Genomic DNA, 101030 nt, shown 5'->3' with positions numbered 1-101030 from the left:
ATGTCCGGGCTTTTTTTTGGCTACAGGTTTTGCGCCTTGGCCTTGGCCGCTTTTTCCGCACGCAGGCGCCGGACTTCCTTGGGATCGGCCAGCAAGGGACGATAGATTTCGATGCGATCGCCCTCCTCCACCGTGCGGCTATCGGCATCGGCGATCGCCTTGCCGAAAATCCCCAGCGGACAGCTTGCTATATCCAGCCCGGGAAACTGCTCGGCGATCCCCGACAGGCGCACCGCCGCCCGCAACGTCGTTCCCGCCGGCACTGAAACCGCCTGCAGGCACTGACGCCCGATATCGGCGTAAACCACCTCTATCGCGATCATGGGCTCAACCATGGAGTTGCTTGGCCCGCTGACAGAAGGCATCCACCAGGGTATTGGCCGCCTGATTGAACAGCGGCCCCAGGGTTGCCCGCACGAGGGGCCCGGCGTAATCGAAGGTCATGTCCAGGCTGATCTTGCAGGCTTTCTCCCCCAGGGGCTTGAACACCCAGACACCGTGCAACTGAGTGAACGGCCCTTCTTCCAGGTTCATTTCAATCGAGTGCCCCGGCAGCAGCGTATTGCGGGTGACGAAATGCTGGCTCAAGCCCGCCTTGGCTACCCCCAGCGTGGCGCGCATGTGCACCTCCGAGCTTTCCAGCACCTGGGCCGTCGAGCACCACGGCAGGAACTCCGGGTACCGCGCCACGTCGTTCACCAGGTCATAAAGCGCCTGTGCCGGGTAAGGCAGCAAGGCCGAACGTTGAATATGGGTCGTCATGTCAGCGTTGATTCCACAGCTGGGCGGCAAACAAAAGTGCGCGCATTGTCCGGGATTCATCCTACGCGCTCAAGCACGCAGCTTCACCGTAGCCGAGTGACGCGCAACTCCCTATAATGCCGCCCCTATGGCTAAACAGAAGAAGCACCCCACAGGGACCATCGCGCAAAATAAAAAGGCGCGCCACGATTACTTCGTCGAACAACGGTTCGAGGCTGGTCTGGTCCTGGCCGGCTGGGAAGTAAAGAGTCTGCGTGCAGGCAAGGCACAACTGGTCGACAGTTATGTGCTGCTCAAGAACGGTGAGGCCTGGCTGTTCGGCAGCCACTTCACGCCGTTGACGACCGCCAGCACCCACGTCATTGCCGACCCGACGCGCACGCGCAAGCTGCTGCTCAACCAGCGCGAGCTGGAAAAGATCCATGCGGCCGTGCAGCAGAAAGGCCATGCCTGTGTCTGCCTGTCGCTGTATTGGAGCAAGCACCTGGTCAAGTGCGAGATCGCCCTGGGCAAGGGCAAGAAGGAATACGACAAGCGCGATACCGAGCGCGAGCGCGATGCCAACCGGGACTTGCAGCGCGCCGTGCGCAACAAGGGCAAGGAAGACTGAACCCGAGGCACGACCGCCGCGGTCACTGTAGGAGCCGGCTTGCTGGCGATGGCGTCCCCGTGGACGCGGCAAGGCTTGAGGGCCTCATCGCCAGCAAGCCGGCTCCTACAGGTTTTGCGATTCACGCCTGGCAATCGCCTACAACCCCTTGCGCCGCTCCGCTCGCGCCACCCGCTGCACTTCCTGGCGCACTTCCTCCAGCACCTCCTGTACATACAGAATATGCCGGCTGGACACCGCTCGCGCGTCTTCGGCACGCCCCTCGATAATCGCCAGGTACAGCTCGCGGTGCTGGTTGATCAGCATGTCCCGGGTTTCGCTGCGCTGCTTGTACATGCCGCCAATGTTGGTCACCACATTGCGCTTGAGCAGATCGAACAAGCCGCGAATGGTATGCAGCAACACCGCGTTATGACTCGCCTCGGCAATCGCCAGGTGAAAGCTCGCGTCCGCCGCGCCCTCCTCCGCCCGGCTCACCTCATCCGCACGCCCATAGCAACTCTGCAGATGCTCAAAGGCCACCCGCAGGCGCTCCCGATCCGCCTCGGTCGCCCGCAATGCCGCGTAATACGCACAAGACGCCTCCAGGGTATGACGAAACTCCAGCAGGTCACGCTGGGCCTCCGGATTGCTTTCCAGCAGGTGCAGCAACGGATCGCTGAAGGTCGAACCCAGCGACTCCACCACGTAATTGCCACCGCCCTGGCGGCTGACCAGCAGCCCCTTGGCCACCAGTTTCTGGATCGCCTCGCGCAGCGACGGCCGTGAGACACCGAACTGCTCGGCCAGCGCACGCTCGGCCGGCAGCCGCTCACCGGCCTTGAGCGTGCCCTCGAGGATCATCTCCTCCAGCCGCTGGACAATATCGTCAGACAAACGGCGCTGACGAACCTGATCAAACCCCATCACTCACTCCTCACGATCCCGAACCCTTGCCGGGACTGCCTATTCTGGCCTATCGAGGCACGACCGGCACCTGCCAGACACGACATAAATCACCTGCTCAGCCCTCTCGCCGACCACCTATCAGACGAAAGTTTCAGGGCGGCAAATTGACACATCCCTAACAAGGCTTTTAACCTAGCGTCCGGCGATTGTAAATTGGTATTACCAATTATCCAAATCCCCATCAGTGCCTGACCAACAACAATTAGGGGCCACCCCACTATGCAAACCTGGCAACAGCTCTACAGCCCTCTCGGCAGCCTCGGCCTGTCCGCTCTCGCGGCCGTGATTCCCATCGTGTTCTTCTTCCTGGCCCTGGCGGTGTTTCGCCTCAAGGGTCATGTCGCGGGCAGCATTACCCTCGCGCTGTCGATCCTGGTGGCGATCTTCGCCTTCAAGATGCCGGTCGACATGGCGCTCGCCGCCGCCGGCTACGGATTTGCCTACGGCCTGTGGCCCATTGCCTGGATCATCGTGGCGGCGGTGTTCCTCTACAAATTGACGGTCAAGAGCGGCCAGTTCGAAATCATCCGCAGTTCGGTGTTGTCGATTACCGATGACCAGCGCCTGCAAGTGCTGCTGATCGGCTTCTGCTTCGGCGCCTTCCTGGAAGGTGCCGCCGGCTTCGGCGCCCCGGTGGCGATCACCGCCGCCCTGCTGGTCGGCCTGGGCTTCAACCCGCTCTATGCCGCCGGCCTGTGCCTGATCGCCAACACCGCACCGGTGGCCTTCGGCGCCCTCGGTATCCCGATCATCGTTGCAGGCCAGGTCACTGGCATCGACGCGTTCAAGATCGGCGCCATGGCCGGTCGCCAACTGCCGCTGCTGTCGTTGTTCGTGCCGTTCTGGCTGGTGTTCATGATGGACGGCCTGCGCGGCGTGCGGGAAACCTGGCCGGCGGCCCTGGTGGCCGGCCTGAGCTTTGCCGTGACCCAGTTCTTCACCTCGAACTTCATCGGCCCGGAACTGCCGGACATCACCTCGGCGCTGGTCAGCCTGGTTTCCCTGACCTTGTTCCTGAAAATCTGGCAACCCAAGCGCAGCGCCGGCGCGCAGATCGCCGGTGCCGCCGCGGGCGTGTTGAGCACCGCCAGCGCCGGCGGTTTCGGCCAGCCGCGCAGTAGCCTCGCCTCGCCCTACAGCCTGGGCCAGATCTTCAAGGCCTGGTCGCCGTTCCTGATCCTCACCGTACTGGTGACGATCTGGACCCTGAAGTCGTTCAAGGCGCTGTTCGCCACTGGCGGCGCGATGTACGGCACGGTGTTCAGCTTCGCCATCCCGCACCTCGACCAACTGGTGATCAAGACCGCGCCGATCGTCGCGGCGCCCACCCCGATTGCAGCGATCTTCAAGCTCGACCCGATCGCGGCCACCGGCACGGCGATTTTCTTCTCCGCCCTGGTGTCGATGCTGATCCTGAAAATCGATATCAAAACTGGTCTGACCACTTTTAAAGAAACCCTGTACGAGCTGCGCTGGCCGATCCTGTCCATCGGCATGGTGCTGGCCTTCGCGTTCGTCACCAACTACTCGGGCATGTCCTCGACCATGGCCCTGGTCCTGGCCGCGACCGGCGCCGCGTTCCCGTTCTTCTCGCCGTTCCTCGGCTGGCTGGGGGTGTTCCTCACCGGTTCCGATACCTCGTCCAACGCCCTGTTCAGCTCCCTGCAGGCCACCACCGGACACCAGATCGGCGTCAGCGACACCCTGCTGGTGGCGGCCAATACCAGCGGCGGTGTAACCGGCAAGATGATCTCCCCGCAATCGATCGCCGTGGCCTGCGCCGCCACCGGCCTGGTGGGCAAGGAGTCGGATCTGTTCCGCTTCACCCTCAAGCACAGCCTGTTCTTCGCCACCATTGTCGGGCTGATCACCCTGGCCCAGGCCTATATCTTCACTGGCATGCTGGTGCACTAAAGTGACAAGGGCCGGGGGCCTGTCGAAGCCCCCGGCAACCGTTCCCTTTCAACCAAGGCTGCGAGCCCCCATGATTATTTCCGCCTCTACCGATTACCGCGCAGCGGCCCAACGCAAGCTGCCGCCGTTCCTGTTCCACTATGCCGACGGCGGCGCCTACGCCGAACACACCCTGCGTCATAACGTCGAGGACCTGGCGAACATCGCCCTGCGTCAGCGCGTGCTGAAGAACATGTCCGAGCTGAGTCTGGAAACCCGGCTGTTCAATGAAACCCTGAGCATGCCGGTGGCCCTGGCGCCCGTCGGCCTGACCGGCATGTATGCCCGTCGCGGCGAGGTTCAGGCGGCCCGCGCGGCGGCGGCCAAGGGCATTCCCTTTACGATGTCGACCGTGTCGGTCTGTCCGATCGAGGAAGTGGCCCCGGCCATCAGCCGCCCCATGTGGTTCCAGCTGTACGTACTCAAGGACCGCGGTTTTATGCGCAATGCCCTGGAGCGCGCCAAGGCAGCGGGTGTCACCACCCTGGTCTTTACCGTGGACATGCCGGTGCCCGGCGCCCGCTACCGTGATGCGCACTCCGGGATGAGCGGCCCGAACGCGCCGCTGCGGCGGGTCTGGCAAGCCATGACTCACCCGCAGTGGGCCTGGGACGTGGGCCTGATGGGCAAGCCCCACGACTTGGGCAATATCTCCAAGTATCGCGGCAACCCGACCGGCCTGGGCGACTACATCGGCTGGCTGGGCAACAACTTCGACCCGTCGATTTCCTGGAAGGACCTGGAGTGGATCCGCGAGTTCTGGGAAGGGCCGATGGTCATCAAGGGCATACTCGATCCGCAGGATGCCAGGGACGCAGTGAAGTTCGGTGCCGACGGCATCGTGGTCTCCAACCATGGCGGTCGCCAGCTCGACGGCGTGTTGTCCAGCGCCCGCGCCCTGCCGGCCATCGCCGATGCGGTGAAAGGCGACCTGAAGATCCTCGCCGACTCCGGCATCCGCAGCGGTCTGGACGTGGTGCGCATGATCGCCCTGGGCGCGGACACCGTACTGATCGGCCGCGCATTCCTCTACGCACTCGCCGTCGCCGGCGAAGCGGGCGTGAAGAATCTGCTGGACCTGTTTGAGAAGGAAATGCGCGTGGCCATGGTGCTCACCGGCGCCAAGTCCATCAGCGAGATCAACCGTGATTCGCTGGTTCGTGAACTGGGCGCCTGAACATCGCGCCCAAACGAATCACCGCCTGATTGAACGGGGCACGTCGCGCACCAGACGCCGCGACCCCGTGAGGAGTTTGCATGAGCCTGCCCCACCCGTTCCTCCACGCGGTCGAACGCCTGATCCCCCGTGAGCGCCGTTTCGACGACCCGCTCTCGACCCTGGCCTTCGGCACCGATGCCAGCTTCTATCGACTGATCCCCAAACTGGTGATCCGCGTCGAGTCCGAAGATGAAGTGGTGGCCCTGCTCAAACTGGCGAGCCGCGACCAGGTTCCGGTGACCTTCCGTGCCGCCGGCACCAGCCTGTCCGGCCAGGCCATCAGCGACTCGGTGCTGATCGTGCTCGGCGACCACTGGAACGGTCGGGAGATTCGCGATCAAGGTACACAGATCCGCCTGCAACCCGGCGTTATCGGCGCCCAGGCCAATGCCTGGCTGGCACCGTTCGGGCGCAAGATCGGCCCGGACCCGGCCTCGATCAACGCCTGCAAGATCGGCGGCATCGTCGCCAACAACGCCAGCGGCATGTGCTGCGGCACGGCGCAGAACACCTATCACACCCTGGCCGGGATGCGCCTGATCCTGGCCGACGGCAGTCGCCTGGACACCGAGGATGCGACCAGCGTCGCGGCCTTTCGCCAGAGCCATGGCCCGCTGCTCCATCAGCTTTCGGTACTGGCCCGGGAAACTCGCGCCAACAGCGAACTGGCCGCCAAGATCCGGCACAAGTACCGCCTGAAAAACACCACCGGCCTGTCCCTCAACGCCCTGGTGGATTTCGACGAGCCGCTGGAGATTCTCAGCCACCTGCTGGTGGGCTCCGAAGGCACCCTCGGGTTTATCAGCGCGGTGACCTACGACACGGTGATCGACCATCCGAACAAGGCCTCGGCGCTGATCGTCTTCCCCGATGTGGAGACCTGCTGCACCGCCGTCACCGTGCTGAAAAGCCAGCCGGTGTCCGCCGTGGAACTGCTCGATCGCCGCAGCATGCGTTCGGTACAGGACAAACCGGGCATGCCGGCGTTCGTGCGCGAACTGTCCGACGGCGCCTGCGCCCTGCTGATCGAATCCCGTGCCGCGTCCTCGTCGCTGTTGCAGGAACAACTGCGGCAGATCATGACGTCGCTGGCGTCGTTCCCGGTGGAAAAACAGGTCGACTTCACCGAAGACCCGACCGAAAACGCCCGGCTCTGGGCGATACGCAAGGACACCTTCCCCGCCGTCGGCGCCGTGCGCAAGACCGGTACCACGGTGATCATCGAAGACGTGACCTTCCCAGTCGAACAACTGGCCATCGGCGTCAACCGCCTGATCGCGCTGTTCGACAAGCACCACTACGACGAGGCGATCCTGTTCGGCCATGCCCTGGAAGGCAACCTGCACTTCGTCTTTACCCAGGGCTTCAACAGCGCCGCCGAGGTGTCCCGCTACCAGGCATTTATGGACGACGTCGCGCACCTTGTTGCCGTCGAATTCGGCGGCTCGCTCAAGGCCGAGCACGGCACCGGACGCAATATGGCGCCCTTTGTCGAACTGGAATGGGGCCGCGACGCCTACCAGTTGATGTGGGCCATCAAGCGCCTGCTCGATCCCCAGGGCATTCTCAACCCGGACGTGGTGCTCAGCGACGACCCGCAGATTCACCTCAAGCACCTCAAGCCGTTGCCTGCCGCCGATGAGATCGTCGACAAGTGCATCGAGTGCGGTTTCTGCGAACCAGTCTGCCCGTCGAAGGGACTGACCTTGAGCCCGCGCCAGCGGATCGTGATCTGGCGGGATATCCAGGCGAAAAAACGCGCCGGGGTGGACACCACGGAACTGGAGGCGGCCTATCAGTACCAGGGCATCGACACCTGCGCCGCGACCGGGCTCTGTGCGCAACGTTGCCCGGTCGGCATCAACACCGGTGAGCTGGTGAAGAAGCTGCGGGGCGAGCACGCCACACACGGAAAAGCCGCCGACTGGCTCGGCACCCATTTCGCCACGGTCTTGCAAGGGGCGCGCTTTACCCTGCATGTCGCCAACGGCGCACGCATGCTGCTCGGGGCACCGCGCCTGGCGAAGCTGTCGTCGAGCCTGACGCGCCTGTCCAAGGGACGTGTACCGCAATGGACCAGCGCCATGCCGCAGCCGGAGCGGGCGGTGCGCTTCAGTCCGGCGGTCAGCGACGAGCGACCACGGGTGGTCTATCTGGCCGCCTGCGTCTCGCGGGTGATGGGCCCGGCGGCGGGTGACAAGGAGCAGATGTCACTGCTGGACAAGACTCGCGGCCTGCTGGAAAAAGCCGGTTACCAGGTGGTGTTCCCGGACAACACCGACCAGCTCTGCTGCGGCCAGCCGTTTGCTTCCAAGGGCTACGTCGAACAGGCCGAGCACAAGCGCCAGGAACTGATCGGCGCGCTGCTGCACGCAAGCCGTGGCGGCCTCGATCCGATCTATTGCGACACCAGCCCGTGCACCTTGCGTCTGGTGCAGGACCTGGGCGATACCCGCCTCGATCTCTACGATCCAGTGCGCTTCATCCGCACGCATTTAGTGGAACGGCTGGAGTTCACCCCGCAGGACGCGCCGATTGCGGTGCACGTGACCTGCAGCACCCAGCACCTGGGCGAGAGCCAGGCACTGATCGACCTGGCGCGGCGTTGCAGCCATAACGTGGTGATTCCGGAAGGCATTCACTGCTGTGGTTTTGCCGGCGACAAGGGTTTCACCGCCCCGGAGCTCAATGCCCACTCGCTGCGGACCTTGAAGGACGCCGTGCAGTATTGCGAAGAAGGCATCTCCACCAGTCGCACCTGCGAGATCGGCTTGAGCCAGCATGGCGGGATCGACTACCACGGGCTGGTGTACCTGGTGGATCGGGTGACCCGGGCCAGGTCGGCGCACGGATAGAAACAGAACCTTGGCTGCCGGCGGCAGTCTATAGAGCAAGTCTCGCGAAAGCGGGACTTCCTCCCCTACTCGACAGTCTGTGCTGATGGCCGATGACGTCGGGCTACTCAGTTCAAGGAGTCATGCATGAATCGTTCGGTGCTGCTGGGTCTGTTCGTCAGCGCTTGCGTCCTGGCCGCGCCTGCGTTTGCCTCGGCAGAGAAGGATCTTTGCGCGATCAAACTGCAGGCGCTCGACACTGCCAGGACCCAGTTGGCCCCCAATCAGCAGGCCAACTTCGACACCAATATCCAGCAAGCCAGGGCCGCCGGGGATAAAAACACCCTTGACGGTGCCAGGGAGTGCATCGCCATCGCCGACCGGACGCTCCAGGAAATCCAGAGCAGCCCGAAAAGCGCCCCGTAAACCTGGCCCGCATCGGGATGGCCTTGCGAGCCAGATTGGCGTACACTGTGCATGCCTGCTGGTTACGTACAGCAGGCACGGGGCCGTTTAGGATTCGACGCCGGTCGCGAAACTCTAGGTGCATGCCGAGTTGGTAACAGAACTCGTAAATCCACTGTTGCAACTACTTATAGTTGCCAATGACGACCATTACGGGGAACAAGCTCTCGCTGCGTAAGCGGCGCTAGCCTTCCTCCTGGCTACTTCGGTGCCAGCAATCATCAGGGGATGTCTGTAAACCCAAAATGATTGTCATATAGAACAGAATCGCCGTGCAGTACGTTGTGGACGAAGCGGCTAAAACTTACACAACTCGCCCAAAGCACCCTGCCCGTCGGGTCGCTGCGGGTTAACTTAATAGACACGGCTACGCATGTAGTACCGACAGCGGAGTACTGGCGGACGGGGGTTCAAATCCCCCCGGCTCCACCACTTTTACATCTAAAGACGTCCAAGGGCGTCTTTTTTTGTGCCTGAAATCCAGTAAATACAGGGGTTTAAGGTCCAAAGGGGTCCGATGGTATCTGAGCTCATCCTACAATTCGTGTATTCCACGTGGTATTCCAAGCCCACGACTGCTATTTTTTGGAATACACGCAGTATCGGAGATTCTCATGGGTGCCCAAGCTACGCGGCTTTCAGATGTCAAAGTCAAAGCAGCGAAACCAAAGGAAAAAGACTACATCCTCACCGACGGCGACGGCCTTCAGATGAGAGTGAGAGCCAATGGCTCAAAGCTGTGGAATTTTAACTACATTCACCCAGCAACCAAAAAGCGGATCAATATGGGTCTGGGTACGTTTCCGGAGGTGAGTTTGGCCCAAGCCAGGAAACGGACGGTAGAGGCCAGGGAGCTGGTGGCGCAGGGGCTCGATCCGAAAGCGAAGCGTGACGAAGATCGTCAAACGTTAAGAGCGACTACGGAACATACCTTTAAAAATGTAGCAACTGCATGGTTCGAGCTTAAGAAAGACTCGGTTACTACTGCTTATGCTGAAGACATCTGGCGGTCGCTCACGCTGCACCTCTTTCCCGACTTGGCCGCTACCCCGATCTCAGCGATCACTGCTCCGGCGGTCATCAAATTGCTTAGGCCGCTTGAGACCAAAGGCAGTCTTGAAACCGTAAAACGACTGAGCCAGCGTCTGAACGAGATCATGACTTATGGCGTGAATTCCGGCTTGATTCACTCGAATCCACTGAGCGGAATTCGCTCTGTTTTCAAGAAACCAAAGAAGACAAACATGGCAGCACTGGCGCCAGACGAACTTAATGAACTGATGGTGACGGTGGCCAATGCCAGTATAAAAAGGACTACACGCTGCTTGATTGAGTGGCAGCTTCACACCATGACTCGCCCCGCTGAAGCAGCGACCGCAAGATGGGCAGATATAGACATCAACAAGAAAATCTGGACGATACCGCCAGAGCGGATGAAAAAACGCCGAACCCACATCATCCCGCTCACGGAACAAGCTTTGGGGCTCCTCGAGGCGATAAAGCCGCTTAGTGGACACCGCGAGCATGTTTTCCCGGCTGATCGCAATCCCCGTACTCATTGCAACAGCCAAACAGCCAACATGGCTCTGAAGCGCATGGGGTTTGAAGGCCGTCTGGTTAGCCATGGCATGCGCTCGATGGCCAGTACCATCCTCAACGAACACGGGTGGGATCCTGAACTAATAGAGGTCGCGCTGGCTCACGTGGACAAGGATGAGGTGCGCAGCGCCTATAACCGAGCTGATTACATAGAGCGCCGAAGGCCAATGATGAAATGGTGGAGCGAGCATATTCAGAAAGCGGCTATCGGAAGCCTTTCTATGTCCGCGATCAATGACAGCCTAAGTGTGGTCCGGTAACGCTATAACTACATTTGTGCATCACACCAATTACGCGCGCATCTCCAGGCATGGTTTCCGGTCTTCCTTTCGTGACTGGGCGCGTAAATCCCCACGATCCTTACGAGGGTTGTGAGATGGCGCAAGCGCAGGACGAGCGAGACCAGGCTGAAGGCGATTATTCGAAAACTAACTTCATTGATAAAACATGCTTACTCATGAACGACTGGGCTGAGCCCCTAACGAAGTTGACCCAATAATGACTGATCTTAACAAGCTTCTACATGACAAGTTTTTCCCAAACATTCCCAGAGGATTGGCAGATACCATCCAATGGCAATACGAAAAGCTACAAGAAGTAGGCCTCGCCATTAATGACCCTGAAAATCTCGACGAGTACTTAGACAAGCTTACTAAGGAAATTGAGAATGGTTGCATCACTCAAGATAGCTTAGCCGATATAAATGCCGATGCTATATTTAATAAAAATATAAAAGTCCGCTATCAAGCTCTATTTAAAATATCTTGCATCGCCTTCATACATGCGAAAAAAAAGGTTCATAAAGTTCATGAGACGGCGGTGTGGCCGCTGCTATGCCACGCCAGCTTTCTGATAGCAACAGCGGAATCAGCCGCCGGTGTAGTTTATCAGGAACAAGAAGCTCAACGAATTTTAGCAAATGGACAACCAGGTAGGGAAAAAGGGGGAAAAGCAACTAGCGAATTATATCGCCCGATTCGTGATCGCATGATTGAACTGCTCAGAGATAGTAAGCCTACTGGAGGATGGCGCACAAAGAAGCAAGCGATCGATGCGATACATGGAGAATTGGAAGCATTCATATCGAACGCCCCCGAGCTAACCATCACAATTCATGATGTTTATTCGACAGCTGATAAATGGCTTAAAAGCCGAGGAAACCAGGAAATAATCGAAGCTTATAAAGCGAATGCTGCAACTGCAAAAATTAAATGAGAAATGGCGCCCTGATTAGGCGCCATTTTATTTCCCTCTCGGGCGACCGCGATTAGATTTAACTTTAGGTAGCGTCGATCCTTTCCCAAAAACCCTTCGTTTGGGAGGTATGGCTGATCGGATAAAGTAATCAGCTTTGATTAGATAGCTCGCAGCTTTATCCAGATTCTTTCGAAGTACGGGATCGTTGTGTGGTATTACTCCTATCCCACAATTTCGGTAGCTATTTTTACCAGCATTACAATTCCAGTAGCGTCCTTTCCCGCCAGTAACTTTGTTTTTCCAGTGCTCTCCAATCCTCTGCGCTATTCTGACATCCTGGCGCACTATCGCCGCATCTAAAAATATAAGGAAATGATAATGAAAGGAATTCTTTAGCCCATATTCAAGCTTCCAGACATAACCCACGAAAGATTTTTTGCATATGTCGTTGCGAAGGTCATTAAGGAATGCCTTGCGATGCATATCTGTTTCTTCCCAGCTAATTGGGCTGCCACTACCCAAGCCATACTCACGCCCATATTCCAAGTCCACTCGGATAACAAGAAGCCTGGATCTGTGATCAAACAAACGACCAATAAATTTATTGAGGCTCGTCTGATTCTTGTTTGAGTTCCTAACGTGATGCTGCGTGTTTTTTATAAAACTCTCTTGCTTGGAACCATGTCGAACTGCATCGACAAACTGATTTAGTTTTACTACTGACTCTACCCACTCGCTTTCATCAACAGGGTACAACAACTTGTTTTCTTCAGGCAGACCTGGAACAAGCAATCTCAATTGATCTTTGAAAAGTTTAAAATACGGATTAAATTCGCCAGCCGGAAATAACTTGCCAATCCGATCAAAATCCGTGCTTATTCCTGCGATAATAGATAAAGCCAACGATTTAAACCGTGAAAATACTTCACCGACTTGAGTAAAATCAGCGTGCACTCCGAGCATGACAGATTCAGCTAGCGATTGAGACTGGTGTGGTTGTCGCGCAGCCCCTCTGAGGTGCTTGAACACCTCATGGCTAGAGCCAGCTATATTTTTAGTTACCTCAACAATTCTCGCCACATCATAAAGTGCGTCAAGCACTCTTTGATCGTTATTGTAACCTCCTGCGCTTATGAGGAAATCATCAAAGTTGGCTGTCAGTATTTCTTCTTTAGATAATGTACTATCTTTCAATTCTCCACCGGTAGATTTCTCGGGATTAGCATTATGGTTGTTGACTGCATATAGCATATAGCATATAGAGCTCTACCCAACACCACCTTCAATTACCATCTTCTACTATTGCCAATATCTACCTATTGCCACTCTTAATAACATAAGATCCTTAATTCAAAATCTAGAAACCAGATCAAAAACTCAATACTTCCCATTGCAAATATGGTTATTTAACCATTCGCCCCCTACTGACTCATAAATAGTTAGTGTTTTAGCTCTATTAATCACAGGTACTTAGCGACGCTGTTCTAGCCATTCCGTGATACCAGATTCGAACCAGCCAATTGCCGATGCACCCAGCTTTACTGGCCGGGGGAACGTGCTGTCGAAGCGGCGTGATTTCGGATTAATACGGTCATAGATGGTGGAGCGGCTCAGTCCGATCCGATCCTGTACTTGGCTCAGACGTAGAATTTTCAAACTGCTGTCAGTGGCAGTCGTCATGCTTGCTCTCCAATGGACCGCGTTGTTAGGTGTGTATCCAAGGTACGAGATTCCGCTTACCAATCGTAGGCAAGCGCTGCCGTGTATTTTTTTACTGCACAGCTGGTGATCGGGAAGCACGACCACAAGCTTTGCCCTCGTACGCGCGGGAGCTCCCGATTTTCCGGAAAAAACGCTGGGAAAATTAGTTCTCTACCTCACTAAAGTTAGATCCTCACCCATTGGGGCCGGGGCTTTGCGCCAATCGTCCCCTCGATTGTCCAAGCTAGAAAAAAATAGCCACATATCACCCCCATGAGAGCTGGTGGTTTCATTCAACTCAATGGACCGCGATTCTCGAAATCAACCTAAATCACCCAATGGGGAAAATCATGCACTGTCCAAGCTGCGAATCTGCGCGTGTGAAAACTAGAAATTACGGGAGAAAAGTAGGTGGTGTGGTGGGAGGTGTCAGCGGGGCAGTCGGCGGAGTTACCGGCGCCATGAGTGGGGCCGAGGCTGGAGCGCTGGTTGGCGCTGTCGCCGGGCCGTTCGGACTGGCAATAGGGACGTTCGCTGGCGCGATATTGGGGGGGCTGTTTGGAGGGGCTGCCGGTGGGATTACGGGTGCCAAGCTGGGGGAAGTCGTTGACGAGGAAGTCTTAGATAACAACGAGTGCTTGGACTGTGGCTTCCAGTTCAGTAAAGAGCAGAACACCGCACGGTAGCCGTCATAGCCCGGCTTCGCTGAGCAAATCCGAGGGCTTGCAATTCAAAGCCACCGCGATCCGAACAATATTGAGGAATGTCACATTCCTTTCGCCTCGTTCGATTTTGCCCATGTGGGATCGATCAATACCTGCGAGATCAGCTAAGGCCTCTTGGGAAACTGAGTGAGCAACCCGCCGCGCACGTACGGCTTGCCCCAAGCGGGCAAGCGTACCGTCTAAATCTGAAGCACCTGAAACTCTTGTCATGGCTCTGATGGTGGGATTATGATCCTTAAAGGACCACGGCATTTACGACCCATTTCAGAATATGGAGTTGTAGCCTTTACTGCGAAACAAAGGAAAAAGAAATGAATAAAGCGATTATCGGATTGCTGTTTGCAACTTCGCTCAGTGCGAACGCAGCACAGCCAGACCCAAAACAATATCCCATTACCGAAAAATCTTGTGAATATGCGTTCGACTTCATTAATAACGCCTATGCAAACATAAACAACAGGAATATCGACCCCCTGTATATCATCTCAACCAATATAAACAACAACCGCGACATCAATATGCGAGTAGGAGCTCGGGTAGCTAATAACTTCATAGCCTCCTCTAATGCCTGGGGAGCTCAGTATTCCCAGTGGGCGAGAAACAATATTACCCCCTGGTGCCGTCAGAGCATTGGTCGCGCATTATAAGGTCGGCACCCTCCAGTTTCCCCAGCAAAGTCTTTACTTAACTTTATCCATTCAATTACAGCTTGCAAATAAAAAGGCCAGACTAAAAATCTGGCCTTTTATTTTGCTTCGCGTTTATAGCGAGGTATTAATGTCGCACCTTATTGAAACTATGGCTTATATTGGCGCTACTCCCTGGCATGGCCTGGGCAGTCAGCTCTCTCCCAAACAACCGCTGGAAATCTGGCAGCGCGAAGCCGGTATGAACTGGCAGATCCAGGAAAGCCCGGTTCACTTCAAAGCCGACAATGTCGGCAACTTCGGCACCATTCACTCGTTTGCAGAACAGAAGGTGCTCTTTCGCTCCGATACCAAAGCTCCGCTGTCAGTGGTCTCACAACGCTACCAGGTGGTCCAGCCCCGTGACGTACTGGAGTTTTACCGAGATCTGACCGAGCGCTCGGGCTACGAGTTGGAAACCGCCGGGGTATTGAAAGGCGGGCGCAAGCTCTGGGCACTGGCGCGGACCGGGCAATCAGCCGCGCTCAAGGGCAATGACGTGGTCAATGGCTATCTGCTGCTGGCCACCTCCTGCGACGGCACGCTGGCCACCACGGCAACACCGACCACTATTCGGGTGGTCTGCAACAACACCCTGACGATTGCCATCAATGGCGCCAGCCAGGCGATCAAAGTCCCGCACAGCACGCGTTTTGATCCGCGAGCAGTCAAGCAACAGTTAGGCATCACCGTTTCGCAATGGGACGACTTTATGTACCGCATGCGCACACTCGCCGCACGCCCCGTAAAAGCCCATGAAGCCAAGGACTATCTGCGGAGCGTGCTGTGCGAGGTGCAAACCGGTAACACGGAGCGGATCGGGCTCTCAAATGAGCGCGCCTTAACCAAGGTGCTGAGCCTATATGAGGGGCATGGCCGAGGGGCGGAGCTGGAAGCCGCTAAAGGCACCGCCTGGGGCCTGCTCAACGCCGTCACCGAGTATGTCGACCACGAGCGTCGCGCCCGCAGCAACGAGTACCGCATGGACACGGCCTGGTTCGGCCAAGGCGCGGTCATCAAACAACGAGCGCTCAACACCGCCCTGCAACTGGTGGCTTGAAAAGCCCGCCGCATAAAGGGAGGCCTACGCCTCCCTCATCCATAGGTTTTCTCTCATCACCGGAGGTTCAACATGACCCCACGCTGCCTGATCTGCGATTCAAAGGCTGTACTGTCCAAGGAGGCGGCTAACGCGGCCGTCATGCTGATTGGGACCATTGATAGCTTCCTACTCGGCGTTCGCCAGGTACATACCCAGGAACTGGAAGTCACCCCGGACACACGACCTGAAAGCCTGCTCGTGCAACTGCTCGACCTGATCGGCGAGAGCGTTTCCAGTGCGACCTCTGGTTACACCGCCATGACGGCCTTTGCCAGGGACGTGCAGAAATATCAGTTCGGCTACTACGACTATCTCTGCTTACGCTGCGGGGCCAGGTTCGATCAGAGCGCCGAGAGCTGAAAGCGCCACTGCAAAACCGGGCAATCCGACAATCATGCCTTCCCTAGGCGTTCAGCCAGGCGCTCAACCAAGCCTAGGATCAGCTGCCGATCATCATGACTCAGAGGCGTCAATAACTGACTGATCCGGGTGGCTTGGTCATCCGGGCGCGAACTAGCCTCGGTCAACAGCTCTGCCGCCTCGCAGCCAAAGATGCCTGCGAACTCCAGCAACCGCTCAATGTTGGGAATCACGATGCCGCGCTCAATACGGGAAACCGCTTCATTGCCGACGCCCAGGCGCTCAGCAACTTCCTCCTGCGTCAAGCCACTGCGTAGGCGCTGCTTGGCAATCGCCCGACCCACCATACCTGCCAAATACTTCTGATCAGCCTCTATCACAGTGCCTCCCTATCTCAACCTAGATAGTTGGGCATCACCCCATTGACATGAAGAGCTCCGCAGGTTGAGAATCAACCTTAAAGGTTGTTTTTCGGCTATTTATGTCCACAGCAAAAAACAAGGAATTTTTCATTGGGGGGTGGTATGAGCTTAGAAGTAACATTGCGCGAACTTGAGATCGGCGATATTGACGATCAGTACCTGTCCTGGTTCAAGAATGATGACGGACACCTAAATTACTTCACCGGGTCTGGCCGTGTATTCACGAAAGAGATGATCGTGGACGATTACAAAAAAGGAGTTGAATCAGGTTTGTGGACTTATTTTTTGATTGAGGCCGATAACGGAGAAAAAATCGGGAATGTGAAAGTAGGCCCAATGGATCTGAAAAATAAGACCTCAGACCTTGTTTGCCTAGTTGGAAATCGAAAGTTTGTCGGCCAAGGGGTAGCTAAAAAAGCTATCGCCTTGGCTAATGAAATCGCCTTTTCAAAATTCGATATCCGACGCCTTCAGGGAGGGATGCTCTCGGGAAATATTCCGTCAATTAAAGCGTACACCTCAGCCGGCTGGGCTATTGAGACCACAATGAAAGGTTACTACTGGGTAAACGGCAAGGCCGTGGATAGGGTATGCGTGTCATGCTTGAACCCAAAATATTTTACGGATTAAGGAGTTTTTATAACTTTTCAGTCGCCGGTGGAAAAATCAGATTTTTCATTTCATCTAGTCAAGCATGACAACCTGACAAGCCCGCTATAAACAAGAAGGAATTTAATAATGGATACTGGCGTTTACTCGGCCTCTAGCATTACCAACGAAGAAATATCGAAACTAATTTCTCAGAAAAAACATTCATCTAAATACCATTGAAAATATTACGCCCCCACACCCCCAAAGGTATAGAAATGAAAATCCTGATCAACGCTATATTACTCGCCGCTTTCACACTGATCTCTGCATGCGGCCAGACTAAAACCCCACCTTTTGAAGTATCTCTTGGCGAGACGGGCGGCCAACCTGCAATTTTTCTAGAAGCAATCGTTGACAAAGTAAAACTTGAAAGCTTTCAGATAAATCGAGGTAACTGTTACAATAGCGGACCAAGATCAATAGACTTCGTATTCGGAGGGAAAACTATGTTTTCCACTTTCGGATGCAATGTGAAAGAGCTTTCAGTTAACACCGATCATGGAAACTTCACTTACTCCTTCTAGCTCTTTATATAAACCACTACGCCAACAACCTCCCAGAAATTCAACGAAAACCGCAAATCCCAAATAGCGCTACGAAACCGAAATCCATATAAACAAGGACGCATATGAATATTTTTTACGCAATCTCACTGACTGCTTTAGTATTGGTTGGTTGCGACAAACAGTCGGGGTCAGTGGTCCCAACCACCTCTGCACCAGCAGCGCCATCCGTCACTTATAAGCCGCTTATTGTTTCCGGTTCGGGCGTGGGAAACATCTTCACTTTCAGTAACCGTGAAATGGGCGGTCAGGCAATCAATTACCAATCGCGCACTGGCGCAGTCAATGTCATGGATTTCGTAGTCGACAATCCTGATGACACAGGCTACATCGGCGTCGAGAAAGCCTATGTTTTCGGCGAGAAGTATCTGCTTATTGTTTCAACAGGCGAAAATGGCATGAGCTGCCCTGCCACTACTTATGCGTTCACCTATGACAGCGAATCGGAGTCGGTTACTGGTAAAAAGCAGATCGATGGCTGCTCTGAAAATGTCGAAACTCTCACTGAGGGCAACAAGCTGACAGTAAAGAAAGAAGGTCAACCGACCGTTTTCTACAACGGCGAAGTCAAATAACCCCAGGGTAGGCACCACCGTTGGTCGTTAGCATTTCAGCTCCCCCTTCTAAATCGAGCCGTTATCTGGCGCTTTCTAGAAACAGCATTGCTGCGCCTGAAAAGGCTCAGCACCTCAATCATCGACGGAGTAGAGCTGCCTTCGCACTCGGCTGCGTGTCCCCGACGAGTGAGCTTATCATTGATAAGCCACTGCGCACTCTGCAACCCTTAAGCTCCCAAAGTACCGCCATAGCTAATACGCTCGATGGTCGACCGTACTTTGGCATCGGGACGCATAATGACTGCTGGCTCCTGAAAGAGATCGGGAGCGCAGCATCGGGAATAAAACTGCGGGGCTGAACGTGGGGTTTATGACACGCTGACAAAGCTCCAACAATAAATCACCTTCAGAATTACGCTTTCAAGCATTGAAAACATGTGGCTTGTGGCATCTAATTTTTCAATACATCTGAGCGGCTCTAGCTTAGCTTTCCGACCTGCACCGCTCACGTAAACACCAAGTCAATTTTTCTGCCCAGGCGTTAAAGCTGTCCGATTTTTTTCAATGCATTGGCCAATGTCTCGGAGCCTTCAATGGCATTTTTCTCGAACAGCATCATATAGCGATATCCTCCCTGTGAAACTTTCGCTTCCCAGAGCTTCCCTAGCTTCAGCTTGGCAGCACTGTCAGAATTATCCCGATCATCGCCCTTGGTCTCAAGAATTATTACTTTTCCAGACTTTAGCTTAATTACGAAATCCGGATAATGGTTGATGAAACCGTTTATTCGAAAACCTTTACCTCTGGACAAATTACGATGCCACCATTGAACGCTCTCAAGATTGGCTACGGCTTCGATCACACGGGCCTCAAATTGGCCAATCGACGCTTCCGTAGTGTAAAGGCTCTTCGGTAGTGATGGGGCATTAGCAGATGGGATGATAAATTCGGGTATAGTGAAGCTAGGTAGCACCTTGATTTTATCTAAATCTAGCATGTCGCAGAATACCGTCTGTGCATGCGCGGTAGCTAGCTGCTCAATTTTGACCTTGATCTTACGAGCATAAGCCACATCACGATCAAGACAATCGCGAATTTGCTCTGACGTAAAGCTTTCGATAATTCGAGAAACGTATTTGCGTAACTCTGGGTCCGTTATCGGCCACATATTACCGATCAGACCAGCAAGACGAGCCGCAACGTCACGAATCTGGCTTTCACGAGACAATGAAACAATCAAGTCGTTAAATTTTTGGCGACCAGCTGCGTCGACTTTAAAGGGTTTTGGTGCGTAGTCACCCTCTCCCGACTGCTCAAGATCGACTCGATAAACTTCGGCCACTACATCTTCAAAACTGATTGTAGCGTCCGCCGTGTCCAATCGAAAATCTTGCAACAGCTCATCGCGCTCAAGTAGCTGCATTTCATCTTTTTCAGAAAACCATCCACTGTTTGCAACTTCCACAAAAAACTGTGGTATCTGCAAAGAGAGTGCGTCCTCTTTGAAAATTTCTTTGAGTTTGTGCCGATTCACCTTTTCCTCCAGCTCGACCGGCACGTCACTAGCTACCGCCGCCTTGGCCTCGAATTCTTTATTTTCTATCGTCGCTTGTTTCTTGAGGACCTCTACAAAGGCAACAGACGCATCGCTTGCTGAAGGCGCTATAGACGTCGTCTCTGGGTCTTTCGCGACGACCAGTGGGACCTCAGGCCAGTCCTCATCTAACTCATTACTCGGCGGCTGACCTTCCGAACTGGTCGTACTAATTGATGGGGACTGCTCTGAACCTATAGAAGGCTGATGCAACTCGAAGATATCGGAGGTAGATGGCGTCGGCGCCAGACTTGGAGTGGCATTAAGGATGTCAGCTGAACGATAGTCTTTATTCGAAAACCCACTTCGATTCAAAGCCTTTACAACACTTTGAAGAGTGTCCGAAAAGCGATTACTGGCCGTAAAAACATAAGACAAATTTAGTAGATCATGGCCATGTTGTTGCACGTGAGGCATACGGAGCACGCGACCGAGAATCTGCTCCACATCTACCGCAGAGGACTTGTCTGCCAGCGAAGCCAGTATATAAGCGAATGGGCAGTCCCAACCCTCTTTGAGAGCGTTAATTGTAATGATGTAACGCACGGAGCAATCACGGCTCATCAAATCAAGACCTTTCAGCTCATTCAGCTCAGCCGTTTTTATCTTGATTTGATCCTCTGGAATTCCAGCTTTCACTAGCTGTTCACGGACTTTCTCGAAGGTGGTTTTATCCTCCCCTGTCCGAGGCTGTGCTTGAAATAGCACAATCGGGCGAATGTATTTTCCGCCCGTTTTTTCCTGTTCAAGTGCCAACTGCTCGAGCTGGCGACGCAGTATCACTGCGCTCTCGATAACATCGGTTCTGCTCCCCCGATTGGCTACAATCACAGGCAACTTAACCATATGCTGCTTCTTGAGAGCCATGGCATCTACGTAGCTGATTATATTGCTATTATTGCGAGGTGTAGCAGTTAGGTCAAAAATGAAATGGGGGTTTAAATTAACCAACATCTCCACCGACAAGTCGGTCTCTGCGTTATGACTCTCATCCACCACCACTACAGGCTTTAGCCCTCTGATAACATTTATCAAAGATGAAGCGTCGTGATCAGGCAGCAACCAATCGGCGTCATGGCCGTCACTAAGAAAAGAGGCCAAATAGCCGTTATCTTGATAGATCTTTCTGGCTTCTTTATTTTTCGCCCGCAAACTATCAAACGACATCACAACTATGGACAGTTGTTCTTTCACCGTATCAGCAGAAAACCCAGCACCCATTAACAAATCGGCCCGCTCGTAAATAGCGACTCGATTCCTGAATAAAAGATTGAGGCGTTGACGGTAAGGGTGGTGAGGATCTGTTAGATTTTCAATTGTCTGATCAAGTATAGTTAACGTAGGCACGAGCCAAACTACTACTTGAGGCCGCGTAGGATGTTTAGTAGCCAGAGCATCAAAAATGCTTTTTAGGGCATTTACGGCGATGTAGGTTTTTCCGCCCGCTGTTGGTACTTTGGCGCAAACGTGTGGAACGCCAGGTACGTTATTTTTGTAAGGCTCAGCAGCTATACCCTTTTGTCTCCAATAATCTGCGAAGGACGTACGCAAGTCTTGAGACTCAGACAGAATAGCCAAATATCCTGTCAAGTCCGAAATCACTTTACCCTGGTAATCTTTAAGTTCCATTTTGTTCAAAACCTCGTTATATCGCGAGGGATTTTTTTGAACGTTAATCCGTGAAGCATCATGAATTCCTTGGTTAGCAAGCAACGGTCGGCGTAAACAATCGCCCTCGGTGGCTTTTCAGCTCCAAAATTAAGAGTCGCTAGATAATCCATATTCAGGCACGTAGCTTCTCCCGGAGAGTAATTAAAGATCCATGCCATATCAGGACTGAGCCCCAAAACATGTGGCGAAAATGGATTATCGACGTCTGTCCGATACTCGTTGGGAATACCTTCTGCATATGCCACATAGTCACGAATTGCCTGAACCCCAGCCTCTTCGTTTAGCTGGTCCTCCGACTCAAAAATTGGCTCACCGATTGTGAAGTAATCAAATCCCCCGCCAAGGGGAAGAGTTCGCCCCTCTCCCTCGCCATATCCGTTCATAACGCGCCTGACGCGCTCCGCTGTGATGGTATCAGCGTAATCCATAGTCTCAATCAGGATAAACCGCCGATTACCCTTGTCTTCGGCGTTTAGTTTTAAAACCGCATGCGCTGTTGATCCGGAACCGGCAAAACTATCAAGTACAATTGCATTCGGAGCTGCTGCAATTTTAAGTATGCGTTCTATTAGGGTTGTAGGCTTCGGTGTATCGAACACGGCACTGCCGAAGATACTTTTAATCTCCTGCCCCCCTAAATCAGTGGTTCCCGTGTCCCGATAGGACCAAAGGTCAACAGGAACCATCCCAGATGCTTCCCACAAATACAGCTTCAGCCGGGGGTAAATCGCGTCACCATTTTGGCCCCACCAAAGACGCTTTTCAGCTTTGTGCTTGCAGTGTTCCTCATACGAGTATTTCCAGGCATGGGTCGGATGCTCGATGATCCGACCGTCAGGTGCCTCGATCTCATAGACTAAATTCGCCCGACGCTCACGGGTTGCTGGATTGACGTAGGAGGAGGTCATCCACGGACCACGAGGATCGTCGTCTTGGTTACTATAATTTGCATCAGCCTTCGCCGTCCGTCCTTCCTTGACTTCCGTCAGGTGCGAGCTTTTGCGGTAAACCAAAATTGTGTCTTTGAGCGAATAAAAAAGTTTGGCGTTGTTACTTCGCGTGTACCGCTTTTCCCAAGCGATAGCGGCCATGAAGTTCCCATAGCCAAACATCTCATCAAGCATCACGCGGGCGTGGCTGGCCTCGGTATCGTCTAAACTGATAAAAATCAAACCATCCTTAGCCAACAGACGGTGCAAAAGCTTCAGTCTTGGATACATCATACATAGCCACTTGTCGTGGCGTGAGAGATCCTCGCCTTCTTTGCCCACAACCTGGCCTAGCCACTTTTTCAGCTTTGGATCGTTGACATTGTCGTTGTAGATCCATCCCTCGTTACCGGTGTTGTAAGGGGGGTCGATATAGATACAATCCACCTGTCCCTCGAACTCGGGCAGCAGCGATTTCAAGGCTTCTAGGTTGTCGCCCTGAATGATCCGGTTGTTAAAGGTATTCGTTGGCGCGCCTGCCGCAGTCGAACGGAACTGCTCGGTTCGGTTGAGAACACGGAATGGTACGTCATGATGGTGATTGACGACTTTATCCTTGCCAACCCAGGTCAATGTAGGCATTTGCAGCTGTTCCTTGTGTTCTGGCTCGTTGCATGGCCTGCATTTTGCCTTAGTGAGGCAGCGCGTGTCTCATCCGAGGGCAATGACGACAGAGATTTCAGCATCAGCATTCGGCGCTAAGCGATGACGGTGAGATGCGCATTCCAGATGGGGGGACAAATGGGGGGACAAAAATAGCTCAAGCCATAATCGCCAGCAAAATAAGGCCTAAATGTCACAATAACGCCGCCCACAAGCCGGGCTAACCTAAAACCGAATGGCTAGAGCTGGAGGGATTGTGGGCCGATCCCAACGTTAAAGGCATTTGGTCGAGTCCTCCGGATCAGGAGGAACCTCATCGGCTCGGTCGATCACGCCTCAGAGCATTGCAAAGGGACTCGGTATTCCAAAGAGTATTCCAAGCAAAAAAAATACACATAAAAAAACTTAAAAATCAGTAGCTTACGAAATCAATTCAGATTACCCCGGCCCATCAAACGAAGCAAAACGAAGCCCGCCTTGTGCGGGCTTTGTTGCATCTGGGCTCCTGATTTTTCGGGCCAACCCTGCCGCCACTCGCCCCACCAGTAGGAGCCAGTTTGCTGGCGATATCGACACCAAGGCGCTTGGCGAGTACTTCCAAAGACGCTTTCGACAAAGCCCAGAACAGACAGGTTTGGAAACCACCCGCATCCTGGAAAATCTTGGGCTCGCCAATGGCGGCACACCCAATTTGGCCGGTTTGCTGCTCTTCGGCCAGGCGCCACAACGTCTGTGCCCGGCGTTCGATATCAAGGCCGTGGCGTTTCCGGGCACGGTGCTGCATGACCGCCACTATCTAGACAGCGAAGATATCGACGGCAATCTGCAGGAGCAGTACCGACGCAGCCTTTCCTTCATAAAGCGCAACCTACGCCACGTGCAGCGCCAGCAGGGCTTCAATACCCTCGGCCAACTGGAAGTGCCGGAGGAGGTGTTCGAAGAACTGCTGGTCAATGCCCTGATCCACCGCGACTACTTTGTCAGCGCCTCCATCCGGATCATGATCTTCGCCGATCGCATCGAACTGATCAGCCCCGGGCACCTGCCTGACGTGCTCGATACCGAGAAAATTCGATTCGGCCTGTCCAACCGTCGTAACCCGACGCTTACCTCCCATGCTGTGCACATTCTCCCCTATCGCGGTTTGGGCACAGGCATCCCGCGCGCTACCGATGCTTGGCCGATGATCCGGCTGGAGGACGACCGGCAGAGTAATCAGTTCAAGGTGGTGATTCAGCGCGCCGTTGAAAAAGGGCCTCTTTCGGGCCCAAATGGGGACCAAGCAGGGACTAAGTCGGGACCAAGTAGGGACTGAGTCCGCTGTCGAAGGAAAACAGGCCGAAACTCGCCTGCCTTTGCAGCAAGAGCAGGTAACGCTGCTGTGCAGGATGACAGGCGATCACACTGCGCCAGAGCTAATGACCTTCGTCGGGCGCAGCAACCGCAGCAAGTTCCGCGAACAGGTTTTGGCCCCGCTGCTGGCGCTTGGCGTGGTCGAGATGACCATTCCAGACAAGCCCAACAGCAGCAAGCAACGCTATCGCCTGACCGCAGCCGGCCGAGCGCTAAAGGCTGAACAACGCCCCTCAGACGACTGAGCCCGGACAACCACGCCTTTGCGCCAGCACAATGCAGCGCTTTGCACATTTTCGCCCCAGGTACAGGGAGACAACTGCTCGCACCGCGTGGAGCGCTAGTCATCCAGCGCTGGTTGCTTGATCAATGGGATCTGTCGCTACTCCCCAGGCTCTTGAGATGGCGGCTCGGGTTAAAACTGTGCTTCGTGGTAGCTCTGGACCACCCGCTCGCGCATAACGATGCCGTTGTGTTTTGTCGGTAGATATTTATAACTACCGACGTAATGCAACATCCCTGGCGAGTCGGCCTGGACTACCTGCTGTACGGCGATCAACGGGCCTTCCGCGCGCTCGTACCGTTCAACCGCTGGGCCCGGAACACCACCGCCAACCGCCCGAAGGCCTTTCACGACGGCTACCTGCTCGACGGCAAGCCCCTCAGCGACAACCCTGCCATGGCCGCCACCGGCGGCGATACGGCAGTCATTCCCAACGCCGCGAGCAATTGCACGCGTGGCAACGGCGTGTGATCGACCAGCAGGGCCCTCAATACACTGGCATCGGCTTCAAGCGGCATGTCCAGTGTCCTGCGTACCGATTTGGGCAGGGCCGCCCGCAAGGCCGTGACCATATCCACTGCCTCAGCCAATGATCGGCCCAGGCCGTTGTAGACCCGATAGCGCCCATCCGCCCGTACCAGCACCCGCTGCAACTCGGCCTGCTCAAGCCCGATGCTGTCCAGCAAGGCCCCCGCGGGGCTGTCCTGGCGCACCTCGATACGCATGCAGCCGGGCCAGCAAGGCAAGGTTTCCAGGGTGTGCAGCACCAGCACATCGCTGTCCTCTCCGGCCGCCGACGCCAGGTAGAGCCCCTCGTACGCGCGGTTCAAGCGCAACTGCTGGCGATACCACAGCGCATCCCGGAGCATCCGCGGGGGTGCCACCTGCGCCGTGGACAACTGACGAAGCTCGTCCTCGTCAGCCCGGGCGATCAGCTCTCGTACCATGGAGGTCGGCAGATCGGCAAAGAACCTTCTGACCTGCCGCACCCGGGGATCGCCCGACTGCTGCCGAAACTGATAACAGATGTCGAACACTTCGTTCCTGCGCCGGGCAAGGGCTTCGCCGGCTTTGCGCCTCAACGCCAACAGGCGGTCTGCGGCCGAGACGTAGTCGCCCCCCAGCCACTCCCTGATCTGCTCGTCGTCCAGATGATTCAGCACACTGATCCACAGGTCGCCGGCCATCAATTGAGCCTCGCTCACCGAGATTCGCGGCAAGTCCTCGGCGCTGTCTTGCGGGTACTCGACCCGGTTGGCGGCTCCCGCTTCGAACAACTGCAATACCCGTGAAGTGGGCCAGATCAGTTGCAGTCCCACTTGTTGCAGATAGCGTTGCACATCGGCGTCCTTTGCCGGCGTCTCGTCTTCGGGATGCTCGATGAAGCGCCTGATCTCCCTGTCCAGCCGGAAGCGCTCCACGGTATCGAGCAAAAATGCCGGGGGCTGCCGACGGTCCCCGGGCATCAGCAGCGGCCATGGCCAGGTTGACAATGGTCACCCGCCGTGTCGCGGCGGATCAGCCCGCGAGGACGGCCAACAGGTCCTCGTCCTGCGGAAAAGGTGACTGGAAAAGGCGGCGCCCATCTAAGTTTCCCTAATGCACCCACATCACCGCATAGCCCAAGGTCATCAGCCCCCAGGCCACGAGCGGATGAAACAGCACTTGCCACACTCGCGCACGCGGGTCGAAGCCCACGCCGTGCACATACCCGGCGGCCACGCCCCACATGACCAGCATCAGCAGGTTGTGGTTGTAGTGACCTTGGGCGTTGAGGATGGTGATGGGGTGGATCAGTAGAATCAGGCTCAATGGAACGGCCAGCAGCAGGGACAAGACCCTGCTGCTGGCTCGTCGCAACCGCGGTGCGGCTTCAGCGGTCACCCGCGGACTCCTTATCCAGCGTGTCGGTGGCTTCGAGCCACATGACGTTGATGATGCCGAAGCTACAGGCCAATAAGACGCCGAGGATCCAGGCAAAATACCACATAGTGTGCGTTCCTCAGTAAAGGCCGTGGGGGTTGGCGTCGATGTGCTTGGTGGTCACTTTGCCCCACATTTTGGCGTAGCACCAAAGGGTGTAGCAGAGGATCAGCGGCACGAAAATCGTTGCGGCAACCAGCATAATATTGAGTGTCATACGGCTGGAAACCGCATCCCATACGGTCAGGCTGGAGGCCGGGTCGATACTCGACGGCATGACAAAGGGGAACAGGGAAAAACCAGCGGTGCAGAGGGTGCCAACGATGGCCAGGCTGCTGCCCAGGAACGCGCAGCGACTGTGACCGCCGCTGGCCGAAAGCAGGGCCAACAACGCCCCGACTATTCCCACTACTGGCGCGATGACGGTCAGCGGGTATTTCCCGTAGTTCGCCATCCAGCCCAGGTTGCTCGCGGCGACGGTCTTGCTCAACGGATTCAGGGCCATGCCGGGCTCAAAGGCGGAGGTGATGGTTTGCCCTTCGATGCTGCCCAGCAAGAGCCAGAGACCGGCACCGATGAAGGCCAGCAGATAAACCGCCGCGAACAGCTGAGCAGCGCGGCGTGAACGCCGGGCAATATCTCCCTCCGTACGCATCATCAACCACGTGCCGCCGTGCAGGCAGAGCATGCTCAAGCTGACGACGCCGGCGAGCAGTCCGAATGGGCTGAGCAGTTGCCAGAAACTACCGTGGTAGCTGGAGCGCAGCGTGTCATCAAACTGGAAGGGCACGCCCAGGAGCAGGTTACCGAACGCCACGCCGAATACCAGCGAAGGCACCACACCGCCAACAAACAGGCCCCAGTCCCAGCTTTGCCGCCAGCGGGTGTTGCTCAGTTTGCTCCGATAATCGAAGCCTACCGGGCGAACAAACAAGGCAAACAGCACCAGCAGCAGGGCCCAGTAGAAGCCCGAAAACGCAGCGGCATAGACCAATGGCCAAGCGGCGAACAAGGCACCGCCGGCGGTAATCAGCCAAACCTGATTGCCATCCCAATGCGGCGCGATGGTGTTGATCACCACCCGTCGTTCGTTATCGTTGCGGCCGACGAAGGGCATCAGCGCGGCGGCGCCGAGGTCGAAACCATCGGTCAGGGCGAAGCCGATCAGCAAGACGCCAACCAGTACCCACCAGATCAGTTTGAGGCTTTCATAGTCGAACATCATCGTGCTCCTCAGACCAGGGCCGGCTGTGTGGCGTGGGCGAGTGGTGCCTCGCGTTCCAGGTGATAACGACCGGTATGCAGGCTGCTCGGGCCCAGCCGGGCGAACTTGATCATCAGGTACATCTCGATCACCAACAGCACGCTGTAAAAAGCGACCAGCGCCAGCAGAGACCCCCAGACATCACCGGTCGAAATGCTTGAAGCGGACAGGTGGGTCGGGAGTATTTCGCCGACAGACCAGGGCTGACGACCATGCTCCGCGACAAACCAGCCGGTTTGCGTGGCGACCCACGGCAGCGGCAGGCTGAACAGCGCCCACTTGAGCAACCAGGGTTTGCTCATTTCGTTCTTGCGGGTAGACGCCCAGAACGCACAGACGAACAAGGCCAGCATCAGGAAGCCGCTGAGTACCATCAGGCGAAAGGTCCAGAAAATCGAAGATACGCCGGGGATGGAGTCCAGCGCAGCCTGTTTGACTTGTTGGTCGCTGGCATCGACCACTTTGTCCGTGTATTTCTTGAGCAGTAAACCGTAGCCCAGATCTTTTTTCACGGCGTTGAAGGCAGAGACTGTCTGTTCGCTTTTATCCCCTGCGCGCAGTTGCCGAAGCAGGTCATAGGCAACCATGCCATTGCGGATCCGTACCTGGTGCTGGGCCACCAGGTCCTTGATGCCTGTCACCTGTGTGTCTAGCGATCGCGTGGCAATAATCCCCATGACATAAGGAATCTTCACCGCGTAATCGGTACGTTGTTCGGCCTGATTCGGCAGCCCGAACAACGTAAAGGCTGCAGGTGCGGCCTCGGTATCCCACTCGGCCTCGATCGCCGCGAGCTTGGTTTTTTGAACATCGCCGATTTCATACCCAGACTCGTCGCCCAGAATGATGACCGAAAGAATCGATGCCATGCCGAAGGCCGACGCGATGGCAAAGGAGCGCCGCGCGAACCCGATATCGCGGCCCTTGAGCAGGTACCAGCTAGAAATAGCCAGGACAAAAATCGCGCCGGTCACGTAGCCGGACGCAACGGTGTGGACGAACTTGACCTGTGCCACGGGGTTGAACAGCAAGGCGCTGAAACTGGTCAGCTCCATCCGCATAGTGGTGAAGTTGAACTCTGCCCCGATTGGATTTTGCATCCAGCCGTTGGCGATCAAGATCCACAATGCCGACATGTTCGAGCCGATCGCGACCAGCCAGGTGACCCCCAGATGCTGGACTTTGCTCAGGCGATCCCAGCCAAAAAAGAACAGGCCGATAAAGGTCGATTCCAGGAAGAACGCCATCAAGCCTTCAATCGCCAACGGAGCACCGAAAATGTCGCCGACGTAATGGCTGTAGTACGCCCAATTGGTGCCGAACTGAAACTCCATGGTCAGGCCGGTGGTGACACCCAAGGCGAAGTTGATGCCGAACAGCTTGCCCCAGAACCGGGTCATGTCCTTGTAGACCTGCTTGCCGGTCATCACATAGACCGACTCCATGATGGCCAGGAGGAAGGTCAAACCCAAGGTCAGAGGGACGAACAGAAAGTGATACAGCGCCGTCATAGCGAATTGCAGTCGAGATAAGTCGACGACTGATTCCGAGATCATTGGGGGGGCTTCTCCGGAGGTGTAGGAGTGGGGCCAAGCACGTGCTGGCCTACTTTGACGCCGTCATCCATGACCTCGACCGGAGCGCTGAACCAGATGCTTCGGATCCCCAACAACAAGATGAGCTTGATAAGCAATATCAGGCCAATTTCCTTCATTAATGGTTTTTTTAGAAAATCGAAGGGGCCTGGCATGATGGGCACTCGCAGGGATGGCGGAATTGTCCCGACGGCGAAGACGGCTAACCTTGACTCAGATCAATATTCTCGGCCTCGATGGGAGCGACGAAACGTCACACTCGGACAGCGGCAGTGCTCACTCATGCCAAGCGCGAGGACTTCTGCATCAGTGGAAGGCAATGATCTGCCATGGCGCTATCCGAGGGTTTCCCGCAAAATACGCCCTCCCGGATTTTGAGTGACCTCATCATGCATCGAGTCGGATTCTTCGTTTGCCATGGCCATGATGCTCTTGATCTTGCCGGCCCCCTTTCGGCGTTCAATCAGGTGGTCACCGCCGCCGGCCATACCCCCTATGATCTCCAGGTCATCTCGCAGGCGGGAGGGTCAGTGCCTGGCAATACTGGCCTTCCGATCGAGACCCAGTCGGCAGGTAGGCGCAGGTTTGACACCATCCTGTTCATTGGTGGCGATATCGAGCCGATGCGGACAGCGGAAAACATCGCCGCCGCCAAGAAACTGGGGGCCAAGGCCTCGCGGGTGGGAAGCGTGTGTACCGGGGCATTCCTGCTGGCGGAAACCGGCCTGCTGGACGGACGCCGGGCCACGACGCACTGGCTGTACGCCGCTCAATTGCAGTCGCGCTTCCCTGGCATCAAGGTCGGGGGGAACAGTATTTATATAGCGGACGGACATATCTGGACATCCGCGGGCATCGCCGCCGGCATCGACCTGGCGCTTGCCATGATCGAACAGGATATGGGCGCGGAAGTGGCGCGTGCCACCGCCAGGCTGCTGGTCGTGCCCTATCGTCGACCGGGAGGCCAGTCGCAATTCTCCGCCATGTCACAAATGGAGCCGGAGTCGGATCGCATCCGCATCGCGCTGAATTTCGCCAGGGAACATCTGGCTGAAGCGCTACCTGTCGAGCGGCTCGCCGATGCGGCCAGATTGAGCCTGCGACAATTCGGACGGGCCTTTCGCCGGGAAACCGGTGAAACGCCGGCCAAGGCGGTCGAGCGCTTGCGCGTTGAAGCGGCGTGCCTGCGCCTGCGCGATGGCAGCGAACCGATCGAACAGATTGCCCTGGCGGTGGGCTTCAGCGATCCGGAACGGATGCGCAGGGCCTTCGTCAAACTGCACGGACATCCGCCGCAATCGGTCCGTCGCGAGAGCCGATTGAGCGGTGAGCGCGGATAGATCGACGCCCTATCCGCGCGCGTAGCCTAGTCAGTGGCCACCAGGGCCACTGTTGTCAGAACCGGGCGCTCAACGCGCGTCAGGTTTCAGGGGGCCGTAATCACTCCACATGTCGCGGTGCAGCTTCCAGACGCCACCCTGCTTCAGGAAGACCAGGATCTGTTTACCGCGAAACTTGAGCGCGCCACTGTGATCACGGACATCGGCCTCCGAAACTTCGGTAACCGCCTGATCGTCACCGTAGAACTCGTAATTGCTGAAAGATACGCTGCCAGGCTGGGATCCGGCATAGCCCTTGGCGAAGTATTCGGTGATCGCGCGGGCGCCGATAACTCGGTCGCCCCCGGGCGGCAAGAGGGCGCCATCCTCCGTATAGAGGCGACCTATCGCCTCATAGTCACCTCGCGCGAAGGCCTGCGCCCATCGGGCGTTCTCGGCCTTGATGGCCGCTTCGGGCGGACGCGGTGGTTCACCGGCAGTGGCCGGCAGGGTAAAGGCGAAAAAGGAGAAGCCGACTGCAAGGGCAGCCGCACAAAGACGGATCTGTCGCATCTGATGATTTCCGATATTGGCTTGAATGGAAGAGGGCTGCACCCGATTGGGCAGGTGCAGCCCACATTGCCTGGCAGCGTTTCAGCGAACGCCGGGTATTCGCGCGAGCCCCTTGGATGCACCGGGCAGTTCTTTGTCGACCATCGCGATGACTTCTGGCCGAGCGTCCCTGGGATGACCGGAATGGAACGGCGGAGCGGGGTCATATTCGATCGCCAGTTGCGTGAATTCGGCGGCCTGTTGACCACGCAACTTCGCGGCAACACGAAGCGCGAAGTCGATGCCCGCCGTCACGCCGCCGCCGCTCATGAATCGGCCGTTGTCGTCCTCGACGAAGCGATCAGGAACAGCGATGGCTCCGTATTCAGTCAGCTTGTTGACGAAGGCCCAATGGCAGGCGCTGCGCTTGCCCTTGAGAATGCCCGTGGCGGCGAGCACGAGCGATCCGTTGCAGACCGACGTAATATGCTTGGCGCTTTCCGCCAGGCGCAGGATCTGTGCCTGGTACTCCGGCCGCATCGGTGCCGACAAATCAGAGCCGCCTGGGACCAGGAGCAGGTCGGTCCTCTCAATGTCGGCCAGTCGTTCAGTGTTGCCATACACGACCCCGAATTCGAGGGTCACATTGCCGCCATTGAGGCTCGCATAACGAACCTTGGTATTGGGTAGCCGGTGAAAAATCTCGCTGGGGCCGGCGAAATCGAGCAGCGTGCCGCCGTCGTAATTCACGATCAGAATATTCAGGGGTTCGTTCGGGGCCAGCTCTCCCCCGCTGCCGGCCTGCGCAAGAGCGGGAGCGGCACGGCCAAGCAGGGCTCCGCCGCCCAGGAGGGAGCCGAGGGTGACGATGCCGCCGAACTTGAGCACATCGCGGCGGGAACTCCCCGTGCTGAGTGGGCGCTCACCGGTGGCGTTGTTTTCGCTATGGTCGGTCACGATAACTTCTCCTTTAAAGTTGCGAGGCACCGCCATCGACCACCAGTTCGGTGCCGACCACATAGGAAGATTCGTCGCTGGCGAGATAGAGCGCCGCGTACGCAATGTCCTCGGCCTTGCCCATGTGGCCCACCGGAACCGCCTGGGCGAACTCGGCCTTACGCTCGCGAACCCACTCATCGGACATGCCCCACTTGCTGATCAGGGGCGTGTCCATCGCACCGGGCGCAATCGCGTTGAAGCGGATTTTCCGGTCGAGAAATTCGTAGGACCAACTGCGCGCCAGTGATCGCACGGCCGCCTTCGCCGCGGCGGTCAGGGAGATACCATGCTTGCCGGTCTGCGCGACGAACGAGGTGTTGAGAATGACCGAAGCGCCCTCCCGCAAGTCAGGCAGCACCGCCTGAAGCGTGACCACCACGCCCTTGACGTTGATGTCCATGATTTCCTCATAGAGGTCGTCGTCGATGTCGTTGAGTGCCGACGGGAATGCTCGACCGGCGTTGGCAAACACGACATCCAGGCCGCCGAACCGCTCTTTCACCTCGGCGGCAATCGCCCGCATATCCTTGAGCGAACGTACGTCGCCCTGGAGCACCAGCGCGTTCTCGCCCAGCTCGGCCTGCACACGCTCAAATACGGCAATATCGCGACCGGTCACCGCGACCCGCGCGCCTTCCGCAACGAAGAGCCTGGCGGTGGCGAGACCGATGCCACTGGTACCGCCGGTGATCAAAACCGATTTGTTCTTGAGCCTCATCTTCTGTCCCCTTCTCTGCCTCGTGATTGGTCAAGCCGAAAGGTCACGGCGTCATCACGGTTATGCGCATGTCTGCGCTCGATTTCCCGGGCAAATTATGGAAACAGGCTCTTGATGGCGTAAAGGTCGTATAACCCTCAAAAAACGCCACATAGGGGATATGCAATGAGTGTGGATCGGTTATCAGATCGAGTTCAAATGGGTGTTACAGTGGAGTGTAATTTCGAAAGACACTCCAATTTTCACTCCATATAAAAATCAATATTAACCATTAAATTCAAACGGTTAAGGAAGACATGCCTCAAGAAAGGCTCGACCTGTTACGACTTCCAAAACCCATCCGAGATCCTGTCAGCGACCTGGTCAGGGCGCTCAATGCCGCCAGCACCATCGCGGACCTGGAGGCTGAAAGGGCCATTCAGATTACGTTTATCGGCGGTTTGGAAAGTGCCAAGCGCTTGCGGCCAGCCGATATCGAAGCGCTCTACATCATTTTTGACGATGCCGTGGAGGCGAAGCTGAAGCAGCTGTCATGAGTTTCAGTCCACGGCTAACAGCACATACGGTGCCTACCTTCGTGACCCGGATGGCAACAAGATCCATATCGCCCATCGTGGTTAGAAATAATTTCAGGCACCCACGGAGCTCACCGCTGAAGCCTCAACGCAACCTCAACGGATCCACCAATCCCACCGCAATCACCATCCCCACCAGATCCGGGAGGCTCTGCGCCTCCATGCGCTTCATGACCCTGGAGCGATACAGGTCGATGGTCTTCACACTGACCCCCAACTGCTCGGCTATTTCCCGGTTGGCGTAACCCTGCACCAACGGTAACAACACATCGCGCTCTCGCGGGGTCAGGCTGTCCAGCCGGGCCTGGACCCGGGCCTGTCCTTCGCTCAGCGTCTGGCTGTCGTCGGCCCGGCTCAAGGCCTGCTGCACGCTGTCGAGCAGCAACTGTTCGTTATAGGGCTTTTCGATAAAGTCGTGGGCACCGGCCTTGAACGCCCGCACCACGATCGGCACATCGGCATGGCCACTGACAAAGATCACCGGCAAGCGGATATCCCGCGCCCTCATCTCTTCCTGCACATTCAAGCCGCCCATGCCCGGCATGCGCACATCCAGCAGCACGCAGGCATTGAGGCGGGCGTCGCAGGCCTCGAGAAAGTCCCGTCCACTGGTGAAGGGCAGCGCCTTGAGGCCGACCGACTCCAGCAGCCAGACCGTCGAGTCGAGCATGCCCTGGTCATCGTCAACCACATAGACCAGCTGCTGCGCCACACTCACCATTGCGTTACTCCTGTTGTTGTTCTTTTCGGCCGGCACCTTATTGCGCCGGCAAACGGCAGCGCATCCGCAGGCCGCTGGCCATGGGCTGCGCCTGCAACTCACCACCAAAGCCTTCGAGGATGCTGCGACTCATCGACAGCCCGAGGCCCAGGCCGTTGGCCTTGCTGGTGTAGAACGGGGTGAAGATCTGTTCCAACTGCGCCGGGGAAACACCGGGGCCCTGGTCGCTGACACTCACCTCCACGCCACCATCAGCACCGCGCTCGGCCGCCAGGATGATCCGCGACGCCTGCCGCGGGTGCACCTCGCGGTTGGCATCGATGGCGTTGCGCAACAGGTTGAGCAAGACCTGCTCCAGCAGCACCCGGTCGGCATAAACCGGCGGCAGATTATCCGGCAGGCGCTCCTCGATCGTCACCTGGCAGGCACTGGCTTCCCAGGCACACAAGCGCACCGTGTCGCGAGCCACTTCGCTGATATCCAGGGCCTGCATGCGCCGCCGCCCTTTGCGCAGGAACGCGCGCAGCCGCTTGATCACCTCGGAGGCGTGATTGGCGTGTACGGCGATACGCTCCAAGCCCTGGGCTACCCGCTCGACCGCCTGCGGATTGCTATCCAGGGCCTGCAAATAACGCTGGCTGGCACTGGCGTAATTGACCACCGCCGCCAATGGCTGATTCATCTCGTGGGCGATGCCCGAGGCCAGCTCGCCCAGGGTCACCAGCCTTGCGGTGTGGGCCAGTTCGTCCTGATGGTGACGCTGCTGGGCCTCGCGCAATTCGCGCTCGGTCTGGTCGTGAGCGACCAGGGAGTAGAAACGTTCGCCGCTGGCCGAGCGATGCGCCAGCAGCATCAGGGATACCGGCACCGAGGTAGCGCCATCGAGGGCTTGCAAGCGGGCCTCGATGCTCCAGCGACCATCCCGTTCGGCACGACTCCACCCCTCGCGCTGCAGAGCCGCCAAGACATCGGCGGCCAGAAATTCGCCCAGGCTCGGCATCGCCGACTGCTCGCCGAGCTTGAGGGTGCGCCGGGCCGCCGGGTTGAGATAAGTGACATCGCCACTGGGCTCGATGAACAACACCGGGTCAGGGTTGGCTTCCACCACCTCCGCCAGCCGGTGCTTGTTTTCTTCGGCCTGGACCCGGGCGGTGATGTCCCGGGACACACTGACCACTTCCACCACCGACCCGGTATAGGTTTCGCGGATGGCGCGGCAGGCGGTCTCGAACCACCGGTAATGACCGTCGCGATGACGGATGCGATAGGTCATGGTGTGATAACCGTCCTGCTCCAGGGCATCACGGGTGCGGTGCATCAGGCCGGCCAGGCCCTGGGGATGGAACAGGCTGTGGGCCGGGCGGCCGCGCAACGCTTCGGGCCAATAACCGAGCAAGGTCCAGGACGCCGGGGAGGCATCGAGAAAACAGCCATCGGGGGTATGCCGGGAAATCAGGTCGGTGGTGTTTTCCGTGATCAGGCGATAGAGACGCCTGGCCGTGGCCGACTCGCGCTCGGCAAGGACCTGTGCGGTGGCTTCGCGACAACGCGCCAGCACACGGTTCTCCCGCGGCTCGGGAATAAAGGTCCAGATCAGGATCCGCTGCTCGAATTGCGCCTCGACCCCTTCGATGGCCCGTTGCTGTTCCAGGCAGGCCCGCACCAGCGGCAGATGATTGACCGGCAACAGGCTCATGGCATCGGCCAATGGCTGTTGTTCGAGCAACGCCAGCAGCGCCCCGTTGAGCGCCAACGGTCGTGCCCCGGCATCGAGCAGCAGGCTCGGCTGCGGATCATGTTCCAGTAAAGGCGAACCCTGCACCAGGCCAATGGAGGCGGACATCATCGCGGCCACCACCTGGAGAAAGGCCGGGCCGGCAGCGACTTCACGGGCAGTGCAGAGGTCATGATTTGAGCCTTGAAATTTTTATAGTAGATATACTATACAACTCAGGTAGTACTTCCATACCTATCCGCAAACATTATATAAAACACCCCGGATAAGTCATCGAGGGGTCGGTAAAGACCGAACGCCTCGGACATAGAGCTAATAATCAGCCACCGGGTACCCGAACCATGTCCATCTACGAGCAAGGCCTCGCGCCAACGGCCGTCAATCATATTGCCCTGTCTCCGCTCAGCTTTATCGAGCGTACTGCCAAGGTCTACCCCGACTACCCCGCCGTGATCCACGGCTCGATCCGCCGCACCTGGGCCCAGACCTACGCACGCTGCCGGCGCCTGGCCTCGGCACTGGCCGGACGCGGCATCGGCCGTAATGACACAGTGGCGGTGATGCTGCCGAACATACCGGCCATGCTCGAAGCCCACTTCGGCGTGCCGATGATCGGCGCGGTACTCAACGCCCTCAACGTGCGCCTGGATGCCGAAGCCATTGCCTTCATGCTGGCCCATGGCGAAGCCAAGGTACTGATCGCCGATCGCGAGTTCCATGACGTGGTGCAGGCCGCCATCGGCATGCTCGACCACCCACCACTGGTGATCGATGTCGATGACCCGGAATACGGCGAAGGCCAGGCCGTCAGCGACCTGGACTATGAAGCGCTGCTGGCCGAAGGCGATCCGGCCTACGACTGGCAGTGGCCGCAGGATGAATGGCAGGCCATCGCCTTGAACTACACCTCAGGCACCACCGGCAATCCCAAGGGCGTGGTCTATCACCATCGCGGCGCCTATCTCAGCTCCCTCGGCAACCAGATGATCTGGAGCATGGGCAACCACCCGGTGTACCTCTGGACCTTGCCGATGTTCCACTGCAACGGCTGGTGCTATCCCTGGGTGGTCACCGCGATGGCCGGGGTGCATGTGTTCCTGCGCCGGGTCGACCCGCAGAAGATCCTCAACCTGATCCGTGAACACCAGATCACCCACCTGAGCGGCGCGCCGATCGTGCTCAACGCCCTGGTGAACATGCCCGAGTCGGCCAAGGCCGCGATCGATCACCCGGTCAACGCCCTGGTCGCCGGCGCCGCACCACCGGCCAAGGTGATTGGCGCCGTGGAAGCCATGGGTATCAAGGTCACCCACGTCTACGGCCTGACCGAGGTCTATGGCCCGGTGACCATCTGCGCCTGGCATGAGGCCTGGGATGAACTGCCGCTGGAAGAACGCGCGCAGGTCAAGGCACGCCAGGGCGTGCGCTACCAGACCCTGGAAGGGCTGATGGTGGCCGATCCGAAAACCCTGGAGCCGGTCCCCGCCGATGGACAGACCATCGGCGAGATCTTCATGCGCGGCAACACGGTGATGAAGGGTTACCTGAAGAACCCCAGCGCCACGGCCGAAGCCTTCGAAGGCGGCTGGTTCCACACCGGCGACCTGGCGGTGACCCATCCGGATGGTTACGTGGAGATCCGCGACCGGCTCAAGGACATCATCATTTCCGGCGGCGAGAACATCTCCACCATCGAACTCGAAGGCGTGCTCTATCGCCACCCGGCGGTGCTGGAAGCCGCGGTGGTGGCCCGTCCGGATGAAAAATGGGGGGAGACGCCATGCGCCTTCATCACCCTCAAGGCCCATCACCCGGACGTGCGTGAAGCCGAGATCATCAGCTTCTGTCGCGAGCATCTGGCCGGTTTCAAAGTTCCGCGGACCGTGATCTTCACCCAGTTGCCCAAGACTTCGACCGGCAAGATCCAGAAGTTCGTCCTGCGCGATATGGCGAAAAACCTCTAGCCTTTCCCTATCCTCCCCGGCCGTTGTCGACGTCCGGGGTAATACGCATCGCCCATGGCGCGGCCGCGGCCGTGTCTCCATCCCCTGTTTGCAGGATGTTTAACGCCATGCCCGAGTTCAACGCCCCCCTGCGCGACATGCGCTTCGTATTACATGAAGTTTTCAACGCCAGCCAACTCTGGGCCCGCCTGCCGGCCCTGGCCGAGACTGTCGATGCGGAGACCGCCGACGCGATTCTTGAAGAGGCGGCCAAGGTCACTGGCAATCTGATCGCCCCCCTCAACCGTAGCGGCGACGAAGAAGGCGCCCAATGGCACGGCGGCCAGGTCAGCACCCCGAAAGGCTTCAAGGACGCCTATGCCACCTATCTCGAAGGCGGTTGGGTCGGCCTCAGCGGCAACCCGCAGTTCGGCGGCATGGGCATGCCGAAGATGCTCGCCGTGCAATTCGAAGAAATGCTCTACGGCGCCAACTCCAGTTTCGCCCTGTATTCGGCGCTGACTTCCGGCGCCTGCCTGGCCATCGACGCCCATGCCAGCGAGGCGCTGAAAGAGCGCTTCCTGCCGCTGATGTACGAGGGCCGCTGGGCCGGCTCCATGTGCCTGACCGAAGCCCATGCCGGCACCGACCTGGGCCTGATCCGCACCCGCGCCGAACCCCAGGCCGACGGCAGCTATCGCATCAGCGGCAGCAAGATCTTTATCACCGGTGGCGAACAGGACCTGACCGAGAACATCATCCACCTGGTGCTGGCCAAGCTGCCGGATGCACCGCCAGGCGCCAAAGGCATCTCGTTGTTCCTGGTGCCGAAGATCCTCGTCGAGGCCGAAGGCAGCCTGGGCGCCGCCAACGCCGTCAGCTGCGGCTCGATCGAGCACAAGATGGGCATCAAGGCTTCCGCCACCTGCGTGATGAACTTCGACGGCGCCAGCGGCTGGCTGATCGGCGAAGCCAACAAGGGCCTGGCGGCCATGTTCACCATGATGAACTACGAGCGCTTGTCCATCGGCATCCAGGGTATCGGTTGCGCCGAAGCGTCCTACCAGAACGCCCGGAGCTATGCCCGCGAACGCATTCAAAGCCGCGCCCCGGGCGGGGCAGTGGCCAAGGACCAGATCGCCGACCCGATCATCGTCCACCCCGACGTGCGGCGCATGCTGCTCAGCATGAAGGCCATGACCGAAGGCGGCCGCGCGTTCGCCAGCTATGTCGGCCAGCAACTGGACCTGGCCAAATTCTCCGACCAGCCTGATGAGCGGCACAACGCCGAGGCCCTGGTCGCCCTGCTGACCCCGGTGGCCAAGGCGTTCTTCACCGACACCGGCCTGGACAGTTGCATCCACGGCCAACAAATTTTCGGCGGTCACGGCTATATCCGCGAATGGGGCCAGGAACAGTTGGTGCGGGACGTGCGCATCGCGCAGATCTACGAAGGCACCAACGGTATCCAGGCCCTCGACCTGCTGGGCCGCAAGGTGCTGGGAAACGCAGGTGTCGCCTTGCGCCTGTTCATCGCCGAGATCCGCCACTACGCCGCGCAGCCCGGCGTAGCCTACGCCGACGATCTGCTGGACGCGGTGCAACGCCTGGAAAGCCTCAGCGACTGGTTGCAGGAGCAAGCCGTGGACGACCCCAACACCATCGGCAGTGCCTGCGTCGAATACCTGCACCTGTTGGGTTATGTCGCCTACGCCTATCTCTGGGCGCGCATGGACCGGGTCGCGCAGGACAAGCACAGCGAGGAACCTGGATTTTACGGAGCGAAACGGGCAACCGCGCGGTTCTATTTCAGCCGGTTGCTGCCGCGCATCCTGAGTCTGGAACAGAGCATCCGCGCGGGCAGCGCTTCATTGTTCGGACTGGAGGCCGAGCAGTTCTGAGGCGACGCGGCGGCGAGTGAGACCCGTCATCGCCTTGCCGCCGGCTTGTTCCAACGGGCGAACTGCTGATCCGCACCCGCCATGTCTTCGGCGTTGACCAGGTCGAAATGCCGATAAAAAATTCATAAATTTTTACTCGCCATTCTCTCTCACATTTGGTTACATTCGCCGAAATAACCACGGAGAACTCCTATGGACCCCAGCTCTAGTAGGCCGGTCACACTGACTGGAATGGTGCCGCCTGGCAGGTAGGACTGACCCTGGTTGATCTCCCCCCGCTCGAACGCCCCGCGCTTTACGCAGTTCCCTTCCGTGTGACCTCCAAGCAACCCCGACCGACCTCGGTCAGCGGTTGAACAACCCAATTTATTGCGTTTCCCGTAACGCCAGGAATGCCTGTCATTTCGTCTCCAACAAAGCCCACGGATTGTGGCCAGGAGAAGGAAGACCCGTGCTCGCCTGTCCGATGGGAATCGAAAGCGGCTGCCAATGCCACGCTTTGGAGGAACTCACCATGTCCAACTTGAATGCCCAATCCGCTGTCCTCGACAGCGCCCATATCGGCGATATCCGCGGAGCCTTCGGCACCATCCGCCATGACGATGTCGCCCCACGCAACGGCTGGATGCATCGCCTCAAGACCCTGATGGCCATCCTCGGCCCAGGCCTGATCGTCATGGTCGGCGACAACGACGCCGGCGCCTTCAGCACCTACGGCCAGGCCGGCCAGAACTACGGCACGCTGTTGCTGTGGACCCTGGCCCTGCTGATCCCGGTGCTCTACGTCAACCAGGAGATGGTCCTGCGCCTCGGTGTGGTGACCGGTGTCGGCCATGCCCGCCTGATCCTCGACCGCTTCGGCAAGTTCTGGGGCGCGTTCAGTGCCATCGACCTGTTTATCCTCAACGCCCTGACCATCGTCACCGAGTTCATCGGCATCAGCCTGGGGATGGATTTCCTCGGGGTGCCCAAGGTGGCCGGCGTGTGCCTGGCAGCGGTGTTCATCATGCTGGCGGCGTGCACGGGCAACTTCCGGCGCTTCGAACGGTTCGCCCTGGTCCTGGTCTTCGGCAGCCTGCTGCTGGTGCCGATCTTCCTGATGATCCACCCGCCCATGACCCAGGTCGCCCATGACTTCTTCACCCCGCAACTGCCGGCTGACGGCAAGCTGTCGGAAGTGTTGCTGCTGATCATCGGGATCGTCGGCACCACCGTGGCGCCCTGGCAGTTGTTCTTCCAGCAAAGCTATGTGATCGATAAGCGCATCACCCCACGCTTCATCAAGTACGAACGCGCCGACCTGTGGCTGGGCATCGCCCTGGTGGTGATCGGCGCGGTGGCGATGATTGCCTTCACCGCGCAGGTCTTCGTCGGTAACCCGGAGTTCGGCAACTTCACCGACGCCGGCGCCATTGCCGCCGGTATCGCCAAGTACCACGGGCGCCTGCCGGGCGTGCTGTTCGCGGTCGCCCTGATCGACGCCAGTATCATCGGGGCCATGGCCGTGTCGCTGTCGACCGCTTACGCCCTGGGTGATGTCCTGAGCCTGAAGCACTCGCTGCACCGCAAACCCGGCGATGCCAAGGGCTTCTACCTGATGTACTGTGGCCTGATCGCCGTCGCCGCCGCCCTGGTGCTGATCCCCGGCGTCCCGCTGGGCCTGCTGACCAACGCGGTACAGACCCTGGCCGGCGTCCTGCTGCCCAGCGCCACGGTGTTCCTGCTGCTGTGTAATGACAAGGAAGTACTCGGCCCCTGGGTAAACAAGCGCTTCACCAATCTGGTGACCGCGGTCATCGTCGCGATACTCGTGCTGTTGTCCGTGGTCCTGACCTCGGCCGTGGCCTTCCCGGACATGTCCGGTGAAACCATCACCGATATACTGATTGGCGGTGGTGTCGTGGGCCTGGTCATCGCCATCGCTGTCAACGTGCTGCATGCCCGCGAAGCCGTGGACAAGGTGGGCCTGCCCCACAAAACACCCCCCGTCACCCAGGAAATGTTGAACTCCTGGCGCATGCCGCCACTGGGCCAGCTCAAGCCCATGATCCTGTCACAACGCAATCGCATCTGGATGGGCGTGCTGCGCGGCTATCTGGTCGTCGCCATGGGAATGGTGATTTTCAAGGTGGTGCAGTTGGCGATGGCGTAAAGGCTTTGCGTTGAACGTACCGATGAATCGGACCGAACGGAGCCCTGCCCTGAGCAAGGCTCCGCTCGGTTGATCGATCGGCCTGCGGAGTGATGGAGATCAGCAGAAGGTCCTGGAATAAGACCGATAATGAAAGATTCATCAGGCCGGATCGTTCCTGTCGGCTCGATTCCCGAACCGTCATTCAATGATGTCATAATGACGCGTGACCAGTCGGTCACCGGGTAAACGCCAATAAAATTGCCGATGAAGTGCCTATGAACAACGCCAGAATACAATCGGGGTTTACCCTGATCGAAATGATGATCACGGTCGCCATTGTCGCGATCCTCGCCGCCATCGCCCTTCCGGCCTATAACAGTTACATCACCAAGAGCAACCTCAAGTCGGCCGAGGCGGATCTGGTCGCATTGAGCCTCAACCTGGAAAACTATTACCAGAAACAGTTGGTGTACCCGGTCTCGACCGCCAGCGGTGTCACCCAGATCCAATGCGTGCTGCTCGGCAGCCCGTCGCCCTGCACCAGCCCGACGTCAGGCTGGCAACCCAGCCAGTCCAGCAATTTCAGCTATTCCCTCAGTTCCACCGCCACAACCTACACTGTGACCGCCACGGGTACCGGCGCCACTGTCAGTGGCTGCGTCCTGACCCTGGACCAGGGTAACAATCGCAACCTCTCCTCCTGCAGTCCGTATAGCAGTTGGCTGTAATGCACAGCCGTGGCTTCACTCTGATCGAGTTGATGATCACGATTACCGTGTTCGCGCTTTTGCTGGTAGTGGGGGTGCCCTTGACCCAGTCGTGGACCAACAGCGCCTATCAGCGCGATGCCGCCGGCCTCGTGAAACAAGGACTCAGTCGCGCCAAGTCGATCGCCCTGCGCAACCCGGGCAAGGTGCAGGACACCGCACCCGCCGCCGTGCTGTGCGTCTCCGGCCAGAGCCTCAAGTTATTGAGCCTCACTCCCGGGCAGACCATCGATTGTACCGCGACCACATCACTCCTCTGGAGCGCCCCGCTCCCGGCCGCCGCCGTTATCCAGGTCGCCAGCGTCAACCTGGCCTGTGTCGCCTTCAACAACCGCGGTTTCGCGGTCAGCAGCGGCTCATGCACCACCGGCACCCTTCAAGTCACGGCAGGCAGCGAGATTGCAGTCAATGTCCCGCTCATCTAGGTCGGCCGCAAAGCCGCAACGCGGCGATATCCTGATCGAGGCACTGGTCGGCATCCTGCTGATGGCAATCATCGGCCTGGGGATCACCTATATCGCGTCGAGGGCTGCGGTGAGCCAGCGCGACATGAAACTGGAAAATATCGTGGTCAGCCAGATGCGCAGCCTGCTGGAGCAGAATGGCGCGCTGTTGTGCACAACCAACGCCGCCCTGCTCGTCGTGTCCCTTCCCACCCAGACCACGACCCAGCCGATCGTCGCGACCTGCACCAGCCCCGCTGCCGTCACCGTCGGCACCAGCGTCCTCACCGGCGGTGCGCCGCAGAGTTCGGTGGTGCTGACCACCCGCACCCAGGACAGCGGTATTTTTGGCGGCATCATCCGCGTCGGAGACGAGCCATGAGCCGTACGCAACGTGGCTTCACGATGATCAGCCTGATGGTCGGCACGGTCATTTCCCTGCTCAGTATCCTGGCCATGCTCTCGCTGTATAAAAACCTGGTCTATAGCACGGTGACATCGCTCCAGAGCGCCAGCCAGGATGGCCAGGTCGCCTCGGGACTGCTGACGGCCCAACGTGAACTGATGAATGGCGGGTTCTGGAGTGGCAGCCCCACCGCGCGCGCCACCTCCGATATCGACAACAATTTCGTGCTGCTGTCCGGCGCCACCCTGACCAATGGCACCCTGACCGGCACCGCCACCGCCCAGGCCAACTTCCCGACCCTGACCAGCGCCGCGCCGAACGGCACCACCGGCAACGCGATTGTCTGGTCCTATCAGACCAGCTCAGCGGCCGTAGCCAGTTGTGCCGGGCTGCTGGTCAGCAACGGCGCCCTGATCAGCATCAATAGCGGGGCCACTTGTACCCAGGCCTCGGCGCAATGGGGCAGCGCGACCTGGACCAGCACCACACTGATCGCCGCCGGCCAGAGCACCACGCCGTTCTCGGTCGGCTTCGCCACCTGCTGGCCTTACGGCCGTAACACCGACACCACCAATACCGCCTATCGCCTGCAAATCACCCTGAGCGCCAACAACAGCACACTGGACCCCAATAGCACCAACCCACAGCCCGCCTACGTCCAAAGCAAGGCGACGGCGTGCCTGATCAATTTCGAAAAACCCTCTTCCTGACCGAGCCCCCGATGCCAGCCCGATCGTTTTCCCAATCGCCGCGCGCCGCTCAACGCGGCATGGCCGCAACGCTGATGATCCTGTTCGTCGGCATGGCCCTGACCGTGACCGCCCTGGGGATGATGTACGGCATACGCGGCGCCCAGCAGCAACAACTGGCGGCACACGCCACTTCGCCGGCGGAATCGCGGGTCTGGAGTGGCGTGGAATGGGTGCGCCTGTACTTGCAGGCGCAATTGCAGCAGGACAGCACCCTGGCCAATGTGACCGTCGGCAACCTGCCGATCAGCGCCAGCGGGCTCAGTGCGCAGATCATTTCCAAGGTCGCCAGCGGTAGCAGCACGCTGGTCACCGCCACCATCACCGCCACCAACACCCTGGCGACCAACACCGTGCAAGTGGTCTACGTGCTGACGCCGGCCAGTGCCGCGAGCTCGCCTCCCAGCGGTAATCTGCCGCCGGCGTTGCAGTTCAACGGCAACTTCAACTACAGCGGTGGCAGCCTGTCGATCACCAACGGCAGCACCCTGGCGAACATCGCCGTGACCGGTGTGCTGACCATTTCCAACGGCTCGACCGCCTATGTCTCCGGCTGCGCCAAGGGCGGCATCAACCTCAGCGGTGGCGGCATCGCGAACAACGCGACCCTCTACACCGAAGGGACCTTTGCCATGAGTTCCAGCAGCCAGCCGGTCAACCTGACGGTGGGCGCCAAGTCCATTGCCATCTCCCAGTCCGGCGGCAGCTATGTGGCGATCACGGCAGGTGCGTTCAAGGCCAACGTGCTTTCGGGCGGCTCGACGATCGGCACCGCCCTGGTTGGCGGCACGAAAAACCCCGACAACTCGATCACCGCGGCCGGCAGCGGCACCGCCCTGATCACCCTGACCGACGGCACGGTCTATACCCTGGACCTGAGCAAGGTCATCCAAGCCAGCGGGGTCATCAGCACCACGGCCGGCGCCGTGCTGATCTCCGGGACCAGCAGCCTGCCCGCGAGTATTTCGCTGACCTACAACTCGGTGTACGGCGGCGATATCAACTTCCTCACCGGCACCGTCGGCACCTTCTGGGGCAACACCATGGCGTTGACCGGCTACAGCGCCACCTACACCGCGCTCAAGGCCAACAGCGACGTGTCGATCCTCACCGCGACGGTGGGCCAGTTCCAGGGCGGCGGCAATTTGAGCGTGACGCAATACAACACGCCATCGTTCACCGCCGCCAGCCAGATCGCCGGCAAGCTGCTCAACCAGAACGGCACGGCCTACACCGGCGCCGCCCTGGCGAACCTGACGCAGAACGTCGCCACCGCCTCACCCGGCCTGCCCGGTGTGCCGTACTGCAACATCACCACCGTCGCGGTGGATGTCACGCCCCTGAAAAGCCAGGCCAACTATGTGTTCGACTTTGTCGGCAACACGCCGATGCTGACCATCCAGAACGTCAAGACCGCCGCCGGTACGGCGGTGCCGGCGGGCCCCTACAACCTGACGACCACCGATATGCGTACCCTGCTGGGGGCCAACTTCCTGATCTGCAACTATGGCAACACCAGTTGCGGCAGCAGCGCGACACCCAGCAGCGGATGGACCTTCACCGGTATCAAGGCCATGCCGCCGGGCGTGCTCTGGTTCAATGGAAATATCACCCTCGATGGCGTGCAGAGCCTGACCCGACTCACCAATACCGTGCTCACCAACGCCAGTGTCACCCTGACCAGCAGCGGCATGGTGCCCTTGTACTCGCCGAACTTCTCCGGCTATACGAACCTGTGCGGCGGGTCGTTCTACCCGACCAACCTGTGCAACAAGACAGCGGGGACCCTGGCCACCTGGACCGACGCCTCCAACGTCAGCCACAGCGGCCTGCCCATCGGCAACATTGCCATTGAAGCCAACAGCGGACTGAGCACCAGCGGCTGGACCTTGTACGGCAACGTCATCCTCGGGGGCCTGGTCAGCACCTCGGGCGCCACCACCAATATCAAAGGCGCGCTGTCCACCGGTAACAATGGCACCAGCCCAACCACTATTTCCCAGGGCGGCATCGCCATCGACGTGTCGAGCGTCACCGCCGATCAGACCGTCACCACCCAACCCACCACGGGAAGCGGAGGCGGGGCGGTCCAGGCCTCGACGAAAGTGCGCTGGATCCGGGCGTTTTGAGTACGCCTTTATGACGACGTATTGAGTGCATAGAACTCATGCAGCTTGGCCTGTAGCAACTGTTTGTCCGGCAAGCGGGTCTGGTATTCGGCAATCAAGGCTGGCGACAGGCTGCGGTTGAGCGCGTACTCGACCACCTCATCGTCCTTGCTGGCACAGAGCAATACACCGATAGCTGGGTTCTCGTGGGGTTTTCGTTCATTGCGATCCAGCGCTTCCAGATAGAAGTCCAGCGCATCGGGGTGAGATTGTCTCAGCACTGCCGAAACCTTTGCTGGTTGGGTAACACTACGCTCGAACAATGCAGCCTTTAACTGACGCTCCAGCTCGCGTGTCGACCACTTTTCCTGAATCGCCAAACGCAAATAGAACTCACGCTCTTGCGGGTGTTTACTCTGCCCCAGAATGAGCAGATTGTGGGTCCAGGGCAATTGTGTCAGCAGCGCTGACACTTTCTCATCGCCCCGATAAGTCTCGTAAAACTGGCGCATACGAAAAAGATTACGCCGGGTAAATCCACGTAACCCAGGTTGCGTCCGAGCCAGATGCTCGGCCAACTGGCTGACCACCGCATCGCCCCACTCGGCCTGTTCCAGCTTATGGCTGATATAAGCACCCACCTGCCAATACAACTCGATCAGCTGGGTATTCACCGCTTGCACGGCTTGCTGCCTGGCCCCGCCAGCTCAACGATTGTTCCCGCCGCCACGCCCGGACTATAGTGCCGAGCAAGTCCAAGGCAGGAGCCTACACAGTGCACTCACGTTTTCCATCACGTCGTTTCTCCCTTTGCGCCCTGACCATCAGCCTCGCGCTCGCCGTCTGCAATGCACCGTTTGCCTCAGCCGACGCCACCCTGCCCGACGCGCCGGAAATCGGCACGGGCTATCGCACCGGCATGCTCACGCAACACGCGACCCGGCACATGGCCGCGGCAGCCAACCCCCTGGCGGCCGAAGCCGGGCGCGAGATCCTGCGCCAGGGCGGCTCCGCCGTGGATGCGGCAATTGCCATGCAAGCCGTGCTGACCCTGGTGGAACCGCAAGCCACCGGCATCGGCGGCGGTGCCTTCATCATGGTCTGGGACGGCCAAAAGGTGCATGCCTACGACGGACGTGAAACCGCACCGGCAGGCGCCACCGAGAAACTCTTCCTCAACCCTGACGGCACGCCGATGGCCTTCACCCAGGCACAGATCGGCGGACGTTCGGTCGGTACACCCGGGGTGATGCGCGCCCTCGAACTGGCCCATCGCACCCAGGGCCGCCTGCCCTGGGCGAAGCTCTTCGCGCCGGCCATCCGCCTGGCCGAACAGGGCTTCCCGATTTCGCCACGCCTGCACAAGCAGATCGTCGCCAGTCCGTTCCTGCCCCACTCGCCCGCCATGGCCGCCTACTTCCTCAACGCCGACGGCAGCCCGAAAGCCGTCGGCACGACGCTGAAGAATCCGAAGCTGGCCGCCGTGCTCAAACGCATCGCCAACGAAGGCACCGACGCACTCTACAAGGGTGTCATCGCCGAGGAGATCGTCGCGGCGGTCAATGGCAGCACCAACCCCGGAACGCTCTCGCTGGCCGACCTGCAAGGCTATCAAGCCAAGGAGCGCGCACCGGTGTGCTCCGACTACAAACAATGGCAGCTCTGCGGCATGCCGCCACCGTCCTCCGGCGGCATCGCCATCGCGCAGATCTTCGGCACCTTGCAGGCCTTGGAAGCGCAGGACAAACGCCAGGCCCTGGCCGCACTCGGCCCGCTGAAAAGCTCAAGTCCCGCCGGTCTCGAACCGAGCCCGCAGGCCGTGCACCTGATCGCCGAAGCCGATCGCCTGGCTTATGCCGACCGTGGCCTGTATGTCGCCGACAGCGATTTCATCCCGGTCCCGGTCGCCGGCTTGATCGACCCCGGCTACCTCGCCAGCCGCGCGCGCCTGATCGGCGAACGCAGCCTGGGCAAGGCCGAGCCCGGGGTACCGGCCGGTATCCAGGTGGCCCTGGCGCCGGACCGCTCGCCGATGCGCATTTCCACCTCGCAGATCGTCGCCGTGGACGACCAGGGCGGCGCCGTGTCGATGACCACCACGGTGGAAAGCTCGTTCGGCTCGCACCTGATGGTCGAGGGTTTTATCCTCAACAACCAGTTGACCGACTTTTCCTTCGTGCCCAGCGAAGACGGCAAGCCGGTGGCCAACCGTGTCGAAGCGGGCAAGCGTCCACGCTCGTCGATGGCCCCGACCCTGGTGTTCGACCGCAAGAGCGGCGAGTTTCTCGGCACCGTCGGCTCGCCCGGCGGCTCACAGATCATCGAGTACGTTTCCAAGACCCTGGTCGGCCTGCTGGACTGGAAACTCGACCCACAGTCGGCCATCAACCTGCCCAACTTCGGCAGCCGCAACGGCCCCACCGAACTGGAACAGGGCCTGTTCTCGCCGCAATTGGTGAAGGCACTGCAGGACAAGGGCCACGCCGTCAGCGAGATGGACATGACCAGCGGCACCCAGGCGATCATGCGCGTGCGTGATGCCAAGGGTCTGTCGTCATGGGCCGGTGGCGCCGACCCTCGCCGCGAAGGTGAAGCCTTGGGCGACTGAAACATTTAGACATACCCTAAGGCGATAGCTCTTCACAATATGTTGAGAAATCGCCCCGTATACTTTTTCAATCAACAGATTGCCTTGCGGCCCGCTTCCTCTCTATTCGGTATCACTATGCGAATGACACGCCCCTTCCTGATCCTGCTCTTGATGAGCGGCCTACTGTTCTTTTTCGGACTGGGTAACCATGAGCTGCAAGGCTCCACCGAATCCCGGGTAGCCGGGATCGCGATGGAAATGCACCTGACCCGGGATTGGGTCACCCCGCACCTGTTGGGCGAGCCCTTCCTGGAAAAACCACCGTTGAGCCTCTGGCTCGATGCCGGCGCCATCCAGCTGTTTGGCGGCAGCCCCCTGGCCGTGCGCCTGGCCTCGGCCTTCGCCGGCCTGTTCACGGTGCTCTCGCTGTTTGCATTCCTGCGCAAGATCGGGCGTCCGAGCGTGCTGGCCTGGACCGCCGCCGCCATGCTCGCCACCATGGCCAGCTACCTGGGCAACGCGCGCCAGGTCGGCGAAGACGCACTGCTCAGCCTCGGGGTGACCCTGGCCCTGCTGGCCTTCTTCCGCGCCACCGAGCAACGCACACAAGGCAAGCCAACCCTGGCGGCGTGGTGTGTCTTCGCCCTGGGCATCGTGATCTCGACCCTGAGCAAGGGCGTACTGGGCCTAGCCCTGCCGGGTATCGTGATTTTCGTCTACCTGGTGAGCCAAAGCCTGATCGACAGACGCTTCAGCTTCGGCGACTGGCTGCGCCCGGCGCTGTTCACCGCGCTAGGGCTGATTCCCCTGCTGATCTGGCTGGTGCTGCTCTACCAGCGCGGCGGTATGCAAGCCGTCGGTGAAGTGCTGTGGGCCAACAGCGTGGGCCGCTTCAGCGGATCCTTCACCGCCGCCGGGCACTACGAGCCGTTCTACTACTACCTGGCCAAGCTGCCGGAAGCCTTCCTGCCCTGGAACCTGCTGGTGTACCTGGGCCTGTGGAACCTGCGCAAGCGCCTGGTAGCCAATCGTCACCTGTTGTTCGCGACTGTCTGGATCCTGGCCCAGTTCACCCTGCTGACCCTGGCTTCCAGCAAGCGCATGGTCTACCTGATGTCCATGGCCCCAGCCGCCGCCATCATCGCCGCCGAATACTCGCTGGTGATTCTCGAATGGCTGCGTCGGCGCTCGGCCACCTCCCCCTTCAGCGCCAAGCTGGTGAAACTTCACCGTCCGCTGGCGATGGGGCTGATGGCACTGGTGGTCGTCGGCTACCTGGTAGTGGCGTCGCTGGAGTCGCGCTCCGACCTCAAGAACTCCTTCAAACCGCTGACCGACCAGGTCATCGAACTGCAGGCTCACGGCAAACAGGTCGCCCTGTTCCAACCGGAGGAGCGACTGGCCTCCACCGTGTTCTATACCCAGCGCCAGCAGCAAGTGCTGATGACCGAAGCCGAGTTGACAGCCTTTCTCACAGCCTCGCCGAACAACGTGGTCATCGTCGACCAGGGGTTGAACGTGCCGACGCCGCCAGCGCCGATCAAGGTCCTGAGCACCATCACCATCGGCGGCAAGCGTCTGTATAATTTCTACGGCCAATAAATTGCCTCGCATGATCGAGCAGTAAAGAACCGGCGCCTTCGGAGCGCCGGTTTTTTTTGCCTGAAATCGACCTCACGAACAGGCAAACGACAAACAAAGCTATCCTCGTCCTCACAACGCAGAAACATGCTGTATGACAAAATATCGTTCAGCTATTTGTGTTACCGCCGATAAAAGCTCTACCAACAAATTCAGCTGGCTCCAAAAACAACACCTTCCAGCCACCCGATAGCATGCAACACAACGTTCCTGGAGGAATTCGATGAATAGCTGGTTTGGCAATATCAGCGTCAACCTGAAACTTGGCCTGGGTTTCGGCTTGGTACTGCTTCTGACCACCATCCTGGCCCTGACCGGCTGGAACAGCCTGGGTGGGCTGATCGACCGCAGCAACTGGATGAGCGACATCACCCAGCTCAACGCCTCGCTGACCAAACTGCGCGTGGCGCGCCTGCAATACATGCTGACCAACGGCGACGAAACCGCCGCCCAGAACGTCCAGGTCAACCTGCAAGCGTTCATCGATCAACAGCAGAAGCTGATCGGCAGTTTCAAGAGCCCGGAAAACCTCAAGCTGCTCAAGGAGCAGGCGGACCTCATCACGCAATACCAGCAATCGCTGAACAAGATGCGCGATGCCTATCGCACCGGTAACGGCGCACGCCAGACCATGGGCGACAACGCCGATACCGTCAGCAAGCTGATCACCGCCATCAACGATCAGGTGCTGCGCATGCAACCTGGCGAGGAAGGCCGCTTCGAACGCTTCCAGGCCATCACCCGGGCCAAGGAACAGTTCCAGCTCACCCGCTATGAAGTGCGCGGTTACGCCGCCAACAGCAACCCGGACACCGAGCAGAAAGCCTTCAATCAGCTGAGCGAAGCGATCGCCGGGCTCAAGGACCTGGAGCAAGCCTTCAGCAGCGCCGAACAAGGCTCCGTGACCCAGCTCGAGACGGCCCTGGGCAACTACCGCACCGCGTTGCAGGCCTACAAGTCCGCCAACGCCGCCGCCGTGCAGGCGCGCAAGGAAATGACCGACCAAGGCACCGACATCGTCACGCGCAGCGAAGCGCTGTATCAGATCCAGCTGGACCGGCGTGACAGCGAAAGCGCCCAAGCCCGTACCTTCCAACTGGGCAGTACGCTGCTGGCGTTGCTGGTGGGGATTCTCGCCGCCGTGGTCATCACCCGACAGATCACCCGCCCGATTCGCGAGACCCTCGGCGTGGTCGAGCGCATTGCCGCCGGCGACCTGACCCACAACCTGGTGGTGACCCGCCGTGACGAGTTGGGCGTGTTGCAACAAGGCATCCAGCGCATGGGCAGCACCCTGCGTGACCTGATCAGCGGTATCCGCGATGGCGTCACCCAGATCGCCAGCGCCGCCGAGGAACTCTCGGCGGTCACCGAACAGACCAGCGCCGGGGTCAACAGCCAGAAGATCGAAACCGACCAGGTCGCCACTGCCATGCACGAAATGACCGCCACCGTTCAGGAGGTCGCGCGCAATGCCGAACAGGCCTCCCAGGCCGCCGCGGCCGCGGATGGTGAAGCCCGTGAAGGGGACAAGGTGGTCGGCGAAGCCATTGCCCAGATCGAACGCCTGGCCACCGAAGTGGTGCGTTCGACCGAAGCCATGAGCGTGCTGCAGAAGGAAAGCGACAAGATCGGTGCCGTCATGGACGTGATCAAGGCCGTGGCCGAACAGACCAACCTGCTGGCACTCAATGCCGCCATCGAGGCAGCACGGGCCGGTGAAGCCGGACGCGGTTTTGCCGTGGTCGCCGACGAGGTACGTGGCCTGGCCCAGCGCACCCAGAAGTCCACCGAGGAGATCGAAGGCCTGGTGGCCGCCTTGCAGAACGGCACCCAGCAAGTGGCCAATGTGATGAACAACAGCCGCACCCTGACCGACAGCAGCGTGGCCCTGACCCGCAAGGCCGGCACCTCACTGGAAAACATCACCCGCACGGTGTCGAACATCCAGTCGATGAACCAGCAGATCGCCGCGGCAGCCGAGCAGCAGAGTGCGGTGGCCGAAGAGATCAGCCGCAGTATCGTCAATGTCCGTGACGTGTCCGAACAGACCGCCGCCGCCAGCGACGAAACCGCGGCGTCCAGCGTCGAACTGGCCCGGTTGGGTAGTCAGTTGCAGGCGATGGTCAGCCACTTCCGAGTCTGATAACCCCAGTCTCGCCAAGCCCACGGAAGGGAATCTGTGGCGCCAATCAGGTCGAAGAAAACAGCACTGCCTTCCACCTCGTGCATCCACGAAGCTTTTGCCGGCTTCATGGGCCTCTTCGCGGCGATCCGGCGTCCCGGCAAGCTCCGCTCCCACAGATGACCGCCTTCAACCCGGCTGGACGTCGTCAGGCGCAAATCGCGTTGGTAAACACCAGCCGATTGCCGAACGGATCACGTAGCGTCATGTCCAGGCTGCCCCAGGGCATGGCCTGAATCTCTGGCGGTACATCGCCGCCGGCCCTGTCCAGCAACTGCGCCCTGAACGCTTCCAGCTCGTCGGTTTCAATACGCAGCGCCGCTCCCGGCGTGGCGTCGCCCTTGTGCTCACTCAGGTGCAGCACGCAGTCACCCCGGGATACTTGCAAGTACAACGGAAACCCGGGCTCGAAACGGTGCTGCCAATCGACGCAGAATCCGAGGAAGTCGATGTAGAACGCCAACGCCCTGCCCTCGTCATCGATATGCAGGACGGGAGTGGTTTTACCAAAACTCATGACGGGTCTTCCTGGCTACCTGGATCAAAGCGCTTCGGCCTCGAAAGCAGATTCTTTAATAGCCAGGTGCCACCACCGCAAAAAGCGCGAAGTGGCTCGCAAAAACCACGTCTTAAAGCCTCCGGGACGCACAGGCAAGCGCACAGATCAGAGCGCCTGGCCGGGCTGATCGCACCCAGGTCCGGGAACGATCAACCCGCGGCTGCGTTACACCATCTCGTTGAGAATCCACTCGGTCACCGACGTACGCTTGGGTGCCCAGCCCAGCAGTTCGCGGGCTTTCTTGCCGCGTACCCGGCTGTTGGAACCCAGGCCGTAGTTGGCCATTTCATAACCCCACTCGGCCTCGGCGTCAGCCAGCGGCCAGTCCTGCGGCTCGCCCAGGTTCAGGGCCCGGGCCATGGCGGAGGTCATCTCGATAAACGCGGCCTCACCGCTTTCCACAAAGTAGAAGGCGCCCGCCGGGGTCTTGGTCAGTGCCAACAGATACAGCGCCACCACATCATCGATATGCACGTTGGACCAGATGTTCCGGCCCGTGCCGACATGGCGCACCACACCACTCTTGCGCGCCTGCTTGAGCAGCCGTGGCAACTGCACGCTGTCGCGGTTCACGCCCCGGCTGTGACCGTAGATCAGCGTGTTGCAGAGCACCGCCGAGCGCACGCCGAAGGCGGCCGCGCCCAGGACCAGGTTGTCGATGGCCACGCGCGCGGCCTTGTCGACAGTCGGTTCGGGCAGTTGGTCTTCATAGTAAATGTGGTCGCTGGCCAGGCCGCCGGAGGCATCACCGACAATGCTCGAACCGCTGGTGTGCAGGAACACCTTGTCGGAGCCGCGCAGGGCGCCAAGCAAGGCTTCCACCGCCCCTCGATGGTCGCTGCTGGCGGCGTTGATCACCGCGTCGGCCTGGCGTGCCTGTTCAGCGAGCAATAGGCTGTCATCCAGGGTACCGATGACAGGGGTAATGCCCAGGCAACGCATTTCTTCAGCCTGCTCGGCGCTGCGCACAAGGCCCGTGACCTGATGACCGGCCTTGACCAGGCCAGTGGCGATGGAGCCGCCGATAAAGCCGGCGGCGCCGGTAATGAAAACGTTCATGGAGAAACTCCGTGCGTGGGTCAGTGATGGACCCAGTATCGAAGACTTATCCGTGCCGAATAAGCCTATGCGACCCAATTCACTCTTGCGCAGGCGTCACGAATGATCTGAAAGCATCAGATCCGCCCCCCCATGCCGACACCTACACGGCATACCCCGCCAGCTTGTCCTGGATGAAATCGAGGAAGCACTGAATCCGCAACGCCAGCTGCGAGTTGCGGTAGTACACCGCGTGAATCGGCTGGCGATAGCCGCTGTTGGCCTCGGGCAGAATCACCCGCAGGCGCCCGGCCTGGATGTCCTGATGGGTCATGAAATGCGACAGGCAGACAATGCCCTGCCCTTCCAGGGCCAACTGGCGCAATGTCTCGCCGCTGGACGCGCAGATGCCCGGCTGGATCTGCCAGCGATCACCCTGGGCATGCCGCAAAGGCCAGTGGTTCAGGCTTTCGGTCTGGGTAAACCCGAGCAATGTATGCCCGGACAACTCGCTGACGCTGGCCGGCAGCCCATGCTTTTCCAGATACGCGGGGCTGGCGAGGATATTCAGCGGGCTGCTGCCCAGGGAGCGCGCGTGCAGGGTCGAATCCGCCAGATTGCCGATACGAATGGCGATATCGGTACTTTGCTCCAGCAGGTCGATGATCAGGTCGTTGCTGTTGAGCTCCAACTGGATATCCGGATACAAGCGGCGAAACTCCGCGATATAGGGCACCACCGCATGCAACATGAAGGGCGAAGCGGCATTGATCCGCAGGCGCCCGGCCGGCCTGCGCTGACGCAAGGACAGGCGCTCCTCCAGCTCATCCATCTGCTCCAGGATCTGCTTGGCTCGCTCGAAGAAAAACTTGCCCTCCTCGGTCAGGTCCATGCGCCGCGTGGTGCGGTTGATCAAGGTGGTCTCCAACTTGGCCTCGAGCCGCGACAGGCTCCGGCTGACCGCCGATGGCGTCTGGCCAACCTGTTCGGCTGCGGCGGAAATCGAGCCGCACTCGATGACACACACAAAGATCTGCAATTCATCGGATCTGGCTTTCACCTGTGTTCCTCATGGAAAACTCGCTCGACAATCGCCCTATTCAGCGGCTGCGTTATTTTGTCTGAAATGTATTAATCCAAACACAATTATTACATTGCCAGTGCCGGCCTCCAGATACACTTCCCTTAACTAACTTCGGCACTTAAATGCCTATTGACGCCAATATCCCGACATAAACCGACCTATTCCCCGCCACCCTGTTCTTCAAGACGGACTGTTTTGCCTCCAGGGATAATTCCTTATTTCAGAAATCCCAATTATCAATTATTCTCAGCCACACAAGAATTACACTACAAAAATTGGGATGGACTCCCCTCAATCTAGAGAAAAGTCCTACTCGTTACGCCGACAACAAAGACAGCGCCGCCTGACCTGCCTTTGGGCATGAGGTGATGGACGGAAGGTGAGTGCTTTAAGGATGCTTGTATTAATGCGTAACGGACTTGCCAATGTCGCTTGATTTCGCAATTGATGTCCAAGACCTGAGCAAGTGCTACCAGATCTACGACACCCCCCAAGACCGCCTGCTGCAAATGCTGCTGCGCAATCGCAAGCGATTCTATCGTGAGTTCTGGGCGCTCAAAGCCATCTCCCTGCAAATTCGCCGGGGCGAAACCGTCGGTATCATCGGCCGAAACGGCAGCGGAAAATCCACGCTCCTGCAGTTGCTCTGCGGGACCCTGACGCCCACCCAGGGCACCCTTCAGGTCCAGGGCCGGATTGCCGCCCTGCTGGAGTTGGGCGCAGGCTTCAATCCGGAATTCAGCGGTCGCGAGAACGTCTACCTGAATGCCGCGGTCCTGGGCCTGACGCCGGCACAGATCGACGCCCGTTTCGAAGAGATCCAGGCCTTCGCCAACATTGGCGACTTTATCGAGCAACCGATCAAGACCTACTCCAGCGGCATGCTGGTGCGGTTGGCCTTTGCGGTCTCGGTATGCGTGGAGCCGGATATCCTGATCGTCGACGAGGCGCTTTCAGTGGGTGACGCAGCGTTCCAGTTCAAGTGCCTGAACCGCCTGGAGACCCTGACCAAAAGCGGCACCACGCTGCTGTTCGTGTCCCACGACATGAACCTGGTCAAACGCTTTTGCCATCGGGTGATCTACCTGGACCAGGGCCAACTGGTTGCCAGCGGTGCGCCCGAGGACATGGCCGAACTGTACCTGCTCGACATGCGCGATGAACAGCGACGCTGGGCCTCCGGAGGCGATATCGCGGTCACGCGCAAGTCATTCCTCGACACCCGGGACGGTATCGCCTTCGGTACCTCGGAAGGGCATATCAGCAGCGCCGTCTTCACCAACACGCAAGCGCTGACATCCGTCTACCTGTACGGCGAAAGCGTCGAAATCCACGTCCAGGCACGGATTCAAACGTCCATCCGCCAACCCTCGATCAGCTTCACCCTTCAAGAAGCCCACCTGCTGGTCATCGGCGGCGCCAACCTGGCGCTGGTGGTAGAGCCAGCGGAAGATGGCTGGCAGCACGCGTCAATCACCGTCACCTTCAAGGCCAAGCTGGCGGCGGGTCGCTATCACGTCACCCTCAAGCTCATGGATGGGCTGATCGAACACACGGCCCAACTGATCGAAAAACAAGTGGCACCGCTGGCTTTCGAGATGCTACCCAATGCCGAGAGCTTTCTCGGGACCGTCGACCTCGGCTGGCTGGCCGTCGACACCACTACCCGGGCAAACCCTCTACTCAGTAACGGAACCGTGCCATGCAAATGACCGGACGCACTTGGCACATCGGGATCTTCGGCACCTTCGATGTCGAGAACTATGGTGACCTGCTGTTCCCCATCCTCGCCGAGGCCGAATTGACCAAACGCCTTGGCTCGGTTCAACTGCATCGTTTCTCCTACAATGCGAAAGACCAGGCCGAGTGGCCCTATGCGGTGACTTCGGTCGCCGATCTGCCGGAGTTGGCCGAGCAGCTCGACGGTGTCCTGATCGGCGGCGGGTTCATCATCCGCTTCGATAAAGTCGTCGCCCATGGCTACTTCCCTCCCAGCCCGGATATCCATCACCCCACGGGGTATTGGTTATCGCCGGCGCTGATTGCCCAGCAGCATGGCATCCCGGTGGTCTGGAACGCCCCGGGCATGCACTGCAATGATATTCCCGAGTGGAGCACGCCCCTGCTCAAGCTGGCGCTGGAGCACAGCCAGTGCGTGCGGGTCAGGGATGAACCCACCCGCGAAAGCCTGGGCGCGCTCAGCCCGAACACCGACATCCAGGTGCTGCCCGATACCGCCTTCAACCTGCCCAACCTGATCGATGAGCTGCACCCCAGCGCGGCCTTTGCTGAACTGCGCCAGACGTTCGGGCTGGATGCGCCCTATATCGTCATTCAGTCGATTCACGTGGTTGAACCGTTTTTGCAGCTATTCGAGCAACATCCGGAGGCGCTGGCCGGCTACCGCCTGCTGGTCATGCCGATCGGCCCGGTGCTGGGCGACCATCCCATGGTGGTGACCGCGCGGATACCCGACGCCATAACCCTGCCGTTCTGGCCGGAGCCACTACTGCTGGCGGAGATCCTCTGCCACGCCCAAGCCATTATCGGTCACAGCTATCACCTGTCCATCAGTGCCCTGGTATTCGGCGTGCCGGTGTTTTCGACGGCGGATCTGAGCACCGGCAAGTACACGGCACTGGCCGAGATGGGGCAGATGCATGCCCTGCCGCCAGCCGAAGAACTGACGGTGCATTGGTTTACTTCACGACTTGGCAAAACCCGGCCATCGGCGTCGTTAAGCGCCGCAAAGGTGGCGCTGGCCGCCTATTGGGACCGGGTCGCGAAGATCATCGCCCAAGGCAAGACCTCGACTCGCAGCGCCCTCAACCGCTTCTGGCAAAACCTGCCCACCTTGCTTGAACATGGCGATAACCAGCCCTCGGCACCGACAGCAATTGCAGCACCTACGCTCGACTTTCTGAATATCGAGCTCAATGCACGACAGCGACAGATCTTCCTGCTGACCGAACAACTAGCGCTCAGCGAAGCGAAGGTCACGAGACTGCAAGCATCCAACAGCTTCAGAGTTACGGCGCCTCTGCGCTCACTGAGGCGTGGTTTCAGAAAATTGAGAGAGCGATAATGCAACCCATCCTGAACCTGTCGGCGCTCAAACACGGCGCACTCAAGACCGATCCCTATGCATGGGCCGAGATCGGCAACCTGTATTCGGCACAAGATGCCGCGGCCCTGGCCGCGACCTATCCCCACGATCACTTCAAGACCGTAACGGGCTATGGCGGCGAAAAGAATTATGACTACGAGGCCCGCGCCCTGTTGCCGATGGGCAGCGAGGCGATTGCCTACGAGCCGGAACTGAGCGATGTCTGGCGCCGACTGGCCCGGGATCTGTGCAGCGCGGCCTATCGCGAGGCCCTCAGCGCCCTGACCGACCAGGACCTGCGACAGGCACCGATGGAAGTGAATGTTTTCCACTACGGCCCGGGGGCCAGCCTGGGCGCCCATCCGGACCTGCCGGACAAACGGGTCACCCATATTCTCTATTTCAACGAGTCCTGGGACCGGGCCCATGGCGGCTGCCTGAACATCCTGCGCAGCAAGGACCCCGCCGACGTGACTGCACTGGTCGAGCCGCTGGTGGGCAACTCTGCCGTGCTGGTCCGCTCGAACAACTCCTGGCACGCCGTCTCTCCAGTCGTCCCGGAGCAGAGAATCTCACGCCGTAGTATGACGGTGACTTTCTACCAGCCCGGTTCCGAAAGCTCGATGTGGCCGCCTGGCGATACCACGCCGCTGCACAGCTATCCGCGGGGCTGATTGAAACAAGACCGGGGCTGGAGCCCCCAGCCCCCGGTCATTTCAAGCCATCAGCCGCCGATCAGCAGATGCCCACCCAGCAGGCCCAGGCCGATAAAGAACACCCGTTTGAACAGCGTGGCGCTGACCCGTTGGCGCAGCCATTGCCCGAACAGCATGCCAAGGATCGCGGGGAGCAGCACCAGCAATGAGGCCCCCAGGGCCCCCTCTCCCAGCGCCCCACGCCAGAACAGACCGAGGGCCAGCGCCAGGGTCGAGACAGTGAATGACAGGCCCAGCGCCTGCACCAGCTCATCCTTGTTCAAGCCCAGTGCTTGCAGGTAAGGCACGGCGGGAATCACGAACACGCCGGTGGCCGAGGTGATGATCCCCGTGACCAATCCACAGGCCGGACCCAACCAGGGTTCCGTCCGCGGCCCCACCCGTAGCGTCGGCAGAAACAGGCCACTCAAGGCATACAACAGCAAGGCGACGCCCAATCCCCGCACCATCCCATGGCCACCCTCCACCCCACCCAGCCACCACGTGCCGGCGCCGGTGCCGAGGAAGATCGCCAGCAACATCGGCCAGAGCCGTTTGAGTAGGGTCGACAAGTGCCCACCCGCCGCCAGTTGCCAGACATTGGTCAGGGTCGCGGGAATGATCAACAGCGCCGCAGCCTGCGTCGGGGCCATAGCCAGGCCAAGCAGGCCCATGGCAACCGTCGGCAGCCCGAGGCCGATCACCCCCTTGACCATGCCCGCCAGCAGAAAGGTGCCCAGCACCAGCAGGGAAAGGGCCAGGCCCAGGCTTTGGTAAAACTCGAGGAATGTACTCATGCCGACAGACTGGACCCGGGCGGCGAGTTTGAAAATCTGTCATGCATTGAGCTAGCCTTTTGCAAAGAGAGAGGCTGAGCATGCACTTCGACCTGATCGACCTTAGGCTGTACCTGAATATCCTCGACGCCGGCAATATCACCGCCGGGGCGGCGCGCAGCCACCTGTCGTTGCCGGCCGCCAGTGCACGGATACGGGCTCTGGAAACCTCCCTTGGTACGCCGTTCTTCCAGCGTGGCCGCCGTGGCGTCACCCCCACACCCGCCGGCAAGGCATTGGCCCAGCATGCCCGGCTGATGCTGCAACAGGCCGAACGCCTGCGCCAGGACCTCGCCGAATACGCCCACGGCGTGAAAGGCCAGGTCCGCCTGCTGGGCAACAGCGCCGCGATCAGCGAGTACCTGCCGGAACGGCTCGCGGACTTTCTGCGCAACCACCCGCATATCGACCTCGACCTGCAGGAGTTGCCCAGCCTGCGAATTGTCCACGCCATCAGCCAGGGCGCGGCGGAGATCGGCATCGTCTCCGACGCGGTGGATACCCGGGACTTGCAGACCCGAGCCTTTTGCGACGATCCGCTGGTGGTGGCGATTCCCCTCGGCCACGCCCTGGCGGAACAATCGCACCTGCGCTTCAGCGATACCTTGCGCCACGAACAGGTCGGTCTGCCCGCTGGCAGCGCCCTCGCCGCCTACCTGGAAGAACAGGCCTTGCACCTGGGGATGCGCCTGCAACTGCGGGTGCGGGCCGACGGCTTTGACGGGGTGTTGCGCATGGTCGCGCGCGGCGCGGGTCCCGGCATCGTGCCCCAGGCAACCCTGGATCGTTGGCCGGGTGCGACGGCCTTTGTCAGCCGCCCGTTGCCCGAGCCCTGGGCCCGACGCAAGCTGCTGCTGTGCGCCCGCTCGTTCGAACACCTGCCGGGTTATGCCCGCGCCTTGCTCGACGCGTTATGCGCTCATGGGCAGGTCGATGTCGAACCTGGACAACTGCCCGGTGCCGACGACCGCTAGGGTGCAGGCTTCCTCAAGAACCTGCGCCCGGAGCCCAGCATGTCCAATCCACCGATCACCGTTCTGCGCGACACCCACCCGTTGCCGGTCCTCGATGCCTGCAAATGGGAAAAACTGGCGGGCGACCCGCACACCGTCAACCTCAACGCCTACACCAGCGAAGACGGCAGCAAGATCATGGGCACCTGGATCTGCACCCCGGGCAAATGGCGGGTCGAGTACCTGAAGTGGGAGTACTGCCACTTCCAGGAAGGCTACTGCATCATCACCCCGGACGGCCTGGCGCCGATCCACCTGCGCGCCGGCGATATCTTCGTGATCGAGCCCGGGATGAAAGGCACCTGGGAAGTGGTGGAAACCGTGCGCAAGTATTTCGTCTTCGCCTGATTCCGCCGCGCCGGAACAGACCGCGAGAGAAACGACGGAGAACCCTGTCCGTCGTTTCCCCCAGTCCCTCTAGACCGTTTCACCGAGCGCTGAAACAGCCGCCGCCCTACGATTGGCCAGCACATAAACGATCGCCCCGCTGCCGGCACCGATCAGCCATCCCCAGTCACCGACATTGAAAATCAAGCCGAATGCGCCCAGCAACGCCAGGCCGATCGACAGGCTTCCCGAAACGATCAGCGCGAACAGGGCCTTGTTGTTCCAGCCGCCCTCGAAATACAGCGAGCCTTCAGGCGACAGCGTGTACAGATCCTCCAACTTGATGACCTGGCGCTTCACCCGATAGTAGTCGGCGACCATGATGCCGAACATCGGCCCCAGCACCGCACCGAAGATACTGACGAATATCGTGATCGCCTGGGGACTCGAGACAAACAGCCATGGGCAGACCAGCACCGACAGGATCGAAGTGATCAAGCCGCCCAGCTTGAAATTGATTTTCTGCGGCGCCAGATTGGCGATGTCATAGGCCGGCGAGACGAAGTTCGCCACGATATTGATGCCCATGGTGGCGACGATAAAGGTGAGCGCGCCGATGATCGACACCAGGGGGTTATTGATTTTCTCGACAATCAGCACCGGGTCCATGATCGCCTCGCCGAAGACCTTCATCGAACCGCCCGTGACAATCACCGTGATGATCGCAAAAACGATGAAGTTCACCGGCAGGCCCCAGAAGTTGCCCTTTTTCATCACCGCTTCGCTCTTGGCGAAACGGGAAAAGTCGCCGAAGTTCAGCAGCAGCGCGGCGAAGTAGGCGACGATCAGCATCGCGGCACTGGCCATCAGGCCGATCGACTCCAGGCCCGTGAAGTGCTTGTCGGAGAACTGCATCGAGAAGCTGTCCAGGCCGGTCTTGGAGATCATCCAGCCGGCCAGCGCGAACATCACCACGTAGACCACCGGGCCGCAGAAATCGATAAATTTGCGGATCGTTTCCATCCCGGCCAGGAAGATCACCAGCTGGAAAAACCACATGAAGGCGAAGCTGATCCAGCCCAGCGTGGACAGCCCCAGCAGGCTGTTATGGGTGAACTCCGCCGCCGAGGGCAGCATCGCGATCACCAGCACCTGCACCGCCTTGGAGGCGAAATAGGTCTGTACCCCATACCAGACGATACCGACGATTCCCCGCACGACCGCGGCGAGATTGGCGCCGCGGACGCCGAAAGACATGCGCGCGACCACCGGAAACGGAATGCCGTACTTTTGCGACGGCCTGCCGATCAGGTTCATCAGGAAGTAGACGATGGTGATCCCGACGATCATCGAGAGCAGCACCTGCCAGCCCGTCAGCCCGAGAAAGAACAGGCTGGCGGCAAAGGTATAACCGCCGACCGAGTGAACGTCGGACATCCACATCGAGAACAGGCTGAACGTCCCCCAGGTTCGCCCCTCCGGCGCCGTGGGCGCCAGGTCCTGGTTGTAGAGCTGGGCGTGCGCGCCGGTGATGACGACCACCGGGACCTGATTTGCATCGATAGACATCGGGGTGACTCCCATGATTTTTCGCATTCTGATTGGCATTATTTTGAATACAGATGCATGCAAGATTGGCCACAACCGCAAGCCTGATAAACACGTATCAGCAAAATACGCGCCAGAAAAATCATGAGCCGTCTGATGAACGCTCGAAGATCTGAACTTGAAGGGGCCGTGCTGCTTGGAGACACTCCGATTGGTGCGACTGAAGTCTTTAAAATGGATACATCCAATGAATAAAATTGTTCATTGAAGTGTTCGATCAGCGTAGACGCTTATTTTTCGGGCACGGGCTTTCCGATCCCTTTTTGGGTTCGAAATCCTGCCGAGGCGTATTTGGACGATACGGGGGTCGCCGTTTGATAGCGCCCAGGCGCGAGTCCGGTGCAACCGTTGCGCCAATCTGGTGCCTGCAGGAGCCCGCCACCGGCGCCCAGCAGACCTCGGTGGCGAGTACCGAACTGTCGCGACTGGCGGCCGATATGCATCGCTTGGTGGCGCGCTTCAGTCTCTGAGGTTGACGCTTAGAACAGCCCCAACTGCCCGCCGATCAGGGTGCTGAAATCGTCCTGGACAAAGGGCAGGATCGCATCCGCCACCGGCTGTAGCTGCCGGGTGATGTAGTGGTCGTAGTCGATCGGCGCGCGGCGTATCTCCAGCGGCTCGGGGCCGGCCAGGGTGATCACGTAGCTGATCCAGCCACCGTTCTGGTACTGCCGGGGCCGGCCTTGGGCATCGTTGTACTCATCGGCCAGGCGTGCCGCCCGCACATGGGGCGGCACATTGCGCTGGTAGTCGCCCAACTGGCGACGCAGGCGCTTGCGATAGACCAGCCGGTCGTCCAGTTCGCCCGCCAGAGTCCGGCGCACGTAGTCACGTACATAATCCTGATACGGCATCCGGTCGAAGATCCGCCGGTACAGCTCCTGCTGGAAATCCTGGGCCAGGGGCGACCAGTCGCTGCGCACGGTTTCCAGGCCCTTGTAGATCATCTCCTGGGTACCGTCGGCACGGGTCACCAAACCGGCATAACGCTTCTTGCTGCCCTCCTCGGCACCGCGGATCGTCGGCATGAGGAAGCGGCTGAAGTGGGTTTCGAATTGCAGCTCCAGGGCGCTGTCCAGCCCGAGCTCCTGTCGCAGGTGTTCGCGCCACCATTGGTTGACCTGGGCCACCAGGCTGCGACCGATCTGCGCCGCCTCTTCATCGCTGTGGGCTCGCTTGAGCCAGACGAAGGTGGAGTCGGTGTCGCCATAGATCACCGCGTAACCCTGGGCTTCGATCAGCTCGCGGGTGCGCCGCATGATCTCGTGGCCACGCAAGGTGATGGACGACGCCAGGCGCGTATCGAAGAAGCGGCAGCCGCTGGAACCGAGCACGCCGTAGAAGGCGTTCATGATGATCTTCAGGGCCTGGGACAGCGGCGCATTGTGTTCGCGCTTGGCCGTCTCCCGGCCCTGCCAGACACTCTCGACAATGGCCGGCAGGCAATGCCGCGTACGGGAGAAACGCGCGCCGCGAAAGCCGGGAACCGAGTCACTGTCGTCGGGATGGCGCAGGCCTTCCACCAGCCCCACCGGGTCGATCAGGAAGGTGCGGATGATCGACGGATAGAGGCTTTTGTAATCGAGCACCAACACCGATTCGTACAGGCCGGGCCGTGAGTCCATGACAAAACCGCCGGGGCTGGCTTCGGGGGTGCGCTCCCCCAGGTTCGGCGCGACAAAGCCCTGGCGATGCATCAACGGCAGGTAGAGGTGGGTGAACGCCGCCACGGAGCCGCCGCTGCGGTCGGTGGGCAAACCGGTGACCGTGGCGCGCTCCAGCAGGAAGGTCAGCAACTGGGTCTTGTCGAAGATCCGCGTCACCAGCTCGCAGTCCTTGAGGTTGTAGCGCGCCAGGGCGGGCTTGTCCTCGGCGAACATGCGGTCGATCTCGTCCATGCGCTGGTACGGGTTGTCGATGGACTTGCCCTCGCCCAGCAAGTGCTGCGCCACATATTCGAGGCTGAAGGAAGGAAAGCTCCAGGTGGCCGAGCGCAGGGCCTCTATGCCGTCGATGATCAAGCGGCCGGCGGCGGCGGCAAAATAATGGGTGTTGCGCGCGCCGTTGTCGCGCCAGCCCATGACGTCGCCGCCACGTCCCAGGCGCAGCGGCACCTTCAGGCGTTCAGCGTGCTCGTGCAGGACGCGCAGGTCGAACTGCACCAGGTTCCAGCCGATGATCGCGTCCGGGTCGTGCAGGGCCAGCCAGTCGTTCAGGGCCTCGAGCAAGCCGGCACGGGTGTCACGGTAGTCGAACTTGAAATCCACCTGGGTGGCATCGCCGTTGGCCGGTCCCAGCATGTACACCTGACGCTCGCCGCAGCCTTCCAGGGCGATGGAATACAGTTCGCCCTGCATGGTGGTTTCAATATCCAGGGATACCAGCTTCAGGCGCGGGCGATAGCCCGGCGCCGGTTTCATCTGGGTATCGAGCAGCGGGCCGTCAACGTTGGCGGTGCCGCCGAACTGGACCGGCGCGGTGATAAAGCGCTCCATCAGGAAGCGCTCGGGCGGACGGATATCGGCTTCATAGACATCGACGCCGCCCTTGCGCAGCAGCTTCTCGATATTCATCAGTTGCCGATGTTGCTGGCAATACAGGCCGAGGATGGGACGATGGTGGAAGTCGAGCAGTTCCAGGGGACGCAACTCGACTCCACGCTCACCACGCAGCAAGGCTTCGGCACGTTGGCGATGGGCGACGGGAATGAAAGCGACGGAGGGTTGCGGCGGTAGCCGGACATGCCGGGGACCGTTGTCGGTGGCCAGCCAGAACTCGACCTGCGTGCCCGTGGGGGTGTCGCGCCAATGCCGGGTCAGGACAAACCCCTGCTGTAGATCCACCACCCGCACCTCGAAAGCATTTTCAGGGGGATGATTCTACGCGTCATGGACGGACAGGTGTGCGGATCCGGCCCCGTTCAGGCCCTCAAGAACACTGAAGACCTGTAGGAGCGTGGCTTGCCCGCGAAGCTTTTAGCGGTCTCACGGGCCTCTTCGCGGGCAAGCCACGCTCCTACAGTTTTGTGTCGTACGTTTAGGCGCGTTCGGCGAGAAACCGTAGCCCCCACTTAAGGTTTGCGATAAGCGTTGACGATCGCCGAGAAATCCAACCCCCCTTCCCCACGCAAACTCATCGCCTGGTAAAGCTGCTGCGCCACCGCGCCCAGCACCACCGGCTGATGCGCCTGACGCGCCGCTTCCGTCGCCAGCCCCAGATCCTTCAACATCAACTCGGCCCCGAAACCACCGGTATAGCCACGCGACGCCGGCGCCGTATCGACGATCCCCGGCCAGGGGTTATAAGTCTCCGAACTCCAGCAACGTCCGGTGGAACTGTTGATCACCCCGGCCAGCACCTGGGTGTCGATCCCCAGCGCCGCGCCAAGGGCCATGGCTTCGCTGACCCCGACCATGGAAATGCCCAGCAGCAGGTTGTTGCAGATCTTGGCGATCTGCCCGGTGCCCACTTCGCCGCAATGGACGATATTGCGGCCCATCTGCGCCAGCACCGGCTGCAGGGTGGTGAACAGCTCCTGGGAAGCCCCGACCATAAAGGTCAGGGTCCCGGCCGCCGCACCGCCGGTCCCGCCGGACACCGGCGCATCGCCCATCGCCACGCCCTGCCTGGCCGCCGCCGCCGCGACATCCTTGGCGGTCTGCGGATCGATGGTGCTGCAATCCACCGCCGGCACGCCCCGACCGATACCAGCCAGCACACCGTCCTCGCCCAACCAGACGCTACGCACATGGGCAGCGGCCGGCAGCATGGTGATCACCAATTCGCTGCCCTGAGCGGCAACTTTCGGCGATTCGCTGATGGTCCCGCCGAGGGCCGCCAACTCTTCCAGCACAGTCTTGTTCAGGTCGAACAGATTCAGGCTGTGCCCGGCCTTGATCAGGTTGCGCGCCATCGGCGCGCCCATATTGCCCAGGCCGATAAATGCAATCTTCATGGCAGATTCCTCGCTCAGCGCAGATTGATGGTGGTGTTCACACCATGGTTGACACTGTCATCGTCGAACCAGCGACTGGTGACCGTCTTGGTCTGAGTGTAGAACTGCACCACCTGCTTGCCGTACGGACCGAGGTCACCGAGCTTGGAACCGCGCGAACCGGTGAAGCTGAAGAAGGGTACCGGCACCGGAATCGGGATATTGATACCGACCTGGCCGACGTCGATTTCGCTCTGGAACTTGCGCGCCGAGGCGCCGCTCTGGGTAAACAGGCCAGTGCCATTGCCGAACGGGTTGGCGTTGACCAGGGCGATCGCCTCGTCGAGGGTGTCGACTTCCAGCACCACCAGCACCGGGCCGAAGATTTCCTGGGTGTAGATCTGCATATCGGTGGTCACCCCGGAGAACAGGGTCGGGCCGACAAAGTTGCCCTGCTCGAAGCCCGGCACCTGGATATCGCGACCGTCCAGCTCCAGCTTGGCGCCTTCCTTGATACCGCTTTCGATCAGGCTCAGCACACGCTCTTTCGCGCGCTTGGAAATCAGCGGACCGACATCGGTGCCCGCCTCGCTGCCGGCATTGACCTTGAGTTTCAGGGCCAGGGCCTTGAGGTCCGGCAGCCATTGTTTCGCCGCGCCCACCAGCACCACCACCGAAGTCGCCATGCAGCGCTGGCCGGCCGCGCCGAAACCGGCACCGACCAGGGCGTTGAGGGTCTGTTCACGGTTGGCATCGGGCAGCACCACCGCGTGGTTCTTCGCCCCCATCATCGACTGCACGCGCTTGCCATGACGGCCGGCGAGGTCGTAGACATGGGTGCCGACGGCAGTCGAACCGACGAAGGAAACAGCCTTGATGTCCTTGTGGGTGCACAGCGCATCCACCACTTCCTTGCCGCCATGCACCACGTTGAGCACGCCTGGCGGTACACCGGCTTCCAACGCCAGCTCCACCAGCAGCAGCGTCGACAGCGGGTCCTGCTCGGACGGCTTGAGGACGAAGGTGTTGCCGCAGGCAATCGCCATCGGGAACATCCACAGCGGAATCATCGCCGGGAAGTTGAAGGGGGTGATCCCGGCACAGACACCGATGGGCTGGCGCAGGGTGTAGGTATCGACACCACCGGCGACGTTCTCGGCGAACTCACCCATCTGCAGGGTGCCGATGGAGCAGGCGTGTTCCACCACTTCCAGGCCGCGGAAGATATCGCCTTCGGCGTCGGCAATGGTCTTGCCCTGCTCGGCGCTGAGGACCACGGCGATGCGCTTGGAGTGTTCGCGGATCAGCGCTTGCAGCTTGAGCATGATGCGCATGCGCGCGCCGATGGGGGTCAGCTTCCAGGTCTGGAAGGCGCGGTGCGCGGCGTCGATGGCGGCGTTGACTTCAGCGGCGGTGGCGAACGGGACTTTGGCCAGTACTTCCTGGGTGGCCGGGTTGACGATGTCGTGCCATTCACTGGTCTGGGATTCGACCCACTCGCCATTGATCAGCAGCTTGGCGGTCTTGAGGGTGGTGTCGGACTTGAGAGAAACGTTCATTGAAGTCTCCTGAATTATTGTGGGGCCGAATCCGAGGCGGGCGAGGCAGCGCCCGAGCATGGTGACTGGACTGTTTTTGGAGTATAGATGTGCGTTCTTCTAATAAGAATGCACATAAAAACCGGACCAACATGCAAAAAAACATCACGTCTTTGGGTTCATTGAACTGGGACGACCTGAAGTTTTTCCTCGAGGTCGCCCGTACCCGCAAAGCCAGCAGCGCGGCCAAGCGCCTGTCGGTGGACTACACCACGGTGTCGCGCCGCATCAGCTCACTGGAGGGTGCGCTAGGCACCTTGCTCTTCGAAAAATCCCGGACCAACGGTTTTGTGCTGACCGCTGAAGGCCAGCGTTTGCTGGGCTATGCGGAGTCCATCGAAAGCACCTTGCACATGGCTTGCGAGCAGGTCTCGGGGTCTGGCGTGGCGCTGTCGGGGCATGTGCGGATGGGCTGCACGGAAGGGTTCGGCAGCTTTTTCATCACCCCGCAGTTGAGCCATTTCGTCGATGCGTACCCGGCGATTTCCGTCGATATCCTACCGTTGCCGCACTTCATCAGTTTGTCCAAGCGCGAGGCGGATATCGTTATTGCGCTGGAACGGCCGGAGCATGGGCCGTATGTGTGCTGCAAGTTATGTGATTACCGCTTGCAGCTGTATGCGACCCAGGAATATCTGGACCAGCATCCGCCGATCCGTCGTGCCAGTGATTTGGGGCGGCATCGGTTTGTCAGCTATGTGGATGATCTGGCGTTCAGCAATGAGCTGCTGTACCTGGCCAATGCCCTGCCGAATGCCACGGCCAATTTGCGCAGCACCAGCGTGATCGCCCAGTTCGTCGCGGCGCAACAGGGTCGGGCGCTGGCGATCCTGCCGTGTTTCCTCGCGGCCCAGGACCCGAGGTTGCTGCCGGTGCTGGCGGATGAGGTGAATATCACCCGGCAGTTCTGGATGTACTGCCGGGAGGACCTGCGCAAGCTGAAGCGCATTACCTTGTTGTGGGATTACATTCGGGATGTGACGGAACGCAATCAGGCGCTGTTGATGGGAGAAACGCGGAGCATGGTTTTCCACGATTGAGACCGGGTGCGATCCCTTGTGGGAGCTGGCTTGCCGGCGATGGCGTCATTGCGGGCGACTCAAGCCTCCAGGGCCCCATCGCAGGCAAGCGCAATTCGGCACTGCGGAAGAAGTCTTCACTCAGCTCGGGGATTTCGCTGGTGTCGATATCCTGGTCGTTCAGCTTGGCCAGGTGCTCCCAGTCAGTTTTCGATGTTTTCGACAGAGTATCTGGCCTCCTGCTTGGGAGATTTTCGGGCACACCAGATGCTCGGCAAGACCGGGCGCGGTCCCTTGTAGGAGCAGGGCTTGCCCGCGAAGGGGCCCTCAAGATCGCTAAAAGCTTCGCGGGCAAGCCACGCTCCTACAGGTTTGTGTGGTGTTTTCAGATCCGCGTTTTTCCGATCAGGCCTGCAAGGCGCTTGGCTGCCGATCCGTGAATCGCCCCTGCATTGCATCCAGCGCATCGCAGCCATCCTGCAATAACAGATAGGCCGCTGAGGCGAAGTGCTGGAGATCGCGATCACAGGTATTGCCGATGCTCATGCAGGTCAGGCTGTGGCTCAGGTCGCGAGCCGCCTTCAGGCGCTGTATGGCAAATTCGTAGAGGTTGCGCACCGGGACATCAATCTTGAGGTAGAGCACCGGGGCGTCAGTGAGGTTGCTTTGTAGCGGGTGGAAATTGGTCATGGTGTCACTCCGTAATAGTCATAGAGTCACCAACATCTGCGGCTAAACAAACGAGGGTGGCAGCTGTACGCGGGTTAGCCGACCGGGGACTATTACGAAACCCGGCACACCCGCAGGTGTCCCACGCACAGCCGCCATGGCAAAAAACCAGGCAGCAAAAAGCGCCGACATCATAGGGCGCTTCTGCGTTTCGTAACAGTTTCGATCGGCTAAGACCGGTCACCGATTCGTCGATGACCACCGAACTATAGTCCAGCGCCCCGCCGAATAGCTGCCGCTTTTACACCCTGAAATACGTGCCAGTACCGCTGCCAGCAATGGCATTTTCACTCTCTGCGACAGGGCATTCAGCGTTGAACACCTCGCTTCAGACACCCGCCAACTTCAACCGCCGCGCATGCTCGACAAATAACCGGATCGGCTCCGCGCCCTTGCCCACCAACCCGAACGACTGGTTGACGATATCGAGGTGATCCAGCGGATAGTCATCGCCGATCACCGTTCCCAAATGCGAGCTGTTACGGCCGACCATGCCATCGCACTGCCCGGCCTCGCGCACGAAGGTTTTGGCAAACAGCCGGCAACTGCGGTTGGTGCCATCGAACAGATTGCGCCCGCGATCCGTGATCCCGGGCTGCAAGATCCCGGACCAGGAGTAGTAACGCACGCCATTCACCAGTTCATCGCCCTGCCCGCCCCAGCTCTGCGGCAACCCTTGCGGGTATTGCAGATTGAACAGCGCAACCCCTTCGCTGGTCAGCGACTGGTGTGACGCCGGCAGGTCCATCGGCAGCCTCAGCCCGTAATGGCCCGTGTCCAGCCATCCCATCACCCGCGCCACCATACAAAGCACCAGGCTGAGCAGACGAGCCGGCAGCCCCTCACGTGGGTAATGCTTGTCAAAATAGTCCGCTAATTCCGAGCCATGGTTAGGACCTGCGACCGAGGTCACCGAGGCCACCCACTCCGGCCGTTTCGCCGCCGCATAACGGGCGGTCAATGCGCCCTGGCTATGGCCGATCAGATTGACCTTGTCGGCCCCGGTGTCGCGGCGGATCTGCTCGATCCGCGCCAACAATTGCTCGCCACGCACCTCGCTGGAATGCAGCGGCGAGACCGCCACCGGAAATACCTGCGCGCCACCACGGCGCAAGGCCGGCACAATCCCGTACCAATAGGGAAAAAACACCAGCCGGACAAAACCGAGCATGCCCGGCACCAGCACCAGCGGATAACGTGTGGCAAGTTCTTGCGGCATCCCGTGAGCGTCCCTGAAGGTCAAAAGCCAAAGCCCGGCAGCACTGCGAAGGTCAAAGCATCGGCATTGAAGATGACAAATGCATTGTGGCGAGCCGGCCAGCCGGTATCACGCCACGCTTTCAGCCCTTCACCGTCTTCGGTGCCTTGCCCGCACGCATCTGTTCCAACAACGGCGCGCACTGGTTCGGTACATCGCCGCTGGGCGCCACCAACGCCAGCAGCCCCGCCGCCGGCCCGGCAATCAAGCCCAGGGCGACCATGCCGGCGCCGCGCAACATCAACGGCACCGCCTGCACGCCGGCATCAGGCTTGATAAATTTGCCTCGCACATACAAAGGCGAGCGCAAGGACAACAAGCGGAAGCCCTTGGATTCCGGCGTGACCTTCAAGTCCAACTGCTCGTTGGCAAAGTTGGCCGTGCCATCGATATAGATGATTGCGTTCTCGGTATCGAAGACAAACAGCCGGGTGGTCGCCAGGCCGCTCTTGATCCCCAGGTCCGCCGCCGCGCAATTGATCTTCACTTCCTTGTCGCCAAAGATTTTCCCGACCACGTAGTTGCCCACGTTGAGCCCGGCGATCTCCATCAACCCACGGCTGATAGCGCCATCGTTGACCAGCATCTTCAGGTCGCCATTGGAGGTGCCGAGCAACTTCGCCACCGAGTTGCCGGTGCCGGCGATATCCGCATCGCCATTGAGTTCACCGAAGCTGGTCTGCATCGGCTCGAAGGTGGGGAACAGTTGCTTGAGCTTGAAGTTGCGCGCCGTCAGCTTGGCCCGGCCCTGCATCGGCGTGGTGCGGCCGTTGAGGCGGATCTGTGCGTCGAGCTTGCCACCGGCCACGCCGAAACGCAGGGGCTCCAGGCTGAGCTCGCCGTCGGTGAGCACCAGATGGGTATAGAGGTCGGTAAACGGTAATTCGCTGCTATGGACGATGCGCTTGCCAGTGAATTCCACATCGGCGTCCATGTCGCGCCAGCGCTCGGTGCGGAACTCTTCCACCGGCAGCACCCTGTCCGCCGGCTGTTTGCTTTCACCGCCACGGGCCTTCTGCTTGGCGTTGGAGTCGGCGCCGATCAACGGCGCCAGGTCGGTCATCAGCAGTTGATTGGAGACCAGGGTGCCACTGAGTTTGGGCCGCGGCTGGCTCGCCAGATAAGTGAGGTCGCCGTGGATATCGCTGGTGCCGATCTTGCCGTTGAATTTCTCGTAGGTGAACGCGGCCCCGGCGGGATCCCGTAGTTTGGCGATCAGATGACCGTCGGTCTCATACGCCGGCGAATCCGGCAGGGTGACGCCGGTCAACGGGTAGAGGTTGCCCAGGCTGGTGCCCGACAGCGTCAGGCGCAGGTCGAGGGCGCCGAGATTGCGTGGGTCGGTCAGGGTCCCGGCGACGGCGATCCGGGTGTCAGCGATCTTCACGTCAGCCTGGACCGGGAACGGTTTGGCCGCGTCCTGCAAGGCCAGCAAGCCGCCGATCTTGCCGCTGCCGGCGAGGTTCTGGCCGTGGTACTGGCCTTTGACCTTCAACGCAAAGGCATAGTCCTGGGGGGCAGCGCCTTTCTCCAGAGCCTTTTTCGCGGCTTTGTCACCGACGATATCGCCGAACGGAATCGACTTGCCCAACGGATCGATCACCAGGTCAAGGTGCGCTTTCAGGCTCTGGTCGTCGAGGGTGACATGGCCCTTGTCAAAGCCGATGGCACCGATATCCACCACCCAGCTGGACGGTTCGGCATTCGGGTCCTTGGGATCGAACTGGAAGGTCCAACTGGCCCGGCCATCAGACAGGCGTTCAAGGCTGGCATTGGGCTCGGTCAGGTCGATACGTGGGATCACCACCTGCTGCGCCAGCAGCGGCAACGGCGAGAGACGCAGTTCGACGCGCTTGAGGGTGACCATCTGCGGGCTCTTCGACCAGTCGGGATTGCCCAGGGTCAGGTCCTCGGCGATCAGATGCGGCCAAGGCACCCAGGCCCGCCAGCCGCCCTCGTCGGCTTCACGCTGCCAGCGCAGGGACAAATCACCATTGATGGCGAAGGGCCGATGGAGGATGGCCGAGACCTTGGCATTGATCGGCGGTTTGACCCGGTTCCAATCGAACAAGGCGATGACGGCGACCAGCACGGCCAGCAGTAGGACAAGGCTGGCGCCGGTCCAGGCAAGAATCTTTCGAGTGCGCGTCATTGCACGGGGCTCCTAGAACGACTGAGCGTCCAAAAATCGACGCATTATGCCTGTACGACCCACAAACGCCCGACAAGGTTTAACGCCAAAAACCATTAATCGACCCGGGCTGGGAACCAACGGTCCTGACCCATCCGCCAGCTTTTCGTTCACTGCATGCCCCCATGTGGCGCGGCAGTGAGTCGAAAATACCCATTGCGGGGCAAAGGTAACGCGCTGTAAGCCTTGATCTAGAGGGGTTTGGGTAGAACCATCAATTCCGTTGATTATTAACATTGTGCTTATGAACTTTTATATCGATTTTGCAAGAGTAGCATTAGCTCCGTACCCACTTTATCGCCCTCCTACGGAGCAACCGATCATGAAACGCCAATTAATCCTCAGCCTCACCCTTGCCGTCCTGGCTGCCAATGCCTACGCGTTGCCAGCCCGTGAACAAGCTGCACCACAGGCTCAAGCCAGCCATGCGACTGTTAGCCAAGTGCTGAATACCTTGGCTGCCGACGGTTCCAGCAAGACCGCTATCGGCGAACGGAATGGCGACACTGTCAGCGAGAACGGCTCTGACCACACTCCTCTGGGCCAAGCCCTGGCTGCCGACGGTTCCAGCAAGACCGCTATCGGCGAGCGGAATGGCGACACTGTCAGCGAGAACGGCTCTGACCACACCCCTCTGGGCCAAGCCCTGGCCGCCGACGGCTCCAGCAAGACCGCTATCGGCGAACGGAATGGCGACACTGTCAGCGAGAACGGCTCTGACCACACTCCTCTGGGCCAAGCCCTGGCCGAGAACGGCTCCAGCAAGACCTCCATTGGTGAGAACGACAAATTCGCCGAAGGTGGCCGTGCTCGCCTGGAAGAGAAAGGCCTGGTCCAAGACGGCGGTGACCGTGTGATCGAACGCAACAGCAGCCTGAGTTAAGGCCTTGCTGGCCTGGAACAAAGCCCGGTCTCCTGGACCGGGCTTTGATATTTCAGGGCCCTGAATATTCGAAATCCCGCGATTGCCCCCCTCTCTTGGTTCGACGCCGGCAAAGCTGATTTGCTAGAGTGCGCCGCTCTCTTCATCCAGAAAATACCCTTGCGATGCTGCCCCGCGCCGAACAGAAACAACAGACTCGACACGCGCTCATGGACGCTGCCCGGCACCTGATGGAATCCGGCCGTGGCTTCGGCAGCCTGAGCCTGCGGGAAGTGGCGAAGACCGCCGGCATCGTGCCCACCGGTTTCTACCGACACTTCGACGACATGGACCAGCTCGGCCTGGCCCTGGTCCGCGAAGTCGGCCAGACCTTCCGCGAAACCATCCGGCTGGTGCGCCATAACGAGTTCGTCATGGGCGGCATCATCGATGCGTCGGTGCGGATTTTTCTCGATGTGGTGGCGGCCAATCGCTCGCAGTTCCTGTTTCTCGCCCGTGAGCAATACGGTGGTTCGCAGCCGGTGCGCCAGGCCATCGGGGCGTTGCGGGAAAATATCAGCACGGACCTGGCGACCGACCTGGGCCTGATGCCCAAGCTCGACCACCTGGACCCCGCCGGGTTGGCGGTCATGGCCGACCTGATCGTCAAGAGTGTGTTCGCCACCCTGCCGGATATCATCGACCCACCGTCCGATCCCTTGCCGGAACATCTGACGCCCCAGGCCAAGATCACCCAGCAACTGCGCTTCATCTTTATCGGATTGAAGCATTGGCAGGGTCTGGGCAGTACCGAGTAACCGGAACGGGTGCCCTGCACCCGGATCGCCGGCAAGCCCCTACAGTTCGACACGACAAGATCTTGGCGTTGAAACGCAGACCTGTGGGAGCCGGTGTGCCGGCGATGAGGCCCGCCAGGCACCACAAAAGCGCACTTACATCACTTGCGCACCATCTTGAAACATTCTGAAACATGACTACGCTCCCTTTTCAGGCATCCAGCGCTTTCTGACGGGACTTTCCTACGCGGCGAACGATTGGCAAGCCCCTTGCTCTAGCTCAACCATCGCTCATTGCCGGAAGCCTCCTGATGTTGGTGATTCATCGCAGAATCGAAGCGCAATCCACCTGGGCCGCCGAGCTGCACCTGAACTTCGAAGCCCGCAGCAAAAGTCGCCTGCGCTGTTTCAGTGCCGAGGGTGAGGACGTAGGACTATTCCTTGAACGTGGCCAGCCACCGCTGTACGACGGTGAATACCTGGAAGCCGAGGACGGCCGCATCGTGCGGGTCTGCGCACGCCCCGAACAACTGCTGCACGTCACCTGCCGCAATGCCTTCGAACTGACCCGCGCCGCCTATCACCTGGGCAACCGTCATGTCGCCCTGCAAGTCGGCGACGGCTGGCTCAGGCTGCTCGACGACTACGTGCTCAAGGCCATGCTCGAACAACTTGGCGCCCATACCGAAACCCTCGAAGCGCCGTTCCAGCCGGAACACGGTGCCTACGGCGGCGGCCATCACCACTCCCGCCACGGCGACGAAGACTTCAACTACCCGCCGCGCCTGCACCAGTTCGGTGTGCGCCCATGAACCCGGCCTGGGCGCTGTTGCGCCTGGCCAGCCCGCAATTGCCCATCGGCGGCTACAGCTATTCCCAAGGCCTGGAAATGGCCGTGGAACAGGCCCGGGTCAAGGACGCAAGCGGCGCCCGGCGCTGGATCGCCGATCAATTGCTGCTCAACCTGGCCCGCTTCGAAGCGCCGCTGCTGCTTGCCCATTGCCAGACAGCGGCGGACGAAAACTGGGGCGAGTTGCAACAGCTCTGCGAAGAACACCGCGCCAGCCGTGAAACCCGCGAGCTGTATCAGGAAAGCCGGCAGATGGGTTATTCCCTGCAGCAGTTGCTCAGCGGCCTGCCGGAACTGGATGACACCGCCCGAACCTTCCTCGCACAGCAAAGCGAACCGCATCTGGCCCTGGGCTGGGCGCTGGCCGCCCGTGCCTGGCAGATCAGTCCCCAGGACGCCTTGGCCGCCTGGCTCTGGAGCTGGCTGGAAAACCAGCTGGCCGTGCTGATGAAAACCCTGCCCCTGGGCCAGCAAGCCGCCCAGCGCCTGACCAGCGAGTTGCTGCCCCTGCTGCAACAGGCCCAGCAAGCCGCCACGGCCCAGGACCTTCAATCCATCGGCAGCGCCGCCTTCGGCCTGTCCCTGGCGTGCATGGCCCATGAGCGCCAGTACAGCCGCCTGTTTCGTTCCTAGGAGAACATGATGAACGCACAACCTCTGCGTGTCGGTATCGGCGGCCCGGTGGGCTCCGGCAAGACCGCCCTGACCCTGGCCCTGTGCCTGGCCCTGCGCGATCGCTACAACCTGGCGGTGGTCACCAACGATATCTACACCCGCGAAGATGCCGACTTCCTGGTGCGCAACGAGGCCCTGGCCCCGGAGCGGATCATCGGCGTGGAAACCGGTGGCTGCCCGCACACCGCGATTCGCGAAGATGCCTCGATCAACCTCGAAGCCGTCGACCAGTTGAACCGTCGCTTCCCGGGGTTGGACCTGATCCTGGTGGAGTCCGGCGGCGACAACCTCTCGGCGACCTTCAGCCCGGAACTCTCCGACCTGACGATCTACGTGATCGACGTCTCGGCCGGCGACAAGCTGCCGCGCAAGGGCGGGCCGGGAATCTGCAAGTCCGACCTGCTGGTGATCAACAAGATCGACCTGGCACCGCTGGTGGGCGCGTCCCTGGAGATGATGGACAGCGACACGCGGCGCATGCGCGGTGACAAGCCGTTTGTCTTCAGCAACCAGAAAACCGGACATGGCCTGGACGCCATCGTCGCCTTTATCGAACGCCAGGGCCTGCTGACAGCAGCCTGATGCCTGGCCAACCGCTACTTCAACAATACGGAGCCCGACCATGACCTTGAAAAAAATCCTCGGTACCCTCGCCCTGCTGCTTATGCCGGCCATCGCCTTTGCCCATCCCGGCCACGGCGACAGCGGCTGGATGGCGGGTGTCAGCCATCCGGTCAGCGGCATCGATCATTTGCTGGCGATGGTGGCCGTCGGTTTATGGGCGGCGCAGCAAAAAGGCAGCGCGCGCTGGGCGTTGCCCTGCACCTTTGTCGGAACCATGCTGCTCGGCGGGGTACTGGGTTTCGAAGGGCTGGCGCTGCCGGCACTGGAAAGCGGGATTGCCGCGTCGGTATTGGCCCTGGGCCTGGCGGTGGCATTGGCGGTACGGCCGCCGTTGAGCCTGGCGCTGGCGGCGACGGCGCTGTTTGCCTTGTTCCACGGTGTGGCCCACGGTCTTGAACTGCCAGAGATGTCGAGCCCGTGGACCTATGCGGCCGGTTTTGTGGTCGCGACCGCGACTTTGCATGCACTGGGTTATGCCGTGGTGCGGGTGTTGCCGCAAGCCGCGGCACCGTTGGTGCGGGTGGCCGGTGTTGCGTCGGCGGCGACCGGGGTCTGGTTGCTCGCGGGCTGAGTCTTGTAGCGCCAGGACGGGCCTATTCGCGGGCAAGCCCTGCTCCTACAGTTTTGCGTCGAACCTCAATGGGGTGATCGACATAAACCCTGTAGGAGCAGGGCTTGCCCGCGAAGAGGCACGCATGATCAGCAAAAATGTCTCAGGCAGACCCCATTGCGCTATTCCTACGTTCTGCTCACCACAACCACAGCATCGTCCGCTACCGCCTGTTAACATGTCGCGCAACCGCCCTTGCCCTGACGACGCCAGCCGATGCCCGATGTTTCCAGCTCCGCCTCCACGCCTGAATTGAGTGCACTGTTCAACACCGTGCAAGACCACTTCCGCCAGGTCATCGTGCCGCTGTGGCAAGGCCCCGGCTGGAACGCCGAGATGGCGCTGCCCTACGAGGCGCTGGACGCCGACCATCGGCCGTTGCCCGCGCAACGCTATCGCGCCATGGCCTGCGCCCGTCAGTTGTATCTGTTTTCCAGCCTGATCGGCGACGCCGCTTTCCCCGCCGCCAGCGAACGCGCCAGCGCGCTGTTCCGTTCGTTGCAACGGCATTTCCACGATGCCGAGTACGGCGGCTGGTTCTACAGCGTCGACCCCCACGGCAAGCCGCTGGACACCAGCAAGGATCTCTACACCCACGCCTTTATTCTCTTCGCCTGCGCCCATTACTGGGCCAAGGTCCGCGAGCCGCTGGTGGAGTCGGTGCTCAACGCCGCCCTGGAAGTGATCGCCGTGCGTTTCGCCAATGGCGACGGCCTGTATGAAGCGAGTTTGGATCGTGACTGGTCGCCCCTGGGCAGCGGGCCGTTGCAGAACCCGTTGATGCACCTGGCCGAAGCTTTTCTGGCAACCCTGTCGGTACGTGAAGACGCCACCACCCAGGGCGCACTGCTGGCCCTGGCCACCGGCATGCAGCAACGCTTTATCGACCGCCACCACGGCGTGATGCTGGAGAAACCGCTGGGGGCTGTGGATAACTGGTTCGAACCGGGCCATCAGTTCGAATGGCTGTTCCTGCTGGAATCATCGCCCTTGCTGCGCGGCACCGCGCTGCATGGCTCGCTGGAGCGGGCGTTCGCCTTTGCCGAGCAATCGGGGGTCGATCCGCAAAGCGGCGCGGTCAGCGGCATGCTGGGCATCGACGGCAGCCTGCGCGACGGCACCCAACGGATCTGGGCCCAGGCCGAATACCTGCGGGCGCTGACGTTGCGTGTGGATAACTCGGCGCGCCTACAGCACCAGCTGGCGGCCTTGCAGCAGCACTTCCTGCACCCGGGCGGCTGGCACGAGTGCCTGGACGCCAAGGGCGAGGTCAGCCGGAAGGATATGCCGTCGACCACCCCTTATCACCTGGCGACCTGCCTGAGTGGCCTGGCCGAGTATTTCGGCTGAGCCAAGCACAAGCAGGCACTTGAAGACATTGCGGGAGCGGTGCTTGTCGGATCGCCGCACCGCCGCGAAGCTTTTAGCGGCCTCAAGGGCCTCTTCGCGAGCAAGCTCTGCTCCCACAGGGGACAGTGCCTGGCCTTGGCTGCAAGGCATCAGGCCAAACCCGCTCGCCACAATAAGCTAACGTTCTCAGCCTTTGTTCCGCTCAATGGCAAACCCGCTCCAGGTCTGGCTCACCGGCATCAGCTCGAGGCTGTTGATATTGACGTGGGCCGGAGTGTTGAGCACCCAGAAGATCGTATCGGCGATGTCCTGCGGCTGGATCGGCTCGGCACCGGCATAGGTCGCGTCGTAGCGCGCCTGGTCACCGGCAAAACGCACCAGCGAGAACTCGCTCTCGCACAACCCCGGCTCGATATTGGTCACCCGTACACCCGTGCCCTGCAAATCGCAGCGCAGGTTCAGGGAGAACTGTTTGACGAACGCCTTGCTCGCGCCATAGACATGGCTGCCCGGGTACGGGTAGTTGCCGGCAATCGACCCCAGGTTGATGATCCCCGCCCCACGGCCATAGGCGATCAGGTGCGGCAGCAGCAGACGGGTGCTGTACATCAAGCCCTTGATGTTGGTATCGACCATGGTGTCCCAGTCGTCGAGGTCGCACTTGGGCGCCGGATCGACCCCCAGGGCCAGGCCCGCGTTATTGATCAGACCGCGCAGTTTGGCGAAGCTCGGCGGCAGGTTGGCAATGGCTTCTTCCATGGCCTTGCGGTCGCGCACATCCAGCACCAGGCCATGCACTTCGGTCTGCTTCGACAACTCGGCGCACAAGGCATTCAAGCGCTCCTCACGACGACCGGTGAGCACCAGCTTCCAGCCGGCCTCGGCAAAACGACGGGCACAGGCCTCGCCAAAACCGGAAGTCGCGCCCGTGATAAACAACGTGGATGTCATGGAGTTCTCCTTGCTCGGCCCGCGGGCCGCCAGATATGAATACGGTCGTTGCGCAGCATGCCTCAACGCCGGCCACTGAAGAAATGGAATCTTGAAAACAACGCAACTGTACAAAAAACACCCAATCACAGCAAAGCCACGCAAACCGTGGCCTGGCGCCTGCTGTACGCACCTTATCCACAGCCCCGTCCACAGTATCCGGGGGCAACTCGAAAACCCGCCGATCCGCTGTACACAAGGCCTCCAGCGGTATTTCAAAAGTTTTTCCCTTGACCCCGGAACAGCCGTTGTGTAGCCACCGGCGAAAAATCCCCTGGGGACGATTTCACGCCAGTGGCTCCAGGCCAGTAATTACGCCACCCGGGGGCATGTTTCCAGAGTTTGCCCACAGAGTTATCCACAGGCTGTGCAGGCGGCTTGTCGGGCGCAAGGCGTGACAATGTACCTGTTGACAAAACGTCCCGGCGCTTTGCAAAAGACCACTGATCAAAAAACAACCAGAGCGCTGCAAGCCACGGTTTCAAAGGCTCTCAGCCAGCTACTCCCACGTTACCCACAGCCACCTCCACAGCAAACGGGGACAAGTCAAATTGATGACAAAACAATCATTTGCAGCGGTTTCATGTCGCACTTTGGCAGGTTGCCCAGATTGTTTTCCACAATTTCGGATCCAGGCTGTGGACAGACAAAAAAACGCCCCGGATCCGAAGATCACGGGGCGTTTCAGGGTCGCACAAACCTGTAGGGCTCTAATGCCCGCCCAGGTAGGCGTTGCGCACTTCCTCGTTGACCAGCAGCTCCTTGCCGGTGCCACTGAGGCGAATCTCGCCGTTGACCATCACATAGGCCCGGTCCGACAAGCGCAGGGCGTGGTTGGCGTTCTGCTCCACCAGGAAGATGGTCATGCCCGAGGCCGCCAGCTCGCGCAGGGTGGCGAAGATCTGCTTCACCACGATCGGCGCCAGGCCCAGGCTCGGCTCGTCCAGCAATAGCAGCTTGGGCCGGCTCATCAGCGCCCGGGCAATCGCCAGCATCTGCTGCTCGCCGCCGGACATGGTCATGGCCCGCTGGTTACGCCGCTCCTTGAGCCGTGGAAACAACTCGAACATGCGCTGCATGTCCTCGTCGACGAACTTGTCGCCAATGGGGATGGTGCCCATCTGCAGGTTCTCTTCCACGGTCATGTCCGGGAACACCCGGCGGCCTTCCGGCGACTGGGCGATACCGTTGGAGGCGATGTAGTGGGACGACTTGTGGGTAATGTCGACGCCCCGGTAGATGATCTCCCCGGCGGCGGCTCGCGGCTGGCCGAAGATCGACATCAGCAGCGTCGACTTGCCCGCGCCGTTGGAGCCGATCAGGCTGACGGTTTCGCCTTCGTTGATGTGCAACGAGACCTTCTTCAGGGCCTGGATCGGCCCGTAGAACACTTCCAGGTTCTTCAGTTCGAGGATAGGTTGACTCATACCAGTTCCTCTTCATCGGCGCCCAGGTAGGCGGCAATCACTTTCGGGTCGTTGCGGATGGCTTCCGGACCGCCCTCGGCAATCACGTTGCCGTGGTCCAGTACCACGATGTGGTCGGAAATACTCATGACCATGCCCATGTCGTGCTCGATCAGCACCACGGTCAGGTCATGCTCGTCGCGCAGCAGCCGGATCATCGCGCTCAGCGCTTCGGTTTCCTGGGGGTTGAGGCCCGCCGCCGGTTCGTCGAGGCAAATGATCCGCGGCCGCGTGCACATGGCCCGGGCGATTTCCAGGCGGCGTTGCTGGCCGTAGGACAACTCGCCGGCCAGGCGGTTGGCGCAGTCCACCAGGTCGACCACTTCCAGCCAGTAGAACGCGGTGTCCAGGGCGTCGCTTTCAGCCTTGCGGTAGCCCTTGGTATTGAGGATGCCGGAGAGCATGTTGCGGTTGACCCACATGTGCTGGGCCACCAGCAGGTTCTCCAGCACCGACATTTCCTTGAACAGGCGAATGTTCTGGAAGGTCCGGGCCAGGCCCGCACGGTTCACCAGGTGGGTGCCGCCGAACATCTTGTAGTAGAGCCGGCTGAAGAAGGTTTTCGGCGAAGCGAAATCCCCCAGGCGAAAGGATTCACCCAGCAGCTGGATCACGTTGGTGCGCTTGTCGCGCACATTCAGTTCGATCTTGCCGCCAGTGGCCTTGTAGAAGCCGGTCAGGCAGTTGAACACCGTGGTCTTGCCCGCGCCGTTGGGGCCGATCAGGGCGAAGATCGAGTTGCGTTTGACTTGCAGGCTGACGTCGCTGAGGGCCTTGATCCCCCCGAAGTGCATCATCAGCTTTTCGACTTTCAGAACGATGTCATTACTCATTGGCCAGTCCCTCCCACCAGGACGCCCTTGCGTGGGGTCACCCCGGTGCGGCTGATGCGGATCAGGCCACGTGGCCGCCAGATCATCATCAACACCATCAATACGCCGAACAGCAATACACGGTACTCGGCGAAACTACGCAGCAGCTCCGGCGCCACGGTCAGTACAAACGCCGCGATCACCACACCGATGGTCGAGCCCATGCCGCCCAACACCACGATGGCGAGGATCAGCGCGGACTCGAAGAAGGTGAAGGAAGTCGGGTTGACGAAACCCTGGTAGGTGGCGAAGAACACCCCCGCCAGACCGGCGGTGGAAGCCCCCAGGGTGAACGCCGAGAGTTTCACCAGCACGTGGTTCAAGCCCATGGCGCGGCAGGCGATCTCGTCTTCACGCAAGGCTTCCCAGGCGCGGCCCACCGGCATGCGGGTCAGGCGATGCTTGATGTAGAGCACGGCCAGTACCACCAGGAACAACACGGTGTAGATGAAATAGAACTTCACGTCCGGGTTGTAGGCGATGCCGAAGAACTCATGGAAGGGAATCCCGCCCTCCTTCGCGCGCTTGCCGAACTCCAGGCCGAAGAAGGTCGGCAGCGGCGCCGGCATCCCGTTCGGACCGCCGGTCAGCGACAGCCAGTTGTTGAGGATCAGGCGGATGATCTCGCCGAAACCCAGGGTCACGATGGCCAGGTAGTCACCGTGCAGGCGCAGGACCGGGAAGCCGAGGATGCACCCCGCCAGCGCGGCGGTGATGGCGGCCAGCGGCAGGACGGTCCAGAACCCCAGCCCGAGGTATTGATAACCCAGCGCCAGGCCGTAGGCACCGATGGCGTAGAACGCCACGTAGCCCAGGTCGAGCAGGCCGGCGAGGCCCACCACGATGTTCAGGCCCAGGCCGAGCAGGACATAGATCAGACCGAGGATCACCACACCCAGCAGGTAGGAGTTGGCGAAGACCGGAAAGATCACCGCGATCGCGATCATGATCGGGATGATCCAGCGCAGGCGCGACTTGTAGTCCGGCGCCAGCACATGCACACCGGAACCGGTGCTCTCGAAGCCTTCGAGAATCCGCAGGCCCTTGGGTGTCTGCAGGAACAGGCTGAGGGCAAAACGGCCGAGCATCACAATCGCCACCAGCCAGGCGACGCGGGTCGGTTGCAGGTTGAAGCTGTAGCCCTCCAGGACGACCCCGACGATGGGGCCGAAGACAATCAGTGCGACCAGGCCGGCGAGAATGGCGTCAACCAGGCTTTTTTTGATATCGAGCGATTTTTGAGTGGTTGAGGACATTGCTTACACCTTCGACACAAGAGGACGGCCCAACAGGCCTTGCGGCCGAAAGACCAGTACCAGGACCAGCAGCGAGAAGCTGAAGACGTCCTTGTAATCCGAGTTGACCAGGCCGGAGAACAGCGATTCGGAGATGCCGAGGATGATCCCGCCGAGCATGGCGCCCGGTAGCGAGCCGATGCCGCCGAGCACCGCGGCGGTAAACGCCTTGATGCCGATCACGAAGCCGGCGTAGAAGTCGAAAGTGCCGTAGTTCATGGTGATCAGCACACCCGCGAGGGCCGCCATGGCCGCGCCGATGATGAACACATAGGAAATCACGCGGTCGGTGTTGATCCCGAGAATCGAAGCCATCTTGCGGTCTTGCTGGGTCGCGCGACACATGCGGCCCAACTTGGTGTACTTGATGACATAGGTCAAAAGGCCCATGCCGAGGAACGCGGCCACCAGGATAAAGACCTTGGTGTAGGTGAGCTGGACAAAGCCGGTGCCGACATCGACGCGCCAGGCGCCGGTGAGCAGCGTCGGTACGCCCTGTTGCTTGGCGCCCTGGGCGATCTGCGCGTAGTTCTGCAGGATCAGCGAAATCCCGATGGCGCTGATCAGCGGTGCCAGGCGGGTGGAGTTGCGCAGGGGTTTGTAGGCGATACGCTCGATGACCCAGCCATACACCCCGGTGACGATGATGGTGAAGACCAGCGTGCCGAGCATCAGGAGCGGGAAGGATTCAATACCGAAGTAAGCCAGCAGAGCCAGACTGATTGCCGCGAGGTAAGCGGAAATCATGTAAACCTCGCCGTGGGCGAAGTTGATCATGCCGATGATGCCATAGACCATTGTGTAGCCGATGGCGATCAGGCCATAGACCGACCCGAGGGTCAGGCCGTTGACCAGTTGCTGCAGGAAAATACCATCCATAACGCAATCTCACGCATTTGAGAGACTGCACAGAAGCGCACCGCGACGGTCGGGGTTCAACCACCGTCGCAGCACAGCCATGTGCAGCTCTACGAGAAAAGACAGGTACTGCACGGACACGCTTGGCGACTGGCTGGCGCACGGGGCGCCAGCCGGGTCAGGCCTTCATGTCACTTCTGTTTTTCCAGCTGATGGTATTTGCCGTCTTTGTCCCACTGGTAGACCACGTAGTCGGAGATCTTCAGGTCGCCCTTGGCGTCCCAGGTCTTCTCGCCCATCACGGTCTTGACCGGGTGTGCTTTCAGCCACTTGGCCGCCTCTTCGCCCTTGTTGGACTTGGCGCCGTTGAAAGCCGCGGCCAGGGTCTGTACCGAGGCGTAGGCATAGAGGGTGTAACCTTCCGGCTCGTAGCCCGACTTGCGGAACTGGTCAACGACCGCCTTGCTGTCCGGCAGCAGACGTGGGTCGGCGCCGAAGGTCATGAGTACACCGTCGACGTATTGCGGACCACCGGCAGTGGTCACCAGTTCGTCGGTGACGATACCGTCGTCAGACATGAACTTGACGTCTTTCAAGCCTTCAGTGCGCAGTTGCTTGACCAGCGGACCGGCTTCCGGGTGCAGGCCGCCGAAGTAGACCACGTCGGCACCAGCGGCACGGATCTTGGTCACCAGGGCGCTGAAGTCCTTCTCGCCACGGGTCAGGCCTTCGTAGATCACCGGAGTCACACCGCGCTTGATCAACTGGGCCTTGGTGGCATCCGCCAGGCCTTGGCCATAGGTGTCCTTGTCGTGGATGACCGCGACTTTCTTGCCCTTGAGCACGTCGACGATGTAGTTGCCGGCCACGATGCCCTGCTGGTCGTCACGACCACACATACGGAACATCGCACCCAGACCGCGCTCGGTCACCTGAGGGTTGGTAGAGCCCGGGGTGATCGCGATGATGCCCGCTTCGTCGTAGATCTCCGAAGCCGGGATGGTGGAAGAGGAACAGAAGTGCCCGACGACGCCGGCGACTTTCTGGTTGCTCAGGTCCTTGGCGACCGTTACCGCCTGTTTTGGCTCACAGGCATCATCGCCCTTGACCAGGACGATTTTTTCGCCGTTGACGCCACCGGCCGCGTTGATCGCATCCGCCGCCGCTTGCGCACCTTTCATGTACTGCTCGCCGAAAGAAGCGTTGGCACCGGTCATCGGACCCGCCACGCCGATCTTGACGTCAGCCTGAGCAAACGCAGAAACACCCAACGCAGCAGCCACTGCGAGGGCTACAAAGCCTTTCTTGTAAAACGTCTGGGACATGAGGTGGTGCTCCAAGGTTTTTTTAGTTGGCACTGCGACTTCAATGAATGCTCAGAGCAAGGGGCGTGCCATAGGTTTTTTGTTCTGCAAAAAGTCGCTGTCTTATTGTTTTATGGACTGTTTCGGGCCCTTTTTAACTGGGCGTGCAACCGTCTAAACCGCGGAAGGTGGAACCTTTCAAGAAAAAAGGTGCAACCCAGCGGTGCCACTATTGCAACCATGGCGCCGAAGGGCGTGCAACCACCCTGTAACAACGTGCGTCACCGAAGTGCACACTCGCGGTGCGCGACTGCTACATCGCGCACCATTACAGGCTAGCCGTCTCGAACAAAAGCGCCGTCCGATTCGGCATTTTTTGTTGTTTCAAATGACAATCCGCAGGCACTGGCCCGCGTGATACAGCGAAAAGCCAGCCTCGTAGAGACCACTGCGCAGGCCCACCGCCGGTATCGGCCGCATGGGCGCGAAGGGAATCGGCAGGGCCTGAGGATTTCCGTTACACAGGTAATCGGCGAACGCCTTGCCGACCACCGTGCCCGTGGTCACCCCACGCCCGTTGTAGCCGGTGACTGCCACTAAACCGGGCGCCGGTTCGAACAGGCGCATCAGATGGTCGGGGGTAAAGGCGATACAACCGGTCCAGGTGCATTCCCAGTCGACCTTTTTCAGGTAGGGGAAATAGTGCTGTTGCACGCGGTCGGCCCAGGCCCGCAGGAACCACGCCGGTTTCTGGTTGCCGTTGCCCAGGCTGCCCAGCAACAGGCGACCGTCGGCATCGCGGCGAATGCTGCTGAGCACCTGGCGGGTATCCCAGGAGCCCTGTCCGCCCGGCAGTATCTGCCGCGCGGCTTCTTCGGTCAGCGGGCTGGAGGCGACCTGGTAGTAGTAGCCCGGAAAGAAGTTGCGCCGCAGTTCGGTCCACTCGCCTTCGGTGTAGGCATTGGAGGCCATCACCACCTGTTCGGCGCTGACCGCGCCCTCGGCGGTCTGCACCGACCAACGCTGGCCCTGGCGTTCCAGGCGGGTGACCGGGGAATGGTCGAACAGCTGCGCCCCCAGCCGCGACGCGGCCTTGGCCAGGCCCGAGGTATAGGCCATGGGATTGAGGGTGCCGGCGCGCCGGTCGAGCAAGGCGGCGCCGATTTTTTGGGTGCCGGTGGCGATTTCGCAATCCTTGCCGGTCAGCAGCTCCACCGGTGCGCCACGACGTTTCCACTGCGCTTCACGGCTGCGCAGATCGGCCTCGCCCTTGGCGTTGTGGGCCATGTGCAAGGTGCCTTCGCGGCGCAGTTGGCAATCGATGCCATGCTTGTCCACCAGGCTGAAGACCAGGGCCGGCGCCGCCCCCAACATGCGGTTGAGCTGGCTGCCCACCGCTTCGCCGAAACCGGCCTCGATCTCGTCCGGGGGAATCCACATCCCGGCATTGACCAGCCCCACATTGCGTCCGGAACCGCCGTGGCCGGTACGATGGGCTTCCAGCACGCAGACGCTCTTGCCTTGTTCACGCAGATGAATCGCGGCCGAGAGCCCGGTGATACCGGCGCCGATCACGCAGACATCGACCTTCAACTCGCCCTTGAAGGACGGTGCTTCAGGCCGCTGCGGCGTCAGTGTTTCCCATAGACATTCTTCACGTAACGGCATTGCCAGACTCCGAAAATGAAACCCGTCAGTCGAAGGTAATGCCCTGGGCCAGCGGCAATTCCAGCGAGTAGTTCACGGTATTGGTCTGGCGGCGCATGTAACCGCGCCAGGCGTCCGAACCCGACTCGCGACCGCCACCGGTTTCCTTCTCGCCGCCAAAGGCGCCGCCGATCTCCGCACCGCTCGGGCCGATGTTGACGTTGGCAATGCCGCAGTCGCTGCCTACCGCCGACATGAACTGCTCAGCCTCGCGCACATCGGTGGTGAAGATGCACGAAGACAGGCCTTGTGGCACCGCATTGTTCAAACGCAGGGCTTCGGCGAAGTCGCTGTAACCGATCACGTAGAGAATCGGGGCAAAGGTTTCGTGGCAGACCACTTCGCTCTGCTCCGGCATCTCGACGATGGCCGGCGACACGTAATAGGCATTCGGGAATTTGTCCTGCAACTGGCGCTCGCCGCCGAACACCCGGCCGCCTTCGCTCAGGGCCTGCTCCAGGGCGTCCTGCATGTTCTCGAAGCTTTGCTTGTCGATCAGCGGGCCGACCAGGTTGCCTTCCAGCGGATGACCGATACGCACCTTGGAATAGGCCGCTTTCAAACGGGTGACGATTTCCGCCTTGACCGATTCATGGGCAATCAGACGCCGCAAGCTGGTGCAGCGCTGGCCGGCGGTGCCGACGGCGCTGAACAGAATCGCCCGTACGGCCATGTCCAGGTCGGCGCTTGGGCCGAGGATCATGGCGTTGTTACCGCCCAGTTCGAGAATGCTGCGGGCAAAGCGTGCGGCCACTTTTGGCGCCACTTCACGGCCCATGCGGGTGCTGCCGGTAGCGCTGATCAGCGCCACACGCGGGTCATCGACCAGGGCGGCACCGGCGTCGCGGCCACCGATGATCACCTGGCTCAGGTACTCGGGCGCATCGCTGAAGTTCTTCAGTACACGCTCGAACAGGGCCTGGCAGGCCAGCGCGGTCAGCGGGGTCTTTTCCGAAGGTTTCCAGATCACCGAGTTGCCGCACACCAGCGCCAGGGAGGTGTTCCAGGCCCAGACCGCGACCGGGAAGTTGAAGGCGCTGATCACGCCGACCACACCCAGGGGATGCCAGGACTCACGCATATGGTGGCCCGGACGCTCGGAGGCGATGGTCAAGCCGTACAGCTGGCGCGACAGGCCCACGGCGAAGTCGCAGATATCGATCATTTCCTGCACTTCACCCAGGCCTTCCTGGGTGATCTTGCCGGCTTCCCAGGAAACCAGCTCACCGAGGTCGGCCTTGAATTCGCGCAGCACTTCACCGAACTGGCGCACCAGCTCGCCACGGCGCGGCGCCGGCACCTTGCGCCAGGCGTCGAAGGCGTGCTCGGCACGGCTGACCTGCTGCTCGACCTCAGCCGCGCCCTCCCAGTTCACGCCGGCGATGCGGCTGCCGTCGATGGGCGAATGCACGGGCTGTTTGCCCTGTTGATACAGCGCCGGGTCCACACCAAGACGATCAAGCAATGCGGCAACCATGGGGGTCACTCCTGTAGGCGAAAAACGGAACGCTTGCGTCGAAAACAACACGACGATTCAGACCTTCAGTTGTAGCGGCCTTCAGCTTTGCCAACAAACGACGATTAGGCGAGATATCATTCCATTTATTCATGCAGCGCAAGACAGAAGAAAAAGGCCCGTCCATGCTGAATAAAAGATACCTGCCTTCGATCACGGCCCTGCAATGTTTCGAAGCCGTCACCCGCCACCTGAGCTTCACCCGCGCGGCGGAAGAGCTGAACCTGACCCAGAGTGCCGTGAGCAAACAGGTCGCACAGTTGGAAGAACTGTTGCAGCACCTGCTGTTTCGCCGGGTACGGCGACGCCTGCAACTGACGCCGGCCGGGGATCTGTACCTGGTGGAAGTCCGAAAAATCCTGACCCAGGTGGAGATGTCGACCCACTACCTGCGTTCCTACGGCGGTGAAACCGAAGTCCTGCGGGTGTCCACACCCTCGACCTTCGGCGCCCGCTGGCTGGTGCCGCGGCTCAAGGGCTGGCGCCTGCGTCACCCGCATATCCACCTGGACCTGTGCAACGAACAGGAAGCCGACGACCTGCTGCAGGGCCGCAGCGACCTGGCGTTCTATTTCGGCCAGGGTTCGCGGCCGGGCACCGAGTGCGTGAAGCTGTTCGGTGAAGAGCTGGTGGCGGTGTGCGCGCCGGGCTGCCTGCCGGAGAAGCCCTTCAGCGATCCGACGCAGTTGAGCGAGCTGGTCCTGCTGCAGAACGCCTCGCGGCCCCAGGCCTGGCACGACTGGTTCGACAGCCAGGGGTATCACACCGAACACAGTTACCACGGGCCGCGTTTCGAGACCTTCTATATGTGTATCCGGGCGGCCCAGGTCGGCTGCGGCGTAGCCTTGCTGCCCAGGTTCCTGGTGGAAGAGGAACTGATGGAGGGCAAGCTGGTGCTCGCCTGGCCCCATGCGATGCCCAACCACGACGCCTATTACCTGGCATATCCAGAGCACTCGGCGGAAGTGCCGAAGGTGCGGGATTTTGTCTCATGGATGCTGGAGCAGATCGACAGTCCAGTGCAACCTTGAGGGTATTGCGCTGCCCTCTCGGGCCTCTTCGCGGGCAAGCTCCGCTCCCACAGTCTCGAGTCGTACCTGAGTTCTGCGCACGACCGGGAACCTGTGGGAGCGGAGCTTGCCCGCGAAGAGGCCGGCACCCGCAACAAAAATCGCTGGTAAAACCGCCAACGGATATGCGCCACTAGCGGTCTTCATTCAAGAACTGCCAGGACGCCGCTGTAACGCGCGACCGGCATGGAGATACCCGTTATGAGCGATAAGGCCTTTGGCGATCGCATTGTGCAGAACCTGCTGGACACCGACTTCTACAAGCTGACCATGATGCAGGCGGTGCTGCACAACTACCCCAACGTCGAAGTCGAATGGGATTTCCGCTGCCGCAACAGTGAAGACCTGCGCCCGTACCTGGCGGAAATCCGCTACCAGGTCGAACGCCTCGCCGAACTGAGCCTGAGTGCCGACCAGTTGGGTTTCCTGGAACGCATCAGCTTCCTCAAGCCGGACTTCCTGCGCTTCCTCGGCCTGTTCCGCTTCAACCTGCGCTATATCCACACCGGGATCGAGAACGGCGAGCTGTTTATCCGCCTGCGCGGCCCGTGGCTGCATGTGATCCTGTTCGAAGTGCCGCTGCTGGCCATCGTCAGCGAAGTGCGCAACCGCTATCGCTATCAGGAAACCCTGCTGAGCCAGGCCCGCGAACAGCTGTACCGCAAGTTCGACTGGCTGAACGCCAATGCCTCCCCCGATGAACTGGCGGAACTGCAGGTCGCCGACTTCGGCACCCGCCGGCGCTTCTCCTACCGAGTCCAGGAAGAAGTGGTCAGCGTGCTCAAGCACGACTTCCCCGGACGCTTCGTCGGCACCAGCAACGTGCACCTGGCGCGCGAATTCGACATGAAGCCCCTGGGCACCATGGCCCACGAGTGGATCATGGCCCACCAGCAACTCGGTCCACGGCTGATCGACAGCCAGATCGCCGCGCTCGACTGCTGGGTCCGCGAGTACCGCGGCCTGCTCGGCATCGCCCTGACCGACTGCATCACCACCGATGCCTTCCTCACGGACTTCGACCTTTACTTCGCCAAGCTCTTCGACGGTTTGCGCCATGATTCCGGCGACCCGGTGATCTGGGCCGAAAAATGCATCAATCGTTATCACCAGCTGGGTATCGACCCGATGAGCAAGACCCTGGTGTTTTCCGACAGCCTCAGTCTGCCCAAGGCCCTGGGGATATTTCGCGCGCTACGCGGTCGGATCAATGTCAGCTTCGGCATCGGCACCAACCTCACCTGCGACATCGAAGGGGTGGAACCGATGAGCATCGTGCTTAAAATGACTGCCTGCAATGGCCAACCCGTGGCGAAGATCTCCGACGAGCCGGGCAAGGCCCAGTGCAAGGACCCGAATTTCGTGGCCTACCTGCGCCATGTGTTCCAGGTCCCCGGCTAGAAATTCGTCCAGTGGTACCGATCAACCTGTTCCAGACCCCATCCCGCAAGGAGTGAATCATGCAAGCCGTACAGCGCCAGATTGCTGAACAGCTCAAGGTCCAGCCACCGTTCGCCGACCAGGCCGCCCTCGAAGCCGAAGTCGCGCGACGGGTCACCTTTATCCAGGATTGCCTGCTGAACTCCGGGCTCAAGACCCTGGTGCTGGGTATCAGCGGCGGTGTCGACTCATTGACCGCCGGCCTGCTGGCCCAACGCGCCATGCGTGAACTGCGCGAGCGCACCGGCAACCTGGATTACCGCTTCATTGCGGTGCGCCTGCCCTACGAAACCCAGTTCGACGAACACGAAGCCCAGGCCTCGGTGGACTTTATCGCCCCCGACGAACGCCACACGGTGAATATCGGCCCGGCGGTCAAATCCCTGGCTGGCGAAGTCGCCGCCTTCGAAGGCAAGGCCGCCGTGTCGCGGGACTTCGTCCTTGGCAATACCAAGGCGCGCATGCGCATGGTCGCGCAGTACACCATCGCTGGCGCCGCCCATGGCCTGGTGATCGGCACCGACCACGCGGCGGAAGCAGTGATGGGGTTCTTCACCAAGTTCGGTGACGGCGCCTGCGACCTGGCGCCGTTGAGCGGCCTGGTGAAAAACCAGGTCCGGGCCATCGCCCGGCACTTCGGCGCGCCGGAGTTCCTGGTGGAGAAAATCCCCACCGCCGACCTCGAGGACCTGGCACCGGGCAAGCCCGACGAAGCCTCCCACGGCGTGACCTATGCCGAGATCGACGCCTTCCTGCACGGCGAGCCGGTGCGCCAGGAAGCTTTCGACATCATTTGTCGGACGTACGAAAAAACCCATCACAAGCGTGAGATGCCATTTGCGCCGTGATTTATTCGGCGGGAATGTCGTAGGAATCGTCTATTTTTCCGCCTAGCACTTGAGGCAACATCGGTCACTGGGCAGTCTTCGCCGCATCTTGTTGTTGGCAGGGCCCAACCCGATGTTGCTCAATCGCAAATACCCCAAGTTGCACGCGCAACCCGTGTTCCGGCACCCCTGGTTTTTTCCGCTGCTCGGCGCGCTCGGGGTGGTCTGCTGGGTTGCCACCGCCGCCAGTACGCCGGACAAGCAGGCGGCCGGCCAGCCCAGCGCCGCGCATTTTCTGCTGATCGCCCAGATGCCGGCGCAAATCGCCTTGCGCGCCAACGCGCACTACATCCCGCAAGCCAACCAGACCGGCTGCCCCTATCAACCGCCGGTGCTGCATTTCAATACCGCCCTCGCCGACACGCCCCGCAGCTCCGACTTCAAGGTACCCCTGGGCTACGAATTGCCTGACTGCAAACTGTATCTGAGTGAAGTGGACTTCGAGACCGAGGCGTTCTACGGACCTGACAACCTGAACCGCAGCATCACCCATGGCGGCTCGATTGCCGTGCGCGACAACCTGCGGCCGGGGGTGTCGGGTTTTCCGAGTTCGGGAGAGAAACAGTATGAGGGCTTGTGCGATTGGGAGATTACCGACCCCGACGCCCTCTTCGGGCCGGGCCAGGTACTCACCTGCCATGCGCTGGACGATCAGGGGCGGGTGATCGGCGGCAATCGCAAACCCTCCAGGCTCGGCGGAACCCTGAGCCTGGAGGACCTGCAAGGCAAGCGTATTCGTCTGAATCTCAAGATGAAGGATCAACCCTGACCGCTGGAGCCAGGGTTGCGGCACGGGTTACTTGACCGCGAGCCTGCCTTTCATGATCGAGTTGTGGCCTGGGAACGAGCAGAAGAACTCGTAGTCCTCACCGGCGGTCAGTTTCGACACGTCGAAGGTGACCGAGTCCTTTTCACCGGCACCGATCAGCTTGGTGTGGGCGATGACGCGGGTGTCTCCGTCCTTCAGGTAGTTCTTGTCGATCCCGGCGCCCATGCCTTCAGACGCGATCGCGGCCATGTCGGAGGCCTTGCTCAGTACCCAGTTATGGCCCATGACGTTCTTCGGCAGGCTGCCGGAATGGCTCAGGTTCACGGTAAAGGTCTTGCAGCTCTTGTCGATGTTGATTTCCTTGACGGTGTAGGACATCTGATCGGTGGAGTCGACATCGACCTTACATTCGGCGGCAAGCAACTGACCACTGGCGAGGGCCAGCAGGGATACCGCAACAACTTTGGCGAACATGGTGAATCTCCAAGGCAGGGTATGAAAATCAAGGGCTCAAATGGGGAGAATAACCAAAATATGGCTCAGTTCTCCTGATCTGCATCAACAGATTGTATACAATCCTATGCTATCGCTTCGATGGATACAATCAACCAGCCAGACGAACTGGCGCCCTCTAACATTAGGACGTTCTCAGCCAACGGAGCGTCTACCATGTCAATTAACAGCCTGTTGCAAAGCTTGCTCGCCGCTTACGCCTGCGGGGCCAGCGGTACCTTTGAAAGGCCGTCGCGCGAGGTTTAATCCTTGGAGAGTCGCCTGCCAGCCTTTACTCTGGGGTCAGCCTGTCGCGAAAAACCATTGTTTCGTGTGCTGCGCCACGAACACAGGCAGAATACGCGCCGCTCAACCTCACCTTCGACCCCAGAGGATCGCCCATGGCCAAACCCAATTACTCCTTTGCCAAACGTCAACGCGACCTGGCCAAAGAGCAGAAGAAAGAGGAAAAGCTGCAGCGCAAGAAAACCACCGCCGAAGAAGAGGCCGCGGCCTTGTTGAACCCCGAAGCGGAAGGCGAAGAAACCGAGGCACAGGATCCGACCCCGAACGCCTGATTGCACCGGGCTCTGCTCCTACAGATTCAGGCCGTACGCAAAACCCGCGCTCGACGCCAAACTGTAGGAGCCGGGCTTGCCCGCGAAAAGGCCCTCAAAACCGCCAAAAGCTTCGCGAGCAAGCTCTGCTCCCACAGGTTCCGTAGCGTTTTCGAAGTCATATCCGGCTTAGCTGACCGACCGCCCCACATCCCCCATCGGCATCACCGTCACCTGGACTTCCGGGTCATGGTTGCCGCCCCCCAGAATCACCCCGCGCAACGGCGACACATCGGAGAAATCCCGGCCCCAGGCCAGGGTGATGTGCTCCAGGGCCGGCTGCACATTGTTGGTCGGATCGAAATCCACCCAGCCCGACACCGGACAGAACACCGACACCCAGGCATGGGAGGCATCGGCACCGATCAGCCGCGGCTGGCCGGGCGGTGGCTGGGTCAGCAGGTAGCCGCTGACATAACGCGCCGCCAGGCCCCGCGAGCGCAGGCAGGCGAGCATCAGGTGGGCGAAGTCCTGGCAGACCCCGCGCCGCCGCTCCAGCACCTCCACCAGCGGCGTGGCGACCTGGGTCGCCTCGGCATCGAAGGTGAACTCGCTGAAAATCTTCTCCATCAACGCCTGGACACCCACCAGCAACGGACGCCCGAGCGGGAAACAGCTCTCGGAAAACTCGACGAAGCTTTTCTTCAGATGCACGTAGGGCGATTCAAAACGATAACGGCAAGCCTCGAGAATCTCCGGGTTCAGCACCTGGCCGCTGTAGGTCAAGGCGTTGCGTGTGTCATCCCAAGCCGCGGACAAATTGAAGTTCACCGCCGGTCGTGCCAACACCTCGACATTCAGCCAGGCATTGACCAGCAACTCGTCATGGGGCCGCTCGAACGCCAGCCGGGTCAAGGGATTGCCGAACACATCGAGCTCATCCCGGCGGCTGGTGGGCTCGGGGCTGATCTTCAACATCTGCTCGCTGCACACTTGCCAGTCACAAGCCCGTGGCCACAGGTGGGCGAGTTGCTGGGCCAGGGACACCGGGCTGTCGTAGTGATAGTGGGTATCGTGGAAAATCTGGTAGAGGGCACTCATCACACGGACACCGTCTGCTGGCTGACATCGTCGACATGGGCAAAATGCCGCAAGGCCAGGCGATCGGAGACTTGGCCGCTGGCATCGGCGACTTCCTGCAACAGCTCGGCCAGGCCGTCGAGCACATCGCGCACGCCGGTCTCGCCGAACAGGGCGCTTTCCAGGTTGCCCAGATCGAAACGCCCCAGGCGCTCGACCAACTGGTTCAGCCCCAACTCCCGCGGCACACCGAAGTCATCGTTCAAACGGCGCAAGGTGCGGCTCACCAGTTTCAGCTGGAACAGCACCGCATGGGGGTTCTGCTCATCCAGCAGCAACAGGTCGAGCACCGGGATCAGCTGCGGCACCGCCAGGTAGCGCGAACGATAGGTGATGCTGCTGTTGCCCAGCTCCAGCAACCACTCCAGCCCGGCCTGATCGAACACCGCGATGCCGCGCAGGAAGGCCGCCAGGCTGCTGCTGAGAAACTGCAGGCGCTCGATGCGCCGACCGATCATCAGGAAACGCCAGCCCTCGTCGCGGGTCATGTCGTCCAGGGCAAAGCCGGACAAGGCCGCCAGGGACATGACCAGGCGGTTGAGGAAGTCCAGCAGTTCGCCGAAGTTCGGGTCTTCGCTTTCCAGGCTCAGGGCTTCGCGCTGCAACTCCACCAGCGCCTGCCAGTTTTCCCGCGACAGCTTGCCGCGCACCTGGGATGCCGCCCACTGCAAGCGCTGCAAGTTGGAGCGCAGGCTGAACGGCCAGTCGTCGCCGAGCAGGGCCGCCAGCAGGCGCTCGGGCAATTCGCCCTCGTCCGGCAGCAGCATCAGGCTTTCGCCAAGCTCCACCGCCGCCTGCAGGGCCTGGGGATCATCGCCGTCGACATAACGCGCCAGCATGATCCGCAACAAGCGCGCGCTGTCATCACAACGCTCGCAGTAGCGGCCGAACCAGAACAGGTTTTCCACCACCCGCGACGGCAGGTAGGGATCGCGTCGCACCAGGTCACGGACCCCGAGGGAACGCTGGGTGCGCCATTGCTCACCGCTGGGCATGCGTTCGCTGAGCACCCAGGTGTCCTTGCTCGCACCGCCGCGCTGCATCGACACCACCTCGGCGTCAGCGTCGGCAGCCACCCGCGTCAGGCCACCGGGCAACACCCGATAACCCTCGGCGCTGGCAACAGCGTACACGCGCATGCCGATAGCCCTCGGTTGCAAGGCGCCCTCCTCGGCTTGCCAGATCGGTGCCTGGGACAACTGCGCCAACTCCTGGGCGACATAGGCGTAAGGCCGTGCGCGTATGCGCTCGGCCAGGGCCTGGCGCTGCTCGTCATCGAGGTCGCGGCCGAACACCGGGACAAAACTCTGGGACGGGAACGCCGGCTTGATCAACAGCTCAGGCAGTTTTTCCAGGGCCTGGGCCAGCACCGGCGGCTCACCGCACCACCAGGTGGCAATGGACGGCAGGATCAGTTCTTCACCGAACAGGTGCTGGTTGATTTTCGGCAGGAAGCCCAGCAGACCGGGGGACTCCAGCACGCCGCTGCCCAGGGCATTGGCCACCAGCACCCGGCCCTGGCGCACCGCCTCCAGCAGGCCGGGCACGCCGAGGGCCGAGTCGGTGCGCAGCTCCAGCGGATCGCAGAAGTCGTCGTCGAGCCGGCGCATGATCGCGTGCACCCGCTGCAAGCCGCTCAAAGTCTTGAGGTAGACCGTGGCGTCGCGCACCGTCAGGTCGCCGCCTTCCACCAGCGGATAGCCCAGTTGGCGCGCCAGGTAGAGGTGTTCGAAATAGCTTTCGTTGAAACGTCCCGGGGTCAGCAGCACCACCAGCGGCGCCTCGGCATCGCTCGGCGCCTGGCGTACCAGGGTTTCCTGCAGGGTGCGGAAGAACCCGGCCAGGTGATGTACCCGCAAGTCGCGGTAAAGATCGGGAAAGGCCCGCGACACGATGGTGCGGTTTTCCAGGGCATAACCGGCCCCGGAGGGCGCCTGGGTCCGATCCGCCGTGACCCACCAGCGACCGTCCGGCGTGCGCGCCAGGTCCACGGCGAACATGTGCAGGAAGGTCCCCGCCGGTGGCTGGATGCCCTGGCACGGCCAGAGGAAATTGTTGTGGCCGAAGACCAGCTCGGCGGGCAGCAGGCCGTCGCGAATCAGGGTTTGCGGGCCATAGAGATCGGCCAGCACCGCGTTCAACAGTCGCGCGCGCTGGGCAATGCCCGCCGCCACCCGCTGCCATTCGTCAGCGGGGATGATATGCGGCAACAGATCGAGCTCCCAGGGCCGGTCGGCGCCCTTGGGGTCGGCATAGACGTTGTAGGTCACGCCGTTTTCCTGGATCTGCCGGGCCAACAGGGCCTGGCGCTGCGCCAGTTGTACGGGCGTGCTGCGTTGCAGCTGGTCGACCAGCGGCCGCCAATGCGCACGCACGGCGCCGCCGTCGTCCAGCAGTTCGTGATAGGTCCCCGGTGTCAGCGGGTAGCGGTCAAGCAGGTCGGGCATGGAAAGCTCGGCAGACGGCAAGGGCAATCAAGGTTAACGCAGACAGATGGCGCACGGATACGCGAAAACTCCGTGCGCCCTGTCAGCTTTATATGTGTCGCAGGTCCAATGTCATCGGCAGTTCGTCGTTGATCTTCAACGTCGGAACCGGCAGCGTGCCAGGACTGTGGCCGAGGCGGAAGAACCGCGCCATGCGCCGGCTTTCCGCTTCGTTGGCGTTCACCGGCAAGGTCTCATAGTTGCGCCCGCCCGGGTGGGCGACATGGTACTGGCAACCGCCCAGGGAGCGATGCATCCAGGTGTCGAGCAGGTCGAACACCAACGGCGCATGAACCGGGATGGTCGGTTGCAGGCAGTTGGCCGGTTGCCAGGCGCGATAACGCACGCCGGCGACAAATTCGCCGACCCGCCCGGTGGGTTGCAGCGGGACCGCCACGCCGTTGCAGGTCAGCAGATAGCGTTGCGGCGCCAGGCCGCTCAACTTGACCTGCAGGCGCTCCAGGGACGAATCCACATAACGCACCGTGCCGCCGACCGCGCCCTCCTCGCCCAGCACATGCCAGGGTTCGAGGGCCTGGCGAACTTCCAGCTCGATGCCGTTGACCGCGTAGTCGCCGACTTTCGGGAAACGGAACTCCAGGTGTGCGGCGAACCACTCGGCGCGCAGGGGATAACCGGCGGCGTTGAGATCGACGATCACATCGGCGAAGTCCTGTTCGATAAAGTGCGGCAACAGGAAACGATCGTGCAGTTCGGTGCCCCAGCGCGCCAGCTTGGGCGGTGCATAGGGCTCGCGCCAGAACCGCGCCACCAGCGCCCGCAGCAACAATTGCTGGGTCAGGCTCATGCGCGCGTGGGGCGGCATTTCAAAGGCGCGCAGTTCCAGCAGGCCCAGGCGCCCCGTGGCACCGTCCGGCGAGTAGAGTTTGTCGATACAGAACTCGGCACGGTGGGTGTTGCCGGTCACGTCGATCAGCAGATTGCGCAACAGCCGATCCACCAACCAGGGCGGGCATTCCTCACCCGGTTGCGGCATCTGCGCGAAGGCGATTTCCAGTTCGTACAGCGAGTCGTTGCGCGCTTCGTCCACCCGTGGCGCCTGGGAGGTCGGGCCGATAAACAGCCCGGAGAACAGGTAGGACAGCGACGGGTGATTGTGCCAATAGCTGATCAGGCTGCGCAGCAGGTCGGGACGGCGCAGGAACGGCGAGTCCGCCGGCGTGGCGCCACCAAGGACAAAGTGGTTGCCGCCGCCGGTGCCGGTATGGCGCCCGTCGATCATGAATTTCTCGGTGGTCAGGCGGGTCTGGCGCGCCTCCTCATAGAGGAACTCGGTGCGTTCCACCAACTCGTCCCAGGTGGCGGACGGCTGTACATTGACCTCGATCACGCCCGGGTCCGGGGTGATCCGGAAGTTTGCCAGACGCGCATCGTGGGGTGGCTCGTAGCCTTCCAGCAACACCGGGCAATGCAGCTCCTCGGCGGTGGCCTCAATGGCGCTGACCAACTCCAGATAGTCTTCGACCCGCTCCAGCGGTGGCATGAACAGGTACAGGCGCCCACCCCGGGCTTCGGCGCACAAGGCGGTGCGGGTCAGCCAGGCGGCGGACTCGTCGATCTTCGGCACCCGCTCTTCGCTGACCACGGGCTCGCCGTGGACCTTGAGGGCAGCGGTGTCCGGCAACTCGGGCAGATCCTGGTTCGGATCGGTCGGGTGCACGAAGGGATATTCCGCCGCCGTCACCCAAGGCTGGGACGCCAGCGGCAGGCGATAACCCAGCGGCGAATCCCCCGGTACCAGCCGGCAATGGCTGTCCCGCAGGTACCAGCGCCCGCTCTGCCAATGGTCATTGGCGGCGGTGCGGGCCAGCGGCAGCACCTGGCCGATGACCTTGTCCAGGCCCTGGGAGAACACCTTGCGCAGCCGCGCGCGCTCCGGCTCGTCATCCAGTCGTGGGTCCGTGGCCGTGACGTTGATCGGCAACTGCCCCTCGCGCCACAGGTAGTAGAAATTATCCTCGTAGGCCGGGAACACGAAGCGGCTCGGCAGTTTCAGACGCTCGGCAACACTCGCCAGGAAACGCCCGGCCATTTCGCCGTCGGCACCGTAATCTTCCTGCTCATCGGCGATCAGTGCGTCGTTATGCCAGATCGGCACGCCATCGCGGCGCCAGTAGCTGTTGAGCGACCAGCGCGGCAACTGTTCGCCCGGATACCACTTGCCCTGGCCGAAATGCACCAGGCCTTGCGGGGCATACCGCTTGCGCATGCGCTGGAACAGTTCGGCGGACAGCCGGCGTTTGTCCGGGCCCAGGGCGGCGGTGTTCCACTCGGCGCCGTCG

The 101030-nt window shown here is 60.3% G+C and carries 91 protein-coding genes, 1 other RNA gene and 1 pseudogene (1 of these 93 running past the window's edge); 48 read left to right on the top strand and 45 right to left on the bottom strand.

The window, feature by feature from the left end; all coding sequences use genetic code 11:
* Positions 1-20: 20 nt before the first annotated feature.
* Both M5C71_RS13840 and M5C71_RS13835 read right to left on the bottom strand, forming a co-directional pair.
* Complete coding sequence (locus tag M5C71_RS13840) at positions 21-335, bottom strand: RnfH family protein (RefSeq protein ID WP_103494946.1); 315 nt, start codon at positions 333-335, stop codon at positions 21-23.
* Positions 328-762 (bottom strand): type II toxin-antitoxin system RatA family toxin, encoded by a 435-nt coding sequence (locus tag M5C71_RS13835; RefSeq protein WP_103494947.1) that lies wholly within the window; start codon positions 760-762, stop codon positions 328-330. Before M5C71_RS13835 ends, M5C71_RS13840 begins: the two co-directional genes overlap by 8 nt.
* 127 nt (positions 763-889) lie before the next feature.
* On the opposite strand from M5C71_RS13835, the gene smpB reads away from it, so the two are divergent.
* Positions 890-1372 carry an SsrA-binding protein SmpB gene (gene smpB / locus M5C71_RS13830; RefSeq protein WP_100939616.1) on the top strand — a complete coding sequence of 161 codons (483 nt, stop codon included), beginning with the start codon at positions 890-892 and terminating at the stop codon, positions 1370-1372.
* A 138-nt stretch (positions 1373-1510) separates the two neighbouring features.
* Here smpB and M5C71_RS13825 read toward each other — a convergent pair whose 3' ends face one another.
* Positions 1511-2278, bottom strand: coding sequence for a GntR family transcriptional regulator (locus tag M5C71_RS13825; protein ID WP_103494948.1), 768 nt, complete (start codon positions 2276-2278; stop codon positions 1511-1513).
* Positions 2279-2539: 261 nt separating this feature from the next.
* On the opposite strand from M5C71_RS13825, the gene M5C71_RS13820 reads away from it, so the two are divergent.
* The 7 genes from M5C71_RS13820 to M5C71_RS13785 all read left to right on the top strand — a co-directional run bounded on the left by M5C71_RS13820 (position 2540) and on the right by M5C71_RS13785 (position 11605).
* Complete coding sequence (locus tag M5C71_RS13820) at positions 2540-4234, top strand: lactate permease LctP family transporter (RefSeq protein ID WP_248768064.1); 1695 nt, start codon at positions 2540-2542, stop codon at positions 4232-4234.
* A gap of 70 nt (positions 4235-4304) precedes the next feature.
* Positions 4305-5450, top strand: coding sequence for an FMN-dependent L-lactate dehydrogenase LldD (gene lldD, locus M5C71_RS13815; protein WP_103494950.1), 1146 nt, complete (start codon positions 4305-4307; stop codon positions 5448-5450).
* An 80-nt stretch (positions 5451-5530) separates the two neighbouring features.
* Positions 5531-8347 carry an FAD-binding and (Fe-S)-binding domain-containing protein gene (locus M5C71_RS13810; RefSeq protein ID WP_248768063.1) on the top strand — a complete coding sequence of 939 codons (2817 nt, stop codon included), beginning with the start codon at positions 5531-5533 and terminating at the stop codon, positions 8345-8347.
* Positions 8348-8473: 126 nt separating this feature from the next.
* Complete coding sequence (locus M5C71_RS13805; protein ID WP_152737636.1) at positions 8474-8752, top strand: hypothetical protein; 279 nt, start codon at positions 8474-8476, stop codon at positions 8750-8752.
* A 79-nt stretch (positions 8753-8831) separates the two neighbouring features.
* Positions 8832-9223: a transfer-messenger RNA gene (gene ssrA / locus M5C71_RS13800) on the top strand.
* Between the two features lie 182 nt (positions 9224-9405).
* Complete coding sequence (locus M5C71_RS13795) at positions 9406-10650, top strand: integrase domain-containing protein (protein WP_248768062.1); 1245 nt, start codon at positions 9406-9408, stop codon at positions 10648-10650.
* A gap of 238 nt (positions 10651-10888) precedes the next feature.
* Positions 10889-11605 carry a hypothetical protein gene (locus M5C71_RS13785; RefSeq protein WP_248768061.1) on the top strand — a complete coding sequence of 239 codons (717 nt, stop codon included), beginning with the start codon at positions 10889-10891 and terminating at the stop codon, positions 11603-11605.
* Between the two features lie 27 nt (positions 11606-11632).
* Here the strand turns inward: M5C71_RS13785 and M5C71_RS13780 are convergent, their stop codons facing one another.
* From M5C71_RS13780 to M5C71_RS13765, 3 genes are all read right to left on the bottom strand, one after another.
* Complete coding sequence (locus M5C71_RS13780) at positions 11633-12781, bottom strand: inovirus-type Gp2 protein (RefSeq protein ID WP_248768060.1); 1149 nt, start codon at positions 12779-12781, stop codon at positions 11633-11635.
* 276 nt (positions 12782-13057) lie between these two features.
* On the bottom strand, positions 13058-13267 hold the full coding sequence (locus M5C71_RS13775) for an AlpA family phage regulatory protein (RefSeq protein WP_248768059.1): 210 nt from the start codon (positions 13265-13267) through the stop codon (positions 13058-13060).
* 710 nt (positions 13268-13977) lie between these two features.
* Entirely contained in the window at positions 13978-14223 is a 246-nt protein-coding gene (locus M5C71_RS13765; protein ID WP_248768068.1) for a helix-turn-helix transcriptional regulator, read from the bottom strand.
* A 101-nt stretch (positions 14224-14324) separates the two neighbouring features.
* Here M5C71_RS13765 and M5C71_RS13760 point away from each other — a divergent pair, with 101 nt between their 5' ends.
* The 3 genes from M5C71_RS13760 (at position 14325) to M5C71_RS13750 (ending at position 16161) form a co-directional block, all read left to right on the top strand.
* Positions 14325-14660 carry a hypothetical protein gene (locus M5C71_RS13760; protein WP_248768057.1) on the top strand — a complete coding sequence of 112 codons (336 nt, stop codon included), beginning with the start codon at positions 14325-14327 and terminating at the stop codon, positions 14658-14660.
* 130 nt (positions 14661-14790) lie between these two features.
* Positions 14791-15759, top strand: a complete 969-nt coding sequence (locus tag M5C71_RS13755; protein ID WP_248768067.1) for a DUF932 domain-containing protein — start codon at positions 14791-14793, stop codon at positions 15757-15759.
* A gap of 72 nt (positions 15760-15831) precedes the next feature.
* Positions 15832-16161 carry a hypothetical protein gene (locus M5C71_RS13750; protein WP_248768056.1) on the top strand — a complete coding sequence of 110 codons (330 nt, stop codon included), beginning with the start codon at positions 15832-15834 and terminating at the stop codon, positions 16159-16161.
* 32 nt (positions 16162-16193) lie between these two features.
* Here the strand turns inward: M5C71_RS13750 and M5C71_RS13745 are convergent, their stop codons facing one another.
* A complete protein-coding gene (locus tag M5C71_RS13745) occupies positions 16194-16541 on the bottom strand; it encodes a helix-turn-helix transcriptional regulator (protein WP_248768055.1) in 348 nt (115 codons plus the stop codon).
* Between the two features lie 144 nt (positions 16542-16685).
* Between M5C71_RS13745 and M5C71_RS13740 the strand changes: the two genes are divergently transcribed.
* From M5C71_RS13740 to M5C71_RS13730, 3 genes are all read left to right on the top strand, one after another.
* Complete coding sequence (locus M5C71_RS13740; protein WP_248768054.1) at positions 16686-17213, top strand: GNAT family protein; 528 nt, start codon at positions 16686-16688, stop codon at positions 17211-17213.
* A gap of 236 nt (positions 17214-17449) precedes the next feature.
* Complete coding sequence (locus tag M5C71_RS13735) at positions 17450-17758, top strand: hypothetical protein (protein ID WP_248768053.1); 309 nt, start codon at positions 17450-17452, stop codon at positions 17756-17758.
* A gap of 104 nt (positions 17759-17862) precedes the next feature.
* Positions 17863-18372: a hypothetical protein gene (locus M5C71_RS13730; protein WP_248768052.1), complete on the top strand. Its 510-nt coding sequence runs from the start codon at positions 17863-17865 to the stop codon at positions 18370-18372.
* A gap of 523 nt (positions 18373-18895) precedes the next feature.
* On the opposite strand, the gene M5C71_RS13725 is transcribed toward M5C71_RS13730, so the two are convergent.
* The gene (locus tag M5C71_RS13725; protein WP_248768051.1) at positions 18896-21577 is read right to left on the bottom strand and encodes a DEAD/DEAH box helicase family protein; all 2682 of its coding nucleotides are present in this window, start codon (positions 21575-21577) and stop codon (positions 18896-18898) included.
* Between the two features lie 5 nt (positions 21578-21582).
* The gene (locus M5C71_RS13720) at positions 21583-23190 is read right to left on the bottom strand and encodes a site-specific DNA-methyltransferase (RefSeq protein ID WP_248768050.1); all 1608 of its coding nucleotides are present in this window, start codon (positions 23188-23190) and stop codon (positions 21583-21585) included.
* A 655-nt stretch (positions 23191-23845) separates the two neighbouring features.
* Here M5C71_RS13720 and M5C71_RS13715 point away from each other — a divergent pair.
* Together M5C71_RS13715 and M5C71_RS13710 are read left to right on the top strand one after the other, a co-directional pair.
* Positions 23846-24526 carry an ATP-binding protein gene (locus M5C71_RS13715; protein WP_248768049.1) on the top strand — a complete coding sequence of 227 codons (681 nt, stop codon included), beginning with the start codon at positions 23846-23848 and terminating at the stop codon, positions 24524-24526.
* A 103-nt stretch (positions 24527-24629) separates the two neighbouring features.
* On the top strand, positions 24630-24809 hold the full coding sequence (locus M5C71_RS13710) for a Fic family protein (protein WP_248768048.1): 180 nt from the start codon (positions 24630-24632) through the stop codon (positions 24807-24809).
* A 394-nt stretch (positions 24810-25203) separates the two neighbouring features.
* Here the strand turns inward: M5C71_RS13710 and M5C71_RS13705 are convergent, their stop codons facing one another.
* The 6 genes from M5C71_RS13705 to cydP all read right to left on the bottom strand — a co-directional run bounded on the left by M5C71_RS13705 (position 25204) and on the right by cydP (position 29748).
* A complete protein-coding gene (locus M5C71_RS13705) occupies positions 25204-26340 on the bottom strand; it encodes a hypothetical protein (RefSeq protein WP_248768047.1) in 1137 nt (378 codons plus the stop codon).
* A gap of 103 nt (positions 26341-26443) precedes the next feature.
* Positions 26444-26731, bottom strand: coding sequence for a cyd operon YbgE family protein (locus M5C71_RS13700; RefSeq protein WP_247263099.1), 288 nt, complete (start codon positions 26729-26731; stop codon positions 26444-26446).
* Positions 26721-26837, bottom strand: a complete 117-nt coding sequence (gene cydX / locus M5C71_RS13695; protein ID WP_100939626.1) for a cytochrome bd-I oxidase subunit CydX — start codon at positions 26835-26837, stop codon at positions 26721-26723. Before cydX ends, M5C71_RS13700 begins: the two co-directional genes overlap by 11 nt.
* Positions 26838-26849: 12 nt before the next feature.
* On the bottom strand, positions 26850-27992 hold the full coding sequence (gene cydB / locus M5C71_RS13690; protein WP_100939627.1) for a cytochrome d ubiquinol oxidase subunit II: 1143 nt from the start codon (positions 27990-27992) through the stop codon (positions 26850-26852).
* Between the two features lie 11 nt (positions 27993-28003).
* Positions 28004-29590, bottom strand: coding sequence for a cytochrome ubiquinol oxidase subunit I (locus M5C71_RS13685; protein WP_248768046.1), 1587 nt, complete (start codon positions 29588-29590; stop codon positions 28004-28006).
* A complete protein-coding gene (cydP, locus tag M5C71_RS33740) occupies positions 29587-29748 on the bottom strand; it encodes a cytochrome oxidase putative small subunit CydP (RefSeq protein ID WP_349292301.1) in 162 nt (53 codons plus the stop codon). Before cydP ends, M5C71_RS13685 begins: the two co-directional genes overlap by 4 nt.
* A 210-nt stretch (positions 29749-29958) precedes the next feature.
* On the opposite strand from cydP, the gene M5C71_RS13680 reads away from it, so the two are divergent.
* On the top strand, positions 29959-30969 hold the full coding sequence (locus M5C71_RS13680) for a helix-turn-helix domain-containing protein (protein ID WP_247263100.1): 1011 nt from the start codon (positions 29959-29961) through the stop codon (positions 30967-30969).
* Between the two features lie 69 nt (positions 30970-31038).
* Here the strand turns inward: M5C71_RS13680 and M5C71_RS13675 are convergent, their stop codons facing one another.
* The 3 genes from M5C71_RS13675 to M5C71_RS13665 all read right to left on the bottom strand — a co-directional run bounded on the left by M5C71_RS13675 (position 31039) and on the right by M5C71_RS13665 (position 33217).
* Entirely contained in the window at positions 31039-31521 is a 483-nt protein-coding gene (locus tag M5C71_RS13675; RefSeq protein ID WP_248768045.1) for a nuclear transport factor 2 family protein, read from the bottom strand.
* Positions 31522-31602: 81 nt separating this feature from the next.
* Complete coding sequence (locus M5C71_RS13670; RefSeq protein ID WP_103496160.1) at positions 31603-32457, bottom strand: DJ-1/PfpI family protein; 855 nt, start codon at positions 32455-32457, stop codon at positions 31603-31605.
* Between the two features lie 13 nt (positions 32458-32470).
* Positions 32471-33217 (bottom strand): SDR family oxidoreductase, encoded by a 747-nt coding sequence (locus M5C71_RS13665; RefSeq protein WP_248768044.1) that lies wholly within the window; start codon positions 33215-33217, stop codon positions 32471-32473.
* A 296-nt stretch (positions 33218-33513) separates the two neighbouring features.
* On the opposite strand from M5C71_RS13665, the gene M5C71_RS13660 reads away from it, so the two are divergent.
* Positions 33514-33753: a hypothetical protein gene (locus tag M5C71_RS13660; protein ID WP_248768043.1), complete on the top strand. Its 240-nt coding sequence runs from the start codon at positions 33514-33516 to the stop codon at positions 33751-33753.
* A gap of 124 nt (positions 33754-33877) precedes the next feature.
* Here M5C71_RS13660 and M5C71_RS13655 read toward each other — a convergent pair whose 3' ends face one another.
* The gene (locus M5C71_RS13655) at positions 33878-34513 is read right to left on the bottom strand and encodes a response regulator transcription factor (RefSeq protein ID WP_103496157.1); all 636 of its coding nucleotides are present in this window, start codon (positions 34511-34513) and stop codon (positions 33878-33880) included.
* 37 nt (positions 34514-34550) lie between these two features.
* On the bottom strand, positions 34551-36359 hold the full coding sequence (locus tag M5C71_RS13650; protein ID WP_248768042.1) for a PAS domain S-box protein: 1809 nt from the start codon (positions 36357-36359) through the stop codon (positions 34551-34553).
* A 230-nt stretch (positions 36360-36589) separates the two neighbouring features.
* Here M5C71_RS13650 and M5C71_RS13645 point away from each other — a divergent pair, with 230 nt between their 5' ends.
* The 8 genes from M5C71_RS13645 (at position 36590) to M5C71_RS13610 (ending at position 46720) form a co-directional block, all read left to right on the top strand.
* Positions 36590-38212 carry an acyl-CoA synthetase gene (locus tag M5C71_RS13645; RefSeq protein ID WP_103496155.1) on the top strand — a complete coding sequence of 541 codons (1623 nt, stop codon included), beginning with the start codon at positions 36590-36592 and terminating at the stop codon, positions 38210-38212.
* Between the two features lie 107 nt (positions 38213-38319).
* Positions 38320-40092 carry an acyl-CoA dehydrogenase C-terminal domain-containing protein gene (locus M5C71_RS13640; protein ID WP_248768041.1) on the top strand — a complete coding sequence of 591 codons (1773 nt, stop codon included), beginning with the start codon at positions 38320-38322 and terminating at the stop codon, positions 40090-40092.
* 514 nt (positions 40093-40606) lie between these two features.
* Complete coding sequence (locus tag M5C71_RS13635) at positions 40607-42244, top strand: NRAMP family divalent metal transporter (RefSeq protein WP_248768040.1); 1638 nt, start codon at positions 40607-40609, stop codon at positions 42242-42244.
* Positions 42245-42501: 257 nt separating this feature from the next.
* Positions 42502-42954, top strand: coding sequence for a type IV pilin protein (locus M5C71_RS13630; RefSeq protein WP_248768039.1), 453 nt, complete (start codon positions 42502-42504; stop codon positions 42952-42954).
* Positions 42954-43418: a prepilin-type N-terminal cleavage/methylation domain-containing protein gene (locus M5C71_RS13625; RefSeq protein WP_283093980.1), complete on the top strand. Its 465-nt coding sequence runs from the start codon at positions 42954-42956 to the stop codon at positions 43416-43418. The genes M5C71_RS13630 and M5C71_RS13625 overlap by 1 nt, the downstream gene beginning before the upstream one ends.
* Complete coding sequence (locus M5C71_RS13620; protein ID WP_248768037.1) at positions 43402-43818, top strand: hypothetical protein; 417 nt, start codon at positions 43402-43404, stop codon at positions 43816-43818. Before M5C71_RS13625 ends, M5C71_RS13620 begins: the two co-directional genes overlap by 17 nt.
* Complete coding sequence (locus M5C71_RS13615; protein WP_248768036.1) at positions 43815-44552, top strand: hypothetical protein; 738 nt, start codon at positions 43815-43817, stop codon at positions 44550-44552. The genes M5C71_RS13620 and M5C71_RS13615 overlap by 4 nt, the downstream gene beginning before the upstream one ends.
* Positions 44553-44563: 11 nt before the next feature.
* Positions 44564-46720, top strand: coding sequence for a hypothetical protein (locus tag M5C71_RS13610; protein WP_248768035.1), 2157 nt, complete (start codon positions 44564-44566; stop codon positions 46718-46720).
* Positions 46721-46728: 8 nt separating this feature from the next.
* On the opposite strand, the gene M5C71_RS13605 is transcribed toward M5C71_RS13610, so the two are convergent.
* The gene (locus M5C71_RS13605) at positions 46729-47382 is read right to left on the bottom strand and encodes a PDDEXK nuclease domain-containing protein (protein WP_248768034.1); all 654 of its coding nucleotides are present in this window, start codon (positions 47380-47382) and stop codon (positions 46729-46731) included.
* 92 nt (positions 47383-47474) lie between these two features.
* Here M5C71_RS13605 and ggt point away from each other — a divergent pair, with 92 nt between their 5' ends.
* The 3 genes from ggt (at position 47475) to M5C71_RS13590 (ending at position 53076) form a co-directional block, all read left to right on the top strand.
* The gene (gene ggt / locus M5C71_RS13600; RefSeq protein ID WP_248768033.1) at positions 47475-49307 is read left to right on the top strand and encodes a gamma-glutamyltransferase; all 1833 of its coding nucleotides are present in this window, start codon (positions 47475-47477) and stop codon (positions 49305-49307) included.
* A gap of 117 nt (positions 49308-49424) precedes the next feature.
* On the top strand, positions 49425-50891 hold the full coding sequence (locus tag M5C71_RS13595; RefSeq protein WP_248768032.1) for a phospholipid carrier-dependent glycosyltransferase: 1467 nt from the start codon (positions 49425-49427) through the stop codon (positions 50889-50891).
* 262 nt (positions 50892-51153) lie between these two features.
* Positions 51154-53076, top strand: a complete 1923-nt coding sequence (locus M5C71_RS13590; RefSeq protein ID WP_103496145.1) for a methyl-accepting chemotaxis protein — start codon at positions 51154-51156, stop codon at positions 53074-53076.
* Between the two features lie 187 nt (positions 53077-53263).
* Here the strand turns inward: M5C71_RS13590 and M5C71_RS13585 are convergent, their stop codons facing one another.
* From M5C71_RS13585 to M5C71_RS13575, 3 genes are all read right to left on the bottom strand, one after another.
* Positions 53264-53632 (bottom strand): glyoxalase superfamily protein, encoded by a 369-nt coding sequence (locus M5C71_RS13585; protein ID WP_152737658.1) that lies wholly within the window; start codon positions 53630-53632, stop codon positions 53264-53266.
* A gap of 207 nt (positions 53633-53839) precedes the next feature.
* A complete protein-coding gene (locus M5C71_RS13580) occupies positions 53840-54733 on the bottom strand; it encodes an NAD-dependent epimerase/dehydratase family protein (RefSeq protein ID WP_248768031.1) in 894 nt (297 codons plus the stop codon).
* 142 nt (positions 54734-54875) lie between these two features.
* On the bottom strand, positions 54876-55772 hold the full coding sequence (locus M5C71_RS13575; protein WP_248747154.1) for a LysR family transcriptional regulator: 897 nt from the start codon (positions 55770-55772) through the stop codon (positions 54876-54878).
* Positions 55773-56221: 449 nt separating this feature from the next.
* Here M5C71_RS13575 and M5C71_RS13570 point away from each other — a divergent pair, with 449 nt between their 5' ends.
* From M5C71_RS13570 to M5C71_RS13560, 3 genes are read left to right on the top strand one after another with little or no spacing between them, the layout of a single operon-like run.
* Positions 56222-57508 (top strand): ABC transporter ATP-binding protein, encoded by a 1287-nt coding sequence (locus M5C71_RS13570; RefSeq protein ID WP_248768030.1) that lies wholly within the window; start codon positions 56222-56224, stop codon positions 57506-57508.
* Positions 57499-58881, top strand: a complete 1383-nt coding sequence (locus tag M5C71_RS13565) for a polysaccharide pyruvyl transferase family protein (RefSeq protein WP_248768029.1) — start codon at positions 57499-57501, stop codon at positions 58879-58881. Before M5C71_RS13570 ends, M5C71_RS13565 begins: the two co-directional genes overlap by 10 nt.
* The gene (locus M5C71_RS13560; RefSeq protein ID WP_248768028.1) at positions 58881-59576 is read left to right on the top strand and encodes a 2OG-Fe(II) oxygenase; all 696 of its coding nucleotides are present in this window, start codon (positions 58881-58883) and stop codon (positions 59574-59576) included. The genes M5C71_RS13565 and M5C71_RS13560 overlap by 1 nt, the downstream gene beginning before the upstream one ends.
* Before the next feature lie 50 nt (positions 59577-59626).
* Here the strand turns inward: M5C71_RS13560 and M5C71_RS13555 are convergent, their stop codons facing one another.
* Positions 59627-60394 carry a sulfite exporter TauE/SafE family protein gene (locus M5C71_RS13555; RefSeq protein ID WP_248768027.1) on the bottom strand — a complete coding sequence of 256 codons (768 nt, stop codon included), beginning with the start codon at positions 60392-60394 and terminating at the stop codon, positions 59627-59629.
* Between the two features lie 80 nt (positions 60395-60474).
* Here M5C71_RS13555 and M5C71_RS13550 point away from each other — a divergent pair, with 80 nt between their 5' ends.
* Together M5C71_RS13550 and M5C71_RS13545 are read left to right on the top strand one after the other, a co-directional pair.
* Positions 60475-61407 carry a LysR family transcriptional regulator gene (locus tag M5C71_RS13550; protein WP_248768026.1) on the top strand — a complete coding sequence of 311 codons (933 nt, stop codon included), beginning with the start codon at positions 60475-60477 and terminating at the stop codon, positions 61405-61407.
* A gap of 39 nt (positions 61408-61446) precedes the next feature.
* A complete protein-coding gene (locus M5C71_RS13545; protein ID WP_103496138.1) occupies positions 61447-61794 on the top strand; it encodes a cupin domain-containing protein in 348 nt (115 codons plus the stop codon).
* Positions 61795-61863: 69 nt separating this feature from the next.
* Here M5C71_RS13545 and M5C71_RS13540 read toward each other — a convergent pair whose 3' ends face one another.
* Positions 61864-63342 (bottom strand): NCS1 family nucleobase:cation symporter-1, encoded by a 1479-nt coding sequence (locus tag M5C71_RS13540; RefSeq protein WP_248768025.1) that lies wholly within the window; start codon positions 63340-63342, stop codon positions 61864-61866.
* Between the two features lie 353 nt (positions 63343-63695).
* Here M5C71_RS13540 and M5C71_RS13535 point away from each other — a divergent pair, with 353 nt between their 5' ends.
* Positions 63696-63851 carry a hypothetical protein gene (locus M5C71_RS13535; RefSeq protein ID WP_248768069.1) on the top strand — a complete coding sequence of 52 codons (156 nt, stop codon included), beginning with the start codon at positions 63696-63698 and terminating at the stop codon, positions 63849-63851.
* A gap of 9 nt (positions 63852-63860) precedes the next feature.
* On the opposite strand, the gene M5C71_RS13530 is transcribed toward M5C71_RS13535, so the two are convergent.
* The 3 genes from M5C71_RS13530 to M5C71_RS13520 all read right to left on the bottom strand — a co-directional run bounded on the left by M5C71_RS13530 (position 63861) and on the right by M5C71_RS13520 (position 68874).
* On the bottom strand, positions 63861-66224 hold the full coding sequence (locus M5C71_RS13530; protein ID WP_248768024.1) for a DNA polymerase II: 2364 nt from the start codon (positions 66222-66224) through the stop codon (positions 63861-63863).
* A 227-nt stretch (positions 66225-66451) separates the two neighbouring features.
* Positions 66452-67336, bottom strand: coding sequence for a 3-hydroxyisobutyrate dehydrogenase (gene mmsB, locus M5C71_RS13525; protein WP_177098590.1), 885 nt, complete (start codon positions 67334-67336; stop codon positions 66452-66454).
* 14 nt (positions 67337-67350) lie between these two features.
* A complete protein-coding gene (locus tag M5C71_RS13520) occupies positions 67351-68874 on the bottom strand; it encodes a CoA-acylating methylmalonate-semialdehyde dehydrogenase (RefSeq protein WP_248768023.1) in 1524 nt (507 codons plus the stop codon).
* A 131-nt stretch (positions 68875-69005) separates the two neighbouring features.
* Between M5C71_RS13520 and M5C71_RS13515 the strand changes: the two genes are divergently transcribed.
* Positions 69006-69953, top strand: coding sequence for a LysR family transcriptional regulator (locus tag M5C71_RS13515; protein WP_248768022.1), 948 nt, complete (start codon positions 69006-69008; stop codon positions 69951-69953).
* Between the two features lie 82 nt (positions 69954-70035).
* On the opposite strand, the pseudogene M5C71_RS13510 reads toward M5C71_RS13515, so the two are convergent.
* The 4 genes and pseudogenes from M5C71_RS13510 to M5C71_RS13495 all read right to left on the bottom strand — a co-directional run.
* Positions 70036-70158, bottom strand: a pseudogene (locus M5C71_RS13510) (3-oxoacyl-ACP synthase); the annotation flags it as partial.
* A gap of 179 nt (positions 70159-70337) precedes the next feature.
* Positions 70338-70622: a hypothetical protein gene (locus M5C71_RS13505; protein ID WP_152737667.1), complete on the bottom strand. Its 285-nt coding sequence runs from the start codon at positions 70620-70622 to the stop codon at positions 70338-70340.
* A 367-nt stretch (positions 70623-70989) separates the two neighbouring features.
* On the bottom strand, positions 70990-71880 hold the full coding sequence (locus M5C71_RS13500; RefSeq protein ID WP_248768021.1) for a triacylglycerol lipase: 891 nt from the start codon (positions 71878-71880) through the stop codon (positions 70990-70992).
* Positions 71881-72001: 121 nt separating this feature from the next.
* On the bottom strand, positions 72002-74071 hold the full coding sequence (locus tag M5C71_RS13495; protein WP_248768020.1) for an AsmA family protein: 2070 nt from the start codon (positions 74069-74071) through the stop codon (positions 72002-72004).
* Between the two features lie 361 nt (positions 74072-74432).
* Here M5C71_RS13495 and M5C71_RS13490 point away from each other — a divergent pair, with 361 nt between their 5' ends.
* The 7 genes from M5C71_RS13490 (at position 74433) to M5C71_RS13460 (ending at position 79878) form a co-directional block, all read left to right on the top strand.
* Complete coding sequence (locus tag M5C71_RS13490) at positions 74433-74993, top strand: hypothetical protein (RefSeq protein ID WP_248768019.1); 561 nt, start codon at positions 74433-74435, stop codon at positions 74991-74993.
* 164 nt (positions 74994-75157) lie between these two features.
* Positions 75158-75790 (top strand): TetR family transcriptional regulator, encoded by a 633-nt coding sequence (locus M5C71_RS13485; RefSeq protein WP_103495681.1) that lies wholly within the window; start codon positions 75158-75160, stop codon positions 75788-75790.
* A 290-nt stretch (positions 75791-76080) separates the two neighbouring features.
* The gene (gene ureE, locus M5C71_RS13480) at positions 76081-76581 is read left to right on the top strand and encodes an urease accessory protein UreE (protein WP_100939670.1); all 501 of its coding nucleotides are present in this window, start codon (positions 76081-76083) and stop codon (positions 76579-76581) included.
* Complete coding sequence (locus M5C71_RS13475; protein WP_248768018.1) at positions 76578-77252, top strand: urease accessory UreF family protein; 675 nt, start codon at positions 76578-76580, stop codon at positions 77250-77252. Before ureE ends, M5C71_RS13475 begins: the two co-directional genes overlap by 4 nt.
* 9 nt (positions 77253-77261) lie before the next feature.
* Positions 77262-77876, top strand: a complete 615-nt coding sequence (gene ureG, locus M5C71_RS13470) for an urease accessory protein UreG (protein WP_103495679.1) — start codon at positions 77262-77264, stop codon at positions 77874-77876.
* Between the two features lie 40 nt (positions 77877-77916).
* On the top strand, positions 77917-78489 hold the full coding sequence (locus M5C71_RS13465) for a HupE/UreJ family protein (protein WP_103495678.1): 573 nt from the start codon (positions 77917-77919) through the stop codon (positions 78487-78489).
* A 255-nt stretch (positions 78490-78744) separates the two neighbouring features.
* Complete coding sequence (locus M5C71_RS13460) at positions 78745-79878, top strand: AGE family epimerase/isomerase (protein ID WP_103495677.1); 1134 nt, start codon at positions 78745-78747, stop codon at positions 79876-79878.
* 186 nt (positions 79879-80064) lie between these two features.
* On the opposite strand, the gene M5C71_RS13455 is transcribed toward M5C71_RS13460, so the two are convergent.
* The 8 genes from M5C71_RS13455 to M5C71_RS13420 form a co-directional block, all read right to left on the bottom strand.
* Positions 80065-80829 (bottom strand): SDR family oxidoreductase, encoded by a 765-nt coding sequence (locus tag M5C71_RS13455; RefSeq protein ID WP_103495676.1) that lies wholly within the window; start codon positions 80827-80829, stop codon positions 80065-80067.
* Positions 80830-81578: 749 nt separating this feature from the next.
* Positions 81579-82295: an ABC transporter ATP-binding protein gene (locus M5C71_RS13450; RefSeq protein ID WP_100939676.1), complete on the bottom strand. Its 717-nt coding sequence runs from the start codon at positions 82293-82295 to the stop codon at positions 81579-81581.
* Positions 82292-83167 (bottom strand): ATP-binding cassette domain-containing protein, encoded by an 876-nt coding sequence (locus tag M5C71_RS13445; RefSeq protein WP_103495675.1) that lies wholly within the window; start codon positions 83165-83167, stop codon positions 82292-82294. Before M5C71_RS13445 ends, M5C71_RS13450 begins: the two co-directional genes overlap by 4 nt.
* Positions 83164-84462, bottom strand: a complete 1299-nt coding sequence (livM, locus tag M5C71_RS13440) for a high-affinity branched-chain amino acid ABC transporter permease LivM (protein WP_103495674.1) — start codon at positions 84460-84462, stop codon at positions 83164-83166. The genes M5C71_RS13445 and livM overlap by 4 nt, the downstream gene beginning before the upstream one ends.
* A 3-nt stretch (positions 84463-84465) precedes the next feature.
* A complete protein-coding gene (locus tag M5C71_RS13435; RefSeq protein WP_100939679.1) occupies positions 84466-85380 on the bottom strand; it encodes a branched-chain amino acid ABC transporter permease LivH in 915 nt (304 codons plus the stop codon).
* Between the two features lie 170 nt (positions 85381-85550).
* A complete protein-coding gene (locus tag M5C71_RS13430) occupies positions 85551-86684 on the bottom strand; it encodes a branched-chain amino acid ABC transporter substrate-binding protein (RefSeq protein ID WP_103495672.1) in 1134 nt (377 codons plus the stop codon).
* 363 nt (positions 86685-87047) lie between these two features.
* Entirely contained in the window at positions 87048-88331 is a 1284-nt protein-coding gene (locus M5C71_RS13425) for an FAD-binding oxidoreductase (RefSeq protein ID WP_152737675.1), read from the bottom strand.
* Positions 88332-88356: 25 nt separating this feature from the next.
* The gene (locus M5C71_RS13420; RefSeq protein ID WP_248768017.1) at positions 88357-89847 is read right to left on the bottom strand and encodes an aldehyde dehydrogenase family protein; all 1491 of its coding nucleotides are present in this window, start codon (positions 89845-89847) and stop codon (positions 88357-88359) included.
* A gap of 164 nt (positions 89848-90011) precedes the next feature.
* Between M5C71_RS13420 and M5C71_RS13415 the strand changes: the two genes are divergently transcribed.
* The 4 genes from M5C71_RS13415 to M5C71_RS13400 all read left to right on the top strand — a co-directional run bounded on the left by M5C71_RS13415 (position 90012) and on the right by M5C71_RS13400 (position 94052).
* On the top strand, positions 90012-90917 hold the full coding sequence (locus tag M5C71_RS13415; RefSeq protein ID WP_103495683.1) for a LysR family transcriptional regulator: 906 nt from the start codon (positions 90012-90014) through the stop codon (positions 90915-90917).
* 240 nt (positions 90918-91157) lie between these two features.
* The gene (gene pncB / locus M5C71_RS13410; RefSeq protein WP_103495669.1) at positions 91158-92357 is read left to right on the top strand and encodes a nicotinate phosphoribosyltransferase; all 1200 of its coding nucleotides are present in this window, start codon (positions 91158-91160) and stop codon (positions 92355-92357) included.
* Positions 92358-92416: 59 nt separating this feature from the next.
* Positions 92417-93244, top strand: a complete 828-nt coding sequence (gene nadE, locus M5C71_RS13405; protein WP_103495668.1) for an ammonia-dependent NAD(+) synthetase — start codon at positions 92417-92419, stop codon at positions 93242-93244.
* A 112-nt stretch (positions 93245-93356) separates the two neighbouring features.
* On the top strand, positions 93357-94052 hold the full coding sequence (locus M5C71_RS13400; RefSeq protein ID WP_103495667.1) for a hypothetical protein: 696 nt from the start codon (positions 93357-93359) through the stop codon (positions 94050-94052).
* 27 nt (positions 94053-94079) lie between these two features.
* Here the strand turns inward: M5C71_RS13400 and azu are convergent, their stop codons facing one another.
* Entirely contained in the window at positions 94080-94526 is a 447-nt protein-coding gene (gene azu / locus M5C71_RS13395; RefSeq protein WP_248768016.1) for an azurin, read from the bottom strand.
* A 419-nt stretch (positions 94527-94945) separates the two neighbouring features.
* Between azu and M5C71_RS13390 the strand changes: the two genes are divergently transcribed.
* Positions 94946-95122 (top strand): hypothetical protein, encoded by a 177-nt coding sequence (locus M5C71_RS13390; protein WP_177144542.1) that lies wholly within the window; start codon positions 94946-94948, stop codon positions 95120-95122.
* A gap of 168 nt (positions 95123-95290) precedes the next feature.
* Here M5C71_RS13390 and M5C71_RS13385 read toward each other — a convergent pair whose 3' ends face one another.
* From M5C71_RS13385 to M5C71_RS13375, 3 genes are all read right to left on the bottom strand, one after another.
* Positions 95291-96202: a transglutaminase family protein gene (locus tag M5C71_RS13385; RefSeq protein WP_248768015.1), complete on the bottom strand. Its 912-nt coding sequence runs from the start codon at positions 96200-96202 to the stop codon at positions 95291-95293.
* Positions 96202-98688, bottom strand: a complete 2487-nt coding sequence (locus M5C71_RS13380) for a circularly permuted type 2 ATP-grasp protein (protein WP_248768014.1) — start codon at positions 98686-98688, stop codon at positions 96202-96204. The genes M5C71_RS13385 and M5C71_RS13380 overlap by 1 nt, the downstream gene beginning before the upstream one ends.
* Before the next feature lie 88 nt (positions 98689-98776).
* On the bottom strand, positions 98777-101030 hold the 3' portion of the coding sequence (locus M5C71_RS13375) for a transglutaminase family protein (protein ID WP_248768013.1). 1022 nt of this gene lie beyond the right edge of the window; 2254 of the gene's 3276 nt are visible here — the last part of the coding sequence; its start codon lies beyond the right edge, outside the window; it ends in the stop codon at positions 98777-98779.

The organism is Pseudomonas sp. MWU12-2345, assembly GCF_023242385.1.
GTDB lineage: Bacteria > Pseudomonadota > Gammaproteobacteria > Pseudomonadales > Pseudomonadaceae > Aquipseudomonas > Aquipseudomonas gingeri_D.
Note: the sequence above shows the minus strand (reverse complement) of the source record. Positions and strands in the feature narration are given on the sequence as shown.

What these genes read in the sequence shown, in the direction of transcription:
- M5C71_RS13560 (WP_248768028.1), top strand. Translation starts at nt 58,881, where the DNA reads ATGCAACCCATCCTGAACCTGTCGGCGCTCAAACACGGCGCACTCAAG.
- M5C71_RS13450 (WP_100939676.1), bottom strand. Translation starts at nt 82,295, where the DNA reads ATGAGTCAACCTATCCTCGAACTGAAGAACCTGGAAGTGTTCTACGGG.
- M5C71_RS13765 (WP_248768068.1), bottom strand. Translation starts at nt 14,223, where the DNA reads ATGACAAGAGTTTCAGGTGCTTCAGATTTAGACGGTACGCTTGCCCGC.
- M5C71_RS13675 (WP_248768045.1), bottom strand. Translation starts at nt 31,521, where the DNA reads ATGCGACAGATCCGTCTTTGTGCGGCTGCCCTTGCAGTCGGCTTCTCC.
- M5C71_RS13385 (WP_248768015.1), bottom strand. Translation starts at nt 96,202, where the DNA reads ATGAGTGCCCTCTACCAGATTTTCCACGATACCCACTATCACTACGAC.
- M5C71_RS13625 (WP_283093980.1), top strand. Translation starts at nt 42,954, where the DNA reads ATGCACAGCCGTGGCTTCACTCTGATCGAGTTGATGATCACGATTACC.
- M5C71_RS13495 (WP_248768020.1), bottom strand. Translation starts at nt 74,071, where the DNA reads ATGACGCGCACTCGAAAGATTCTTGCCTGGACCGGCGCCAGCCTTGTC.
- M5C71_RS13775 (WP_248768059.1), bottom strand. Translation starts at nt 13,267, where the DNA reads ATGACGACTGCCACTGACAGCAGTTTGAAAATTCTACGTCTGAGCCAA.
- M5C71_RS13645 (WP_103496155.1), top strand. Translation starts at nt 36,590, where the DNA reads ATGTCCATCTACGAGCAAGGCCTCGCGCCAACGGCCGTCAATCATATT.
- cydP (WP_349292301.1), bottom strand. Translation starts at nt 29,748, where the DNA reads ATGAAGGAAATTGGCCTGATATTGCTTATCAAGCTCATCTTGTTGTTG.
- cydX (WP_100939626.1), bottom strand. Translation starts at nt 26,837, where the DNA reads ATGTGGTATTTTGCCTGGATCCTCGGCGTCTTATTGGCCTGTAGCTTC.
- M5C71_RS13665 (WP_248768044.1), bottom strand. Translation starts at nt 33,217, where the DNA reads ATGAGGCTCAAGAACAAATCGGTTTTGATCACCGGCGGTACCAGTGGC.
- M5C71_RS13785 (WP_248768061.1), top strand. Translation starts at nt 10,889, where the DNA reads ATGACTGATCTTAACAAGCTTCTACATGACAAGTTTTTCCCAAACATT.
- M5C71_RS13760 (WP_248768057.1), top strand. Translation starts at nt 14,325, where the DNA reads ATGAATAAAGCGATTATCGGATTGCTGTTTGCAACTTCGCTCAGTGCG.
- M5C71_RS13515 (WP_248768022.1), top strand. Translation starts at nt 69,006, where the DNA reads ATGCAAAAAAACATCACGTCTTTGGGTTCATTGAACTGGGACGACCTG.
- lldD (WP_103494950.1), top strand. Translation starts at nt 4,305, where the DNA reads ATGATTATTTCCGCCTCTACCGATTACCGCGCAGCGGCCCAACGCAAG.
- cydB (WP_100939627.1), bottom strand. Translation starts at nt 27,992, where the DNA reads ATGTTCGACTATGAAAGCCTCAAACTGATCTGGTGGGTACTGGTTGGC.
- M5C71_RS13835 (WP_103494947.1), bottom strand. Translation starts at nt 762, where the DNA reads ATGACGACCCATATTCAACGTTCGGCCTTGCTGCCTTACCCGGCACAG.
- M5C71_RS13730 (WP_248768052.1), top strand. Translation starts at nt 17,863, where the DNA reads ATGAATATTTTTTACGCAATCTCACTGACTGCTTTAGTATTGGTTGGT.
- M5C71_RS13400 (WP_103495667.1), top strand. Translation starts at nt 93,357, where the DNA reads ATGTTGCTCAATCGCAAATACCCCAAGTTGCACGCGCAACCCGTGTTC.
- M5C71_RS13750 (WP_248768056.1), top strand. Translation starts at nt 15,832, where the DNA reads ATGACCCCACGCTGCCTGATCTGCGATTCAAAGGCTGTACTGTCCAAG.
- M5C71_RS13740 (WP_248768054.1), top strand. Translation starts at nt 16,686, where the DNA reads ATGAGCTTAGAAGTAACATTGCGCGAACTTGAGATCGGCGATATTGAC.
- smpB (WP_100939616.1), top strand. Translation starts at nt 890, where the DNA reads ATGGCTAAACAGAAGAAGCACCCCACAGGGACCATCGCGCAAAATAAA.
- ureE (WP_100939670.1), top strand. Translation starts at nt 76,081, where the DNA reads ATGTTGGTGATTCATCGCAGAATCGAAGCGCAATCCACCTGGGCCGCC.
- M5C71_RS13630 (WP_248768039.1), top strand. Translation starts at nt 42,502, where the DNA reads ATGAACAACGCCAGAATACAATCGGGGTTTACCCTGATCGAAATGATG.
- azu (WP_248768016.1), bottom strand. Translation starts at nt 94,526, where the DNA reads ATGTTCGCCAAAGTTGTTGCGGTATCCCTGCTGGCCCTCGCCAGTGGT.
- M5C71_RS13725 (WP_248768051.1), bottom strand. Translation starts at nt 21,577, where the DNA reads ATGGAACTTAAAGATTACCAGGGTAAAGTGATTTCGGACTTGACAGGA.
- M5C71_RS13620 (WP_248768037.1), top strand. Translation starts at nt 43,402, where the DNA reads ATGTCCCGCTCATCTAGGTCGGCCGCAAAGCCGCAACGCGGCGATATC.
- M5C71_RS13585 (WP_152737658.1), bottom strand. Translation starts at nt 53,632, where the DNA reads ATGAGTTTTGGTAAAACCACTCCCGTCCTGCATATCGATGACGAGGGC.
- M5C71_RS13505 (WP_152737667.1), bottom strand. Translation starts at nt 70,622, where the DNA reads ATGACCAATTTCCACCCGCTACAAAGCAACCTCACTGACGCCCCGGTG.
- nadE (WP_103495668.1), top strand. Translation starts at nt 92,417, where the DNA reads ATGCAAGCCGTACAGCGCCAGATTGCTGAACAGCTCAAGGTCCAGCCA.
- M5C71_RS13595 (WP_248768032.1), top strand. Translation starts at nt 49,425, where the DNA reads ATGCGAATGACACGCCCCTTCCTGATCCTGCTCTTGATGAGCGGCCTA.
- M5C71_RS13430 (WP_103495672.1), bottom strand. Translation starts at nt 86,684, where the DNA reads ATGTCCCAGACGTTTTACAAGAAAGGCTTTGTAGCCCTCGCAGTGGCT.
- M5C71_RS13520 (WP_248768023.1), bottom strand. Translation starts at nt 68,874, where the DNA reads ATGAACGTTTCTCTCAAGTCCGACACCACCCTCAAGACCGCCAAGCTG.
- M5C71_RS13390 (WP_177144542.1), top strand. Translation starts at nt 94,946, where the DNA reads ATGGCCAAACCCAATTACTCCTTTGCCAAACGTCAACGCGACCTGGCC.
- M5C71_RS13545 (WP_103496138.1), top strand. Translation starts at nt 61,447, where the DNA reads ATGTCCAATCCACCGATCACCGTTCTGCGCGACACCCACCCGTTGCCG.
- M5C71_RS13460 (WP_103495677.1), top strand. Translation starts at nt 78,745, where the DNA reads ATGCCCGATGTTTCCAGCTCCGCCTCCACGCCTGAATTGAGTGCACTG.
- M5C71_RS13720 (WP_248768050.1), bottom strand. Translation starts at nt 23,190, where the DNA reads ATGCCTACATTGACCTGGGTTGGCAAGGATAAAGTCGTCAATCACCAT.
- M5C71_RS13610 (WP_248768035.1), top strand. Translation starts at nt 44,564, where the DNA reads ATGCCAGCCCGATCGTTTTCCCAATCGCCGCGCGCCGCTCAACGCGGC.
- M5C71_RS13555 (WP_248768027.1), bottom strand. Translation starts at nt 60,394, where the DNA reads ATGAGTACATTCCTCGAGTTTTACCAAAGCCTGGGCCTGGCCCTTTCC.
- M5C71_RS13820 (WP_248768064.1), top strand. Translation starts at nt 2,540, where the DNA reads ATGCAAACCTGGCAACAGCTCTACAGCCCTCTCGGCAGCCTCGGCCTG.
- M5C71_RS13795 (WP_248768062.1), top strand. Translation starts at nt 9,406, where the DNA reads ATGGGTGCCCAAGCTACGCGGCTTTCAGATGTCAAAGTCAAAGCAGCG.
- M5C71_RS13415 (WP_103495683.1), top strand. Translation starts at nt 90,012, where the DNA reads ATGCTGAATAAAAGATACCTGCCTTCGATCACGGCCCTGCAATGTTTC.
- M5C71_RS13655 (WP_103496157.1), bottom strand. Translation starts at nt 34,513, where the DNA reads ATGGTGAGTGTGGCGCAGCAGCTGGTCTATGTGGTTGACGATGACCAG.
- M5C71_RS13475 (WP_248768018.1), top strand. Translation starts at nt 76,578, where the DNA reads ATGAACCCGGCCTGGGCGCTGTTGCGCCTGGCCAGCCCGCAATTGCCC.
- pncB (WP_103495669.1), top strand. Translation starts at nt 91,158, where the DNA reads ATGAGCGATAAGGCCTTTGGCGATCGCATTGTGCAGAACCTGCTGGAC.
- M5C71_RS13540 (WP_248768025.1), bottom strand. Translation starts at nt 63,342, where the DNA reads ATGTCTATCGATGCAAATCAGGTCCCGGTGGTCGTCATCACCGGCGCG.
- M5C71_RS13640 (WP_248768041.1), top strand. Translation starts at nt 38,320, where the DNA reads ATGCCCGAGTTCAACGCCCCCCTGCGCGACATGCGCTTCGTATTACAT.
- M5C71_RS13840 (WP_103494946.1), bottom strand. Translation starts at nt 335, where the DNA reads ATGGTTGAGCCCATGATCGCGATAGAGGTGGTTTACGCCGATATCGGG.
- M5C71_RS13455 (WP_103495676.1), bottom strand. Translation starts at nt 80,829, where the DNA reads ATGACATCCACGTTGTTTATCACGGGCGCGACTTCCGGTTTTGGCGAG.
- M5C71_RS13650 (WP_248768042.1), bottom strand. Translation starts at nt 36,359, where the DNA reads ATGATGTCCGCCTCCATTGGCCTGGTGCAGGGTTCGCCTTTACTGGAA.
- M5C71_RS13810 (WP_248768063.1), top strand. Translation starts at nt 5,531, where the DNA reads ATGAGCCTGCCCCACCCGTTCCTCCACGCGGTCGAACGCCTGATCCCC.
- M5C71_RS13570 (WP_248768030.1), top strand. Translation starts at nt 56,222, where the DNA reads ATGTCGCTTGATTTCGCAATTGATGTCCAAGACCTGAGCAAGTGCTAC.
- M5C71_RS13660 (WP_248768043.1), top strand. Translation starts at nt 33,514, where the DNA reads ATGCCTCAAGAAAGGCTCGACCTGTTACGACTTCCAAAACCCATCCGA.
- M5C71_RS13550 (WP_248768026.1), top strand. Translation starts at nt 60,475, where the DNA reads ATGCACTTCGACCTGATCGACCTTAGGCTGTACCTGAATATCCTCGAC.
- M5C71_RS13500 (WP_248768021.1), bottom strand. Translation starts at nt 71,880, where the DNA reads ATGCCGCAAGAACTTGCCACACGTTATCCGCTGGTGCTGGTGCCGGGC.
- M5C71_RS13805 (WP_152737636.1), top strand. Translation starts at nt 8,474, where the DNA reads ATGAATCGTTCGGTGCTGCTGGGTCTGTTCGTCAGCGCTTGCGTCCTG.
- M5C71_RS13435 (WP_100939679.1), bottom strand. Translation starts at nt 85,380, where the DNA reads ATGGATGGTATTTTCCTGCAGCAACTGGTCAACGGCCTGACCCTCGGG.
- M5C71_RS13615 (WP_248768036.1), top strand. Translation starts at nt 43,815, where the DNA reads ATGAGCCGTACGCAACGTGGCTTCACGATGATCAGCCTGATGGTCGGC.
- M5C71_RS13490 (WP_248768019.1), top strand. Translation starts at nt 74,433, where the DNA reads ATGAAACGCCAATTAATCCTCAGCCTCACCCTTGCCGTCCTGGCTGCC.
- M5C71_RS13420 (WP_248768017.1), bottom strand. Translation starts at nt 89,847, where the DNA reads ATGGTTGCCGCATTGCTTGATCGTCTTGGTGTGGACCCGGCGCTGTAT.
- M5C71_RS13425 (WP_152737675.1), bottom strand. Translation starts at nt 88,331, where the DNA reads ATGCCGTTACGTGAAGAATGTCTATGGGAAACACTGACGCCGCAGCGG.
- M5C71_RS13685 (WP_248768046.1), bottom strand. Translation starts at nt 29,590, where the DNA reads ATGATCTCGGAATCAGTCGTCGACTTATCTCGACTGCAATTCGCTATG.
- M5C71_RS13735 (WP_248768053.1), top strand. Translation starts at nt 17,450, where the DNA reads ATGAAAATCCTGATCAACGCTATATTACTCGCCGCTTTCACACTGATC.
- M5C71_RS13485 (WP_103495681.1), top strand. Translation starts at nt 75,158, where the DNA reads ATGCTGCCCCGCGCCGAACAGAAACAACAGACTCGACACGCGCTCATG.
- M5C71_RS13590 (WP_103496145.1), top strand. Translation starts at nt 51,154, where the DNA reads ATGAATAGCTGGTTTGGCAATATCAGCGTCAACCTGAAACTTGGCCTG.
- M5C71_RS13580 (WP_248768031.1), bottom strand. Translation starts at nt 54,733, where the DNA reads ATGAACGTTTTCATTACCGGCGCCGCCGGCTTTATCGGCGGCTCCATC.
- M5C71_RS13380 (WP_248768014.1), bottom strand. Translation starts at nt 98,688, where the DNA reads ATGCCCGACCTGCTTGACCGCTACCCGCTGACACCGGGGACCTATCAC.
- M5C71_RS13445 (WP_103495675.1), bottom strand. Translation starts at nt 83,167, where the DNA reads ATGAGTAATGACATCGTTCTGAAAGTCGAAAAGCTGATGATGCACTTC.
- M5C71_RS13680 (WP_247263100.1), top strand. Translation starts at nt 29,959, where the DNA reads ATGGCGCTATCCGAGGGTTTCCCGCAAAATACGCCCTCCCGGATTTTG.
- M5C71_RS13710 (WP_248768048.1), top strand. Translation starts at nt 24,630, where the DNA reads ATGACCTTCGTCGGGCGCAGCAACCGCAGCAAGTTCCGCGAACAGGTT.
- mmsB (WP_177098590.1), bottom strand. Translation starts at nt 67,336, where the DNA reads ATGAAGATTGCATTTATCGGCCTGGGCAATATGGGCGCGCCGATGGCG.
- livM (WP_103495674.1), bottom strand. Translation starts at nt 84,462, where the DNA reads ATGTCCTCAACCACTCAAAAATCGCTCGATATCAAAAAAAGCCTGGTT.
- M5C71_RS13565 (WP_248768029.1), top strand. Translation starts at nt 57,499, where the DNA reads ATGCAAATGACCGGACGCACTTGGCACATCGGGATCTTCGGCACCTTC.
- M5C71_RS13755 (WP_248768067.1), top strand. Translation starts at nt 14,791, where the DNA reads ATGTCGCACCTTATTGAAACTATGGCTTATATTGGCGCTACTCCCTGG.
- M5C71_RS13635 (WP_248768040.1), top strand. Translation starts at nt 40,607, where the DNA reads ATGTCCAACTTGAATGCCCAATCCGCTGTCCTCGACAGCGCCCATATC.
- ureG (WP_103495679.1), top strand. Translation starts at nt 77,262, where the DNA reads ATGAACGCACAACCTCTGCGTGTCGGTATCGGCGGCCCGGTGGGCTCC.
- M5C71_RS13465 (WP_103495678.1), top strand. Translation starts at nt 77,917, where the DNA reads ATGACCTTGAAAAAAATCCTCGGTACCCTCGCCCTGCTGCTTATGCCG.
- M5C71_RS13825 (WP_103494948.1), bottom strand. Translation starts at nt 2,278, where the DNA reads ATGGGGTTTGATCAGGTTCGTCAGCGCCGTTTGTCTGACGATATTGTC.